Below are 111616 nucleotides of genomic sequence, written 5' to 3'. Positions count from 1 at the left end.
CGGGCCAGTTGCAGGCCACGGCGGTCTTTGCACTGGGCGACTTTGCGGCGGTGTCGGCCGCAGGTTCACTGCTGCCTGCCGGCTGGGCCAATGCCACGGTGGACGGCAGCGTGAAGCTCTTCGCCCCCGCACGCGGCACCCACCTGCGGGCGCGCGGCCGCGTGGTGGATGCCGGCCGCGTGCTCAGCATCTGCGCAGCCGACCTGTATGCGGTGGCCGAGGATGGTCATGAAACGCATTGCGCGACCTGGCTGGGCACGGCGCGCAATCTGGAGCCCAGGCCCGTGCGGGCCTGAGAACGTTCCCCCGCCTCCCCACCCCGTATGTCAGCGCCTGCATCGTGGCGGTTGCGGGGTTGCCGAAGGACAGATCACCTCGCCAAGGGCCACCACTGCTACAGGCTCTGCTTCAAGCCAATCTTCTCTTCGGATAGGGAATCTCGCCTGTTGCGGATAAGCAGGACCAACAGCGCACAGGACAGGAGAGAAGAAAATGAGAAAACATAATTGATCATGGAATAACTGGAGCCATGAAATCCCAATGACATCGGGGCAAAAAACACCAATGCGTAAACAACCCAAAAATGATTCTTGACGACCAATAAAGGCCTAGCCCGCCAGAAATTGCTGCCGCATAGAAAAACCCCACATCCGTAATTCCTTTGCACACCAAGGAAAGGAACCCCTCCCCGACAATTTGATAACCATTGGCCTTCGATATTTCATAGAACAGCATGAATACAATCAATGCAACAGCCGGAATAATGGCACAATAAATCATCAATGAAGAAGAATCTTTGATGAACTGAAATTGCACTGCCCATCTTCCACGATTTTTTGATATCTCCATCGCCAGAAGAGCACAGACTCCTATGGCAGGCAGTTCTGCCAACAGCAATATGGCAGAAGCTTGGGATTGAATTGCAGAATACATTGCACCCAGCCCTGCAACAGACATTGACAATATATAAAGCAGATATTTTCCAAAGAAAGAATTGGCATAACCAGGAATCAAAACGGCAAATATTCTTCTGCCTGGCAATCCACGAAAATTGAATGAAAAACCGAATTGACAGTATTTCCGCATCAAAGCATATGCGGCAATGGAAAAAATGATGTCACTGAACAGATAGGCAAGAGCGACCGAGTCATCACTCATCCACTCGTTCCTCCCAAGCAGCACCATCACAACAATCACACAGGCTGCATGGAAAAAAACCTGCCACATTCTGAATTTTGCAACGATGGCAGTATGTGATCTTGACTCAAGAACGCAGCTACATACATTGATGATTCCGAAGAATGGAATACACAGAATTATCAATCTTGCCTGCGATACGGCCCCATCCAACAGTTCCTCTGGCAAACCGGATATCAGGGTTTTCGAGATAACAGGAAGCCAATACACCAGAATAAAACAAACCCCGGTGTACAAGAGGACCAACCAGAATAGCAAACTGATGAGTGAATCCGATTGCTCCTTATCTTTGCTGGCAGCCATTTCCGAAAAGAAGATGGCGCCAATACTCGCCGGCAATACAAATAAAAGTGAAGCAAAGGAAAGGGCGATGCTGAATTGGGCAACAAGAGTAGGGCTATGGAAACTAATGGCAAAAATGGTGACCATGGAGGCAAGCGGTGGTGCGGAGCGCCCAACTGCGAGGTCAAATACCCGCTTTGCATCACCAGGCCTCATACCTATCCCTCCTCCGCAGAATCAAAACCCATGATATATGACCCGAATTCTTTGAAATGAAGATCCTGGGTTACATTGAAGCTGCCATTCATTATTCATTGCCCGCCATCCCTGTCACTGCGGAATATGGACAAACATATCGGCGCAATCCTTGAGATACACTGGATGCAACAATAGAAAATCTCTTGAGCCGATATAAAAATCAATCATTCAATGCGAAAATGCATGACGCAATCGGACTGGTCTGAAAAGCGTGATGCGGGCATGCTCTGCCCCAGCATCTGAATGAGATCTCGCAGTCTGCCGACCCTGTCTTTACATCGGCGACCTGTATGCACGCCACTGCGCTGTAGCGGTTGCAGCATTGCAGTCCTGCCGAAGGACAGGACTGCCCCATTGCCTGACGCGGGCCCAAAACAGACCCGGCCAGTCAACTCACCCCCGCAGCTTCGCCCGCCGCGCCTTCACCGCCGCAGCCAGCTGCTGCAGCACAGGCACGGTCTGCTCCAGGCTGATGCAGGCATCGGTCACGGACACGCCATGCGCCAGCGGCTGGCCGTCCACGATGTCCTGCCGCCCTTCCTGCAGGTGGCTTTCGATCATCAGCCCCGTGATGCGGGCATCGCCACCGGCGATCTGCTGGGCCACGTCGGCCGCCACGTCGATCTGGCGGCGGTGCTGCTTGCTGCTGTTGGCGTGGGAGACATCGATCATGACCTGCGGGCGCAGGCCCGCACCTTCCAGCAGGGCGCAGGCGGCCTGCACATGCTCGGCGCCGTAGTTGGGCTGCTTGCCGCCGCGCAGGATGACGTGGCAGTCGCCATTGCCGCGGGTCTCGAAGATGGCGGACTGGCCCATCTTGGTCATGCCCATGAAGGCGTGGGGCGCGCTGGCCGCCTGGATGGCGTCGCTGGCCACCTTGACGCCGCCGTCCGTGCCGTTCTTGAAGCCCACAGGGCAGGACAGGCCACTGGCCAGCTGGCGGTGGCTCTGGCTTTCCGTGGTGCGCGCGCCGATGGCGCCCCAGCTGACCAGGTCGCTGATGAATTGCGGCGACAGAAGGTCCAGGAATTCCGTGCCCACGGGCAGGCCCAGGGCCAGCACATCCAGCAGCAGGGCGCGGGCCATTTCCAGGCCTTCGTTGATGGCGAAGCTGCCGTCCAGGTGCGGGTCGTTGATGTATCCCTTCCAGCCCACGGTGGTGCGGGGCTTCTCGAAGTAGACGCGCATGACCACGAGCAGCTCGCCGGCCAGGGCGTCGGCCTGGGCCTTGAGCTGGCGCGCATAGTCCATGGCCTGGTCGTGGTCGTGGATGGAGCAGGGTCCGACGACGACGATGAGCCGGTCGTCCCGGCCCTGCAGCACGCCGGAGATGGCGGAGCGGCTGGTTTCCACCAGTTGCTGCGCGGCTTCGGGCGCGGGCAGCCATTCCTGCAGCAGGGCCGGGGTGATCAGGGGGCGCACGGCCTTGATGCGCAGGTCGTCGATGCGGGTGGTGTCGTGCGTGCTCAGGGGCACGGCACTGCGTTGTACGTGGGTGGGGGTGGTCATGGCGCTATTGTCGCGCCTTGAGGTTTCCCGACCGGGGCGGGGCAAGTGGCTTGCCCGCCCCTTGGCATCGACTTACTGAGCTGCCGCTGCAGGTGCCGGTGCCGCTGCTGGCGCAGGCGCAGGTGCGGACTCTGGCGCAGCCGGCACAGCGGCCGGTGCCGCGCCATACTGCCAGCCGGCGGGCAGCAGGCCATCGATCCAGTGCAGGCGCCAGGCCATCAGTGCCAGCAAGGCCACCACGGCCAGCGCCACCAGGGTGTTGCGCAGGCCATTGCCTTCCGCATAGGGATCGCCCACCGTGCGCCGCGCGCCCACCGGCACCTTGGCGGTCTGCGACAGGCTGCGGCCCAGCGGCAGGTTGATGCGCATGCGGCCGTTGATGGCCCAGCCGCTGGCGTCCAGGATGGGACCCAGGCTGCGCTGGCGCAGCTTGAGCCAGGCAATCATCATGCTGGGCCCGGAGATGGCGGCAATGAGGCCGACCAGGGCCACGGGAATCCAGGGCCCCAGGTCGATGAACTTGCCGAAGATGCCCACCAGCACGGCGCTGATGGAGCCCAGGGCCACGCCCAGGGCGGCCACGGTGCCCACATCGGTCTTGCGCGGGGCGGCGGCCGCCGTGGCCGTGGCGGCGCTGGCCGCTGCGGTGCCGGGCGCCGTGACCAGCTGGCCGGCCTGAGTGCCCAGGCTGGCGGTCACGCCTTCTTCCTTGGCCGAGGCGCGCTTGGCCACCTGTTCCTCCACCATGCGCAGGAATTTCTTGTAGGGCAGGAAGAAGGCCTGGCCGATGCTGGTGGGGTTCTCGATGAGCTTGACGATGGTGGCGTCCCAGTCGTTGCCTGCGCGGTCATAGAACACGCCGTTGCGGCCCACGAAGAGAAAGTCCACATCGCCGGCCGTGAAGGCCGCGACGATGGCTTTCTTCTTGCCCTCGCGCCGGAGCTCGCAGTAGGCCAGGCAGGTCTTGGCGCGGCCGGCCAGCGCGGCATGGGCAGCCGTGTCGCTCACTTCCACGGTCAGGTCGCAGCTGCGCGCATCCAGGTAGAGCGTGCCGGCCTGGAAGGCCGCGCCCTCGCGCCGGTAGAAGCTGCTGAACGAGACGAAGTTGTTGAGCAGCGCCAGCAGGTCGCGCTGCAGGCGGATGAGCTTTTCCAGCGCCACGGCCTGCAGGCTGTGTTCCTTCTCGGACTCGTCCTGGGCGATGAGGTCCAGCAGCGCGGCTTCCTGCCCGCCGTCCAGCAGTGCCTGCACCTCCTGTTGCGACAGGGCATCGAGCGGCGTGGCGGGCCGGGCCGCCAGCCATTGGCGGCAGGGCTGCAGCGCGGCCTTGACCTGTTCCCACTGCGCGGCGGTGATCTCCTGCAGGTCTTCGCCCAGCACGGGCTGCACGGCCTGCTCGCGCAGGGCCTGCAGCGCACCGGCCCAGGCGGGGTTGACGCCCTGGGCCAGCGGCAGCGCGCGGTCGGCCGCCACGGCGGCCAGCGGCAGCGCGGCAATGGCCTGGGCGCCGCTGTCCAGCACTTCGCGTCCCAGGGCCGCATAGCCTTCGATGGAGGGGTTGAGCGGGTCCTGCGCGCGCGTGTCGAAGGCGGCCAGCCGCGTGCGTGCGAAGAAGTCGTCCACCTTGGCCTGCACCGCGTCCACGGCGCGGGCCGCGGCCAGGGCCTGGTCGCGCTCGGCAATGCCGCAGCCCAGGGCCTCGGCGCCTGCATGCCAGTCGCGCAGGGAACGCAGGTCGGCATAGAAGGACTCGGCCTGCTTGCGTGCGATGCCGGCCACGCCATCGGCGCCCGCCGCCGTGCCGTAGGCCTTGCCGATGCGCTCGACCAGCGCGGCCAGCGCCTTGTCGTCCCCGGCGGTGGCGGGGCTGACGATGCCGTCGCCATTGAAGCGCATGGCCGCCAGGGAGGCCAGGCGCTCGCGCACCTGGGCCAGGCTCAGCGCGGAGCCGCCGGCCTGACCGGACAGGGCCAGCATGCGCTCGGCCTCGGCATGCAGCAGGGCGCCCTGCTCGCTGTTGCGCTCCAGGCTGGACAGTTGCAGGACGTCGCCGCCATCGGCCAGCACCTGGGGGTCACGCACGCGCGCCACGGCCCATTGGCAGGCGGCGATCAGTTCGGGCGGGCGGATGCGGCCGTCCTTGTCTTCGTCGATCAGGTCCAGCGTGTCGCTGTCGAACTCGATGCCGCGCGTGGGGCAGGCCAGGGCCACCCACAGCTTCTGGTCCAGCTCGCCGATGTGCGCAATGTCCTGCCCGGTGCGGATGACCACCTGGTCCACTCCACCGGCGCGAAAAAACTCCCAAGCATGTTGCTGCTGCATGAAATACCCAACGGCCGCTCTGGCCAACGTTCGAAAAACGGAAAAAGGGCCGCAGTTTAAAAGTCATTCGGCCTGTCCAATTGAAGACATTTGTCAACGACGGGCGTCAGTGCAGGCTGTCAGGGCTATTGCTTTGTGCAAAAATAAAAGCACTGAATAGATACTTTATTGCCTTCATGCCCTCCAACTCCACCGCGTCGGCCCCTCAACAAGGCCGGGACAAGCTGCACCTGCAGCTGGCGCGGCTGTTCCGCAGCAAGGTGTCCACGGGCGCCTGGCCCGTAGGCAGCGCCATTCCCACGGTGCAGGAGCTGCAGGCGCTGCATGGCGTGTCGCGCACCACGGTGCGCATGGCGCTGGGCGCCCTGGTGGCAGAGGGCCTGCTGCTCACGCGCAAGCGCGGCGGCACGCGGGTGATTGCGGCGCCCTACAAGCCGCCGTCCTTTCTGTTGCCCACCAGCTGGAAGGAGCTGGTGGCCTTTGGCGCCCACATCGGCCAGATCACCCTGCACACCGGGCGGGACTGCCTGCCGCCGATTCCCGAAGGCTTCCCCGACGTGGGCCGCATGGCCCCCGCCTACGTGCACCTGCTGCGCGTGTACGACCATGACGCGGCGCGGTTTTGCCTGTCGCAGCTGTACCTGGAGCAGGAACTGTTCCCCGAGATCGAGGCCCAGCTGCAGCGCAGCTCCCTGGCCGTGGCCCTGAGCAGCGACCCCTCGCGCATTGCCGTGGCGCGCCAGCACCTGAGCGTGGCGCCGGCCGACGAACTGGCCGCCGAGCACCTGGGCGTGGCCCTGGGCACGCCGCTGATGCAGGCGCTGCGCTGGGCCTGCAATGCCGACGGGCTGCTGATCTACTGGGCGCGGGTCCGCTTTCTCAGCGAGTACGTGCATATGGAAATGGATCTTCTGAAATGAACCCCACCCCCTCCGCCCCGGCCAGCCGCCCGCATGCGGGCCGCGTGGCCTGGATCACCGGCTCGACCAGCGGCATCGGCCTGGCCGTGGCGCGCCATCTGGCCAGCGAGGGCGCGGCCATCGCGCTGCATGGCCAGGCCGCCGCTTCTGCCGAGACCGATGCGCTGGTGCGCGAGATCGCCCAAACGCATGGCGTGCCGGTGCGCCACTACGGGCTGGACCTGCGCGACGGCAGCGCCATCGCCCCGCTGGCGCAGCGCATTGCGGCCGAGATGGGCGCCATCGACATCCTGGTCAACAACGCAGGCATGCAGCATGTGAGCCCGCTGCTCGAATTCCCGGCCGGCAAGTGGGACGAGCTGCTGGCCGTCAACCTGTCGGCCCCCTTCCACGCCATCCAGGCATGCGCGCCGCAGATGCTGGAGCGCGGCTGGGGCCGCATCATCAATATCGCCTCGGTCAGCGGGCTGGTGGGCGTGGCGCGCAAGCCGGCCTATGTGTCCAGCAAGCACGGGCTGATCGGGCTGACCAAGTCGGTGGCGCTGGAGTTCGCGACCACGCCCGTGACCTGCAACGCCATCTGCCCGGGCTGGGTGCTGACGCCGCTGGTGCAACGGCAGATCGATGCGCTGGCCGCGCGCGAGGGGCTGGATGCCGACGCGGCGGCCCGCCAGCTGCTGGGCGCCAAGCAGCCCTCCCAGGCCTTCGTGACCGTGGAGCAGGTGGCGGCGCTGGCCGGTTTCCTGGCCAGCGAGCAGGCCGCCCAGGTGCGCGGCGCACACTGGAACATGGACGGCGGCTTTGCCGCCGCCTGACCCCGCCACGCCTCGCCCTGCCCCGCCAAACCCCTTTTCATACCAACGACAGACAAACCCAACCAGGAGAGACAGATGTCCTTGAACGAAACCCATGACGCAGGCCTGCGCAGCTGGGTGGCCTCGGCCAACACCGGCGCCAGCGACTTCCCCATCCAGAACCTGCCCTACGCGGTGTTCCGCCGCGCAGGCAGCCAGGAGGCCTGGCGCGGCGGCGTGGCCATCGGCGACCAGGTGCTGGACCTGGCGCGCGCAAGCGCCCTCAAGGCGCTGGGCGATGCCGTGCAGCCGCAGCTGGAGGCCGCTTCGCAGCAGCGCCTGAACGGCTTCATGGCCATGGGGCCGGCCGCCTGGTCGGCCCTGCGCCTGGCGCTGTCGCGCGCGCTGCGCGCAGGTGCTGCCGCGCAGGACGCCCTCAAGGATTGCCTGCTACCCCAGGCCGAGGTGGAGTACGCCGTGCCGGCCCAGGTCGGCGACTACACGGACTTCTATACCTCGGTGCACCACGCCACCAACGTCGGCAAGCTGTTCCGCCCGGACAACCCGCTGATGGAGAACTACAAGTGGGTGCCGATTGGCTACCACGGCCGCGCCTCCAGCCTGCGCGTGTCGGGCGTGGACTTCCGCCGCCCCATGGGCCAGCTGAAGGCGCCCGACGCCGCCGCGCCCGCACTCAAGCCCTGCGCACGCCTGGACTACGAGCTGGAGATGGGCATCTACACCGGCGCCGGCAACGCCTGGGGCGAGGCGATTTCCATGGACGAGGCCGAACACCACATCTTCGGCCTGTGCCTGCTCAACGACTGGTCGGCGCGCGACATCCAGGCCTGGGAATACCAGCCGCTGGGCCCCTTCCTGTCGAAGAACTTCGCCACCACGGTCTCGCCCTGGATCGTGACGCTGGAGGCGCTGGAGCCCTATCGCACGGCGTTCACGCGGCCCGCCGCAGATCCCCAGCCCCTGCCCTACCTCAGCTCGCCCGCCAATTCCGAGCGCGGCGCGTTCGACGTGCAGCTGAGCGTGGCGCTGGAGACCGGCCGCATGCGCGCCGAAGGCCAGGCCGCCCAGCAGATCACCCACACCAGCTACCGCCACGCCTACTGGACCATGGCCCAGTTGGTGGCCCACCACAGCGTCAACGGCTGCGACCTGCAGCCCGGTGACCTGCTGGGCACGGGCACGCTGTCCGGCCCCACCTCCAGCGAGGCCGGCGCTCTGCTGGAGCTGACCGAAGGCGGCAAGAAGCCCGTGGCGCTGGCCAATGGCGAGAGCCGCACCTTCCTGCAGGATGGCGATGCCGTGATCCTGCGCGGCTGGTGCGAGAAGCCGGGCGCCGCGCGCATCGGCTTCGGCGAGTGCCGCGCCACGGTGCTGCCCGCGCGCCAGGGCTGACAGCAGCCTCCAATCGATCGGGCGCGATGGATTCGCCCGATCGATAGCCACGAATGTCGTGATTCCGACAGCCACGAGTGCATGACACAATTGCTGACATGCCCGCCCCATCGGAAGAAGCCCTCTCAGCACCTCCCGCCACCATCGACTTCGGAAGGCAGGCGGCCCCTGCACGGCAGGAGCCCGCCTTTGCCGAGCCCGGCACCGCCAAGAGCCCCAGCAAGCTGCCGCCCTCGATCGCCAGCGCCTTCGCCGCCGCAGCCTATGCGCTGCAGCACGGCGATGACAGCCCGGCCGCCGACGAAAGGGCGGCCCCCGGCGCAAGTTCCGGCACGAATTCCGGCACGACCAGCTTCACCGGTGGCCAGGGCGCAGGCCTGATGCCCGGCCTGTACGCCAGCCTGATTGGCGAGCCCTCGCGCGACTACTACCTGCGCCTGTTCGAGCGCTTCGACGCGCTGGGCAAGCCCCTGCCCACCTGGAACCTGGCCGCAGGCCTGTTCACCCTGCCCTGGTGCGGGCTGCGCGGGCTGTGGCAAGAGGGCGGCCTCTACGCGCTGGCCGCCGGCGGCACGGGCCTGGTCTGGGGCCTGCTGCTGCGCCCCGCGCTGGGCCTGCCCCCGGCCATTGCCCACGGCATCGATGCCACGCTGGTGCTGATGGCGATTGCCATTCCCGGCCTGGGCGCCAATGCCCTGTACTGGCACCATGTGCGCCGCCACACGCTGCAAGCCATTGGCGAGGCCCCCAACATGGCCGCAGCGCACGAACGCCTGGCCCGCCGGGCGGCCACGCCCCTGCGCAAGCGCCTGGCCGTGGCGGCCGGTGCGGTGCTTGCCGCCGCTGCCGGTGCAGGCATCTGGGCGCTGTCGGGCACGCCACATTTCATGGCGGCACAGACCGAGGTGATTCCGTCCGAAGCCGTACCGGCCGCTGCACCAGTTTCGCCAGCTGCACCAGCCGTGGCGCCAACGCCCGCCGCAGCCGTAGCTGCCGTTGAAACGCCAAGGACGGAACCGGCGCCCACACCCGCCCCCACTCCCGCACCCACGCCCCGGCCGCAAGAGCCAGTCGCCCAGGCCGAGGCGCGCCCTGATCCGCAAGCGCCCTTGCCCGCTGCCGGCAGCACCGTATCCGGCACGGTCGAACCCATGCCCGTCGTGGCAGCGGCCGGCGCTGCGGGAGCCGTCGCGGCCACTGCAGCTGCAGCCATTCCCGTCAAGGCCGCGTTGGTGCCAGCCAAAGCACCTGCGCCAGCGCCAGCGTCCGTGCACGCAGCCACGGCAGCGCCCGCCAAGCCCTCCAAGGTGGCGGCTGAAACCAAACCAGCCAAACCAGCCAAGCCCGCCAAGCCCGCCGAACCCGTCGCAAAGGCCCCGGCACCTGCCAAGCCTGCCTCGGCGGCTCTGGAGCCGGGCAACTACTACATCAACATCGGCGTGTTCTCTGAAGCCGCCAATGCCGGGCGCGTGGTGGAGCGGCTGGAGAAAGCCAAGCTGCCCACGCTCAGCCAGACCCTGCACAGCAACAAGGGCGATATCGTGCGCGTGCGCTCGGGCCCCTTCGCCAAGCAGCGCAGCGCCGATCAGGCGGCGGCCAGGATACGCGCCATGGGCCTGGAGGCCACGGTCTTCCACCACGCCCCCGCGGAAGGCCGCAGCGCGCGGCGGTGATGCCCTGGCAGCACCTTGGCAATGCCTTCGTGATGCCTTTGCTGCCGCCTGTTACTTCCGCATGCCAATGGCACCGCCCGAGCCCGGCTAAGGTATGCGGCGTTGTCCGAGGCGATGCGCCAGCGCCCGCCCTGATACTGCGCAGCACACACCCCCTGAATTGAGGAGACAGACCATGCCGACGATCACCACCCCAGCCCTGCACCGCCGCCTTGCCGCCCTGGCCCTGCTGGGCGCCACCACTCTGGTTGCGGGTTGCGCCGGCATGGGCAATCCTTTTGGCGGCAGCAGCGGCGGCGCGGCGCAACCGGCCCCGCGCCCCGTGCAGGTCTGCAATGCGGCATCGGCCCAGTCCTTCGTGGGCAAGAGCAATACCTCGGCCACGCTGGAGGCCGCCCGCAAGCAGTCGGGCGCCTACATGGCCCGCGTGCTGCGCGAAGGCCAGCCAACGACGATGGAGTTCAACCAGGAACGCCTGAACCTGGTGGTCGATGGAACCGGCCGCATCGTGGCCGTGCGCTGCGGCTGACCGCCGACCGATTGCGCTGTGGCGCTGGATGAAGAAAGGACGCCAAGGCGTCCTTTTTCAATGGCCGTTGGCCCGCTCACTCGGCCAGGAACAGCTCCTGCAGGTCGCTGAGGAAGTCAAAACCCCGCTCCGTGGGCACCACCCGGCCCAGGTCGCGCGTGATCAGGCCCTTGGCCTGTGCCGCATCCAGCCCCTTGGCGATGGACGACAGCGGCAGGCCCGTACGCTCCATGAAGTCCTGCAGCGCAAAGCCTTCGCGCAGGCGCAGCGCGTTGAGCATGTACTCGAAGGGCAGGTCGGCGCGGCGCACCTCGCCGTCCTGCGCCAGTGGCGCGCCGGCCAGAGCCTGGTCCATGTAGCGCGCGGGATCGCGAAAGCGCACCTGGCGCACGATGCGGTGGGCAAAGCTGAGCTTGCTGTGCGCGCCCGCGCCAATGCCCAGGTAGTCGCCGAACTGCCAGTAGTTGCGGTTGTGCCAGCACTGGTGGCCCTCGCGCGCATAGGCCGATATCTCGTAGCGCTGCATGCCTGCGGCGGCGGTGCGCGCGGTGATGCGGTCCAGCATGTCGTAGGCCAGGTCGTCCTCGGGAATGGCCGGCGGGAACTTGGCGAAATACGTATTGGGTTCGATGGTCAGGTGATAGACCGACAGGTGCGGCGGCGCGAAGGACATGGCCACGTCCAGGTCCCGCGCCAGGTCCAGTTCGGTCTGGCCGGGCAGCGCGTACATCAGGTCGATGTTGAAGGTCTCGAAGCTGTCGGCCGCCTCGCGCACGGCCGCACGCGCCTGGGCGCCGTCGTGCACGCGGCCCACGGCCTGCAGCAGGCGGTCGTCGAAACTCTGCACGCCAATGGACAGCCGCGTGACGCCGGCCGCACGGAAGGCGCGGAAGCGGTCGGTCTCGAAGGTGCCGGGGTTGGCCTCCATGGTGATCTCGCAATCGGCCTCCATGCGCAGGCGCGCGCGGATGGCAGCCAGCAGCCGGTCGATGGCCTCGGGCGAGAACAGGCTGGGCGTGCCGCCGCCGATGAAGATGCTGTGCACCGTGCGGCCCCAGATCAGCGGCAGCGCGCTCTCCAGGTCGGCGACCAGGGCGTCGATGTAGCGGTCTTCGGGCAGCTCGGGGCCGTCGCGGCCGTGCTCGTGCGAGTTGAAGTCGCAGTACGGGCACTTGCGTATGCACCAGGGCAGGTGCACGTACAGCGACAGCGGCGGCAGGCTGCCCAGCTGCAGCGTGCCGGGGCGCATGTAGTGCTGGATGTCGCGCTGCACGGCGGCCTGGGCGCCGGAGGCCGCATCCTGGGGCTGGATGGGAATCATCGCACCCAGCGCTCGCGCACGAGTTCGATCATCTGCAGCGTGGCGCGGCCGCGGTGGCTGTGCGCGTGCTTCACGGCCGGGTCCATCTCGGCGAAGGTCTGGCCCAGCTCGGGGATGTACATCACGGGGTCGAAGCCGAAGCCCTGCGTGCCACGGCGCTCGGTGGTGATCTCGCCGAGCACACGGCCCATGGCGATCAGCGGTTCGGGATCCTTTGCGCTGCGCACGCCCACCAGGGTGCTGACCATGGCGGCGCGGCGGTCGGCCACGCCCTGCATCTGCTCCAGCAGCGCGCGCACGTTGTTGTCATCGCTTTTCTCGTAGCCGAACTGCGTGCAGTAGTAGGCCGTATCCACGCCCGGCAGCCCGCCGAAGTGCGAGACGCACATGCCGGCGTCGTCGGCAATGGCGGGCAGGCCCGTGCGCTCGGCCGCGAAGCGGGCCTTGGCCAGCGCGTTCTCCACAAAGGTGCAATGCGGCTCGGGCGCCTCGCCCTCGAACAGGTCGCCCTGGCGGATCAGCTCCACCCCCAGCGGGGCGAACATGGCTTGCAGCTCGGCGAGCTTGCCGCGGTTGTTGGAGGCCAACACAATCTTCATCGTAGAAATCCATTCGGGCGCCCGTGCGCCCTTTGTCGTCAATAGGTTCGGTAGTCCATGCGCGCCAACGGCACCGCTGCCGCGGGCCGGCAGCGGCGGTCAGCGCTTGAACTGGCGCTCGGCCGAGCGGCGTATCGCTTCGTTGATCTCGGCGATGGAGCGCTCGATGGCCGCGTCGTCGAGCTCATCTTCCAGGTCTTCGATTGCCCCGCCCTGGATCGTGGATTCAAACGCGTCGTTCTCGATGTCCTGGGTGGAGATGCCCATGGTGGACTCGAAGGCGTCTGGCGTCTCCCACTCCATGGCAATGGCCGTGACGTTGTCGCTGGCATCGCCCGCATTGCGCAGCGCCGTATCGACCAGCTGGGGAATGGCCTGGGACACGGTGCGGCCGTGCAGGGTGCGCAGCAGGTGCCCTTCGTCCACGCTGCCCCACAGGCCGTCGGAGCACAGCAGCAGCTTGTCGCCCTGCTCCAGCCGGCGCGGCTCGGTCACGTCGTAGATGGGCTTGGACGGAGAGCCCAGGCAGGTGAACAGCACGTTGCGGCTCGATGTCTTGAGCTGGGCCGCGATCTCGCCCATCTCCAGATAGGAGTGATCGCGCGTGCGCACCAGCAGCTCGCCGCCGCGCACCAGGTACAGGCGCGAGTCGCCGCAATGGATCCAGGTGATCTTGCCCTTCTGGATGACGGCGGCGACCAGCGTGGTGCGCGGCGTGTCGATCATTCCCTTGGCGCTGGCATAGCGCAGGATCTGCCGGTGCGCGTGCAGCAGCGCATCGACCAGAAAGCCCTGCGGATCTTCGAGCAGCGGCTTGGCCTGGCGCTGGAAATGCACGGACATCACCTGCAGCGCCAGCTGCGCGGCGACCTCGCCTTCGGGATGGCCGCCCATGCCGTCGGCCAGCACGAAGAGCACGGCTTCCCGCGTGTAGCAGTAACCCATGCGGTCTTCATTGAGCGCACGGCCGCCGCGGCGGCTCAGCTGGAATACCGAAAACCTCATGGCTTGCGCTCCTGGCCCACGGCTGGCAGGCCCGCTGCGCCGCTGATCTTTTGCATGTTCTTCTTGGCGTCGGTCACCAGCGTGTCCAGTTGCAGGCGCATGCGCTCGGAGACGCTGAGCTTGGTGTAGCGGCGCTCGCCTTCGCGGCTCAATTCCTTTTGCAGCGCAAACACCGACTGCGGACGCGATCCCGGGTCCACGGCCATGCACCACTCGACCACCTCGATGAGGTTGTCCGAATACACGCCGCGCAGCTTGGTCAGCGCCAGCGTGAGCCGGTCCTTGTCCTGGCGCTGCGGCGCCTCGTTGGGCGGAAATCCCTGCATGCAGGCATAGATGCAGGCGCCGATGGCGTAGATGTCGGTCCAGGGACCCAGCGATGCGTCGCGGCGGTACATCTCGGGCGCGGCAAAGCCCGGCGTGTACATGGGGCGGATGAAGTTGCCTTCCTTGGACAGCACCTCGCGCGCCGCGCCGAAGTCGATCATCACGGCACGGTCGTCATTGGTGATGAAGATGTTGGCCGGCTTGATGTCCAGGTGCAGCATCTTGTGCTGGTGCACGATGCGCAGGCCGCGCAGCACCTCGTCGAACAGCGAGCGAATGGTCGATTCGCGGAACACCTTCTCGGCCTTGAGCTCGCGCGCGGTGACGACGAAGTCCTGCAGGGTGGCACCCTCCAGGTAGTTCATCACCATGTAGACGGTTTCGTTCTCGCGAAAGAAATTGAGCACGCTGACCACGGAAGCGTGCGAGATCTGCGCCAGTGAACGCCCTTCCTCGAAGAAGCTCTTGAGGCCCAGGCGGTACAGCGAAAGTTTTTCGGGCGCCACGGCGGGCTGCAGCTCTCCGGGGGCACGGGTGGCCAGCGAGGCGGGCAGGTATTCCTTGATCGCCACCTGCTTGCCCTCTGCATCCAAGGCCAGGTAAACGACGCCGAAACCGCCGGAAGCAAGCCTGCGCACCACCCGATAGCCGCCGATCGTGCTGCCTGGCGGCAATGGCGCCGGCTTGATCTTGGAAGACATTTTTCTCCGGTGAGTCTCAGGGATGGGGCGAAACCCGGATAATCGGGCAATTGCAAGCATCCATCAAAAGTCCAATGCCAGTTTACAGCATGACCGGATACGCCAGTGCCCAGCACGGCGCGTCCGAAGAAGATGGTGGAGCGTCGGGCCGCAACAGCCGGCTCGGTCTGGAGATCCGCTCGGTCAACAGCCGCTTCCTGGATCTTTCGTTCCGCCTGCCCGACGAACTGCGCGCGCATGAGCCAGCCTTGCGGGCCCTTTTGACCGCCCGCCTCAAGCGCGGCAAGGTCGAGGTGCGCGCCGCCATCGACAACGACGACGGCAACTCCCTGCCCGACCCCTCCACCGCCATGCTGCAGCGCCTGGCCATGCTCCAGGACACTGTCCAGTCCTGGCTGCCCGACGCCCGCAGCCTGTCCGTCTCCGACGCCCTGCGCCTGGCCAGCGGCAGCGGCAACTCGGCCGTTGACTGGAGCAGCGTGCTGCCCACGCTGGCAGAGCAGGCCCTGACCGAACTGCTGGAGGCCCGCGCCCGCGAAGGCAAGCGCCTTGCCACCATGCTGCTGGACCGCATCGCGCAGCTGCGCAAGCTCGCGGCAGATGCCACGCCCCTGGTGCCCCAGCTCGTAGAGCAGCAGCGCCTGCGCTTCATGGAGCGCTGGAATGAAGCGATGGCCCTGGCCGAAGGCGCCGTGGCGCCCGAAGCCGCCCAGGACCGCGCCCTGACCGAGGCCACCGCCTTTGCCATCCGCATCGACGTGGCCGAGGAAGTCACCCGCCTGGACTCGCACCTGGACGAGATCCAGAGCCTGCTCAAGAAGGGCGGCGAGATCGGCAAGCGCCTGGACTTCCTGATCCAGGAACTGCACCGCGAAGCCAATACGCTGGGCTCCAAGTCCGCCACGCTGGAGCTGACCCGCATCAGCGTGGACATGAAGGTGCTGATCGAGCAGATGCGCGAGCAGGTGCAGAACATCGAATAAGCCCAACACAGATGCCCATGCGTGAACACACTGCGCAAAATTCCATGGATTACCCCGGAAACCTCTTTGTCGTCTCGGCCCCCAGCGGGGCCGGCAAGTCCAGCCTGGTGCGCGCGCTGCGCGAGTTCGATGCGCGCGTCTCCCCTTCCGTCTCCCACACCACGCGCGCGCCGCGTGGCCAGGAAAAGCACGGCCGCGAGTACTACTTCGTCTCCGACCAGGAGTTCGACGCCATGGTGTCGAACAACGCCTTCGTCGAATGGGCAAACGTGCACAGCCGCCGCTACGGCACGGCCAAGAAGGCGCTGGAAGAGCGCATCCAGGTCGGCACCGACGTGCTGCTGGAGATCGACTACCAGGGCGCACTGCAGGTCAAGCAAGCGTTTCCGAACGCCGTGCTGATCTTCATCCTGCCGCCCAGCTGGGACGAACTGCGTGCCCGCCTGGAAAACCGGGGCGAGGACGCGCCCGAGGTGATCGAGCTGCGCCTGAAGAACGCGGCCGAGGAGATGGCCCAGGTGGCGAAATTCGACTTCGTTATAATCAACGAATTGTTCGAGAGCGCACTGTTTGATCTCAAGACGATCATCCACGCCCAGCGCCTCAAGTATGCGGCTCAGCGCAGCCGCCGCGCAGAGACCTTCGAGTCTCTCAATATTTCTGAACCCAACTGACGTTTCCCGGAGATCCTGATGGCACGCATCACTGTTGAAGACTGCCTGGAGCAGATCCCTAACCGCTTCCAGCTCGTGTTGGCCGCCACTTACCGCGCACGCATGCTGAGCCAGGGTCACACGCCCAAGATCGAAACCAAGAACAAGCCCGGCGTCACCGCGCTGCGCGAGATCGCCGAAGGCAAGGTCGGCATCGAGATGCTGAAGAAGGTTCCGGGCTGATTTGCTGCAAAGCAACACAATGGCCCCACAAAGAGCACCGCACAGCGGTGCTTTTTTTACATGAAGCCTGCACAAACCAGCATGCACGCTACATTTAAGTCATGAAAGCGGCCTTGACTTCGTTCACAGCCCCCTCTGATCCCGTACCGCCACCCCGGCCCGAGCGCATGTCTGCAGAGCAGGCAACCGCCGTGTCGGCCAATGCCTTTGCCGGACTGATGGAGCACCTGGGATACCTGGATGCCACCAGCATCGAGCAGGTGCGCGAAGCCTATGCCTTCGCCGACCAGGCCCACAGCGACCAGTGGCGCAGCAGCGGCGAACCCTATATCACCCATCCCATCGCGGTCACGGCGCTGTGCGCGAGCTGGAAGCTCGACGCCCCGGCCCTGATGGCCGCGCTGCTGCACGATGCGATGGAAGACTGCGGCGTCACCAAGGCCGATCTCGCCCAGCGCTTCGGCCAGGACGTGGCCGAGCTGGTCGACGGCCTCACGAAGCTGGACAAGCTGCAGTTCAACACGCGCGAAGAGAACCAGGCGGAATCCTTCCGCAAGATGCTGCTGGCCATGGCGCGCGATGTGCGCGTGATCCTGATCAAGCTGGCCGACCGCACCCACAACATGCGCACCATGGGCGACATGCCGCGCAGCAAGTGGGGCCGCATCTCGTCGGAAACGCTGGAGATCTACGCACCCATCGCCCACCGCCTGGGGCTGAACCAGACCTACCGCGAGCTGCAGGACCTGGCCTTCCGCCACCTGCATCCCTGGCGCTACGCCACGCTGGAAAAAGCCATCGCCCGCTCGCGCAAGCGACGCCGCGACCTGGTCCAGCGCGTGCAGGACGAGGTCAATGCCGAGTTCGCCGGCGCGGGGCTGCAGGCCCGCCTTGCCGGCCGCGAAAGCACGCTGTATTCGCTCTATCTGCGCATGGAGAAGAACCAGCTGAGCTTTGCCAAGGTGACGGACATCTACGGCTTTCGCATCATCTTGCCGCGCGTGATCGATTGCTACACGGCGCTGGGCGTGCTGCACCAGATGTACAAGCCCATGCCGGGCCGCTTCAAGGACTACATCGCCATTGCCAAGAACAATGGCTACCAGTCGCTGCACACCACGCTGGTGGGCCCCTCGGGCGTGAACATCGAGTTCCAGATCCGCACCGAGGAAATGCACATCGTCGCCGAGGCCGGCGTGGCCGCCCATTGGCTCTACAAGGCCCAGCCCGGCCACGATTCCGAGCAGCTGGGCACGCAGTGGCTCCAATCGCTGCTGGACATCCAGAACGAGACGCGCGATGCCGCCGAGTTCTGGGACCACGTCAAGGTGGACCTGTTCCCCGACGCCGTCTACGTGTTCACGCCCAAGAGCGAGATCATGGCCATGCCGCGCGGTGCCACCGTGGTGGACTTCGCCTATGCGATCCACAGCAAGGTCGGCAACCACATGACCGCCGCGCGCATCAACAACGAGGAAGTGCCGCTGCGCACCGAACTCAAGAGCGGCGACGTGGTGCAGATCGTCACCTCCGAAGACGCCACGCCCAACCCGGCCTGGCTGGGCTTCGTCAAGACCGGTCGCGCGCGCTCCAAGATCCGCCATTACCTGAAGTCGGCCGCGCAAAGCGAATCGGCACGCCTGGGCGAGAACCTGCTGGCCCAGGCCATGCGCGCCGAAGGCATGGACGCCGTGCCGCCGGCCGATGAAGCCAACCAGGCGCTGTGGGACGAAGTGCTGCGCATGGCAGGCAGCCGCAGCCGCGCCGACCTGATGGTGGACATCGGCATGGGCCGGCGCATTGCGTCGCTGGTGGCCTCGCGCCTGACGGCGCTGATGGCGCGCCACGGCCACCGGCCCGACGCCCTGCTGCTCACGCGCGAACGCTTCAATGCCAGCAACCGGCCCTTCCAGGGCGCCGTGCTGCTGGACGGCTCCAACCAGGGCTCCATCCACTACGCGCAGTGCTGCCGGCCCGTGCCGGGCGACGCCATCGTGGGCTATCTGGGCAGCGGCGAAGGCCTGATCGTGCACCACGCGCAATGCAAGATCGCACAGCGCCTGCAGGAAAAGGACAGCGACCGCTTCATCGTCGTGGAATGGGCAGATGACATCGATGCCGCGCGCCTTTTCGAGGCCCGCATCGTCGTCACCGTCAACAACGGCAAGGGCGTGCTCGCCCGCGTGGCAGCCGAGCTGGCCGGCGCCGAAGTGGACATCCTGCGCGTGGACATGGCCGACGAGGCCGCCATGAGCACCACGGACCTGTGCTTCGTGATCTCGGTGCACGACAACCAGCAGGTGGAGTCCGCGCTGCGCAACCTGCGCCGCGTGCACTCTGTGGTGCGCGCATCGCGCGTCATCCCCTGAACACTGCCCCGCTCCTGCGGGGCTTTTTCATTGCTCCAGGTCCTGGGCCAGCTGCTGCAGCAACGGGCCGCAGTCCTGCTCGATCTTGAGGGCCAGCAAATCCTCGGAGCGCATGCGGCCCTGGTTGATGGCGGCCACCGGCTTGCCCTGGGCCACGGCCTCATGCACGAAGCGCAGGCCTGAATACACCATCAGCGAAGAACCGGCGACCAGCAGCCCGCCGGCCTGCTGCAGCATGGCGCGCACGGCCTGCACCCGCTGGCTGGGCACGCCTTCCCCATAGAACACCACATCGGGCTTGAGCACGCCGCCGCAGTGCGGGCAGGCCGGCACGTCGAAGCGGCTGAAGTCGCGCCCCTCCAGATCGGCATCGCCATCGGGCGCGGCCTGGGCGCTCAGGCCGGCCCAGCCGGGGTTGCGCTGCAGCAGCATGGCCTGCAGCGCGGCGCGCTCCATGCCGGCGCCACAACCCATGCAGCGCACGGCGGCAATGCGGCCGTGCAGGTCGATGACACCCTCGCTGCCTGCTGCCGTATGCAGGCCGTCCACATTCTGGGTGACCAGGCCTTCGATCCATCCGCGCTGCTGCAACTGCGCCAGTGCCGCGTGGGCCTGGCCGGGCCTGGCCTGCGCCATCACGGGCCAGCCCAGCAGGCTGCGCGCCCAATAGCGCTGGCGCGTGGCATGGCTGCCCATGAAGGCCTGCAGCGTCACCGGCTGGGGGCGCTTCCACTGGCCTTCCAGATCCCGGTAGTCCGGAATGCCGGAGCCCGTGCTGCAGCCCGCGCCCGTCAGCACCAGCCAGCGCCGGCCGGGCGGCAGCAAGGCGCGCAGGGCCAGCGCGGCATCGTGCAGAACCGGGGATGGTGATGGCGGCGGAGCGATGGCGGTCATGGCTGCACAGCATAGCGGCCCCGCACGCCCAATGCAGAAACACCGTGTTGCACTCCGAGCCGGGGTGCAGCGGAGACAATGGCCGGATGCCTCACGCACACGCCACCGCCCACGCCTTTCCCATCGCCCGCCATCCCGCCGCGCTCAACCGTGCCGCCCTGGCCACCGCCCTGGCCGCCGTGCTGCTGGCCGGTTGCGCGTCCCGGCCGGCGCCTGCGCCGGTCACGGTGCTGCCCTCCATGCCGGCCCCCACGGCGCCTGTCGCGCCCGTGCAGCCCGAACCGGCCACCGCGCCGGATGCCGCCCAGCAGGCCGAGGCCACCAGCTTCGAAGCGTGGAAGCGGGATTTCGCGCGCAAGGCGCTGGACGCCGGCATCTCGGAGAAAACCGTGCGCAGCGCACTGGAGCCTGCCCGGCTGCAGCGGCGCGCGGTGCAGCTGGACCGCTCGCAGCCAGAGTTCACACGCACGCCCTGGCAGTACCTGGACAGCGCCGTCTCGGCCCAGCGCATTGCCCAGGGCCGTGCCAAGCTGCGCGAAGCGGCTGCACCGCTGCAGGCGGCCAGCCAGCGCCATGGCGTGCCGGCCGAGGTGATCGCCGCCATCTGGGGCATGGAAAGCAATTACGGCAGCAACTTCGGCAACTTCCCCACCGTCGATGCGCTGGCCACCCTGGCCTTCGACGGCCGGCGCGCGGCCTGGGCTCAGAAGGAGTTGCTGGCCGCCCTGCGCATCATCGACAACGGCGACATCGATGCGGCCCACATGATCGGCTCCTGGGCCGGCGCCATGGGCCATACGCAGTTCCTGCCCTCGGTCTTCCTGGCCTATGCGGTGGATGCCGATGGCGATGGCCGCCGCGACATCTGGGGCAGCCTGCCCGATGTGACGGCCTCCACGGCGAACTACCTGGCCCATTCGGGCTGGAAGACGGGCGAGCCCTGGGCCGTCGAAGTGCGCCTGCCGGCAGGCTTTGACCATGCACGCGCCGAGACCAGCGTGCGCCAGGACAGCGCGCAATGGGCGGCCGAGGGCGTGCAGGCCGTGGACGGCTCCGCCCTGCCCGCCATGGCCGATGCCAGCGTGATCGCACCGGCCGGCGCGCGCGGCCCGGCCTTCATGGTGGGCGCCAACTTCCGCACCATCCTGCGCTACAACAACTCCGTGAATTACGCGCTGGGCGTGGGCCTGCTGTCGCAGCAGCTGGCCGGTGGCCCGGGCGTGCAGGCGGCCTGGCCGCGCGATCTGGCACCGCTGTCGCGCGAGCAGTTGCGCGCCTTGCAGGCCGCGCTCAACGAACGGGGATTTTCGGCCGGCACGGCCGATGGCGTGATGGGCCCGGCCACGCGCGCGGGCCTGCGCCAGTTCCAGCAAAGCCAGGGCCTGGTGGCCGACGGCTATCCCACGCTGGAGCTGCTGCAGAAACTGCAGCCCTGAACGCTCACCCGGCGGCGCTGCCCGGCTCCGGGTAGGTGACGTCCAGCACTTCCAGCGTGCGCACACCTGCGGGGGTGGGCAGGGCCACCTCGTCGCCCACACGGGCCTTGAGCAGGGCGCGCGAGACGGGTGCGATCCAGCTGACCTGCTGGCGTGCGCTGTCGGCCTCGTCGATGCCCATGATGGTGATGGTGCGCTCCTCGCCCTCGTCATCGACATAGGTGACGGTGGCGCCGAAGTAGATCTGCTCGCTGCCGGCATGCACGGAGGGATCGACCACCTCGGCGATCTCCAGCCGCTTGGTCAGAAAGCGGATGCGCCGGTCGATCTCGCGCAGGCGCTTCTTGCCGTAGAGATAGTCGCCGTTCTCGGAGCGGTCGCCATTGCTGGCCGCCCAGTGCACGATCTCCACGATGCGCGGGCGCTCGTTGTCGATCAGGTCCAGCAGCTCCGTCTTCAGCCGCTCGAAGCCCTGGGGCGTGATGTAGTTCTTGCCGCCCGGCGGCAAGGGCGGCAGGCCGACTTCATCATCGTCGTCGCCGTCGGATTCCTTGGTGAAAGCCTTGCTCATAGGGAGCCGATCTTCACACAGATCACCGCAGCAGGCGAAGACGCCGCACAAACCTCGACACCAACTGAGCACAAACGAAAAAGCCTCAGAACTTTGCAGTTCTGAGGCTTGTCGTTTTGGTGCGGCTGGCAGGAATCGAACCCACGACCCCTTGGTTCGTAGCCAAGTACTCTATCCAGCTGAGCTACAGCCGCCAAGCTTCGAATTATAGCGTGCTTTTTGAACGCCTACGGAAAACCATGAAAATATCGAAAAATAACCGTTGACCAGCGCCTGAACCATGGCCACGGCCTCCGTGCGTGGCGCCTGAAACGAAAAAGCCTCAGAACTTTGCAGTTCTGAGGCTTGTCGTTTTGGTGCGGCTGGCAGGAATCGAACCCACGACCCCTTGGTTCGTAGCCAAGTACTCTATCCAGCTGAGCTACAGCCGCCAAGACAACGATTGTATATCAATTTCCGGCCTCTCCGCAAAAATTGCAACCATCGCAAACTCCCGGCCCCGTGGCGCACCGCGCTGGCCTATATTGGCCGGTCGCGGATGCAGGCCCTGCCCTGCACCTGCGCGGGAGACAAACACAGCGAGCGGCCCGCCGCAGCGGCGGGAACGACAAGACATGACAGACAAGCGCGCGGCCACGCAGCCGCAACCGCCCGAGGGCGCCATGTGGGGGCAGCTGTTTCGCCGCAGCGCCCGCCCCTCCCTGAGCCTGCAGGGCCAGATCCGCGAGATGCTGGTCGATGCCATCCTCTCGGGCATCCTCGCACCCGGCGAATCCATTCCCTCCAGCCGCGAGCTGGCGCGCCACCTGGGCGTGGCACGCATCACCGTCGTGCTGGCCTACCAACAACTGGCCGAGGAAGCCTTTTTGCTGAGCCGCCAGCGCAAGGGCCACTTCATCCATCCCGACGTACTCAAGGGGCGCACGCCAGGCGGCGCTGCGGCCAGCAGCACCCCTGGCGAAGGCCGCCGCACCGACTGGTCGCGGCGCCTGTGGCTGCTGCCCAGCCAGCAGCGCAGCATCGTCAAGGAAGAGGACTGGCAGCGCTACCCCTATCCCTTCCTGTACGGCCAGTTCGACAAGGAGCTGTTTCCCACGGCCGCCTGGCGCGAATGCTGCCTCAAGGCGCTGGGGGTGCTGGACATACGCCAGTGGGCGCCCGACCAGATCGCGCGCGACGACGAGATGCTGATCCAGCAGGTGCAGACCAAGATCCTGCCCAGGCGCGGCGTCTGGGCCTCGGCCGACGAGCTGATCATTACCGTGGGTGCGCAGCACGCCCTCTACATGGTGGCCGACCTGCTGATGCGCGAGGGCACGGCCGTGGGCATCGAGGAGCCCGGCTATCCCGATGCGCGCAACATCTTCAGCAGCCGCACCTCCCAGGTCATCCCGCTGCCGGTGGACGGCCAGGGCCTGCCGGTCACGCCGCTGCTGCGCCAGCTGGACTACCTCTACGTGACGCCCAGCCACCAGTGCCCCACGGGCGTGACCATGCCGCTGGCCCGGCGCGAGGCGCTGCTGGAGATGGCCGAGGCGCACGACATCATCCTCATCGAGGACGACTACGAGAGCGAGAGCAGCTTCGACGGCCAGCCCATTCCGGCGCTCAAGAGCCTGGACCGCAGCAACCGCGTGATCTACGTGGGCAGCCTGTCCAAGAGCCTGGCGCCGGGCCTGCGCGTGGGCTACATCGTGGCGGCGCCCGAGCTGATCCGCGAGCTGCGCGCACTGCGCCGGCTCATGATCCGCCACCCTGCCACCTTCGTGCAGCGCACGCTGGCCATGTTCATCTCCCTGGGCCACTACGAGGCCCAGCAGCGGCGCCTGGCCCAGGCGCAGAAGGAGCGGCACGCAGCCCTCACGGCCGCCATGGCCGAGCATGCGCCCGGCTGCCGCATCACGCCCGTGCGCGGCGGCGGCTCGTGCTGGGTGCAACTGCCCGACCACATTCCTGTCGATGCCCTGGCGCAGCGTGCCGCCGCGCACGGCGTGCTCATCGAGCCCGGCGATGTGTTCTTCGCCCGCCCGGGCACGCCCGGCAGCTACATGCGCATGGGCTACCAATCCATACCCGCCAACGACATCGGCCAGGGCGTGAAGGCCCTGGCCGATGCGATCCGTGAGGAGCAGCCCGAGAAGTAACGCCAGGAATGGCCGGGACCGGCCCTGCCGGCCCCGTCGCCCCTGGGTCAATACTTCTGCGGCTCGGGCCGCGAAGCCTCGGACAGCGATGTCACCACGGGCGCCACGCCGCGCTGCAGGAACTGCCGCACGGCGTAGGCCAGCAGCAAAATGCACAGGCTGGCCACGCCCAGCGCCAGCGGCGTGCGCTGCTCGGGGATGAAGGCCATGGCGATGACGATGGACAGCATGCCGAAGATGGCGAACCAGGTCAGGTACGGATAGCACCACATGCGCACCTTGAGCTGGTGGGGCGCCTCGCGCTCCAGCCGGGCGCGCAGGCGCAGCTGCGAGATGGCGATCAGGATGTAGACGAAGATCGCCACCGTACCGTAGGAATTGACCAGGAAGGCAAACACCTTGTCGGGCGACACATAGGACATCACCACGGCGCCGTAGCCGAACAGCGTGGCCACCAGGATGGCCCGCGTGGGCACGCCGTTGCGGCTGACCTTGGCCAGCGCCTTGGGCGCATCGCCGCGCCGCGTCAGCGCGAACAGCATGCGCGAGGATGCATACAGCCCCGAGTTCAGCGCCGACAGCACGGCCGTCAGCACGATGGCATTCATGATCTGCGCGGCGGCCGGCACGCCCATGGTGTTGAGCGCGCTGACATACGGCGTGGCAATGCCGCCCGCATTCCAGGGCACCAGGCAGGCCACCAGGAAGATGGAGCCCACATAGAACACCAGCACGCGCGTGATCACCGAGTTGGTCGCCTTGGCCACGGCCTTCTGCGGCTCGGCCGTCTCGGCGGCGGCAATGGTCACGATCTCGGCGCCGAAGTAAAAGCCCGTGGCCGCCACCGCCCCGGTCAGCACGGGCACGATGCCGTTGGGCATGAAGCCGCCGTTGCCGGTGAGGTTGCCGAAGTGCATGCCCTGCGAGGCGGGCGTCAGGCCCAGCACGTAGACGCCGGCCACGAACAGGAAGACCACGATGGCCGCCACTTTGATGGAGGCGAACCAGAACTCGAACTCGCCAAAGGACTTGACCGACACCAGGTTGGTCAGCGTCAGCATCACCAGCAGCACCAGGCTGATGCTCCAGTTGGGCACATCGGGCAGCCAGTAGCGCACCAGGTCGGCGCCGGCCACGGCCTCCAGCGCCACGACGATGACCCAGAAGTACCAGTACATCCAGCCCGTCAGAAAGCCTGCCAGCCGGCCCACGCCGGGACGGTCGCGCCAGGCCTCGCGCGCAAACTCGTAGAACGAGCCTCCCCCGGGCATGGAGCAGGCCAGCTCGCCCAGCATGCGCATGACCAGCACCACGAGCAGGCCCGTGATGAGGAAGGAAAGAATCGCGGCCGGCCCGGCCGACTTGATGACGACGCCGCTGCCCACGAACAGCCCGGCGCCGATGACGCCACCGAGGGCGATCATGGTCATGTGGCGTTCCTTGAGCCCGTGCGAAAGCCCCGGTGAAGAGGCGTGCTGATTTCCGATCATGTCTTGTCTCCTGTTTTATTCAGGCGCCACGGCTGATGCTCTGTTGTGGTGGCTGCGCAGGTGCGCGCCTTGCCGTGGCGTATCCGGTGTTCCCGGTGGCACGGGGCCGCATGGCCCCGCGCCGTCAGGCGGCCGCCACCGGCGGGCGGTCCTTGCGGAAGGCGTTCTTCACGGCGATCTTTCCGTCCTTGAAGGTGAAGACATCCACCATGCGCGCTTCCACGCGCAGGCCGTCGGCCTTGGTGCCCTTGAAGGTGCTCTCGGACACGCCACGGTCGCCCTGCACGAAGTGGTCTCCATCGAGCCAGGCCGCATCGGGAAAGGCCTGCCAGGCCATCTGGAAGCCCTCGCGCACGGCCTGGCGGCCGATGAAGCTGCGGCCCATGAGATCGGGCCCGGCCACGGCGTGGAACTCGCATTCATCGGCCATGAAGCCCATCAGGGCCTCGATGTCGTGGCGGTTCCAGGCCTCGGCAAAGCGGGCCAGGAACTGTGCGTCGGGAGGGTTGGTGTCTGCGCTCATGCTGTCTCCTTGTCTGTGGTGGGTCCCACGGCGCCGGGCCCGGGCAGGGCCGCCGCGCCGCGTCATCGAAATGTCGATGGGCCATGGTAGGTAGCAGGCACACGGACCCGTTAGAACCAGATGCCATCAATCGTTAGGTCCAGGCGCGCGCACCGGCCGCCACTGGCTCTATCGAAAGCTGGGCTGTGGCGCTAACTGGCTCCATGGCCTGCTGGCTATGCTGATTCCATCGTCGGTGCACCGCCTTGCAGAGCTCGCCGGCACTGGCCCCATTCCACCGAATCCATAGCAAAAAGCGGCAGATCCCAAGCCGCCGCACCAGGAGACATCCGCCATGAAAGCCGAGGACATCCGCCCCAGCCACCTGCGTCCCTACGACCCTCAGTACGACCCGCTGGTGGCCGCCAACCCGGGCCACGGCACGGGCTATGCGCCCACCTACTGGGTCGGCACGGCGGGACGACCGCCAGACGATGACGGCCCGGTCACCGGCGACATGGACGTGGACGTGGCCATCGTCGGCTCGGGCTTCACGGGCCTGGCCACGGCCCTGTTTCTGGCGCGCGAACACGGCATACGCGCCGTGGTGCTGGACGCCAACCAGACCGCCTGGGGTTGCACCAGCCGCAACGGCGGCCAGGGGCAGAACGCCAGCGGGCGCCTGTACCGCTCGCAATGGATCGCACGCTGGGGCAAGGACGTGGCGCTCAAGCTCGACGCCGAGATCCGCGAGGGCTTCCAGACCTTCAAGGACCTGGTGGCCGAATTCCCCGAGTGCGAGCCCCAGCCCGGCGGCCACCTCTACATCGCCCACCGCGAAAAAAAACTCGACTTCCTGCGCAACGAGACCCAGATCATGCGCGAGGTCTTCGGCTACGACGCCCGCATGCTCAGCCCCGAGGAGCTGCGCCGCGCCTATGTGAACGACGCCGACAGCCACGGCGCCATGCACGAGCCCGACGGCATCGGCGTGCACCCGCTCAAGCTGGCCTTCGGCTACCTGCGCAAGGCGCGGGAGCTGGGCGTCAAGGTGCACCCGGCCAGCCCGGTGCTGGGCGTCGAGACGCGCAACGGCGTGCACCACCTGCGCACGCCCGGCGGCACCGTGCGGGCGCGCGCCGTGGGCTTTGCCACGGGCGGCTACACCAGCAACGCCCTGCATGGCAGCCTGCGCTCCAAGATCATGCCCATCCTCTCGAACTCGCTGGTCACGCGGCCGCTGACCGAGCAGGAGCTGAAGGCCACGGGCTTCAAGACCACCCAGGTCATCACCGACACGCGCACGCTGCGCTTTTACTACCGCCGCCTGCCCGACAACCGCGTGCAGATCGGCAGCCGCAGCGCCGTCACGGGTGCCGATGCGCCCAACCCCATCCACATGGCCAAGCTGGTGGACGGCCTGCACCGCAAGTTCCCGGCGCTCAAGGGCATCACCATCGACTACTCCTGGTGGGGCTGGGTCGATGTGAGCCACGACATGATGCCGCGCGTCTTCCAGCCCGACCCGGGCCAGAGCATCTTCTACGCCGTGGGCTATGGCGGCAACGGCGTCTCCTTCTCGGCCCACGCGGGCCGTCGCATGGCCGAGCGCATCGCGGGCCGCCAGAGCAAGACCTTCGAGCTGCCCATCTACAACTCGGAGCTGGAGTATCCGAACGTCTTCAACATGGTGCGCTCGCCCGCGTTTGCGCCGTTTCGCCGGCTGGGGCAGCGGTTCCTGTACCACTGGTACTACATGCGCGACGAAAAGCTCTGAACCCCAACCGATTGCTGCTTGGGCCGGCCTGCTGCAGGGGGCCGGCCCTTTTTTTTCAGCAGCGCCGGGGGCAGCCACCTGCTACCGGTTCCGCATCCAGTCGGCCGTGTTCATGAAGCTGGCCTTGAGGCGCACGCGCAACTCCTCGGGCACGCCGGTCTCGCCCATGGCCTGGTCCATGCAGGCCACCCACTGGTCGCGTTCCAGGATGCCGATGGAAAACGGCATGTGGCGCATGCGCAGGCGCGGGTGGCCGAAGCGATCCTGGTAATGGTCAGGGCCGCCCAGCCAGCCGCACAGGAACCAGAACAGCTTCTGGCGCGCGTCGGCCAGCGTGCTGCCATGGGCGGCACGCAGTTCGGCATAGCCGGGCTCCAGGTCCATCAGATCGTAGAAACGGTCCACCAGGGCCTGCACCCTGGGCTCGCCGCCGATCCATTCATAGGGGGTCTGGGGCGCGTTGTTCTGGGATTCCTCTGACATGGCGAAAAGCGGCTGGCGGCTGAGTGAAACCCGCGATTGTCAGGCATGTGCCATGTCCGTGCTTGCGTGCGTGCCGGCCCGCAAGAAGGCATACACGCCCAGCGCCGTCAGCACGGTGATGCCGGCCAGCACATCGAGCAAGGTGGAAAAGGCCTGGCCATACGCGGCCAGCACGGCCGATGCAGGCAGGCCGGGCAGCAGCGACAGCGCGCCGGCGAGATCGCCCGTCACCAGCAACTGTGCGGCCGGGCCGGTGGCCGCCAGCGCCTGCGGCGCCAGTGGTGCAGCCAGTGCCGACAGCCGCCATGACAGCAGCGCCGCCAGGCCCGCGCCCACCAACGCCAGCGCAATGCCCTCGCCCGCCACGCGCACCGTGCTGAAGATGCCCGTGGCCATGCCCGCGCGCTCGCTGGGCACCACGCTCACGGCCAGGCCATCCATCAAACCCCAGGGCAGCCCGATGCCCAGGCCGACCAACACCAGCGGCGCCGCCATCTGCGCAAAGGCCGTGCCCGGCGCGCACCCGCCCAGCCACAGCAGGCCCGCAGCGCACACCAGCAACCCCGCCAGGCACAGCAGCGCGGCCGAAACCCAGCGCGTGAGCCAGCCCGCCAGCAACGGCACGAACAGCATGGGCAGGGACAGCACAAACATCAGCTGCCCCGCCTGCAGCGGCGCCATGTCCTCCACGCCGATGAAGCGCACCGGCAGCAGCACCAGCAGCACCACGAAGGCATAGGCCGGCGCACCCGCCAGCAACTGCACGCCCACGAAACGCGGATAGCGAAACAGCGACAGGTCCAGCATGGGCTGCCCCGTGCGCTGCTGCACGCGCCGCTCCACGGCCACAAAGGCCGCCAGCGCCAGCGCGGCACCGGCCAGCGGCAGCAGCGCCGCCCCGCTGGACCAGCCCGCCTCCGGCCCCTGCAGCACGCCCCAGGTCAGCAGCGCCAGGGCTGCGGTGAACAGCAGCGCACCGGCCCGGTCCAGCCGCTGCGCCTGCGGATTGCGCGACTGCGGCATGCAGCGCAGCCCCAGCACCAGCGCGGCCAGCGCCACGGCGGCCACGCAAAGCACCACGCCGCGCCAGCCCGCCACGCCCAGCAACCAGCCCGACAGCAACGGCCCGAAGGCCAGGCCCACGCCAAACGACGTGCCCACGCCACTGAAGGCGCGCATGCGCCCCGCTCCATCGAACACCTGGGCCAGCGCCGCCGTGCCGCCCGCCAGCGCGGCCGCCGCGCCCAGGCCCTGCAGCGCACGCAGCAGGTTGAACACGACAATGGCCCCCTGCCCGCCCAGGCAGGCCTGGGCCAGCGCACTGGCCAGCACCACGCCCAGCCCGGTCAGGAAAACGCGCCGCCGCCCGTGCAGATCGGCCAGCGCGCCGGCCGCCATCAGCGTGGCGCCAAAGCTCAGCATGAAGGCATTCGTCACCCAGTTGAGCGCCAGCGGCCCGCCGCCCAGCGCCTCGCGCAGCGCAGACAGGGCCACGGCCGGCCCGGTAAAGCTCAGCGGCATCGCCAGCGCCGCAAGGCACACCGACAACAGCACCCAGACCGGGGATGCATGCGGTCGCGCTGTGCCGTGGAGCGCATCCGGTGCGCGGGAAGAAGTCAGGCAGGAGGACATGGTTGGCAAGGCTTTCGCAATTTCCCGGCCGCACATGGCCAGGCATGCATGAACGATAAAAGCGCTGCAATGCCGTGAAAATAGGCGCCAGACTCCCCACACTCCCAACCCCAGGTTGGCAATCGACATGGACAGCTTCAGCGGACTCGAATCCTTTGTGCGTGCAGCCGACCTGCTGAGCTTTGCCGAGGCCGGGCGCGCCCTGGGCATCTCGGCCTCGGCCGTAGGCAAGAACGTGGCGCGGCTGGAACAGCAACTGGGCCTGCGCCTGTTCCAGCGCACCACGCGCCAGGTGCGGCTCACACAGGAAGGCGCGCTGTTCCATGAGCGCTGCCGCCGCATCCTGGATGAACTGCACTATGCGCGCGCCACCATGCAGGCCGCCGCCGAGGCGCCGCGCGGACGGCTGCGCGTGAGCCTGCCCACCATCGGCTACCGCTTCCTGCTGCCTGTGCTGCCCGAGTTCCAGGCCCTGTACCCGGAGGTTGACCTGGACCTGGACTTCAACGACCACCTGGTGGACGTGGTCGAGGCCGGCCTGGACGTGGTCATCCGCAGTGGCGAACTGGCCGACTCGCGCCTGGTCGCGCGCCGGCTGGGGCCGTTCCGCTTCATCCTGGCCGGCTCGCCCGCCTACCTGGCGGCACGAGGCATACCGCAATCCCCCGCCGAACTGGCACAGCACAGCTGCCTGCGCTACCGCTTCCTGAGCAGCGGCAAGCTGGAGGAATGGGTGCTGCCCGGCATGCCGCCCCACCTGCCCGCCGCCCTGGTCTGCAACAACATGGAAGCCATGCTGGGCGCGGCCGTGGCGGGCATGGGGCTGGCCTATATGCCGGACTTCCTGGCGCGGGATGCACTGGGGCGTGGCGAACTGCAGCGGGTGCTGGCGGAGGACCTTACGCACACGGGGCAGTTTTCGGCGCTGTGGGCGTCGAGTCGGCAGTTGTCGCCTAAGGTGAGGGCGTTTGTGGATTTTGTGGGGGAGAGGCTGTTCAAGGAGTCTTGAACGGGGCCGTCCCCTGCTGTTGCTCGTTCTTGTCCCTGCTGTTGCTCGTTTCTGCCCCTGCCGGGTGGTTGTTTTTCGAGGCCGGGTCTCGGCCCGGCGGCCGACTGCCCTTTCTTGATTCGCCAAGAAAGGTCAGATCAAAGAAGGCGACCCGAATGTCCGCGACCCTCCGCTTCGCTGCGGGCAACCTGCGTCGTGGCGGTTGCGGGGTTCGCCGTGAAACTCTCTTCGCGCTGCGCGCTACGTTCAAACATCACGGCGAGTCAGATCACGAAGCAGTCCTGTCCTTCGGCAGGACTGCAACCCCGCAACCACCACGCCGCAGGCGCTGACATACGGGAAGTTGGTGCGGGCCTTCGCTTCGCTCGGCCCCTGGTTTGAAGCCGAACGCAGTGATGGCGCCGGCTGTTGGCTGTTGGCTGTTGGCTGTTGGCTGTTGGCTATCCCTCAGCCTCCCCCCTTCTGCCCACGCCTGCGTTGGGCGGGATGCGGGGTGGCAGCCCTGCCGAAGGACAGGGCTGCTTCGTCATCTGACTTGCCGCAGTTGTTTGAGCGAAGCGCGCCAGCGCGCAGCGAGTTCTGCGGCGCACCCCGCATCCCGACCAACGCAGGTCGCCCCGGAGCGCAGCGCAGGGGTCGTGGGCAGCGGGGCGCACTTCTTTGCCTCCTTTCTTGCTGCGCGGCAAGAAAGGAGGTCGGCCGCCGGGCCGAGACCCGGCCTCGAAAAACAACCACCCGGCAGGGTCAAAAAAGGGTGACCCGGGCAAAAAACCAAAGACCTACTCAGCCACCTGCCTCAACGTATCCATCACAGGCCTCCTCAACACCTCCCGCAACGCCCACCACCCCGCCATCCAGGCCAGCAAGGCCCCGGCAACGGCCCCCGCCAGCGGAGCCCACCAGGGCACGGTCCAGTTGAACTCGAACACCCAGCGCGCCAGGGCCCAGCCCACGGCACCGGCCGCGCAGCTGGCCAGGAAACCCGCCAGCAGGCCCACGCCCGCCAGCTCGGCGCGCTGCACCTGCGCCAGCAGCCGGGCCTGGGCACCGACGGCGCGCATGATGGCGTACTCGCGCGCGCGCTCCTCGCGCGTGGCGGTGACGGCGGCGAAGAGCACGACCAGGCCGGCTGCCAGGGTGAAGCCGAAGAGGAATTCCACCGCGCGTATCACCTGGTCCAGCACGCGCTGCACCTGGGCCAGCGTGGTGCTCAGGTCCACGTTGGTGATGTTGGGAAACTCGCGCACCAGGGCGTTGTCGAAGCCCGCCACGTCCGGCGCGCGGTAGGCGGCCAGGTAACTGACGGCCACGTCGTCCAGGTGGTCCACGGGATAGATCACGAAGAAGTTGGCCCGCATCGATCCCCAGTCCACCTTGCGCAGGCTGGTGATGCGCGCCTCGCTGGGCACGCCGCCCACGTCGAAGCCCAGCGTGTCGCCGAGCTTGAGGCCCAGGGTCTCGGCAATGCCGTCCTCCACGCTGATCTCGCCCTTGGCGCCAGGCGTCCAGGTGCCCGCCGTGATCAGGTTGTGTGCGGGCGCCTGCGCCGTGGTGGAGAGATTGAACTCCCGGTCCACCAGGCGCTTGGCACGGTCTTCGCTGAAGTCGTCGGGGCTGACCGGCTTGCCGTTGACGGTGACCAGACGCCCCCGGATCATGGGGAACCAGTCATAGGAGGTGACGCCAGCCTTGTCCAGCGCCGCGCGGAAACCTTCGGCCTGCTCGGGCTGCACGTTGATGACGAAGCGGTTGGGCGCATTGGCCGGCGTAGCCTGGCGCCAACTGCCGATGAGGTCGGTGCGCAGCAGCACCAGCAGCATGAGCGCCAGCAGCCCCACGGCCAGGCTGCTGATCTGCACCACGGCATAGGCGGGGCGCGCGGCGATCTGGCGCGTGGCCAGCACCAGCCAGCGCGGTGCCGTGCTTTCGTGCACCAGGCGGCGCAGCACCTGCACGGCCAGCCAGCCCAGGGCCGCGAACAGCAGCACGGCCACGGCAAAGCCGCCCACGGCGATCAGGCCCAGCTTGATGTCGCGGCTGGCCGCCAGCAGCAACGCCGCAAAGCCTGCCACGCCCACAGCCAGCACCACCACCGAGGCAGGCTTGAGCGCGCCCAGGTCGCGGCGCATGACGCGCAGCGGCGGCACGCGCGCCAGCTGCAGCACGGGCGGCAGGCCAAAGGCCAGCAGCAGGGTCAGCCCCATGCCCACGCCAAAGGCGGCAGGCCACAGGCCCGGTGCGGGCAAGGCGGTTTCCACCAGCCCGGCCAGCAGCAGCACGAAGACATGGTGGATGGCCCAGCCCAGCAGCACGCCCGCGGCGCTGGAGGCCAGGCCGACCAGCACGAACTCCACCGTGTAGGCGCCCGCGATGCGCCGCTGGCTCTGGCCCAGCACGCGCAGCATGGCCGAGGCGTCGAGGTGGCTGTTGGCAAAGCCGCGCGCAGCCAGGGCCACGGCCACGGCCGACAGCAGCGCCGCCAGCAGGGCGACCAGGCTCAGGAATTTCTCGGCGCGGTCCAGCGTCTGGCGCATCTCGGGGCGGCCGCTGTCCAGCGACTCCACGCGCACGCCATGCACGCCGGGCGCCTTGGCCTGCTGCTCGGCCCAGACGCGGTAGCGCTGCACGGCCGGCTCGGAGCCATCTCCCGCGCCGGCCACGGCCAGGCGGTAGGTGATGCGGCTGGCCGGCTGCACCAGGCCTGTGGCGGCAAGGTCGGCGGAGGCGATCATCACGCGCGGCGCAAAGTTCATGAAGCCCGCACCCCGGTCAGGCTCGATGGAGATGATGCGCGCCACGCGCAGTTGGGCGTCGCCCAGCAGCAGCATGTCCCCCACGCCTATGCCCAGCGACTCCAGCAGCGGCGCATCGACCCAGGCCTCGCCCCGCGCCGGTATCTCGCGCGTGGCTCGGTCGGCCGCGCCGGGGGCATCGGCCACGCGCAGGCTGCCGCGCAGCGGATAGCCTTCGGGCACGCTCTTGAGCGCCACCAGGCGGCTCATGCCGCCTTGCGCGTCGCTGGCGCGCGCCATGGTCGGGAAACTGGATGTCTCCAGGGCCTGCAGCCCTTCGGCGCGTGCGCGCTCGGCAAAGGCCGGCGCCATGGGGTTGTCGCCGACCACGACCACGTCGCCGCCCAGCAACTGGCGCGCATCGCGCTGCAGCCCCGCCTGCAGCCGGTCGGCAAAAAAGCCCACCGAACTGAGCGCGGCCACGGCCAGCATCACGGCGACGATCAACAGGCGCAACTCGCCCGCGCGCAGGTCGCGCCACAGGGTGCGCCAACCCAGGGTCCATGCAGAAGATCCATTCATGCCGCGCAGATTAGCGCAGGCGAAGATGGGCACCCGGGCGCCACGGCTATTGGCACGGCCGTTCAGAACGATTGGCACGGCCGTTCAGAACGATTGGCGCGGCCGTTCAGAACATCAGCCGCAGGCCCAGGTCCAGCCCGAGCGCGCCGGCCGGCTGCATGCCGCCCGTGGTCAGGTAGCCAGGCTGGGGCAGGATGGCCGGGTTGCTGACCACCAGCGGCGTCACGCCCATCACGCCCGGGTTGTTGCGCCCGTTGCCCACGCTGATGCGTGACACCGTGGCGTACAGCGCCGTGCGTTTGGACAGCGGGTGCACATAGCCCAGGGCGAGCTTGTTCACCGAGGAATCGCCGTCGGCCAGGCCCTGGCCATTCCTGAACTGCACACGTGCATAGGAGGCGCGCAGCGCCCCCTGGCCCACGGGGATGTTCACGCCGGCCAGCACGCCCAGGTAGCGGTCGTTGATCGCGGCCAGCGTGCCGGCGTCGCGCCGCTCGTTGCGCACGCCGGACCATTCGCCAAAAAGCTTGACGGGGCCGAAGTCATAGGAGCCGCCCAGGTTCAGCGAGCGGATCTTTTCCGCGCCGGCGCCCGAGGTGCCCAGGGTGTTCTCGCCATAGCCCAGCGCCACATCGGCCGCCCCCATGGCCCAGCCGATACGGGCACCCGCGTAGCGCCCCCGCTTCGAGCTGTTCTCGGGAAAGGCGTACATGGCTTGCCCGTAGACGCCGCCCAGGCCTGGCGGCAGGAAATAGCCGATGGAATTGCCTGCGCGCAGATAGGTGTCCGTGCCCGCCGACAGCCCGCCGCCCAGCAGGCCGCCCGTGGCCAGCGCGCGGGCGATAGCCAGGTTGCTGTTGACCACGGCGATCAGGTTGGTGCCCACGCCGTTGACGGTGAAGGGGTCGAAGGCCCAGTCGTTCAGAAACGAAGGCGTGTGGTCGCGCCCCATGCGCAGCTCGCCCAGGCGCCCGGACAGGCTGATGGTGGCGCGCCGCCCGAAGTTGAGCGCGCCGCCGCCCGTGTCATTGGCCACCGGCGCCTCCAGCCACAGGCCGGCCATGAGGCCGCCGCCCAGGTCCTCGCTGGCGCGCAGCCCGATGCGGCTGGCCAGATTGCCCGAAGGCGACAGCGCCCAGGTGCTTTGCCGCGCCGAGCGCGCGGGGCCCGTGTCCCAGGATTCGCTGCGCACGCTGTAGCGGCTGATGCCGGCGTCCATCACGCCGAACAGCGTGACCGAGGTGGGCGCCTGGACGGCGGCCGCGCCTGTCAGACACAGCAGGCCCAGCGCGTGCAGGCCGCAGGGATGGGGGTGAAGTCGGGGCATGGAGGTCTCCTGTTCATCGTGGGGCTGGCGCGGTCCTGCGCCACGAATCGACTCTAGGAAAGCCATCGCGCTGCTTCTTGGCAGTTCATGCCAACGGCTTTGCAATTCACGACATGCGCGGGTTGCCCTGCTCAGGGTTGCCATGGATTTGTCCCAACAAGGCAAATGCCTGTCCCCCAATGGCAAGTCCCGGGAAAGCGGGCTTTCGATACTGGATGCCATAACACGGAACAAGGAGACACGGACATGAGACTGCCCCACGCCATCACCACGCTGCTCGCGGGCTGCGCCATCGCCATCGCCGGCACGGCCTGGAGCCGCCAGCCGCTCAGGCTTATCGTGCCCGCACCGCCGGGCGGCACCATGGACATCGTGGCGCGCGTCGTGGGCCAGCAGCTCGCGTCTGAAACAGGCCAGGCCGTGGTGATAGACAACCGCCCGGGCGCGGGCGGCCTGCTGGGCATGCAGACCCTGCTGCAGGCGCCCGCCGATGGACAGACGCTGCTGGTGGGCGCAAGCAACCTGCTGGCCGAGATCCCCCATGTGATCAAGATGCCGTTCGATCCGCTCAAGGACCTGGTGCCCCTGGCCTCGCTGGCCCGCTCGGGCGTGGTGCTGGTGGCCGGGGCCAGCCAGCCCGCCCAGGACATGCAGGAGCTGCTCGCGCAGCTCAAGGCACGCAAAGGCCAGACCAGCTTTGCCAGCTACAGCCCCGGCACCGTGTCGCACTACGCCGGCCTGATCCTCAGCGACAAGGCGGGCCTGGACCTGCAGCACGTGGGCTACGCGGGCTCGCCGCCGGCCGTGCAGGCCCTGCTGGGCGGCCAGGTGGACGTCATGTTCGACGGCATGCTGACCTCGGTGCCCCTGATCAGGGCCGGCAAGCTGCGTGCCTACGCGTTCTCCGGCCCCCGGCGTTCGCGCCACCTGCTCCAGGTGCCGACCACCGCCGAACTCGGCTACCCCGAGCTGCAGTTTCGCGGCTGGGTGGGCCTGATCGCGCCGGCCCGCCTGCCGCCCGAAACCATGGAACGCCTGCGCGCCGCCATCGGGAAAGCGGCCAGCGCGCCGGCCGTGCAGCAAAAGCTCTCCGACGTGGGGCTGGAGCCCGAGGTGCTCACCGACACCGCCGCACTGCAGCGCGAGACACGCCAGATGTCCGAGCGCAACGCCGGCATCGTGAAGAAATACCAGATCACCGCGAACTGACTTCCAGGGAAATACCGACCATGCAGATCCGACAGATCACCCCCGCCATCGGCGCCGAAATCTCCGGCATCCATCTCGGCGATGCCGCACGCGACGCCGCACTGTTCGCGGACATCCGCGCCGCGCTGCTGACCCATCGCGTGCTGTTCTTCCGGGACCAGGACATCACGCGCGCCGAACATGTGGCCTTTGCCAGCCGCTTCGGCCCATTGGAGGACCATCCCGTGGCAGGCAGCGATCCCGAGCACCCTGGCCTGGTGCGCATCTACCGCAGCGACGATCCGCACAGCTACGAAAACACCTGGCACTGCGATGGCCTGTGGCGCCCCAACCCGGCCATGGGCGCGGTGCTGCGCTGCATAGAGTGCCCGCCGATCGGCGGCGACACCATCTGGGTCAACATGGTCAAGGCCTACGAGGAGCTGCCCGAGAGCATCAAGCGCAGCATCGACGGCCTGCGCGCCAAGGCCGGCATAGAGCACACCTTCGGCGCCGTGATGGCGCCCGAGGCGCGCGCGCGGCTGGCCAGCGAGCACCCGCCCGTGGAGCATCCCGTGGTGCGCACCCACCCCGAGACCGGCGAGAAGCTGCTGTTCGTGGGCGCGGGCTTCAGCACCCACTTCGTCAACTACAGCACGCCCGAGAACGTGCGCCACGGCATAGACAAGGCGCCCGGCGCCGCGCTGCTGATGAACTACCTGATCAGCCGCGCCACGATTCCCGAATACCAGGTGCGCTGGTCCTGGAAGCCCGGCGACGTGGCCGTCTGGGACAACCGCAGCACCCAGCACTACGCGCTCAACGACTACTACCCGGCGCCCCGCCGCATGGAGCGCGCGGGCATCGTCGGCGACATCCCGCGCTGAGGCCCTGCACAGACTCTTTCCACACCCACCCCCACCCCCACCCACCGGAGCGTCCCATGAATTTTCTCGACGGCCACCTGTTCCCCGAAAACCAGCAGCCCCTGATCATCACGGCGGCACCCTATGCGCCGGGCTGGCTGCCCGGCGATTTCCCCGAAGACATTCCCGTGACCATGGACGAGCAGATCCAGAAGGCCGTGGACTGCTACAACGCCGGCGCCACCGTGCTGCACCTGCATGTGCGCGAGCTCGACGGCAAAGGCAGCAAGCGCCTGTCCAAGTTCAACGAGCTGATCGCCGGCGTGCGTGCGCGCGTGCCCGAGATGATCATCCAGGTGGGCGGATCGATCAGCTTTGCGCCGGAGACCGAAGGCGCGGCCGCCAAGTGGCTGTCCGATGACACGCGCCACATGCTGGCCGAGCTGGAACCCGTGCCCGACCAGGTCACGGTGACCGTCAATACCTCGCAGATGAACGTGACGGAGCAGGCCGAGGACGCGGACTTCAGGGGCACCTCGCGCGAGAAGCCCGCCATCTTCGACGCCTACAAGGAGATGACCGTGCCCGCCCAGCCCGGCTGGGCCGAGGAGCACATCCGGCGCCTGTCCGCCGCCGGCATCCAGAGCGCCTTCCAGTGCTACAACATCAACAGCTTCGAGTCCGTGGAGCGGCTCATGCGCCGCGGCATCTACAAGGGCCCGCTGGTGATGAACTGGGTGGCGATCGGCGGCGGCATGGACGCGCCCAGCATCTACAGCCTGGCCAATTTCGTGCGCGCCGTGCCCGACGGCGCCGTGCTCACCGTGGAAAGCAATGTCCGCAACGTGCTGCCCGTGAACATGATGGGCATCGCCATGGGCCTGCACGTGCGCTGCGGCACCGAGGACTGCCTGTGGAACCAGTCGCGCAGCGCCAAGGCCAGCACGGTCTCCCAGATCGAGCAGCTGGTGCGCATCGCGCGCGAGTTCGGCCGCCCCATCGCCACGGCGCAACAGGCGCGCGCCATCAGCAAGATTGGCGTGTTCTACGACACCCCCGAAGAGACATTGGCGGCCAACGGCTTCGCGCCCAACCGCAACGGCGGCAACCAGGGATTTCTGCGCAAGACCGCCTGACGCACTAGGCCTCGCCAATCCGTCCCTGCCCCCGCCTGCGCCAGTCCGAGACGCTGGCGCCGAAAGCGGCCCGGAACCAGTGGCAAAAGCCGCTGGGCGCGGCAAACCCCAGCAGGCCCGCCACCTCGCCCAGGGGCTGGCCACCGTCTTGCAGATGGCGCAGCACCAGTTCCCTGCGGAGGGTGTCGAGCAGTGCCGAGAAAGTCTGCCCCTCCGCAAGCAGGCGGCGGTGCAGCGTGCGGCGGTCCATTCCCAGGTGGCGTGCCACCTGCTGGGCCGTGCAGCGGCCGCCCGGCAGCAATGCAATGATCAGCTCCCTGCAGGCCGCCTGCATGCCTTCGCCCCGGCTGCGCAGCGCCTGCTCCAGATGGCTTCGCGCAAAGCGCGCAACGCCCGAGCCCTGCGCCTGGCCGCATTCGCGCAGCAGTTGCAGATCCGCCAGGCGGCAGACCATGCCGTTGAAAGGCTGGTCAAACAAAGGGGTCACGCCGAAGAAGGCACGGTGGGCCGATGCATCGGCCGGTGCGCGGTGTACGAAGCTGACCTGCTGCGGGCGCCACTGGGCACCGATCAGCTCGCGCAGCACGCGAAACATCACGCCCACCGCCAGCTCCATGGACTGGCGCATGGCCATGCCCGCGATGGGCACCAGGTCCTGGCGCACCAGCACCCCGGAGCCCGCGTCCTCGATGCGTACGAACATGCCCGCACTCAGCAGCTTGAGGTAGCGGCACAGCGTGTCCAGCGCCTGGCGCGGCGTGGGCTCTTGCTGCAGCACAAGGCTGATGGGGCCCAGGTGGGACAGGCTGCGCCGCGCCGCCAGGCGCAGCGCGAAATCCTGCGTGCCCGTGGTGCGCGCGGCCACCTCCAGCAGCTCGCGCACGGCATGGATGGGAATCAGCGTCTCCGGGTCGTCGAGCAGGCGCGCCGACAGTCCCGCCGAGCGCACAAGGACGGCGGGATCATGGCCCAGGCTTTTCACCAGGTCGGCATAGCCATGCAGGCTGGCACTGCGGATCAGGCCGCAGGTGACGGGCCTGCGGCCTGCGGCCACGGTGCCGATGGCAGGGAGCGCAGGGGTCTGCATGGCAGGTCCATTTCAGGGAATCAGCACCGTCGCGCCCGTGGTGCGGCGCGACTCCAGCGCCCGGTGCGCCTGGGCCGCATCGGCCAGCGCAAAGCTTTGCTGGGGCTCGCTGGCGATGCGCCCGGCCAGCACATGGTCGAACAGCTCTCGCGCCATCTCCAGCATGTGGGCGCGCGGCTGGATGTAGTGCACCATCGCGGGCCGCGTCATCCAGATCGATCCCTTGGAGGCCAGCAACTGGGAGTCCACCACCACCGAGCCCGACGAGGTGCCGTTGCTGATCAGCCGGCCGCGCGGCTGCAGGCAGTCCAGCGAATCCATGAGCGTGTCCTTGCCCACCGAGTCATAGACCACGGGCACGCCCTTGCCGCCCGTGATCTCCATCACGCGAGCGACGGTGTTCTCGCGCGAGGTCACGATGACGTGGGCGCAGCCGTTGGCGCGCGCGGCGGCGGCCTTCTCGTCGGTGCTCACCGTGCCGATCATGGTCACGCCCAGGGCACGCGCCCACTGGCAGGCGATCAGCCCCACGCCGCCGGCCGCCGCGTGGTAGAGGATGGTTTCGCCCCCCTGCAGCGGATGGACCTGGCGGAACAGGTACTGCGCCGTCATGCCCTTCATCATCAGCGTGGCCGCCGTGCGGTCGCTGATGCCGTCGGGCAGCGGGATCAGCACCTCGGCCGGCATCACGCGCACATCGCTGTAGGCGCCCTGCGGGCCCATCAGGTAGCCCACGCGGTCGCCGGGCCGCACTTCGGTCACGCCCTCCCCCACGGCCTCGACCACGCCCACGGCGTCCGAGCCCAGGCCGTTGGGCAGGGCCAGCGGATAGCGGCCCGTGCGGAAATAGATGTCGATGAAGTTGACGGCGATGAAGCTGTGGCGCACGCGCGCCTGGCCGGGTCCCGGCGCGCCGGCCTCGGCATGCTCCAGCCTGAGCACCTCGGGGCCGCCGGTGGTATGAAAGCGTATGGCCTTTGCCATGGAGTCTCCTTGTGTAGCGCCTGGGTGGGGCGCCCTGCATCAGTTGAGCCGGATGTCGAAGTTCCGGACGATCTCGGCATTGCGGTCGAACTCGGCGCGCAGGTCGGTGGACATCTGCTCCAGCGAGCGATCGCCTTCGACGGGCTCGAAGCCCGTGCCCGCATAGCGTTCGCGCACGGCCTTGCGGGCGTTGACCCGGGCCAGCGTGCCGTGGATCTTCTCCAGCAGAGGGCGCGGCGTCTGCGCCGAGGCGAACACGCCGCTCCAGTTGCTGAAATCCACCTCGGGGTAGCCCAGCTCGGCCAGCGTGGGCACCTGCGGGTAGTCAGGCAGCCGGCTCTTGTAGGCCACGGCCAGCAGCCTGACCTTGCCGCCCGCGATCAGCGGCTTGGAGGTGACCGATCCGTCGAACATCAGCGGGATCTGGTTGCCCATGACCTGGGCCAGCGCGGGCGCCGAGCCCGGGAAGGCCACATGCTCCATGTCCAGGTGGGCCCTTCTGTTGAGGATGGCGCCCGCGTACTGCGAGGCCGTGCCCTGGCTGTACGAGGCGAACGACAGCGTGCCCGGGTGGGCCTTCACGTAGGCGATGGCCTCGGCCCCGTCGCGCGCGGGAAACTGCGGCGAGGCGATGAACAGCATCACCGAGCGCGCCATCTGCGCCACGGGCCGCACGTCCTTCATGGGGTCGAAGCCGACCTTGAGCACATGGGGCACCTCGGTGAGGATGTTGGTCACCGTCACCAGCAGCGTGCTGCCGTCGGCCGGCTGGGACAGCATGTGCTTGACGGCGATGGCGCCACCGGCGCCGGGCCGGTTCTCGACGATGACGGGCTGGCGTATCTCCTGCGCCAATTGGTCGCTGATGATGCGCGCGAACACATCGATGGTGCCGCCGGGCGGCGCCGGCACGATGAGCCGGACCGGCTTGTCGCCGAAGGCGTGGGCGCCACCGGCCAGCAGCGAGGCGGCCAGGGCGATGGCCGTCCAGGGGGGCATGCGTTGCATCATGGGCTCCCGGTTCAGGCGGCCTTGCGCAGAAATCCCTGCTGGGCGCCGTTGCGGTTGGGTGCGAAGCCATTGGCCGCCAGCGTCTCGTCCACGGTGCCGTAGAACTGGCCGATCCGGCAGATCTCCCGCGCCTGCTGCGCCGTGGCGATGGGGCGGCCGAACTCGCCTGCGATGCGCACCAGCTGCTCGATCTGCGCCACCGTGCCCATCTTGGCCGTGCGGCGCTGGTTCCAGAGGTTGTCCTCGGTACCGCAGCGCACATGCAGGCCCATGGCAATGCCCATCATGTTCACGGGCAGCACGTTGAGCACCGAGCTTTCCACCGTGAGCACGGCGCCGTCGGGCACGGCACGCACGAAGTTGGCCAGGCTGTAGATGCTGGGCGCGTCCATGCCGCCGCCAATCGCCACCCAGTTCATCACCAGCGGGCCCTTGTAGATGCCGCGGCGCATGAGCCGCTCCACGGACTCGAAGCTGTTGATGTTGTAGCACTGGAAGGCGCTCTGGATGCCGGCGGCGGACAGGCGCCGGATGTGCTCCTCGGCCCAGCCGGGCTGGGCGGGCACGGTCATCTCCCTGTAGGCATTGAAGACGGCCGGGTCTTCCATGGAGGTGCCGCGTATGTCGCGCGCATCGAACTGCTCCAGGAAATTCATCTGCGAGGTATTGATGGTCACCGTGACCTGGTCGGGCACGGGCTGCAGCTCGGCCAGCATGTGGCGCGTGTCGTCGGACAGCCACTTGGCGGCCGCGCCGTCCGTCTCGGGAGCAAAGCTGATCGATCCGCCCACCTGGATGATCATCTCGGGCACGCGCGCACGCACGCCGGCGATCAGCGTGTTGAATTGGGACAGGCGCTTGCTGCCTTTGCCGTCCAGCTCGCGCACATGCAGGTGCAGCACGGTGGCGCCGGCGTTGTAGCAGTCCACGGCCTTCTGGATCTGCTCGTCCATGGTCACGGCGATCTCGCCGGGAAAGTCCGAGGGCAGCCACGAGGGCGCATAGGGCGCGGCCGTGATGATCAGAGGCTGCTGGTTTTCGGGGAACAGGTGGCCGTCGAGAAAATTCATGGCATGTCTCCTTGTGTCGTGATCGTGGTTCAGAAGGTCGGCGTGCCGACGATGCCCGCGCGCTCCATCTTCCGGTGGCTGGGCGGGTAGTCCATGGCCGCGTAGTGCTGGGTGGCGCGGTTGTCCCAGATCGCCACGCTGCCCGCCCGCCAGCGCCAGCGCACCTGGTACTCGGGTATGGCCGCCTGGCCGATCAGGTACTGCAGCAGGCCGGAGGCGCCCTGCGTGAAGTCCTGGCCCACGCGCACATTGGCGGGCGTGTGGAAATTGGTGAAATGCGTGGTGAAGCCGTTCACGAACAGCACCTTCTCGCCGGTCTCGGGATGGGTGCGCACCACGGGATGCTCGGCATCGGGGTACTGGGCCTTGAGCGCCAGCCGCCTTTCGATGGGCATGGCCGCACCGAACGTGCATTCGATGCTGTGGCGCGCGCGCAGCGGCGCGATCAGCGCCTTGACGGCGTCCGGCAGGCGTTCGTAGGCCAGCGCCATGTTGGCCCACAGGGTGTCGCCGCCCACGGGCGGGCATTCCACGCAGTGCAGCACGCAGCCCATGGGCGGCGCCTCGCGCCAGGTGGCATCGCAGTGCCAGGAATTCTCGTAGCGGTCGTTGGGCTGCTCGGGCGTCCTGTAGATGCGCACCAGGCCCGGATGCTCGGGATCGCTGCCGGCCACCGGATGGTCCTCCAGCTCGCCGAAGCGCCGCGCAAAGGCCACGTGCTCGGCGCGCGCCAGGCCCTGGTCGCGCAGGAACAGCACCTTGTGGCGCAGCAGCGCCGCCCGGATCTCCGAGAAAAGCGCGTCGTCGCGCACCGCGTCGGCCAGCCGCACGCCGAGCAATTCGGCGCCGATGGCGCATGTCATGGGCTCTATGCGCATGCCTGTCTCCTGTCATTGTTGTGAAGGCCCGTGGCGGCACGGTCCGCCCGGCGTGGGGCCGGTCTCTGCAATGTAGGAAAACCCGGTTCCGCGGACTATGCAAGCCATGCCATCCTCTTTGCATTTCGTGCCATCAGGCCACGGACTGACAGGAGGGCAAGCATGGTCACCATGGTGCGCGCGGCGGCCTTGACCCATTTTTCGGACGTCATGCGCGAACTGGGCTGCGACCCCGACAAGGCACTGCGCCAGGCCGGCCTGCGGCCCGCGCTGCTGCGCGAGCAGGACCAGCTGATCGACGTGGCCATCGTCGCGCGCCTGCTGGAAGACGCGGCCCAGTCCACGGGCTGCGAGTCCCTGGGCCTGCGCATGGCCCGGCACCGCCAGCTGTCGAGCTTCGGCGCCGTGAGCCTGCTGCTGCAGCACCAGCCCACGCTGCGCCATGCGCTGGACACGCTGGTCGCGCACATGCACCTGGTCAACGAATCGCTGCTGATCCACCTGGAGGATGCAGGGGACATCGTCATCCTGCGCGAGGACTTCGTCCTGCACGGCGCCATGCGCCAGTCCGTGGAACTGGCCATGGGCGTGCTGTGGCGCATGTGCGAGGCATTGCTGCGCGAGCGCTGGCGGCCGCAGGGCGTCAGCTTCAGCCACGCGCCACCGGCCGACCTGTCCGAGCACCGCCGCATGTTCCGCTGCCGCATCACGTTCGGCGCCGAGTTCAACGGCATCGCCTGCCGCGCCACCGACCTGGACGAGCCCAACCCGCTGGCCGACCCCGCGCTGGCGCGCTATGCGCTGCGGCTGGTGGAGGCCATGCCGGCCCACCGTGCCGCCTCCGTGGGCCATCAGGCGCGCCGGGTCATCTACCTGCTGCTGCCCTCGGGCAACGCCACCTGCGCGGGCGTGGCGCAGGGCATGGGGCGCAGCCTGCGCACGCTGCAGCGCGAACTGGACCGAGAGGGCCTGAGCTTCAGCGAGCTGCTGACCGAAGTGCGCCACGAACTGGCCCTGCGCTACCTGGACCATCCCCACTACAGCGTGGGCCAGGTCGCCGCCATGCTCGGCTATGCCAGCCACAGCGCCTTCACGCGCTGGTTCGCTGCGCAATTCGGCTGCGCGCCCGAGGCCTGGCGCAGCCGCGCGCAGGGACTGCCTCGCGCCTGACGCACCCAGCGTTCCTGGCGGACCTGGCGGACCTGGCGCACTTGATCGCACTTGACGCACCACCACGGCGCACCCCGCCCCTGCACGGTGCGGCGGGCGCATTGCGGTGCACGCTGTCTGCGCACCAGACAGCGTGCACCACGGGCAGGCACCGCGCCGCGGTGCTGGCACGGCACTTGCATTGGCAGCCCTGACCCGCCGGCCCTGGCCTGCGGCCCGCAAAACACTGGATGCGCAACGCAGGACGCCAGATGAACATCGTTGTGATCGGCCACGGCATGGTGGGCCACAAATTTCTCGAGCAGCTGCATGCCCTGGGCGTGGCAGACGCGAACGTCACCGTGCTGTGCGAGGAGCCACGCGCCGCCTACGACCGTGTTCACCTGTCGGAATTCTTCTCCGGCAAAAGCGCCGAGGACCTGAGCCTGGTGGCGCCCGGCTTCTTCGAGACCAGCGGCTTCACGCTGCGCCTGGCGGCCAGGGCGGCAGCCGTGGAGCGGCGCGAGCGCACCGTGACCACGGCCGATGGCGAAATCATCCCCTACGACCGGCTGGTGCTGGCCACAGGCTCGGCGCCCTTCGTGCCGCCCGTGCCGGGGCGCGACCGGCCGCACTGCTTTGTCTACCGCACCATCGAGGACCTGGAGGCCATGCAGGCATCGGCCGCGCGCTCCAGAACCGGCGTGGTGGTGGGCGGCGGCCTGCTGGGCCTGGAATGCGCCAAGGCCCTGCGCGACCTGGGCCTGGAGACCCATGTGGTCGAGTTCGCCCCGCGCCTGATGGCCGTGCAGGTGGACGACGGCGGCGGCCGCGTACTGCGCAGCAAGATCGAGGACCTGGGCGTGCAGGTGCACACGGGCCGCAATACGCTGGAGATCACCGACGGCGCCACGGCACGCCACCGCATGGTGTTTGCCGACGGCACGCACCTGGAGACGGACATGATCGTCTTCTCCGCCGGCATACGCCCGCGCGACGAGATCGCCCGCCAATGCGCCCTGGCCATAGGCCCGCGCGGCGGCGTGGCCGTGGACGACCATTGCCGCACCAGCGACCGCAGCGTCTACGCCATTGGCGAATGCGCCTCCTGGCGCGAGCAGACCTTCGGCCTGGTGGCACCCGGCTACGACATGGCGCGCGTGGCGGCACGCCACATTGCGGGCGAGGCCGAGGCCGCCTTCGGTGGGGCCGATCTCAGCACCAAGCTCAAGCTCATGGGCGTGGATGTGGCCAGCATCGGCGACGCACAGGGCAAGACGCCGCGCAGCCGCAACTACCAGTTCATCGACGAGCGCAAGCAGGTCTACAAGAAGATCGTGGTCAGCGAGGACGGCCGCCAGTTGCTGGGCGCCGTGCTGGTGGGCAATGCCGATGAGTACGGCACGCTGCTGCAGATGACGCTCAATGGCATTGCCCTGCCCGAGGAGCCCGAGTTCCTCATCCTGCCCTCCAGCGACGGCAAGGCCAGGCCCGGCCTGGGCGTGGACGCACTGCCCGACACGGCGCAGATCTGCTCGTGCAACAACGTCACCAAGGCGCAGATCTGCGCGGCCGTGGGCGAAGGCGCCTGCACCATGGCCGAGCTCAAGGCCTGCACCCAGGCCGGCGCCACCTGCGGCGGCTGCGTGCCCCTGGCCACCCAGGTCATGAAGGCCGAGATGGCCCGGCGCGGCATGGCCGTCAACAACCATGTCTGCGAGCATTTCCCGCACTCGCGCCAGGAGCTGTACCACCTGGTGCGCGTGGGCGGCATCAAGACCTTCGACGAGCTGCTGCACCGCCACGGCAAGGGCCTGGGCTGCGATGTCTGCAAGCCGCTGGCGGCCAGCATCCTGGCCTCGTGCTGGAACGAGTTCGTGCTGCAGCCGCAGCTGGCCAGCCTGCAGGACAGCAACGACTACTACCTGGGCAACATCCAGAAGGACGGCAGCTACTCCGTGGTGCCGCGCATGCCCGGCGGCGAAGTCACGCCCGACGGCCTGATCGCCGTCGGCCAGGTGGCCAAGAAATACGGCCTGTACACCAAGCTCACGGGCGGCGCCCGCGTGGACCTGTTCGGCGCGCGCGTGGAGCAGCTGCCGCTGATCTGGGAGGAGCTGATCGCGGCCGGCTTCGAGTCCGGCCATGCCTACGGCAAGTCGCTACGCACCGTCAAAAGCTGCGTGGGCTCCACCTGGTGCCGCTACGGCGTGGACGACAGCGTGGGCCTGGCCGTGCAGTTGGAAAACCGCTACAAGGGCCTGCGCGCGCCGCACAAGATCAAGTTCGGCGTCTCGGGCTGCACGCGCGAATGCGCCGAGGCCCAGGGCAAGGACGTGGGCGTGATCGCCACCGACAAGGGCTGGAACCTCTACGTCTGCGGCAACGGCGGCATGAAGCCGCGCCACGCCGAGCTGATCGCCTCCGACCTGTCCAAGGACAGGCTGCTGCAGCTCATCGACCGCTTCCTGATGTTCTACGTGCGCACGGCCGACCGCCTGCAGCGCACCAGCACCTGGCGCGAAAACCTGGAAGGCGGCCTGGACTACCTCAAGGACGTGGTGGTCAACGACAGCCTGGGCCTGGGCGCCGAACTGGAGGCCCAGATGCAGCATGTGGTGGACACCTACCAGTGCGAGTGGAAGACCGCCGTCACCACGCCCGAAGTGCGCCAGCGCTTTCGCAGCTTCATCAACAGCGACCAGCCCGACGAGCACATCGTCTTCGTGCAGGAGCGCGGCCAGATCCGCCCGGCGCGCGCCGAGGAGCGCAGCGAGGCCACGGCCTGACACCCCCTAGAGACCCGCGACAAGGACCCGCCATGGCACATGCCTCCCAAGAACACTGGCTGCCCGTTTGCGCCACCCAGGACATCGTCCCCGACACGGGCGTCTGCGCCCTCGTCCAGGGCCGCCATGTGGCGGTCTTTCGCATCGGCGACGACCGCTTCTACGCCATAGACAACGTGGACCCGCGCTGCGGCGCCAGCGTGCTCGCGCGCGGCCTGGTCGGCAGCCTGGGCGAGCGCGTCGTCGTCGCCTCGCCCATCTACAAGCACCACTTCGACCTGGCCACCGGCGAATGCCTGGAAGCGCCCGAACACTCCGTACGCGCGCATGCGGTGCGCAGCGAGAACGGGCAGTTGATGGTGGCGCTGCATTGAGATTCGTGCGGAGCACAGCCGCGCAGGAAGGTCCTGCGTGCCTAGCTTCCCACACCATCCCTGCGCCGTTGCCACGCTGCAAGACCTGCCACGCCGCCCATCAGCGCCAGCAGCGCAGGCCACCCCAGCAGCGGCACCGCCACCGGGCCGGGCTGCGGGGGAATGTAGGGTTGCATGCTCCAACTGCCTTGGGCAGGCGAAAAAGTGAATCCTGTACCACCAGCAAGCACCTGCCTGCACACATTGCCATTCAACAAGACGCATGTGGTGTCCGAATGGTCACCAGCGATGTCCCCCGAGCCTGAGGCGATATTGAAAACGTCCACCGGCTGGCCTGGGACATGGGGCGCAGCAGGTGAAACCATCGCCAGGTTCCAGGCAGTGATATTGCCGCTGCCATCGGTAGAAACCTTGAAGCGCGGCGGATCACCGATCGAAATACCAGCTAGGATCTGTGCATTGGCCTGCGTATAGGTATTCACGCCGTCGCTGAACGACCAACTGCTGATCGGGTAGGACGTTCCCGGGCCGATGACGATGTCCGTCTGGCTGGCCGGCAGGGACGCAGGCAGGACCATTGAGCCGCTGATGCCCATGGCGGTGGTGTAAGGCGCATGGGCATCGTTGTAGTTGACGCCGACATAGGTGTACTGGGTATCCGCCAATGCGAGGCCAAGGCCCGAGAAGGAAAGGCATACGCTGGCAACTAAAGGCCTTATTCTCATCAATCTTTCCTTCAGTGGCTGAATGAAGATAAAAACAGAATCAATGAAGCAACTATTCCAATCCATTGTCTCGGGAAGACACGTCAAAAATATATCCTGGAAATTTCAGGTATCTCAATTGATTTAATCAATAGAAAACCACGGCCAATTAATGACTGGCGAGCGTTTATGTCTGGAGCGTGTCGTCCACTTTTGCGTGCCCGAGACGTTCGGGCGTGCCGAGCCGGGAAAGCGGCCGCCCATGTTTGATGCCTCGCCTGCGCCGTGATCTAAGCATCCGCACTGGAATGCGAGGTGGCGCTGCATTGGGTTCGGCAGCTGCCCATGGCGCGGACCCCTGACAACCGGCACGACGGTACCCGGGACTGCGGGCTCAGGCGTGAAAGGACAGCAACGCCAGGCACACGATGACCACGATGGCCGCCGTGATGACCATCACCCTGAAGCCGCCGTCGCTGCTGCGCAGCAACCGCAACTCCAGCAGGGCCGCACCCACCCGGGCCATCCAGAAACAAAGCAGTTCCACCATGGGCGCAGCATAGGCGGCCCGGAAGATCAGGTGCGGGGCGTGGAAAATGCCGGCGAGCGCCTGGGCATCGCAGGCCATCCAGATGTCGTGAAGCCCGTTACCCACAGGGAGATTTATGGAACAGATTCGGGAACAGTCAGCTGACCGCAGGCCAGCCACCAAGAGGAAAAGAATCCTCATGGTCTGCACAGGGAACATCTGCCGCAGCCCCACGGCCCACGGCGTGCTCGAGAAAATGGTGGCCGACGCGGGCCTGGCGGGCCGCATCGAAGTGGACTCCGCAGGCACGCACGGCTACCACGTGGGCGAGGCACCCGACCGCCGCTCCCAGGCCCATGCCGCGCGGCGCGGCTATGACCTCTCGCAGCAACGCGCGCGGCAACTGCGGGCCGAGGACTTCACGGCATTCGATCAGGTGCTGGTGATGGATGGCGCCAACGAATCCGCCGCGCGCAGGATCTGCCCCGAGTCCGAATGGCACCGCGTACAGCGGCTGACGGACTTCTGCACCGAGCACTCCGCACGCGAAGTGCCCGACCCCTATTACGGCGGCGACCGGGGTTTCGAGGACGTGCTGGACCTGGTGGAGGACGGCTGCAGGGGGCTGCTGGCCACGCTGGGCATGGCGCCGCAAAAGCGCTGACAAGCCACTGCACTGCGACGATATGCGGGCTCTCATCCTGGTTTTCGGCATCGTGGGCACGGTTCTGTTCGGATCGGCCTTCGTGCTCTCGTTTTCCTCGCCATTGCTGGTCGAGAACCTGGGCAAGGAGATCATCCGCATCGAGATCGAGCACAGGCTGGGCACCCAGCTGGACACGCTGACAGGCTCGCGCATGGCGGACCTGGCCCAGAAAGCGCTTGGCAGGACAGATAGCGAGATCGCCGCAGTGCGGCGCGAGATCGAGGCAGGCATTCCCGACAAGGTGGCCTCGGTCATGACCGACATGCGCCGTGCTGACTGCGAATGCCGCAAGCGCAATGCCGTCTACATGCAGCAGCGCCAAGCCACCCAGCTGGCATCGCTGATCCAGATGCGCGCCCGGCTGGTGGAATTCATCGAGTCGGCCTACCACCAGACCACGGCCAGCCTGCTGCGGGAGTTCAGGATCTTCACTGCGTCCAATGCGCTGGTGTTTCTGGCCCTGACCGGCGTGACGGCGCGACGCAGGCGGGCGGGGCTGCAGCTGGCACTGCCCGCCATCGTGCTGGTGACCGCCTCAGCGGTGACTGCCATGCTGTATCTGTTCGCACAGGACTGGCTGCACACCATTGTGTTTGGCAGCTACATCGGCCTGGCCTACATGGCCTATCTGGCCTTTGCCATCGCGCTGCTGTGCGACATCGCATTCAACCGGGCACGCGTGTGCACACGGGCCATCAACGGCCTTGCGTCGTCTTTTGGCTCGGCATTCGAGGTCTTGCCTTGTTGAGCCCAAGGCCCACCTTGGCCCGGTAACTGCCCCGATCACAGCAGCGGTACGGCCTCCATAGCCCTACCCACCCGCCACCACAATCCGCACCTTGGCCGCGTCGGCACCGAAGGTGTGCGCATGCTGCGGCAATGGATGCGGGGAGATACCGGTGAATCGCCAAGCCTGGATCTGGGTCATGAGCTGGTGGTGCGACAAAGCAATTGACTGGCTGATGCCTGCATATCCATTCGCATATTGAGATAGAGTTCGGCGGCTTGGCCATTCCCGCCCAAGCCCTTCTTCTCCACTGCACCTGTGCAATGGAGATTTTTCATTTCAATCCATCTTCAAAGAACATGAACACCATTGCATTGGGAGGACGCCTGCGGCCGCAAGGCGCAATCCGGACTCGCCGGATCATGGCTGCCTTGCTCGCTGCGAGCGCTGTACTGTGTGTGCCGAACGGAGCATCGGCGGCCGAGAACGATGCACTATCTGCCTCTCTGGCTGCATTCGGTGATGCCGCTGCGGCAAGACGCCTGGAGGACCAGATCGCGGATCTTGTGAAAAAGCGCAATCAGGCGGGCATGACCAAGCTGGTGGGGCAGATCGCGCAGAACGACGGGGCTTTCATGGAAAAGATGGACAGCCTGACGCAGGCCAAAAGCCGCGTTCCAGATCCTGAAATGACCAGGATTGCCATGGCCCTGGGCCCTTGCCACCATGCCGGTTTTCTTCTCCGAAAAATGGCCTTCGCCCTTGCCGATGGTCAGGCAAAGCCCATCATTCGCAATGGGGTGATCATGATTGACGGCACGCACATGGACGATATGTATGCAGAGCAAATGTCGCGCTGTGAAAGGCTGGCAAAGCAGCCCATGCGGAAAATCAAGATAGGCTCCATGTGCTCCGTCAATGGCTCGGGCTGCGACGAGGATCCGGATATGGATTGAAGAGGCCGAGCGCTGAAAAGCGAAAGCAAGAAAAGAAAAGGCCGGGTCTGCCGCCCGGCCTCGGGCTATCAATGGCATGGCGTCGACTTTTGGTTCGACTCTCGAAATTGGGGCTTTCTTAGCCTGCTGGCATTTGCCGCACGCGGAGCGAGCGTCTCGCAACGCCCATTTTTGCTGTTCACAACCGTGAACAGCCCAAACTGCCAAATTGGTTTCGGCAGAGCCTTGTCTGCGGCATTAACGCGATGCCGCCATATGGCTTCACCACCTAGCTCCGCGCACCCGAACTAGGAACACTCCTATTTTTCCTTCAAAAACAAGGAAAAATAGGAGCTGTCTTATTTTCAACGAGACGCATAGAGAATAGCATGAATTCCTCGCGTATGAAAATCCAATCATCTTTAGTTTCTAGGCAATCTACGACATCTATTGCCGCCGCATTCATATATCAACCGAAAATTGAAATGAAATTCCATGCGCAATATAAAATACTATTTCCTTCTTGCATTTCTCATCTATGCAAACAATGTATTTTCAAAAGGATACATTGACAACTATTCGGTCGCAATGGTTACTGGCTGGGCGTGTGATGTCAGATTTCCGAATGACATAGTGGCCGTACACGTTTGGCGCGATGACAACCAATTTCTTGGTGGGAGCAGCGCAAATATAATCAGGGAACCCGCTGTAGGATCGGCTTGCCTTGGCAGCCACAGTGCGCATGGTTTCTCCATACCCATAAATCTTACTGAAGACTTGAAAGACGGACAGGAACACAGAGTTCTAGTTTACTCCATAGGACGTAATGGTTTCGTCGAGCAATTGAACAACTCACCTGTAAAAATCAAGTTCCCTGGCGACGGAATTAAAGAGCGCCCATATTATGTCGGAGACATAGTTGCGAGAAATCTAGATTGGCCAGTTATCGAAGGTGCCGGGCACATCGGAATATGGGATGGAACTTCCGTAATTGAAGTTCTCAACGAGCCGCAGGTTGTTCAGAAAAACAACTACGAGAATTTTTTCAAACGCAGCAAAGTTTGGCCAATAAGCAGAACCAAATGGCCTGACCATAACGTACTCTCTTGCTTCTCTTCTGCATGCACAGAGGATTTTGACAGACCAAGAGCTAACAAGCAATCTTACCCAGCCTTGTATGCGATGGTTGCGAGAGCAAATCAAATATATGTCATAGGTGCAACATATGTTGTGACACCTTACGTTACTCCAGCCGAGCCTACGGTGAATATTCCACCCAGCAGGGACTGGAATAAATACGTAACCTGGCCTCCGACGAAAGGAAGATATCGGTGTGATACTTTTATAACGGATATTATGGGCGCAACGGTTCGAAGTCCTGGATCACATGCTCACTCACACATTCAGGGCCAATGGCTACCTTTACGAATTATTGATGCAAATATAGCCTCATGGTATCAAAAATATATTGATGCGGCAGGAGCCAATGTCAAAGCACCTGCTGCCTTGTATAACAAACTCAAGCAATGGCAATGGCAATGAAGCGAATAATATCTTACTCCATCATTGTCGCCGCATTATATGCAGCCTATCTATTTATAAACGAATCTTTAAAACCGCAGAACCACATCACACCCAATGTAAAGACCGAAATTCTTAATCAACAATCAAAAAGCACAGCAAACGAAGACACACAAAATGCGAATCAAGTCATAGTGGAACAGCAACAATCAAGTGCATCCCAGACTTCCGCATTCATTCAGGATGAAATTGATAGATTTCGCACATCTCTTGCAGATCCGTTATCCCACGATGAGAAATTGCAAGCAACTAACCGGCTTCACAACATCATTCGATCGACCCAACGCAGAGAGGTCAGAGAATCCCTCCGCCAAGAACTGCTTAGCGTCATTGACAGCAACAGATCCAAAGACATAGTCAAATCCGCAATTTTCGACTATACGAGATCACTCAATAGTCTGGATAACGCCTCCGAAGCCATCAGAGTTCTCGACTTGGGACTGAAAAATGGGATCCTGACCACCGCAGAATATGCTGGAGAATCTATACACATGGGTTTTCTTTTTGACGACAAAGCGATGATCAAAAACGGTTTAAACACAGGGGACGAATATTCAAATATTGTGCTATACAATTACATATCCGGCATAACAGAAAGCAACAGAAAAAAGATCATAGATCACGAACTATTGGTTTACATAAACAGCCATCCCATCAAATTTTCCGGCGCTCCTTTCAGTTTCAGCCTGACAGAAGCCATTCAATACAATGAATGGGCCATGGCCAAAGCAAACGTTGAGTCAATCCTCAATGGGGCAGATCCCGTGGATATTCTTTCTGCCCCCTTCAAAAATCCACTCATAGATCCCAGAGAGCTGCTGGCGCTATCCATTTCTCCGGATATTGGATTAAAAATCATGAAGAAAGTGATAGCAAGCAAAGATCACCAAATAGGCCTTGAGAATCTTGATAAGTTCATGACCAGCTATTCTTATATACCCGCCATAAAATCTGCATCGGAAAATATGGAGCGCCATAAGACAGGCTTGGAGAAGTGATCTCTCCATCAGAGCTTCCCCAAAGAGAGACTCCACAATCCAATTTTCGGATTTATCCGAGGGATTACCATATTTTCCGCCTCTACTCCTCCGCCACCACCACCCTCCCCTTGCCCGCGCGCTTGGCCGCATACATGGCCTCGTCGGCGCGCTGCAGCAGCTGGGTGGTGTTTTCCCGGGCGGTATTGAGGGCGATGCCGATGCTGGCGCCGACCTGGACGGTGGCACCGTTTTCCAGGCGGATGGGCTGGCAGATGGAGGCCAGGCAGCGCTGCATGGCCTGAAGGGCGTCGTTGGCCGAGGCCAGTTCGCCCAGCAGCAGCACGAATTCGTCTCCACCCATGCGGGCCACGCAGTCGGTTTCGCGGGCCTGGGTGGTGAGGCGGCGGGCGACGATGCGCAGCACTTCGTCGCCGGCATCGTGGCCTTCGGTATCGTTGATCTGCTTGAAGCCGTCCAGGTCCATGAAGCAGACGGCCAGTTGCCCCGGTCCGCAGGCCTGGGCCAGTTCGCGCTGCAGCCGGGCCTGCAGTGCGCGGCGGTTGGCCAGGCCGGTCAGCACGTCGTGCAGCGCCTGGTGCTGTGCGGCTTGCTCGTCACGCTTGAGCGCGTCTATGTCCACGAAGACCCAGATCGATTCGCCGTGGGCCAGGCCTGCGCCGCTGACATCGACCCAGAGCAGGCTGCCATCGCTGGTCTTCAGCTGCATCTGGGCATGGCATTTGCCGCTGGAGCGCAGTGCACCATAGGCCAGCTCGCCGGAGCGTTCATAGGTTTCCTCATCCGGGTAGAGGATGCGCGCCGAGGTGCCCTGCAGCTCGCCGGTCGGGCGCTTGAGCATGCGCTGCAGGGCCTGGTTGGTCCACAGCAGCCGGCGCTCGCGCAGGCGGGCGATGCCGATGAGGTCGTTGTCCATGAACAGTTCCTGCTGGCGCAGCAGCTCGGCAAGCCGGATGCGCGCCACGCGCTCGCGCTGCTGCAGCAGGTAGAGGCTGACCGAGCCCAGCGCGATCAGTGCCATGCTGAGACCCGTGAGTGCCCAGGCGCGCCAGGCCGATGCACGCCATGCGGCCAGGTAGCTTTGTGTGCCCAGGCCCGTGAAGACGGTCAGGGGATAGCCGGCCAGCCGCTGGTAGGCCGTGATGCGCTCCACGTCGTCCATCACCGTGGGCGTGATGTACCAGCCGCTGTCCCGGTTGCCGGCCAGGGCATGGTGGTACTCGCTGGAGACCGCAGAGCCGCCAATGCCGGCCACGGACCACGGATCGGCCGCCGAGTAGCGGGCCACCAGCAGGTCCTTGTCCGAGCGCAGCGCAATGGCGCTGTCGGGCCCGAAGGCCTGGCGACGGAACAGCGACTGGAAATGCGTGGCCGAGACCACGGCATAGACGATGCCCTTGAAATCCCCGTCCCCGGACTGCAGCCGGCGTGCCATCACGATGGCCCATTTGTTGAAGGAATGGCTGACCAGCGGATCGGAGATCACCATGCGGTCGGAGTGGCGCGCGCGCTCGAAGTAGCTGCGGTCGGCCACGGAAAACGGGGGCTCTTCCTCGTTGGCCGTCAGCAGCACCTGGCCCTTGGCGTCGGTCACGCGCAGCGCGGTGACAAAGGGCAGCAGGGCACGCTGCTCCTGCAGGATTTCATAGAGGGCGAGGGCCGCCACATCGTCGCCGTCCAGACCCCGGCTGCGGTAGCGGCCTGCCACGGTGGCCAGTGCGTTGTCCACCAGCCGCATCTCGGCCGTCAGCTCCAGGCTCAGGCTGCGGGCCTGGTTCCGGGTGACGGCCACGCCCAGGTCCAGGTCGGCCTGGTGGTTGGCGCGCAGGCTCAACCAGGTGGCCAGGCCCAGCAGGCCGGCCACCAGCAGGTTGCCGAGCACCAGGCGCAGGAGCACCTTGTCGGAAAGAAGCCTCTTCATGGCGCTAGGTGTCCCTTTCCGTCTGGCTGGATGAGCGTCCGGGTGGATGGAGCCGCACATTTTTAGCACAAGGACGGGACGATCCAGACAAGGTTTTGACCGATGGCAACGGCGCTCGCGCCGCTGGCGTACCTTCACCTCCGCAAGAATGGTCGCTGCCTGGGCCAGGGCGGAGGCTGCTGCGCAAAGGCCTGTTGCGCCGGCCACCTGAGAAAGTGCAGAGCCGTCATGCAGCCTGCAGGATCTGGCGCAGATCGGCCGCGCAGTCCTGCGCGTCCTGCTCATGGCGGAACGCCACGCGCAGCCGGCCCTCGGGATCGAAGACATAGGTGATGGCCGAGTGGTCCATGGTGTAGGACGCCCCCGTGGGCACCTTCTTGTAGAAGACCTTGAATTCCCTGGCGACCTCGGCCGTCTGCGTCTCGTCGCCGCACAGCGCGACAAAGCCGGGATCGAAGGCGCCCACATAGGCCTTGAGCACCTCGGGCGTATCGCGCTCGGGGTCGATAGTGATGAAGGCCACGGCCAGGCGGGCACCATCGGCGCCCAGCAGCTGGCGTATTTCCAGGGCGCGCGTCAGCGCCGTGGGGCAGACATCGGGGCATTGGGTGAAGCCGAAAAAGACCATCAGGGCCTGGCCCTTGAAGTCGGCCAGCGTGCGCTCGCGGCCATCGGCATCGCGCAGGCGGAAGTCCCGGCCGTACTGGGCGCCGGTCAGGTCTATGCCCTTGAACGGTACGGCGGCGGGCTTGCAGCCGGCCAGCAGCGCCAGTGCGGCCAGGCCGCCGCCAAGGCAGGCACGGCGAGACAGGGCGACGGAAGCAACGGATGGGAGGGTCGAAGAAAAATCGGCGGCGCGCTGCGGCGCCGCATGGCAATCGGAACGGAACATGGCATCCCTGCGTGGAATCTTGGCGAAGCCGCACCGCCAAGGCTGCGCCCGGCCGGTGCGGCAATGTTCTGAGACAGGCCAGCGGCCAGACAGCGCGGGACAGCGCTGCAAGCAGCCAAGGGCTCAGGCGATCAACAGCAACAAGGGAGGCCCGCGCGGCGGCAGCGGCGCGCCGACCAGGGAGGCAATGCGGGCAGAGACGATGGGCTGCAGCGCGCGGCCCATCGGCTGCAGTTGCGCCCAGGAGGGAGGGACATGCGCCGGCGGCGGCGTCACCGCCAGGCATAGAGGGCAGTCCAGCGAATGCTGGGCAGACACCGCCTGTCCTTCTTCACCGTTGACCACGACCAGCCTGACGCTGCCGCCAGCCGTGCAGACCAGCTCCATGGCCTGGGGGTGCACCAGGGGCGATGCAATGGCCAGGCCCAGCGTCAGCGCGAACCACGCCATGACCAGGCGGGCCAGTGGGACGGAGTTGCGCAGGGCTTGCATGGCTGGGGATTATGGGGGCAGGCCGTCACAGGGCCACGCCGACCTCGTCGCAGGCGGCCCAAAACCGGGCCGGGTCGCGCACCTGAAAGCGCTGTCCGCCGCGACGCGCCTGCACGATGCGGTCCAGCCGGAAGGTGCGCACGCCCTCGCGCTCGCAGTCCCAGGCCAGCAGGTACCAGAACGGCCAGGCCAGCAGCAGACATTGCGGCTCCACCACGCGCTCGCTGCGGCGCTGGCGTCCGTCCAGGTAGGTCAAGGCCAGCATCCATTGCTGTGCAAAAGCCTGGTAGACGCTGGCGCGCGCCTCCACGCCCTGCGCACGCTCGCGCAGCGAAGCCTGGACTTCGACCGACACCGGCGAGGCCACGCGGATGCGCTGGCGCAGTTGCGCGATATCTGCGCGATCGGCCGGCGCAAAGCAGCGCGCGAACTGGCGGCGCAGTTCGCCATGACGCCCCGCCAGCGACAGGCCCAGGGCTTCCGACAGCGCCAGGGACATCAGCAGCTCCAGTGCGTCGTCACCCCGCAGGGTCACGCGGCCGGAGGGCCAGCGATGGACCACGCGGACACCGCCGCCCCTGCCCGAGGAGCTGTCCAGCTCCCAGCCCTGCTGCCTGAGCAACGACAGGTCGCGCGCCAGCGTGCGCTGGCTGACGCCCAGTTCCTCGGACAGCGCCGCCACGCCGTGCACGGCGCCATCGGACAGGCGCTGGGAAAGGGCGTCAAGCCGGGACAGACGGGCGGGCAGCGTGCGCGGTTTCATGGCCGGCATCATGGCGCAATTGACAGCCATTGAATGGCAGCGATGCAGGGACCATGGGCGGCATGTTCAATCCACGGAGAAATGCCATGCAAGTCATCGAATGGGCAGCGTTCAGCCTGCTGCCCGGTGTGACGGAAAACACCCTGCTGCAAGCCGCCAGCGCCATGCAGCACCAGTTCCTGGATGTGCAGGGCGGATGCCTGTCACGCCATCTGGTCCAGCTGGGCCAGGGGCGCTATGCGGATGTCGTCACCTGGCAATCACAGGAGGCTGCCCGTGCCGCCCTAGCGCAGGCCGGCCGGTCGGCTGCCTGCGCGGCCTACTTCGGGCTGATGCGCGTGGAGCATCCTCCCTTGCTGGGCGCCAGCGTGTTCAGCCACGGCGGGGAACATGGACTGCCGCAGGGCATGGAGTTCTCGTTGTTCCGGCTGCGCCCCGGCGCCGATTCCCATGCCTTGGCCGCCGCCGCGCACCGCATGGCCGATGGCCTGTACCGGAATGAGCCCGGCTTCACGGCCCATGGCGTGATGCGCAGCGCCCACGACCCCGGCCTGTATGCCGACGTGGTGCTGGCCGATAGCGCCGGCCGCGCCCACCAGCTGTGCAGCAAGTGGGGCCAGGGACCGTTCGATCCGGCCTGCCAGGACTATCTGGAACTGATCGCGCCGGGGTCGGCACAGCTGCAGTTCTGGGACAGGGTGGCCTGAGCGCTGCCATCGCCGCGCCTTGGCCGGATGCCGGATATGCGTGGTATCCGTATCCGCCAGCCTGCACCGGCCATCCCATAATCGCCTTTTCCCCAAGCAGTGACCGCCATGTCGAAACTCCATGTTGTGCAGCAGGGCCAAGGCCCGGCCCTCGTTCTGAGCCACGCGCTCGGTTGTGACCTCCAGATGTGGGACGGCGTGGCCCAGGCCCTGCAAGACCGCTTCACCGTGGTGCGCTACGACCACCGGGGCCATGGCCGCTCGCCCGCCATCGGCGAGGCCTTCGACATGAACGACCTGGCAGACGACGCCGCTGGCGTGATCGAGGCGCTGGGCCAGGGGCCGGTGCACTTCGTGGGCCTGTCCATGGGCGGCATGACGGCCCAGGCCCTGGCAGCGCGTCATCCGGCGCTGGTGCGCAGCATCACCGTCGCCAATTCGGCCAGCTACTACGACGAGGCCGCGCGCGCAGGCTGGCAGGCGCGCATTGCCACGGTGCGCGCCCAGGGCGTGGCCGCGATTGCCGATGGCGCCATGCAGCGCTGGTTCACGCCCGAATTCCGCGCCGGGCAGGCCGCCCGAGTGGCAGCCTTGCGCGCCGGGCTGGAGGCCACGGCGGCCGCGCCCTATGCGGCGGCCTGTGCGGCCGTGGGCGGCATCGATCTGCGCGAGAGCAACCGGCGCATCGCCTGCCCCGCGCTGGTCATTGCAGGCAGCCGCGACGAGGCCACGCCCCCTTCCCTGTCCGAAGACATGCAGGCGCAGATTCCGGGCGCGCAGCTGGTGTCGCTGCCCGCCGCGCATTTGAGTGCCGTGGAAATGCCCGCGGAGTTTGCGCAGTTGGTGAGCGACTTTGTCGCGCAGATCCGCTAGATCTGCCGCCCTGCCCGGACGGAATGGTCGCTGAGCGAAGCCGCTAGCAGGCCGGCATCACGGCCGGCAGATCAACTCCGCCACGTCCATCAGCAAGGCCTCATCGATCTGCTCGCGCAGGTCCACGGCCAGCCTGCGCCGGTAGAACACGCCCAGGTCCAGGCCCACGCCCAGCGCGCGGATCTGCACATCGCCCGCGCGCTCGTGCCGGGCGATGACCTGGCGCAGGTGCTGGTCCAGATAGTGCTCGTCGTTGGCCTGGTGCGTGGCCGTGTCCATGGGGCAGCCGTCCGAGATGACGAGCAGGATGCGGCGCTGCGCGGGCCGCGCCAGCAGCCGCTCGCAGGCCCATTCCACGGCCTCGCCGTCCACGCCCTCGCGAAACAGGTCGGGCCTGCGCAGCGCGGCAACGCCGTGGCGGGCGTGGCGCCAGGGTCTGGCGGCATCCTTGAAGACGATGTGCAGCCGCTCGTTGAGCCGGCCCGGGATGTGGGGCTGGCCCGCGCGCTGCCAGTCGCGGCGGGCGCGGCCGCCGTTCCAGGCCTGGGTGGAAAAGCCCAGCACGTCCACCGGCACGCCGGCCATGGACAGCGCGCGGCCCAGCAGGTCCACCAGCAGGGACAGCGGGCGCGCATGCGCCTTCATCGAGCCCGAGCAGTCCAGCAAGATGGCCACGGCCGCATCGCTGACGGGGCGCGGCAACTCGTTCCTGAAGATGGCGCGCTGCTGCGGATCGCTGACCAGTTGCGCCAGCCGGCTTGCATCCAGGTGCCCATCCTCCAGGCCGAACTGCCAGCCGTCGTGGCGCGGCACGGCCAGGCGCTGCTGCAGGTGGCGGGCCAGCCGGCCCGCATGCAAGCCGCTGCGCGCCAGTTCCTCATCCATCTGCTCGCGGAACTCGGCCAGTTGCGCGGCGCGGATCAGCTCGGTGGCCTGCGCCTCGCGGTCATAGGCGCGCGTGAACACGCGGTAGCTGTGGGCCGAGCCGGCCCAGGCGCGGCTGTCGCCGCTGAGCGCCACGGGCGGCGCATCCAGGCTTTGCGATTCAAAGTGCAGCGGCAGCGCGAAACTGCCCCGCCGGCGCGGCCCGCCAGCGCCGCGCGGCGCCTCTTCCTGGGCTGACCGCACGGCCTGGCCCACCCAGCGGCTGATGGCCAGGGCCGGCGCAATGAAGGCCTGCTGGTCCTGCCGGTGGCGGCGCAGCAGGGCCCACTGCGCGCCCAGTTGCGCCGACAGGCCGGCGCGCGTGGCCTCGGCCAGGTCGGCCAGGGCATCGGGCGGCTCATGGCAGCTCAGGCGGCTCCAGGCGGTCAGCGCCACGGTGAACAGCAGGATGCCCAGGCTGCTTTCGGTCAGGCCCGAATCGGCAAAGGCCTGGCTCCAGTGCACAAAGCGCGCATGCAGGTTGGCGCGCGCGCCGGGCCATTCCTCGGGCGCCAGGCTTTCCACGCGCAACTGCTCCAGCAGTTCGAACACCAGCCGCTCCACCGGGTCGCCGGGCAGGTGGCGTGCGTGCAGCGCGGCATCGCTCAGGCGCAGGCGCAGGCTGGCGCCGTCGAGCAGGCCGCGCTGGTCGGCCAATCGGGCCGGCACATCGACCTGGTGGGCCGCTGCCAGCACCACGGGCGCCGTGCCCCGGTACAGCGTCTGCCCGCTCCATTGCAGCGAGGCATCGCCCGCCATGGCGCGCAGCAGCGCGCCGCCCCAGGCCTCCATGCGCGCCAGCGAGGGGGATGCCTCAGCAGGCATGGGCGGGCTCGTCGCGCAGCGCCAGTTCCTGGCCGAAGCAGCGCTGGAAGTACTCGGCCACGATGGCCCGCTCGGCCGGTTCGCACTTGTTGAGGAAGGACAGCTCGAAGGCCAGCCGCAGGTCATGGAAGATCTGCGCGTTCTCGGCCCAGGTGATGACGGTGCGCGGCGACATCAGCAGCGACAGGTCGCCCACCGCAAAGCCCTTGCGCGTGAGCGCGGCCAGCGCCACCATGGCGGCCACCTGCTCGCGCCCCTGCGGCGTGGCCAACTGCGGCACGCGCGCCAGCACGATGGCGGCTTCCTCGGCCGGTGCCAGGTAGTCCAGGCTGGTGACCAGGTTCCAGCGGTCGAGCTGGGCGTGGTTGAGCATCTGCGTGCCGTGGTACAGGCCGCTGAGGTTGCCCTGGCCCAGGGTGTTCATGGTGGCGAAGAGGCGGAACTGCGCATGCGGCTGGAGCACGCGCTTTTGGTCCAGCAGGGTGAAGCTGCCCTCGCGTTCGAGCACGCGCTGGATGACGAACATCACGTCGGGCCGGCCCGCGTCGTATTCATCGAAGACCAGGGCCACGGGCCGCTGCAGCGCCCAGGGCAGGATGCCTTCCTGGAACTGCGTGACCTGGCGGCCCTCCTGCAGCACGATGGCGTCCTTGCCCACCAGGTCCAGCCGGCTGATGTGGCCGTCGAGGTTGACGCGCACGCAGGGCCAGTTCAGCCGCGCCGCCACCTGCTCGATATGGGTGGACTTGCCCGTGCCGTGCAGCCCCTGGATGACCACGCGCCGGTTGTGCGCAAAGCCCGCCAGGATGGCCAGCGTGGCCTGCGGGTTGAAGCGGTAGGCCGGGTCCACGGCCGGCACATGCTCGCTGCGTTCGGCAAAGGCCGGCACCTGCATGTCGGTGTCCAGGCCGAAGGTCTCGCGCACGCCAAGCGTGCGCGTGGGATGCATCAGGGTCAGCTCAGTCATCGTCAGGGGCTCCCGGGGGGACTTCGTCGTTGATGCGCGCAATCGCCTCGGCCGCCGCGCGCAGTTGGGGAAGAAAGGACAGCGCACGTTCGCGCGGGAAACGCATGATGGGCGCCTGCACGGCCAGCCCCATGTTGGAGGGGCCGCCCTGGATGGAGGGCACGAGCACGCCCAGGCACAGCAGGCCGGGCAGGAATTCCTCGTTGTCGAAGGCATGGCCCTGGGCGCGCACCTGGTCCAGCTCGGCGTCCAGCGCGTCGAAGGCCGTCAACGTATTGGCCGTGAAGCCTTCCAGCGGCACGGCCGACAGCAGCCGCCTGCGCTGCGCGGGCGCCATCTGGCTCAGGAACAGCTTGCCCGTGGCCGAGCAATGGGCCGGCACGCGCGAGCCCGGGTGCAGATAAAAGCGCAGCGGCGCGGGCGTTTCCACCCGGTCCAGGTAGAGCACTTCGCTGCCCGAGAAGGCGGTGATGTTGCAGCTCTCGCCGATGTCGCGCACCAGTTGCGCCAGCACCGCGTGGCGCGCGCCATGCGTGGTGTTGTTGAGCAGCACGCTTTCGGCCAGCCGCATCAGGCGCCGCCCCGTGCCGTAGTGCCGGCCATTGCCCTCGCGCTGCAGGATGCCCGCGCCTTCGAGCTGCTGGAGCATGCGGTGCATGGTGGGCTTGGGCAGGCCTGTCTCCTCGACCATGGTCTGCAGCGTGAAGGGCTCGTTCTTCTGCGCAATGGCCTCCAGCAGCGCGAACAGCCGCAGGTTGGGGGTATCGCCATCGATACGGGCAGGGACAGGGTCTCGGGTGTTCATGGTGTTGGCCATCATATGTTTTTCAATTTTTCGAGTCAATTTGTTCCGAAAAAAGAAATTTGTTTGACATCCAGGTGAAATCACACCTAGACTTGCGCCGTAATTTCTTTTTTCGGAACTTAAAGTTCCATTTTCAAGGAGACAACATGACTGCAGCCAACAATCGTACGGTGGTCGAAGGCGTCCAGAAGATGACCCCTTCCGAAGCCTTTGTGGAGACCTGCGTGGCCAACGGCGTCACGGAGATGTTCGGCATCATGGGCTCGGCCTTCATGGATGCCATGGACATCTTCGCGCCCGCCGGCATCCGCCTGATCCCCGTGGTGCACGAGCAGGGCGCGGCCCACATGGCCGACGGCTATGCGCGCGTCTCGGGCCGCCACGGCGTGGTGATCGGCCAGAACGGCCCCGGCATCAGCAACTGCGTGACCGCCATTGCTGCCGCCTACTGGGCCCACAGCCCCGTGGTCATGATCACGCCCGAGACCGGCACCATGGGCATGGGCCTGGGGGGCTTCCAGGAAGCCAACCAGCTGCCCATGTTCCAGGAGTTCACCAAGTACCAGGGCCATGTCTGCAACCCCAAGCGCATGGCCGAGTTCACGGCCCGCTGCTTTGACCGCGCCATCTCCGAGATGGGCCCTACCCAGCTGAACATTCCGCGCGACTACTTCTATGGCGAAGTGCAGTGCGAAATCCCCAAGCCCATGCGTGTGGAACGCGGCTCGGGCGGCGAAAACAGCCTGCAGGCCGCCACGGAACTGCTGGCCACGGCCAAGTTCCCCGTGATCCTGGCCGGCGGCGGCGTGGTCATGGGCGATGCGGTCGAGGAGTGCAGGCAGCTGGCCGAGCGCCTGGGCGCCCCCGTGGTCACGGGCTATCTGCGCAATGACGCCTTCCCCGCCAAGCACCCGCTGTGGGCCGGCCCGCTGGGCTACCAGGGCTCCAAGGCCGCGATGAAGCTCATCGCCCAGGCCGACGTGGTGATCGCGCTGGGCTCGCGCATGGGCCCCTTCGGCACCCTGCCCCAGCACGGCATGGACTACTGGCCCAAGAACGCCAAGATCATCCAGGTCGAGGCCGACCACACCAACCTGGGCCTGGTCAAGAAGATCTCGGTGGGCATCCACGGCGACGCCAAGGCCGTGGCACGCGAGCTGGGCCGCCGCCTGCAGGGCCAGACCCTGGCCTGCGACGCCACCAAGGCCGCGCGCGCCGACACCATCGCCACCGAGAAGGCGGCCTGGGAAAAGGAGCTGGACGAGTGGACGCATGAGCGCGACCCCTACAGCCTGGACATGATCGAAGAGGCCAAGGGCGAGCGCACGCCCACGGGCGGCAAGTACCTGCACCCGCGCCAGGTGCTGCGCGAGCTGGAAAAGGCCATGCCGCCGCGCGTGATGGTCTCCACCGACATCGGCAACATCAACTCCGTGGCCAACAGCTACCTGCGCTTCGACGAGCCGCGCAGCTTCTTCGCGCCCATGAGCTTCGGCAACTGCGGCTATGCCCTGCCCACCATCATCGGTGCCAAGTGCGCGGCGCCCGACCGCCCGGCCATCGCCTACGCCGGCGACGGCGCCTGGGGCATGAGCATGGTGGAGATCATGACCGCCGTGCGCCATGACATTCCCGTCACGGCCGTGGTCTTCCACAACCGCCAGTGGGGCGCCGAGAAGAAGAACCAGGTGGACTTCTACAACCGCCGCTTCGTGGCCGGCGAGCTGGAAAGCGAGAGCTTCGCAGCCATTGCCAGCGCCATGGGCGCCGAGAGCATCGTGGTCGACCACATCGAGGACGTGGGCCCGGCGCTGAAGAAGGCCATCGACCTGCAGATGAACCACGGCAAGACCTGCGTGATCGAGGTGATGTGCACGCGCGAACTGGGTGACCCGTTCCGCCGCGATGCGCTCTCCAAGCCCGTGCGCTTCCTCGAAAAGTACAAGGACTTTGTCTAACCCCCTGAGGCGCTGACGCGCCTTCCCCCTCTCTACCCGCTGCGCGGGGGAGGGGGACGACACCCTCGGTGCGGGGCGGCCCTTCCTCGGTGTCCCTGGGATGGGCCGCGCCGGTTTCATGCGCCTGGGTGAAGCGCAAGGCCCTCGAAAGCCGATTCCCAGATTCCCTGCGTTGCTCGCGCCGGGCCCTGTACTTTCCCGCAGGAGCTTTCATGGTCCCCCCACTTTCACTTGCCGTGGCCGCCGATGATGCGCCCGCCACGCCCCGTCCCCATCTCCAGCACTTGCTCGACCAGGCCAAGGCGCAAGGCCCTATTCCTGTGGCCGTGGCCTATCCCTGCGATGCAGGCTCGCTGCAGGCCGCCATGCAGGCCGCGCAGGCGGGCCTGATCACGCCGCTGCTGGTCGGCCCCGAGGCACGCATCCGGGCGGCGGCCCAGGCAGCCGGGCTGGACCTGGCGGGCGCGTCCATCCATTCCACCGCCGATGATCCACGCGCGGCGGCTGCCCAGGCGGCGGCGCTGTGCGGCAGCGGCCAGGCCCGCGCGCTGATGAAGGGCAGCCTGCACAGCGACGAGTTGCTGGGCGCCGCCGTGGCGCGCGAGGCCGGCCTGCGCGGCAGCCGCCGCGCCAGCCATGTGTTCGTGATGGACCTGCCGGGCTTCGAGCGCCCGCTGCTGATGACCGATTGCGTGGTCAACATCTTCCCCACGCTGATGGACAAGCGCGATATTGCGCAGAACGCCATCGACCTGGCCCGTGCCATCGGCATTGCCCGGCCGCGCGTGGCCGTGCTCTCGGCGGTGGAGACGGTCAACCCCGCCATTCCCGGCACCATCGACGCGGCCGCGCTGTGCAAGATGGCCGACCGGGGGCAGATCAGCGGCGCCATCCTCGACGGGCCGCTGGCCTACGACAACGCCATCTCGCTGCGCTCGGCGCATCACAAGGGCATCGTCTCCGATGTGGCCGGCCAGCCCGACGTGCTGCTGGTGCCCAGCCTGGAGGCCGGCAACATGATCTACAAGCAGCTGGTCTACATGGCCGACGCCGAATGCGCGGGCCTGGTGCTGGGCATGCGCGTGCCCATCGTGCTGACCAGCCGTTCGGACTCCGTGGCCAGCCGCATTGCGTCCTGCGCGCTGGCCGTGCTGGCCAGCGCGGCGGGCGGCAAGGAGCAGTCATGAGCCAGGTCCAAGCACAGGTGGCTGCGCAGGCGCCCGTGCCGCGCATGCTGCAGTGGCTCAGGCTCCTGCCCGGCACGGGCCTGTCGGGCGTGATCGCGCTGGCGGCGACCTTCGTCTCCACGCTGCATGGCGGGCCGCAGCTGCTGTTCGCGCTGTTCTTCGGCGTGGCCTTCCACTTCCTGAGCCAGGACGCGCGCGCCAAGCCGGGCATCGAGTTCTGCGCGCGCGGCGTGCTGCGCCTGGGCGTGGGCCTGCTGGGCGCGCGCATCACGGCCACGCAGATCGCGGGCCTGGGCTGGACCACGGCGCTGATCGTCATCGCGGCCGTGGTCACCACGCTGCTGTGCGGCACGCTGCTGGGCCGGCGCCTGGGCCTGACGCGGCCGCAGGGCGTGCTGTCGGGCGGCGCGGTGGCCATCTGCGGCGCCTCGGCGGCGCTGGCCATCTCGTCGGTGCTGCCGCGCGACAAGGACAGCGACCGCTTCACGCTCACCGTGGTGGTCACGGTCACCGTGCTGTCCACGGCCGCCATGGTGCTGTACCCGCTGGTGGCGCGCGCCCTGCATTTGCCGCCCGAGCTGGCGGGCCTGTTCATCGGCGGCACCATCCACGACGTGGCCCAGGTGGTGGGCGCGGGCTACACCATCGACCAGGCCACGGGCGACTACGCCACCATCGTCAAGCTGTTCCGCGTGTCCATGCTGGCCGTGGTGGTGGTCATGGTCTCGGCCCTGTTCAAGCGCCAGCGCGAGGCAGCGGCCGAGCAGCACCACGGCAAGAAGCCGGGCCTGGTGCCCTGGTTCCTGTGGGTGTTCGTCGCGCTGGTGGCCATCAACTCGCTGGGCTGGGTACCGCCGGGCCTGCAGCACCAGTTGAGCGACCTGTCGCGCAACTGCCTGGTGCTGGCCATTGCGGCCCTGGGCCTGAAGACCTCGTTCCAGCAACTGGCCCAGGCTGGCTGGCGGCCTTTTGCACTGCTGGTGGTGGAGACGCTGTGGATGGCAGCCTTCGTGCTGATCGCCATCGAGATCGAGATGCGCTGACGCCTGCACAGGCATTGCCGCAAGAGGCCCGCACTGCGCGGGCCTTTGTCATGGCGCCACACATCGCTTGATGGGCATGCACCAAGATGATACATTTACACACAAATTTTTGATCCACATCAACGCCCTACCGCGCCGTGAACGTTTTTCGCAAGCAAGCCGGCAGATTCCGCAGGCTGACCGCCACCCAAGTCCTCACCCTGCTGCGCAATCAGCAACCCCGGCAAGCCGCCCTGCTGCGGCTGCTGCCCTGCCTGTCGATGCTGGCCGTGTGCGCGGCGCTGCTCGATTCCCTGCTGCCCATTCCGCTGTGGGCCATCGCCAGCCTGACCGTGGTCATGGCCGCCTACATCGCCCACAACTGCCAGTCCTTTGTCGCCACCCAGCGCAGAAAGTCCACGCTGCGCCATCTCGCGCGCTCCTGCCTGCTGCACGCCGGCTGAAGCACAAGTGCCCCTGGGTGCCGGGCGTCAGGCACCGCCTCTGGCATAGGCCGTCAGCGCCTGGGCCACGGCCTTGAAGACCACGGCGCAGCGCTCGCTCTTGCGCAGGTCCTCGTGCATGGCCACCCAGGTATCGAGCTTCCATGAAAACGCCTGGGGCAGCACCCGCACCAGGCCCGGCTCCCGGGCCGCCAATGCCGACTGGCACACGCCAATGCCAAAGCCCGCGCGGATGGCGCCCAGCTGGGCCAGGTCGCTGTCCGAGCGCAGCGCCATGCCTTCGCGCGTGAGCATGGGAAACTGCTGCTGCATCTTTCGGATCAGGGCGCTTTCATGGTCGAAGCCGATGAGCGAATGCCCGGCCAGGTCCTCCAGCGATTCCGGCACGCCGCGTGCGGACAGATAGCTTTCATGGGCATGCAGCCCCAGCTCGATGGCGCCGATATGGCGTGCCACCAGCGCCTCCTGCTGCGGCCGGAACATGCGCACGGCCACGTCGGCCTCGCGGCGCAACAGGTCGTCCACCGCGTTGGACAGCACCAGCTCGATGCCCAGTTCAGGGTGTGCCGCGCGCAATTGCGCAAGCACAGGCGGCAGCACCTCCACGCCCACCACCTCGCTGGCCGTCAGCCGTACCGTGCCGCGCACGCCCGAGCCATGGCTGGCCGCCACGCGGCGCAGCGCGGCCGCCGTCGCGGCCATGCTGGCTGCATAGGGCTGAAGCTCGTAGGCCGCCTCCGTGGGCGCGAAGCCATCGGATGAGCGGGTGAACAGTTGCAGGCCCAGCGCCGACTCCAGCCCGTCGATGTGGCGGCCCACGGTCGGCTGCGCCACACCCATGGCCCGGCCCGCCGCTGACAGCGACCCGGACTCCAGCACCTGCAAAAAACTGCGATACCACTCCCAGTGGGGTTCCGACATCACTCATCCATTCATTTATGCATGGACACCAGAGAATTCTAGGCAATTTTCTTTTTGCAGCGGGTTGCTGACACTGAGGCTGTCACCACAGGACCCAGCCCATGCCATCCATTGCACTCTTCGGCGCCGCAGGCGCCATCGGCCAGAGCCTGGCCGCCGCGCTCAGACAACAGGGCCGCGCCTACCGCGTGGTCGGCCGCAACGCAGCCAGCCTGCGCCAGACCTTCGGCGCCGACCCGCTGGCCGAGATCGTCCCCTGGAACCCGGACAGCACCGGCTCCGTCGAGGCTGCCGCCCACGGCGTGGACACGCTGATCTACCTGGTGGGCGTGAACTACTGGCAGTTTCAATTGCATCCCGAACTGATGCGCAAGACGCTGGAAGGCGCCATTGCCGCGGGCGTGCGCCGCATCGTGCTGATCGGCACCGTCTATCCCTACGGAAAGGCCCGCACCCTGCCCGTGGCAGAAGACCATCCGCGCGAGCCCCATACCTTCAAGGGCCGCATGCGCAAAGCCCAGGAGGACCTGCTGCTGCAAGCCCATGCAAAGGGCCACATCGAGGCCACCGTGCTGCGCCTGCCCGACTTCTACGGTCCCGGAGTACACAACAGCCTGCTGCACGGAGCCTTCGAGGCAGCGGCCCGTGGCGGCCGGGCCGACATGGTCGGCCCGCTGGACCGGCCGCATGAGTTTGTCTATGTGCCCGATGCGGGCCCCGTCGTGGCGCGCCTGATCGGCACGCCGCAGGCTTTCGGCAAGGTCTGGCACCTCGCCGGCGCGGGGGCGATCACGCAGCGCGACGTCGTCTCGGAGATCGAACGCCTGACCGGCAGGCCGTTGAAGCTGCGCGTTGCAGGAAAGACCGCGCTGCGCCTGGCCGGCCTGTTCAACCCCTTCATGCGCGAGCTGGCCGAGATGCACTACCTGCTGACCGATCCGCTGATCATGGAGGACTCCGCCCTGCACGCCCTGCTGGGCCCCATTGCCAAGACGCCCTATGCGCAGGGCATACGCGCAACGCTCAACGCCGCCATGGCAAGTGCCGACTCACACTTGGCCGCGGCCTGAGCCTGGCCTGCAGCCCGAAAACAAAAAAGCCCTGACAGCACAACTGTCAGGGCCTTTGTCTATCTGGCAGGGGAGGAAGGACTCGAACCCTCGCATGCCGGAATCAAAATCCGGTGCCTTTACCAACTTGGCGACTCCCCTAGAAGACCTAAATTCTAATACGTTTTTTTGGCCCGAAATCCAAAATTCCAAAAATTTCGACACCGCCAAAGTTGTCTTCATGGCGCGGCCAGGGCTCCCTCAAGACAGCGGAGTATCGCCTCCCGCCCCATCGCCGTGAAACAGCCAATGAAGACAAACACGGACTCCGAGACCCTGGCCCCATGCAGGCTGGCAATGCGCAAGCGCCCACCCACCACGTGGACTTCCTGGACGCTGTCCTGCCCGCCCAGCCGCACGATGCCCTTGGCCCGCAACAGGGGGACAGGCAGCGTACGCAGCGCCTGCCGCAACCGCTGCCGGTCAAAGCAGCGGCGCGTTGCGTAGGAAAAGCTGCCCACATCGGCCATGCCGGCCATGCCGGCCATGTTCCCGGCCTGGCTTTTCCAGGAGCCGCCCGCTTGCAGCAGGCCTTGCGGGCGGCGTGGCGAGGCAGCCGCATCAATGAACACGGCCAGCGGTATCTCGCCATGGCGGGCCGCCAGCACCACGGCACCGGGCGCCATGCCGGCCACGCGCGCGGCCACCTTTTCGGTGGCACATGCGCCGGCCAGATCGGCCTTGGTCAGCACCAGCGCCGTCGCGCCCGAGATCTGGCGGCGGACCATGTCGCCGACCAGCGGGTCGCACAGTTGCTCATCGACGGCCTGGACATCCACCACCACCAGGATGGCGTTGAGCTGCAGCGCGGGGTCGAGCATGCCGACCTGGGCGATGCGCACGGGGTCGGAGACGCCGCTGGCCTCGATGACCAGCAGGTCCGGGCGGTCGGGCCGCGCGCCCACGGCGGCCAGGGCCTCGGCCAGCCGCCCGCCGATGGAGCAGCAGATGCAGCCGTTTTCCAGCTGCAGCACGTCGCTGCTGCGTGTGCGGATCAGGGCGGCGTCGATGTTGATCTCGCCGAAGTCGTTGACCAGCACGGCCACGCGCAGGCCATCGGCACGCTCCAGCAGCCGGTTGAGCAAAGTGGTCTTGCCCGCGCCCAGATAACCGCCCACGACGACCATGGGAACGGGCGCCCGCTGCGCCGCGGCGGCCGGCGTGCTCATGGCGCTGACCCGGGCGCGGGGAAGATGCGGCCGCCCAGCACGGTGCCCCAGACCTTCACGTCCTTGAGGGCGGCGGGCGCCACCGCGCGGGGATCGTCTTCCAGCACGGCGAAGTCCGCCAGCTTGCCGGGCTCGATGCTGCCCACGCGCTGCTCCAGCTTGAGGGTACGGGCCGCGCCCATGGTGATGGCATGCAGGGCATCGTCCACCGACAGGCGCTCGGCCTCGCCCAGCACGCGGCCTGAAGCGGTTTCGCGCTGCACCGCGCACCAGGCGGTGAACAGGGGGTGGATAGGGGTGATGGGCGCATCGGAATGCATGGCGAAATCCATGCCCAGGCGCCGCGCCGTGCCCGCTGCATTCATGCGCGAGGCCCACTGCATGCCCACGGTCTGCTCGGCGTGGGCATCACCCCAGTAATAGAGATGGTTGGAGAAGAAGTTGACACACATTCCCAGGCGCGCGGCGCGCTGCAGCTGGGCGATGCTGGCCAGCTGGCAGTGCTGCAGGGTGTGGCGATGGTCGGCGCGCGGGTGCCTGGCCAGCAGGTCCTCGATCACATCCAGCACCACCTCGGTGGCCTCGTCTCCGTTGGTGTGGATGTGCAGTTGCAGACCGGCCAGGTGGAAGGGCTCGAACAGCGCGGGCAGCTGCGACGGGGGAATCAGCCACAGGCCGTTGGGCTGCCCGCCCGCATAGCCGGGAGCGCGCAGGCGCGCGGTGAAGCCCTGGATGGAGCCGTCCACGATGAACTTGACGGGGCCGAACTGCAGCTTGTCGCTGGCCGACGATGCGGCAGCGGCGTGCACGCGCGCGGCACCGCCTTCCGGGTTGCGCTGCGGCGCGAAGGCCGGGACGATGCGCAGTGGATAGGCCGCGTCGCCCGTGACTTCGCGCAGCGCGGCCAGGCCCTGGGGCGAGAGATCGCTGACCAGGTCGGTGGCCGTGGTCACGCCCGCGAGCTGGGCCACGCGGCCGAACTTCCAGATGGCCTCGCGCTGCTCGGCAGCGGCCAGCGACAGCGCGCTGCCGATCACCTTCTGCACGGGGTACATGGCGGCGAATTCCTGCAGCTCGCCCGTGGGCTGGCCCTCGGCGTCCTTGTGGATGCCGTCGATGTCGGTGTCCTCGTCAATGCCGGCCAGCGCCAGCATGGCCGAGTTCACATTCATCAGGTGCACGCTGGCATGCAGGATGACGATGGGCCGCGTGGCGGAGACACGGTCCAGCTCGCGCACCGACAGCCGGCTGCTGCCGAAGAGGATGGGATCGAAGCCCCAGGCCAGCAGCGTGGCCTGCGCATCGGGCAGGGCACGCTCGGCCTCGGCCAGGCGCGCCAGCACGGCGTCCAGCGTGCGCAGGCCGGGCCACAGGCGGCCCTCGGGATCGCGCCGATCGAAGTAGCCCAGGTACACGGCCTCCCACATGGCGCCTTCCATCAGGTGGCTGTGCGCCTCGATCAGGCCGGGCATGAGGACCTTGTCGCACAGTCGGTCGATGCGCTCGGCCTCGGGCCAGTCAGCCATGTCGGCCTCCTGGCCAACGGCCAAGATGCGGCCGCCCTGCACGGCCACATGGGTGGCCTGCTGCTGGGCCGGGTTCATGGTGAGGATGGTGCGCGCCACAAAGACCTGCGTGCGCGCGTTCTCGTCGTGGTTCATGGTGGTGGTCTTTTTCAGGCGGCCTTGACGCGCGCGGCACCGGGCAGATAGTGGACGATGGCCGTGACCAGCAGGTTCAGCGCCAGGCTGATGAAGCCCAGGTTGATGCCGCCGAAATCCGGCTGCTGGATGTACAGCGCAATGGCCAGCGCCTGGCCGCAGGCAATGCCCAGGGCAACAGCCAGGGGCCGGATGCGCCAGCCGAAGAGGATGGCCATCATTCCCGGGAAGAACTGCGTCACGCCGTAGTAGGTGGTGTTGATCAGCGTCAGCATCAGGTTGGGCGTGAGCAGCGTCATCACGATGGACAGCACCAGGTAGATGACGATCACCACCTTGGCGCCCTGCTTTTGCTTGGCCTCGGGCAGGCCGGGCAGCAGGTTGCGGGCCACGATGGGGCCGATGGCCAGGCAGATGCCCGCCAGCACCAGCAGGCCCGACAGCGCGGCGCCTGCGGCCACCAGGCCCAGCAGCCAGTCGGGCAGCAGTCGCACGGCAGCCGCGAAGAAGGCCTCGTTGGGCGATGCCAGCTGCAGGTTCTGGCTGATGGCGTAGTACGAGGCCAGCACCAGGAAGGGGTACATCAGCATGTACAGCGGCATGGCGATCTGCGTGCGGCGGATGGTGTGCGAACTCTTGGCCGTGAAGAAGTTCTGAACCGCGAACGGCATCATGTAGAAGCCCAGCGCCTGGAACAGCATGGTGCTCATGGAAAAGCGCAGCTGCGTATCGGTCATGTGGTTGCTGACCTTGGCGCTGGCGGCGGTGAACACATCGCCCACGCCCGCATGCCAGCCCACGGCCACGCCCGTGGCGATGATGGCCACCACCATCAGGATGTCCTTGAGGATGGCGATATAGGCCGAGGCGCGCACCCCCGAGATGGCGATGTAGGTGAAGGCCAGGCCCGCAGAGATCAGCAGCAGGTGCAGCGGCTGGAAATTCCATCCCAGGCCCTTGAGCGCGGCCACCAGCCCCGTGAACTGCAGCTGGCCCCAGGGCAGCAGGAACAGGATGGCCGAGCCGGCCACGATCAGCTCCAGCGCACGGCTGCCGAAGTGGCCCTTGAACAGGTCCGGCAGCGTGATGGCGTTGTGCCGCAGCCCCGCCTTCCAGATCATGGGGCCGAGGAAGTAGCCCAGCGGATATGCCAGCAGGATGTAGCCCAGGAACCAGACGCCATAGGTCGGCCCCTTGGCGTAGATGCCGCCCGGAAAGCCGACCATGGTGCCGATGCTGTAGATCTCGCCGGCGGCCAGGAAGAACACCAGGTAGGCGCCGAACTGGCGGGAGGCGACGAAGAAGTCATGCACGCTTTGCGCCCCCTTGCCCGTGCGCGAGCGGATGGCCAGGTACAGGGACAGCGCGATGAAGCCCAGAAAGACTGCGGTGGTCATGGCGGTGCTCCCTTCAGGCGGACTGCGCGTCGTCGGCTTCGTGGCGGTCGAACATCAGCCAGCACACGAGCATGCACAGCGACGTCAGCACGAACCACATGAAGATCCACAGGTAGATGAAGGGCACGCCGAACACGAAGCGATCGACGGACGCGACCCAGGGAAGCAGGCCGATCACCGCGATGTACGGGATGCCTATGCCGATGAACAGCTTGAGCATGGTTTGTCTCCTTTTGCTCCGATGAAAGAGTTGGCGGTTGTGGCCGCTCTATAGAACATTTCAATGTCCCTGGATGCGATCTTAGGAAGCGCCTACCTATAATTCAAATGAAAAATTTGCCAACAAATCATGAGGACTCCGCATGGATACACAGAAGCTGCGGCACCTGCTGGCCATCGTCGAGCACGGCACCTTTTCCGACGCAGCGCGCGCCGTGCATCTCACCCAGCCGGCGCTCAGCCGCAGCATCCGCGCGCTGGAAGATGAACTCAGGGCGCAGCTGTTCGACCGGGGCGCGCGGCGCGCCCGGCTGACGGTGTTTGGCGAACTCGTGGCCGAGCGTGCACGCCGCATGCGGCTGGAGGAAACCCAGTTGCGGCGTGACCTGGAGCTGCTGCGCGGCGGCCAGGAAGGCGCGCTCGCCATTGGCGTGGCGCCCGCGCCGGCGGCGCTGCTGCTCAAGCCCTTTCTGATCCACATGGCGCAGGCGCATCCGCGCGTGAAGGTGCGCGCCGAAATGGGTGCCACCAGCGCATTGCTGCAGCTGCTGCGCAACGAATCCATCGATGCCATCGTCGGCGACGCCTATGTGCTGCGCGCCGCCGATGACGTGGAGATGGAACTGCTGGGCGAGCTGCCCGCCGGCCTGGTCTGCCGCGCGGGCCACCCCGTGCTGCAAAACCCCGGCATGGACGAGATCCGCCGCTACCCGCTGGCCACCACCACGTTGAGCACGGCCATGGCGCGGCAGCTGGCCGAGCTGTGGGGCGAAGGCGCCGAGCCCGACAAGCTGTTCACCCTGCACTGCAACGACCTGGACCTGCTGCGCGGCGTGACCCTGGCCACGGACACCTTGCTGTTCGGCGTGCTGTCCATCACCCGCAAGGAGCGCGCCAGCGGCGCCATGGCCGAAGTGCCCCTGCCCGCCGATCCCCGCCGATGCGGCCGCTACGGCATGGCGCGCATGGCCGCGCGCACCCTGTCACCGGCGCTGGACACGGCCTACGCCTTCACGCGCACGCACTGGCGCGAGCTGTCGGAGCACGATCAGGAGCCCGGTTGATCGATGCTCAGCCGGCCGCCGGGGCCTGTGCCTGTGCATGCGCCAGGCCCAGCGGCAAGGTCTGCGCGCGCAGCCAGTCCAGCACCAGGGCGAAGCTGGCCTCGTCCAGCACCGGCCGGGGCGACATGAGCACGTAGTGCGAGCCATCGGCCACGAAGCCGCGCGGCGCGCACAGCGTGCCGCTGGCCAGGTCATCGGCCACCAGTGCCAGCGGGCCGATGGCGACGCCGGCCCCGGCCACGGCGGCCTGCAGGCTCAGGTAGAAATGCTCGAAGCGCACCTCGCGACCGGCCCGCAGCGGCACGCCGGTCAGTTCGCTCCAATGCCGCCATGCGTCCGGCCGCGACTGCGTATGCAGCAGCACCCCGCCCAGCGGCCCTGAGCGTGCCAGCGCCTTGGCAAGCGCGGGCCTGCAGACGGGCCCCACGCGCTCTTGCAGAAAGGGCTCGGCCACCACATCGGCACCCATGTCGAAATCCGCGCGGCGTATGGCCAGATCAATGCCCTCGCGCGCAAAGGGCACGGAGCCGCCGGCCGATACCAGGCGCAGCTCGCGCTGCGTGCCGATCGCTTCCTGCAAACCACCCAGACGCGGAATCAGCCAGCGCATCAAAAACGTGGGCTCGCACGACAGCACCAGCGGCCGGTCCGGCCCTGCCGCCTGCCGCGCGCGGCCCAGCGCGCCGCGCAGGCGCTCCAGCGCAAGGGCCACCTCCTCGGCCAGCACGCGGGCCGTGGGCGTGGCAATGATGCTGCGGTTGCTGCGCTGGAACAGCGCAAAGCCCAGCGCCTCCTCCATGTCGCGCACGGCACGGCTCACGGCGCCATCGGTCAGGTGCAGCTCGCGCGCGGCCTTGGAGACACTGCCATGGCGCACCGTGGCCTCGAAGGCGCGCAAGGCAGACAGCGGCGGCATGTGGACGGGTGCGGGCATGGCAATGGCGGCTCTAGACAGGTGGAACATCGGACTTTCAGTTGAACATTGCTCAATTGAATGATGAGTCTATATCGATTTATTACTGGAGCATCTTCATGCAAAGTAAACCCATCGATTGAGGTTTCAGCAAGAACCATGAAGCACTCCAGCCCCAACTCCGCCAACCCCTCGGCCAGCACTCCGGCCAGCGCGCCCCTGGCCATCACCATGGGCGATCCATTGGGCATCGGGCCCGAGATCATCGTCAAGCTGGCAATGGACCCTGCGCGGCCCTGCACGCCGTTTCTCGTCATCGGCGACATCGCCCGGCTGCAGCGGGCGGCCGATGGGTTGGGCGTCCATCCGCAGATCCGGGCCATCGAGACACCGGCCCAGGTCCCTGTCCTGGTACCGCCCGCCACGCTCTTCGTGCTGCAGACCGGCGAGGACCTGCCGCCGGACCTGCCCTGGGGCTGCGTCGATGCACGCGCCGGCGCGGCCTGCCATGCCTATATCCAGCGCGGCATCGACCTGGCCCTGACTGGCGACGTCTCGGGCCTGGTGACCGCCCCCATCCACAAGGAAGCGCTGCGCGCGGCAGGCTGCCCGCATCCGGGCCATACCGAGATGCTGGCCGAGCGTTCCGGCACACGCGACTTCGCCATGATGCTCGCCAATGATGAGCTGCGGGTGCTGCTGGTCTCCATCCATGTGCCGCTGCAGCAGGCCATCGCCTCCGTGACCATGGACAACGAGCTGCGCGCCATTCGCCTCGCGCACCAGGCCTGCCGCGCGTTCGGCATCCCCCGGCCCCGGGTGGCCGTGGCAGGGCTCAATCCGCATGCCGGTGAAAACGGTCTGTTCGGGGACGAGGACCGCTCGGTGATCATCCCCGCCATTGCCGCCGCGCGCGCCGAAGGCATCGACGCCAGCGGCCCCTGGCCCGGCGACACGGTCTTCATGCGGGCGCGCCGGGGCGAGTTCGACGTGGTGGTCGCCCAGTTCCATGACCAGGGGCTGATTCCCGTGAAATACCTGGGTGTGGAGCAAGGCGTGAACATCACCGTGGGCCTGCCCTTTGTGCGCACCTCGGTGGACCATGGCACGGCCTTCGACATCGCGGGCACGGGCCGCGCCGACCACGCCAGCCTGGCCTGCGCGCTGCGCCAGGCGGCAGCCATGGTGCAGGCCACCCGTACCGGTGCCAGTGCACGAACGCAACGCCCGGACTTCATCTTCATGCTCACGCAGCAGGACAGGACCATTGCCGATGCGCGCGAGCGGCTGCGCGAGGTGCTGGCCCAGGGCGTTCGCCATGTGGGCTTCAAGGACATCGGCCTGCCCCTGCCCGAGCTGCATGCCCTGGCCCGGGACATCCGTGCGGGCGGCGCCAGGGTCTATCTGGAGGTTGTCAGCCTCGACGAGGCCAGCGAAGTGGCCTCCGCCCGCGCGGCGGTCGACATCGGGGTGGACGTGCTCATGGGTGGCACACGGCCCGAGGCGGTGCTGCCCGTGCTGCGCGGCAGCGGCATTGCGTACTACCCGTTTCCCGGCAAGGTGAGCGGGCATCCGAGCGTGCTTTCAGGCCCGGTACAGGACATCGTGGCCAGCGCCCGCCGCATGGCGGGGCTGGACGGCGTGCATGGCCTGGACCTGCTGGCCTACCGCTTCCACGGCGACGTGCCGGCCTTGATCAAGGCCGTCTGCGATGCGGTGGACAAACCCGTGGTCGTGGCCGGCTCCATTGATCGCAGTGAACGCATCGCGGCCGTGCTGGCCGGCGGCGCAGCGGGCTTCACGATAGGCACTGCCGCCTTCGAGGAGACTTTTCCGGCCGCGCGGCCCGGGCTGGCGGCGCAATTGCAGGCCATACAGGCGCTGGTGGACTGACGCCGGCCATGTCGGCTATGCCGGCCCGCGCCACGCACGCCGGGGTCACGGTCCAGCAGCAGCTGCAGCGATTTCGCCCACCGGTGCCCGGGCGTTCTCATAGCCCCAGGTACAGGGCCAGCAGCGAAACGGCGGCCGGCACGGCCTGCACCCAGAGGATCTTGCGGCTGGCCGTGGCTGCGCCATACAGGCCTGCCACCAGCACGCACAGGAGAAAAAAGTACTTGAACGCCAGGCCGTCGGCGCCCTGCGCCAACCCCCAGATCAGCCCGGCGGCGAGAAAGCCGTTGTAAAGCCCCTGGTTGGCGGCCAGCGTCCTGGTCTGCTGCGCAAATTCCGGCGTCAGCCCAAAGGCCTTCCTGCCAGCCGGCCGGTCCCAGAGAAACATCTCCAGCACGAGGATGTAGACATGAATTGCGGCGACGATGCCTATGAGAACGTTGGCCATCTGGGTGGATAGGAAAGTGGACAGGCCCCTGTATACGGGATGCATCCGCCGCCGTCCATGCCCGCCGCGCCACACATGGCCTGCAACGGCCTGCCCGTGTCACCCGGAAGACTTGCTGCCGGGTGGCACGGGCTTTTCCACTGGCTTTTGCGCACTCTCTGCCGGCGCCACGGCACCTGCGGCCGCACCGCCCAGCGCACCGGCCACGCTGCCTACCGTGCCGCCCACCACCACGCCCACCGGGCCTGCAATGACCGCACCGGCGGCAGCGCCGGCAGCGGCTCCGGCCAGTACGCCGCCGCCGATGAACACCGAGCGTGACTCGCGCTGCGCATCCTCCGGCGACAGCTGGTACTGGGCAGCTGCCTCGGGGTCCTGGGAAGGTACGCCGTGGCCCGGTCGCGCCTGTTCGGCCAGGTCTTCGTCCTCCACCGCATCTGCAGACACCGGCGGGATGGATGGCTTGTTGCTTGCATTCATGGGAATCTCCTTCGGGGATGGACCGTGGACGCGGGACTGCATCCGCAGCATCTCTCTTGCAGTTTTCGTTGTACGCCTGTGCCCGCCAGGCCGACGCCGGCCCAGACTGCGCTGCCGCGTCAGCAAAGGGCCGCAGCTGCGCAGACCATGACTACAAGGACTCGTAGGACCTGGCCTCCGGTGCCCAAGGACCCTCCTACGCCGGTCGCGGCGCACCGACTACCCGGAGCACTTCATTGCGGTCCTAAGCTGGAACCCAGAAGCACACAGGCTTCGACTTCGCCAGGCGATGCACGGGCTTTGAAGGGGCCGCCTCCCGCGCCTTTTCCCATGCCGCATCGCCCAGCCGCCAGATGCACTGCGTCGGCGTGCCAGCACCAACCCACTCAATGGAGAGCCTCATGGTCACACCCAACACCGTATCGAGCGTCATTTCTTCCGAAACCGTCAGCGGCACCAATGTCTACAACCCCGCAGGCGACAAGCTGGGCAGCATAGACACGCTGATGATCGACAAGCTGTCCGGCAAGGTGCGCTACGCCGTCATGGAATTCGGCGGCTTCCTGGGCATCGGCACGGACCGCTATCCGCTGCCCTGGGAATCCCTCAAGTACGAGCCCGACATGAACGGCTACGTGGTGTCGCTCACGCGCGAGCAGCTGGACAACGCGCCCCGCTATGAGCGCGACACGGCACCGGCCTACACCGATGAATATGGACGCCGCGTGAACGACTACTACGGCGTGCCCTACCTGTAAATCCCGACCCTTGCGGTCTTTGACACAGCCCCGTTCGCGGGGCGTTTTCTTTGGTGTGGATAGCTGGCCAAGGAAGAACGCCCTGCGCGACTTCACTCCCTCATTCCAGGAGAACTCCCATGAATACCACCCCACCGGCCATCGACTACAAGGCCTGCATGGATGCCTGCCAGGCCTGCATCATTGCCTGCAATACCTGTGCCGCCGCCTGCCTGAAGGAAACAGACGTCCAGATGATGGCCGCCTGCATTGCCCAGGATCTTGAATGCGCGCAGGTCTGCGAACTGGCCGTGGCCTCAATGGCGCGCCAAAGTCCGCATGTCTCAGACATCTGCCGCCTGTGCGCCCGGATCTGCCAGGCCTGCGCCGACGAATGCGGCAAGCATTCCCACGACCATTGCCAGACCTGCGCGGCAGCCTGCCAGCAATGCGCCATGTCGTGCAATCTCATGGGCATGCAGTCGCACTGACGCCGCTGGCCTTTGTCACGACAGCCGGCCAGGCGCCCATCCTGCAAACCGGCAGGAAAAAAAGCCACCGGCGCTGTCGTCATCCGCCCTATATCGGCAGCCTTCGGCGCTGCCTACACTTTGATGCATATCCACGCACAAAGGAGATGGGCATGGCACTGAACATCAGCATAGAACAGCGGTTCCTTACCCTCCTGGGCCAGTTGAAGCACATGCCTCCCTGCTCATCCCGCCAGGAAGCGCACGACATGCTCCTGCTGCTGTGGATGCGCATCTGCGAAGGCGCAGGCGCGCGCAGGCAATTGCTCAACAGCATGCGCCAGCGCACGCTGTGCGTAGAGCACGGCTGGAAAAACCTCGACAAAAGCCCCTGCTACTGGGATTCGGAGACCACGCCGGGCATCCGAATCTATCTGCATGCCAATGGCACCATCGTCATTCAAAGACAGGGCGGAGCGCAGGATTCCGAAATCCTGCACTTCAGCAGCCACCGGGAGTTTGTCGAGGCGTAGACAAAGGCCTCGCGCTCTATCCCGAACAATGGCGAAATATTGAAAAACCTAGGTGCAAACACCGACGATGTCCCACATGCGACATCGACCCTGTCTCCATAAAATGCGTCATTGTGTAGCACACTATCCATGAGGAACATATGACAGCAGATTACAAAACCCTGCTCAAGCAAAAGAGCGAGCTTGAGGCACGGATTGCCGAAACGCTGAAGGCGGAGAAAGGCGGAGTCATCGCCAAGGTCCGAGAACTCGTCCATGAGTTCGGATTGACCCACGACGACATCTTCAGCGCCCGCAAATCCAAGTCCGCCAACATTGGCGTGCCGAAATACCGGGACCCCGCCACCGGAGCCACCTGGACGGGACGGGGCAAGCCGCCGCGCTGGATCGAAGGCAAGGACCGCAAGGCCCTCGAGATCTGAGCATGGCCCGCCAACGCGGGCATTTTTTATGGCGGCCCCAATCGCCCGGACTCTCGCCAGGCAATGCCGGAAACAGAAAAACCCAGTGCTATTCACATAGCACTGGGTTTCATGTTTCTGGCGGAGAGGGAGGGATTCGAACCCTCGGTACGTTCGCACGTACGCCTGATTTCGAGTCAGGTACAATCGACCACTCTGCCACCTCTCCGCAGCGTCGAAGCTGAAATTATAGCCTAAAAATTCAGGCCTTCAGCAAAGTCTGTCCACCCATATACGGGCGCAGCGCCTCGGGGATGGTCACCGAGCCGTCGGCGTTCTGGTAGTTCTCCAGCACCGCCACCAGCGTGCGGCCCACGGCCAGGCCGGAACCGTTGAGCGTGTGCACCAGCTCGTTCTTGCCCTGGGCATTCTTGAAGCGCGCCTGCAGGCGGCGCGCCTGGAAGGCCTCGCAGTTGGAGACCGAGCTGATCTCGCGGTAAGTGTTCTGCGCAGGCAGCCAGACTTCCAGGTCATAGGTCTTGGCCGAGCCAAAGCCCATGTCGCCCGTGCACAGGCTCATCACGCGGTAGGGCAGGCCCAGCTTCTGCAGCACGGCCTCGGCGTGGCCGGTCATCTCTTCCAGCGCCTCGTAGCTCTTTTCCGGATGCACGATCTGCACCATCTCGACCTTGTCGAACTGGTGCTGGCGGATCATGCCGCGCGTGTCGCGGCCGTAGCTGCCGGCCTCGGAACGGAAGCAGGGGCTGTGGGCCGTGAGCTTGATGGGCAGCTGGTCCTCGGCCACGACCACGTCGCGCACGAAGTTGGTCAGCGGCACCTCGGCCGTGGGAATCAGGTAGAGCGCCGCGTTGTCGGGCACGGGCTCGCCGTCCTGGCCGCCCTTCTTGGCGGCGAACAGGTCGCCCTCGAACTTGGGCAACTGGCCCGTTCCCTTGAGCGAGTCGGCATTGACGGCGTAGGGCACATAGCACTCGGTGTAGCCATGCGAGTCGGTCTGCAGGTCGATCATGAACTGCGCCAGGGCGCGGTGCAGGCGGGCGATGGGGCCCTTCATCACGGTGAAGCGCGAGCCCGACAGCTTGACGCCCATGTCGAAATCCAGGCCCAGCGGCTGGCCCACGTCCACATGGTCCTTGACCTCGAAATCAAAGGTCTTGGGCGTGCCCCAGCGGCGCGCCTCCACATTGCCGCTTTCGTCCGCACCGACGGGCACGCTTTCGTGCGGAAGGTTGGGCACGGCCAGCAGCATGGCGTGCAGCTCGCCCTGGATCTGCTCCAGGCGCGTGGCCGACTGGTCCAGCTCGGTCTTGAGGCTGCCGACTTCGGCCTTGGCGGCCTCGGCAGCGTCCTTCTCGCCCTTGCCCATCAGCATGCCGATCTGCTTGGACAGCTGGTTGCGCTTGGACTGCAGCTCCTCGGTCCGTGTCTGCAGGGACTTGCGCTCTGCTTCCAGGGACTGGAAGGCCTCCACGTTCAGGAAGGCCTGGGGCTTTTTGCGGGTCTCCAGCCGTGCGACGGCCGAGTCAAGGTCTTTGCGAAGAAGAAGGATATCGAGCATAGCCGGCAATTTTAGGCGGTATCGCCATGGCAGCGCCCGCCCCTGGGCGTTGGGGGTCTTGCCGCTACAGAAATCCCGCGCCGGCGCCGATACTTCCAATATGCCGCCCACAGCGGTTTGCGCACCCGGGAGCACCCATGTTTTTTGTCTTCGGTCCCAACGGACAGATGTTTCGCGGTCCCGCCGAGCGGCTGGGCCAGGTGGCGCCCGTGCGCCGCGTACAACGCCCGCAGGCCCTGCGCACGCGCTCGGCCGATGTGATGGCGGGCGACGCCGCCGCCTCGTTCCCCGCCATCCTGGCCGACCTCGCGGGCCAGCCTGCCGGCGCGCCGGAGCCCGCTCCACGCAGCCGTGGCGCGGTCGATGCCTACCTTTCCACGGAAAAAGGCCCCAGCCAGCCACGCCAGCCCCTGCAGACCGTGGCCGACGTGATGAGCCACGAGGCCGTGACGGTGTCGCCCGAGGCCGGTGTCAACGACGCCTGGCGCGTGCTGGCCGAGCACGGCGTGGCCCAGGCCCCCGTGCTGGATGCCGGTGGCCGCGTGGTCGGGCTGCTGCTGCGTGCCGACATGGCGCCGCTGGACCTGCTGCCCGAGCCCGGTGCGATCAAGGACGCCATTGCCCTGGCGCGCCGGCCCGTGAACGAGGTCATGATCTCCCCCATACCCACGGTGGCCACCACCACCGACCTGCGCCGCGTGGCCGGCGTGCTGCTGGAGACCGGCCTGCCGGGCCTGCCCGTGACCGATGAGCAGGGCCTGCTGGCCGGCTTCATCAGCCGCACCGACATCCTGCGCGCCGTGGCCTCCGATCCGCCGCTGGATCTGTGGAGCTGAGGCTTTCGGCCCCACCATGCAAAACGGGCGCCAGGCGCCCGTTTGCTTTTTGGCCAATGCCCGCTGCGCCTGCGGCTCAGCCGCCCGTCTCGGGCTGCTTGCCCACGGAGATCTCCAGCCCCGTGGCCGCGTCGATCTTCAGGCCCTTGGGCAGCGGGAACTTCACGGTTTCTTCGATGCCATCCATCTTGCGCACCGACAGCGCGCCCAGCTGGCGCAGGCGCTGGATGACCTCGTCCACCAGCACCTCGGGCGCCGAGGCGCCGGCCGTCAGGCCCACGCGCCCGGCATTGGCAAACCATTCCTCGCACAGCTCGCCCGCGTTGTCCACCATGTAGGCGGGCGTTCCCAGGCGCGCGGCCAGCTCGCGCAGGCGGTTGCTGTTGGAACTGGTGGGGCTGCCCACGACGATGAGCACATCCACCTGCGGCGCCAGCACCTTGACGGCGTCCTGGCGGTTTTGCGTGGCGTAGCAGATGTCCTGCTGCTTGGGCTCGCGCACCTGCGGAAAGCGCGCGCGGATGGCTGCCGTGATGCCTGCGGCATCGTCCACCGACAGCGTGGTCTGCGTGACCACGGCCAGCTTCTCGGTCTGGCGGGGGGTGACACGGGCCACATCGGCCTCGTCCTCGACCAGGTGGATGCCCTCGGACAGCTGGCCCATGGTGCCCTCGACCTCGGGATGCCCCTTGTGGCCGATCATCAGGAACTCGTAGCCTTCCTTGGCCAGCTTGGCCACTTCCACATGCACCTTGGTCACCAGTGGGCAGGTGGCGTCGAAGATGGAGAAACCGCGCCGCCGCGCCTCTTCCTGCACCGCCCGGCTCACGCCGTGGGCGCTGAACACCAGGGTGGAGCCGGGCGGCACGTCGTCCAGTTCCTCGATGAAGATCGCTCCCTTGGCCTTGAGATCGTTGACCACGAAGGTGTTGTGCACGATCTCGTGGCGCACGTAGATGGGCGCGCCGAACTTGGCCAGCGCACGCTCCACGATCTCGATGGCGCGGTCCACGCCGGCACAGAAGCCCCGGGGCTCGGCCAGCAGGATTTCCTGGGGCGAGGTCGTATCCGGCACCTCAGAGCACCCCGATGATCTGCACTTCGAAGGTCACCGGCTGGCCGGCCAGCGGGTGGTTGAAGTCGAACAGCACGGCGCCGTCCTCGCGCACCTGCACCACGGCGCCCGCGTAGCTGCCCAGGCCGTCGGGCGTGGGGAACTGCACCACGTCGCCGGGCGCGTACTGCTCGTGCGGGTCGCCCAGCTCGTTCATCAGCTTGCGCGCCACCCACTGCATCATGTCGCCGTTGCGCTCGCCGAAGGCTTCGCCGGCCGGCATCTCGAACGTGGTGCGCGTGCCTTCGGCCAGGCCCAGCAGGCGCTGCTCGACGGCGGGCGACAGCTCGCCCGCGCCCAGGGACAGCGTGGCGGGCTTGTCGTTGAAGGTGTTGATCACATCGCCTGCAGGCCCGGACAGGCGGTAGTGCAGCGTGAGGAACGAGCCGGCCTGGACCGTGGGGTGGGCCGGGGAAGAAGCGCTAGAGGTCATGGAAGTCCCGATAAACTGGCCCGTATTGTAGAAAAACATCCATGCCCCCACGCCCCGTGCAACGGTGCCCCTGCGGCGCCCCTCACCTGGCTGAACCATGGCTCTCAAAGACCTGCCCGCCCAGGCCCAGCCGCGCGAAAGGCTCGCGGCACACGGCCCCTCGGCGCTTTCCGACATCGAACTGCTGGCCATCGTGCTGCGCACCGGCATGGCCGGCAAGGGTGTGCTGCAGCTGGCCCAGGAACTGCTGCAGCTGCCCGGCCGGCCCGGCCTGTCCGGGCTGCTGCAGGCCGGGCACGCCGACCTGAAGGCCATCAAGGGGCTGGGGCCTTCCAAGTGCGCACAACTCCTGGCCGTGCTCGAACTGGCGCGCCGCGCCACGGCCGAGCAACTGCGCGAGCGCCCTGCCCTGGCCTCGCCCGACGCCGTGGCGCGCTACCTGCAGCTGCACCTGGCGGCACGCCAGCACGAGGTGTTCGCCGTGCTGTTCCTGGACAGCCAGCACCGGCTGATCGCGCTGGAGGAGATGTTCCGCGGCACGCTCACGCGCACCAGCGTCTATCCCCGGGAAGTGGTGCTGCGCGCCCTGCACCACCACGCGGGTGCCGTCATCCTGGCCCACAACCACCCCAGCGGCCATGTCCAGGCCAGCGCTGCGGACAGGGCCGTCACGCAGAGCCTGCAGGCTGCCCTGGGCCTGATGGACATCCAGGTGCTGGACCATGTGATCGTCGCGCCGGGCGCCGCGCTGTCCATGGCGGGCCAGGGGATGCTGTAGGACCCCGGCTGGGCCCGCCATGGCCGCCGGGGTGCTGAAATTGCGGTACAACCGGCGTCACCATGACTTTGAAAGCCACCAGCCTGCAGGACCTCGCGCCAGTGCGTCGCGCACTGGCCGAAGCCGCCGCCCAAGAGGCCCTGCTCCAGCAGCAGCGCGCCGAGGCGGCGCGCCGCCTCCTGGCCGAGCAAAAGCTGTTCGAAAACACCGTGGGCCCGGTGCATGCGCTCAAGTCCGCGCACGCCCGCCACCTCCATGCCCCCGAGCCCCCCGAGCCGCTGCCCCTGCAGCTGGAGCTGGACGAGCAGCGCGTGCTGCAGGAGGCCATGAGCGACGAGTTCGACGTCAGCACCCTGCTGGACACCGACGACCAGCTCAGCTTCCGGCGTCCCGGCATCGGCCTGGACGTGACGCACAAGCTGCGCGCCGGGCAGTGGAGCATCCAGCGCCAGCTGGACCTGCACGGCCTGCGCGTGGACGAGGCGCGCGAGGCGCTGGGCCAGTTCATCCGCCTGTCCCACCGCACCGGCATACGCTGCGTGCGCGTGGTGCACGGCAAGGGCCTGGGCTCGCCGGGCAAGACCCCCGTGCTCAAGGGCCGCGTGCTGCGCTGGCTGGTGCAGAAAAAGGAAGTGCTGGCCTTTGTGCAGGCCCGCCCGGCCGAAGGTGGCGCGGGCGCCCTGGTCGTCCTGCTGCAGCCGGGCAAGCGCCAGCTGTACTGAGGGAGTGGATGGCGTGAGCGGTGATGGGGCTCAGGCCGCCGCCACCGCCGCCGCCTTGCGCGCCCGCCCTATGACCAGCGCCATCACCGCCGCCACCAGGCAGGCCAGGCCGGCCGCATACAGCGCGGGCGTATAGGTCAGCAGCAACGTGCGCGTCAGGCCCGCGCCCCAGGCTGCGGCGGCCGCGCCCAGCTGGTGGGCCGCGAAGATCCAGCCGAACACCAGCCCCACCTTCTGCGGCCCGAAATGCTGGGCCGTGAGCTTGACCGTGGGCGGCACCGTGGCGATCCAGTCCAGCCCGTAGAACATGGCGAACAGGCCCAGGCCATAGAAGGTGAACTCCGAATGCGGCAGCCAGAACAGCGACAGGCCGCGCAGCCCGTAGTACCAGAACAGCAGCTTGCGGTTGTCGTAGCGGTCCGACAGCCAGCCCGACAGCACGGTGCCCACGAAGTCGAAGGCCCCCATCATGGCCAGCACCGACGCGGCGGGCACCGCGCCCATGCCGTTGTCGCCGCACAGCGAGATGAAGTGCGTCTGCACCAGGCCGTTGGTGGACAGGCCGCAGATGAAGAAGGTGCCCGCCAGCAGCCAGAAGGTGCGGTTGCGCGCGGCCTCGGCCAGCACCTTGAAGGGCGTGCCGAAGTTCATGGCCATGGCCGGCGGCGGCGGGGCCGAGGCATCGCCGCCAAAGGGCGCCAGGCCCAGGTCCGAAGGCCGGTCCCGCACGAACAGCAAAGCCAGCACGGCAATCAAGGCACTGGCCACGAACACCGGCACCGTGGCCGAGCGCCAGCCCCAGTGCTCGATCATCCAGGCGGCCAGCGGCAGGAAGGCCAGCTGCCCCGTGGCCGCACTGGCCGTGAGCACGCCGATGACCAGGCCCCGCCGCGCCGCAAACCAGCGGTTGGCCACCACGGCGCCCAGCACCAGCGCCGTCAGGCCCGTGCCCATGCCCAGCAGAAGGCTCCACAGCAAAAACAGATGCCACAGCTGCGTGGCCTGCGTCACCATCGCCATGGCGCCTCCCACCAGGGCCAGGCCCATGCACATCACGGCACGCAGGCCGAAGCGCTCCATCATCACGGCCGCAAACGGCCCCAGCAGGCCGAACAGCGCAAAGCGCAGCGCCAGGCTGCTCGATATCTGCTCCGTACTCCAGCCGAACTCGCGCGACAGCGGCTGCAGCATGGCGCCCGGCAGGCCCAGCGCGGCCGACATGGTCAGCATGGTGAGGAAAGTGATGGCCGCGACCAGCCAGCCGTAGTGGATGCCGCGCCGCTGCAGCCAGCGCGCCGTGGAGTTGGAGAGCATGGGAGTCTCTTCGGGGGTTGGGAATTCGGTAGGGCCTACGCCTGCGGGCCGTCTGCAGCGTGGCCATCGCCATCGAGCAGCACCAGGCATTCGTCGATCAGCGCATGCAGGGCCGCCACGCGCTCCAGGCCCAGACGGGCGTTGAGCTCGTTCTGTGCGGTCTTCCAGCTTTGCTTGGCCTCTTCGCGCTTGGCCCGGCCCGCGTCGGTGATGTGCACCAGGCGGCTGCGCTGGTCCTCGCCCTGGCCCATGCGCACCCAGCCGGCGTCGATCAGCGGCTTGAGGTTGCGCGTCAGCGTCGAGGCGTCCATGCGCATGCGCCGCGCCAGGTCCGAGGGCCGCACCGGACTGGCGGCCAGCACATGGCTGAGCAGCGAGTACTGGGTGATGCGCAGCCCCGTCTCGTTCAGATGGGCGTCGTACACCTGGCCCACGCTGCGCATGAGCTGGCGCACGCGGTGGTTGGTGCAGCCCTGGGGCACGGCGAGGATGTCTGGATTCACTGGCATGGCGCAGATTATTGCATATACAACTGTTGTAGATACAATAATATCCACACCGCCATCCCAGACAGCCTGGCGCCCGCACTTTTCCCAATGAAAGAGAGACATTCCATGGACACCCGCACCCACTCCCCGGAGCAGGCCGCCCGCAACACAACCTCCAGCGTCACCTCCGGCGCCATCTCCCCTGCCCTGCAAGCCTGGCTGGACGAGGAACAGGCGGTCACCCTCCGGCTGGACGCCGGCCCCGGCGCAGGCGTATCGCGCCCCGACCAGGTCGCAGGCCGCAGCGGGCTGGAGCTGATGCAGGCCATGCTGCGCGGCGAACTGCCCTACCCGCCCATTGCACGCACGCTGGACTTCATGCTGATTTCCGTGGGCGAAGGCAGCGCCGTCTTCCAGGGCCGCCCCGGCGCCAACCATCTCAACCCCATGGGCACGGTGCACGGCGGCTGGTTCGCCACCCTGCTGGACTCGGCGCTGGGCTGCGCCGTCCACACCTGCATGCCGCCGGGCCGGGGCTACACCACGGCCGAGCTGGGGGTGAACCTGGTCAAGGCCCTGACCCCGCGCGTGCCGCGCGTGCGCGCCGAAGGCCGCGTTCTGCACTGCGGCCGCCAGCTGGCCACGGCCGAGGCGCGCCTGGTCGGCCCCGATGGCACGCTCTACGCCCACGCCACCACCACCTGCCTGGTGTTCGAGATGCCGCCTGCGCGCTGAAGCCCGTTCGGCACAAGCAAAAAAGCCCCGTGCCAGATGCACGGGGCTTTTTTGTTGCTTGCCTGCCGGAACTTACTTCGACAGATCCAGGCGGTACTTGGACGTGCCCTTGCCCGAGCCGTCATCGGCCGCCACCAGCGAGATGTTGGCCAGGCCCGCAGCCTGCGCCACCGGCAGCGCGTTGACGCCGGAGCTGAACACCACGTTGGCCGAGGTGGCCACCTTGGTGAAGCGCCAGCTCTTGGCCGCGCCATTGGCAGCGCGCGTGATGCTGCCGTTCTTGCGCACGTAGCCGATCACCACGTCGCGGTTGGCGTCCGGCGAGGCCCAGATGGCGCTGGAGCCGTCGAGCTTGGCGATGAAGCTCTTGCCGCTGGTGGCGCGGTAGTTGTTCGTGGCGATCACGAACTCCTGCGCCGGGTCGATGGCCTTGCCCAGGTACTGCAGGTTCCTGATGCGGCTGCCCACGGGCTGGGTCACGTCGATCTCGTACTGCACATCGGCCGTGGTGAACATGTCGAAGTTGTAGCCCGGGAAGGTGCTGATCAGTTGCTGCTCACCCGTCTTGGCCGGATCGATCTGGTTGAAGCGCTTGGCAGCGGCCTCCAGCCAGTCCTTGATGTCGGCGCCATTCACCTTCACCGCATACACGGTGTTGGGGTAGAGGTACAGGTCGGCCGCGTTGTAGATGGCCAGCGGGCCCACGGCCACGTCGGTGTAGTCGGCGCCGCCCTGGAAGCCCGACTTGAACGGCGCGCTCACCGACAGCACGGGCAGCTGCGCGTACTGCGGCAGGCTGGCCTTCACATAGTCGGCCACATAGTCGCGCTGCGCCTGGTTGACGATCTGGATGGCGCCCGGGTCGCCCACATCGGCGAACAGCGTGCTCATGCGGAAGTCCGTGCTGCCGATGGGCGTCTTCACGTACTGGATGGCGGCCTGGTGCTGGCTCTCGATCAGCGGCGCCACCGTCGGGTCCACGGCCACGTAGGTGGCCTTGCCTGCGGCGTCCTTGCCGGTCTGGATATTGCGCAGCTCGCTCTTGCCCGCGCTCTTGTCCACGCTCCACTGCTTGCCGTCCCACTTCAGCGCCAGCTGGATCACGCCCAGCGCCTTGCCCCAGGAACTGGCCATCACCGACTGCACGCCGTTGATGGTGCCCGCCTTGTTGTCCACGCCCGCCTGCGTGAACGCCGGCGTGGCCGCCGTATCGGGGAACACGCCGTGCTGGTGGCCCATGACCATGGCGTCGATGCCGGCCACCTTGCTCAGGTGCAGGCCGGGGTTCTCCATCGTCGGCGAGTAGGCCGCGCCATCCAGGCCGCCGTGCAGCATGGCCACCACCACGTCGGCGCCCTTGGCGCGCATCTCGGGCAGGTACTTCTGGGCGGACTCCACGGCACCTTCGGTGTAGAGCTTGCCCTCCAGATAGCGCTTGTCCCAGTTCATGATGCCCGGCGTGGTGAAGCCGATCACGCCGATCTTGATGGGCAGCTCCACCGCCTTGCCATCCTTGTCCTTGGCCGCGATCTTGCGCTCCAGAATCACGTAGGGCTGCACCAGCGGCTGCTTGGTCTTGCTGCTGTAGACATTCGACAGCGCCACCGGAAAGCCATTGCCCGCGCACTTGACCGACTTGTCCACGCCGTCCACGTCCAGGCCGCCGCCCAGCACCTGGTTCAGGAAGGGCAGGCCGTAGTTGAACTCATGGTTGCCCAGCGTGCCCGCATCGAAGCCCAGCGCGCCCATGGCCTTGTACATGGACAGCTGCTGCGTGCAGGGGATCTTGGCCACCTCGGCTTCGTAATCGGCCAGGGCCGTGCCCTGGATGGTGTCGCCGTTGTCCACCAGCAGCGTATTGGCAAACTCCTTGCGCGCCGCGCGCACCAGCGTGGCCGTGCGCTCGAAGCCGTAGGAGGCATCCTCGGCCAGCTTGAAATAGTCATAGCTGCGCACATTGAAGTGCAGATCCGTGGTCTCCAGCACGGCCAGCGTGGCCGTCGCGGGCTGGCTGGCCACCGGGGGCGTCGTGCTGTCATTGCTGTCGCTGCCACCGCAGGCGGCCACCAGCGCGGCGCTGGCCAGGACGCTCAGCGCCAGGCGGCGGGACAGGAGCAGGGATTGCAATGTGGGGAGGTTGCTCAGCGGCATGTGGTTTTTGTGGGGGGTGGTGAAGGGGGGGAGTTTGTTGGTGGGGGTTTACAGGGGTGTGACAGCTGGTCTGTTCTGGTCTGGTCTTGGTCAGGTGCTGTTTTTTGTCCCTGCCGGGGGGTTTCTTTTCGAGGCCGGGTTTCGGCCCGGCGGCCGACCTACTTTCCTTTGTTTCGCCAAAGGAAAGTAGGCAAAGCAAAGGCGACCCGGATGTCCGCGACCCCTTCGCTTCGCTGCGGGGCAACCTGCGTCGGGCCACCTGCGGGGTTCGCTGCGGAACTCGCTGCGTTCACTGCGTGAACTCCGCTCAGACAACCGCAGCGAGTCAGATCACGAAGCAGTCCTGTCCTTCGGCAGGACTGCAACCCCGCAGGCGGCCCGACGCAGGCGCTGACATACGGGGAGCTTGCTCGGGCCTTCGCTGCGCTCGGCCTGGTTTCTTGATACGCAGCCGTTAAACTTGCGGCAGGCCGAAAGGCTTGGTGTGTCGTAACACCAATACAGAGGTGCGGCCCCCACCTTGAAGGGGGCTTTGTCATGTCCAGATTCCTGGGGCAGATGCGTCGTCGCGCGTCCGTCTCCAACGGTTTTGGACGGGATGGGCTTACCCGCAAGGATGGCCGCACGTCTGTATACGTGTTACGAACATCCCGTCCACCCGTTGCCCGTCGTACGGTGGCGTGTGGTTCTCTTGATTCATACAGGAACCAAGACATGCACCCTCTCACCGCCGCTCAGGCGGCCCCTCCCCAACCACCTTTTCTTCCCACCTGGCGGCAGGCCATGCATGCCTCGCTGGGCCTGGTGCAGAGCACGCTGCAGCAGTTGATCGAACTAATGGTCGACGATCCCGACAGGGACGACAGCGAAGTCGATGTGGACTGCGCCGTGGAGCTGGCGCTGGAGCACATCAAGCGCATGAGTGTCCAGCAGCATGCGGACCGCTATGCCTTCGAGGTCGAGTGGATCAAGGCAACGGCGGCGCTGCGGCTGGCGCAGGGCGCTTTCGGGCGGCCGGAATCACGCTTTGGCCTGCGGCTCAAGGATGCCATCCAGCAGCTGGAGATGCTGCCGGAGCTGGTGGAGTTCGTGGACCAGGACGACGGCGAGTGAACTGTGCGGCGTGCCCGTATCTCTGTGAGAAACTGGCCCGCCGAACACCCCCTTGCCTTCACCCATGGAACTGCGCCAGCTGCGCTACTTTGTCGATATCGCCAAGACCGAGCACCTGACGACATCGGCCAGGAACCTCTATGTCACGCAGTCCACGCTCTCGCATGGGCTGCGGCAGTTGGAGGAGGAGTTGGGCATGGCGCTGTTCGAGCGCATTGGCCGGGGGCTGAAGCTGTCGCAGGCCGGCGTGGTGTTCCGCAACTATGCGGAGCGTGCGCTGCATGAGGTGGAGGCCGGGCGCATGGCGCTGGCCGACCTCAGCGAGCTGCAGACCGGCACGCTGACCATCGGCGTGATTCCCACCTTCCTCAACACCCTGGTCGCCCCGGCCGTGGCGGCTTTCATGCGCGCCTATCCCAAGGTCAACGTGGTGGTGATCGAGCTGCTGGCCCCGCCCGTGGAGCAGGGATTGCTGGACGGCAGCCTGGACCTGGGCGTGAGCTTTCACCCGCCCCAGCGCGCCGAGCTGGACGCGCTGCCGCTGTTCGACGAACGCATGATGCTGCTGGTCAACCCATCGCATCCGCTGGCCGGGCGCCGCACGCTGTCCGTCAAGTCGCTGGCCGGCGTGCCCCTGGCCCTGCTGCCGCGCACGTTCTACACGCGCAGCCTGATCGAGGACGGGCTGCGCACCGCAGGCGTCACGCCCTTGCTGCGCGCGGAAATGGGATCGGTGGAATCGCTGATCGCGCTGTGCCGCTGGGGCGACATGGCCACCATCGTCCCCGAACGCGCCGCCCAGCAGGCCACGGACATGGTGGCCATCCACCTGGTCGCCCCCCAGCTCATCCGCACCGCCGGCCTGCTGTGGCGTCGCGGTGCGAGCTACAGCGCAGCGGCACGCGAGTTCGCGGCGCAGCTGGCACCCGCCACAAGAACAAACATGCCCCGCTAAAAAAACACCAGGCCGAGCGAAGCAAAGGCCCGAGCCAACTCCCCGTATGTCAGCGCCTGCGTCGGGCCGCCTTTTCTTGGCCTACGTTCTTTTGGCGAAGCAAAAGAAGGTAGGTCGGCTGCCGGGCCGAGACCCGGCCTCGAAAAAACACCACCCGGCAGGGTCAAAAACAAGACCCACTCAAGGAAGCACAGGCCGCGACCTCTCAGGCACCCGCACACTCAACGCAGCCGGCACATAAGCCGCATCAAAACTACACCCCACCCCAAACTTGGCCTCATTAGCAGAACAGGCCGCAGCAATCCCAGCCGCAGTCGGCTTCACCCCCGCCTCCACCCACTGCATCAACGCAGTCATCAAGGTGGGATAGGTCGCATCGCTGATATAGCTGTGCGTCCCCTGCCGCGTAAAGGTCTGCACCAGCCGGTCTCCACTGCCGCCCTGCTGCATCACCGCACGAAACCGCGCATCCAGCTCCACGAAGGCCGTGGGGTCGCTGATCCACTTGGCCGAGAGGACCGGCACGCCAATCTTGCCCACGGGGTCGGTGTCATCGGCGAACTTGCGGTAGGCCGCAGGGTCGGCGCGGTAGCGCAGCACGCCGGCATTGAGCGCGGCATCGTCGGCCGAGCCCGCATAGACCGCACCCTCGTTGCCGAAGGGGCTGGCGCCGCCCGTGCGCTTGGCCGAGATGTCCTGGAAGTGCATGGTGCCCCAGTTCATGTGCGACTGGATGGCGCTTTCGGGGATCTTGATGACCTTGGTGATGGTGTCGATCTTCGCCTGCTGCGCGGCCGTGCGCTGGGCGGCGGGCTTGTCCAGCGCCAGGCATTCGTTCACGCGCAGGGCCACGTCGGCCTGGCGCATCTTGGCGTCAGCGGGCAGGCCCAGGTTGAGCGCGTACTGCGGCTCATTGGGGCGCGGGTGGTTGCCGCACAGGTACTGGTAGACCACGCGCAGATCGGTGCGGAAGTCATAGGCATGGGTGCCGCCGCCCAGCACGCCGCTGGTCAGCAGCACGCCGTCGTAGGGGCGCTCGCCCACGGTCTGCTCGTTGAACATTTCCGCGCCCTTGGCGGCCACGCCCGCACCCCAGGACTGGCCGTGCAGGATGGTGCGCTGCGGCTTGGCCACATGCTGGCGGAAGATGCCGCGCAGGCGCTCGGTGTCCTCGGCGGCGGCGCGCACTTCCACGCCGCCCTGGCGGTAGGTGGAGCCAGCCCAGGCATAGCCTGCGCGCACCATGATGGACCAGCGCACCAGGTCTTCGGCCGCACGGTCGGCGGTGGGCGCGGCCAGGTCCGGGCCGCCGTGGGCGTGCAGCACCAGGGTGCCGTTCCACTGCGCGGGCTTGGCGATCAGGTAGTAGGCGCCCTTGGAGTCCTGCCCGGCCCAGCAGCTGATGCCCGCAGGAATCTCGGCGGGGCAGGCCGTGCTCTTGGGAGCGGTCTCGATGGAGGTGACCGGCCCGTGCAGCACGGCCGAGCCGCCGCCGCAGCCGGCCAGGGCGAGCGCGGCCAGCAGCGAGGCGCTGGCGGGACGCATTGGGAAATACGCGGATGCTTGCATGTCTTGTCTCCTGTCTTGGCTTCTTGTTGGAAGTCACCTGCCGCGCCGCGGCAAGCGGTCGCATCGGTGACTGGATGGGATTCTGTAGAGGCTTGTCCAATATTTCAAAGATTTTTAGGATATCGGCTGGATACTTTTCACATATATGGAACTGCGCCATCTCCGTTACTTCCTGGCCGTGGCCGATACCGGCCACATCACGCGCGCGGCCGAGCTGCTGGGCATGCAGCAGCCGCCGCTGTCGCAGCAGATCCGCGCGCTGGAGGAGGAGCTGGGCATTGCACTGTTCCGGCGCCACCCCAAGGGCGTGGACCTGACCGACGCGGGCCTGGAGCTGCAGGGCGAGGCCACGCGGCTGCTGGCCGACTTCACCGCCATGCGCGACCGCATGCAGGCCTTTGCGCGCGGCGAGCGCGGGCGCATCCATGTGGGCTTCACCAGCTCGGCGGCGGCCCATGCCTTCACGCCCGAGGTGCTGCGCCTGTGCCGTGGCCGCCATCCCGACATTGCGCTGGATGTGAGCGAGAACAATGCCGCCGAGATCACCGAGGCCGTGCAGGCCGGGCGCATGCACTGCGGCTTTCTGCGCGTGCCGGTGGCCCGGCCCGAAGGCCTGGTTTTCGAGACGCTGCTGCAGGAGCCCGCGCTGCTGGCCATTCCCGTGGACCACCGGCTGGCGCGCGATGCATCGCGGCCCGTGGCGCTCAGGCAGCTCGATGGCGAGCGCCTGATCCTTGTGCGGCGCACGGGCGCGCCGGGGCTGTATGCGAACCTGCTGGCGCTGTGCGCCCGGCACAAGGTACAGGTGGAGGTGGCCGCCGAGGTGGAACGCATGATGACCAATGTGAACCTGGTGGCGGCGGGCGTGGGCCTGTCCATCGTGCCGGCCTCGGTGCGCGGCGCCCATCCCGAGGCCGTGGTCTACCGCGCCTTCGAGCCCGCCGTGCGGCTGAGCGCCCCGCTCACCCTGGTGCACCGCGAGGCCGGCACGGAAACCGGCGGCGCAGGACCCGCGGCCACCTTCATCGCCCTGGCGCGCGAGCTGGCGCAGCGCCACCAGGCGCCGGGCGGCTGAGGCATGCGGGCACCGCAAGGCACCGATACCGGCCGGCGCGCCCTGCTGGCGGCGGCTGCCTGCGCGCTGGCCTGGCCCGCCCAGGCATTGCCGGCCCGGCCCGCCTGGCCGGGCGCCAGCGTGCGGATCGTGGTGGCCTACCCCGCAGGCGGTGTCAGCGACATGGTGGCCCGCGCCCTGGCCGAGCAACTGGCGCAGCAATGGGGCACGGCCGTGATCGTGGACAACCGCCCCGGCGCCAGCGGCACCGTGGCGCTGGAGCTGCTGGCGCGCAGCGCGCCCGACGGCCGCACCCTGGTCTTTGCCGCCGCCACCGCCGTGGGCCTGGCCGCAGCCTCCGTGACACCCGTGGCCGGCGTGATGCGCACGCCCATGCTGCTGGTGGGCACGCCGGCGCTGAAGGCCGCAGATTTCGAGGGCATGCTGGCCGAGGCGCGCGGCATGCCCGGCGGCATACGCTGGGCCACCACGGGCGAGGGCACGACGGGCCACGCCGTGCTGCAGCGCATAGAGCAGGCCACGCGCATTCCCATCGTGCATGTGCCCTACAAGGGCGGGGGCCAGCAGCTCAACGATGCGCTGGCCGGGCATTTCGAGCTGCTGTCCACCAATGTGGCGCCGCTGCAGCTGCAGGCGCTGCGCGCGGGCCGCCTCAAGGCCCTGGCCGTGGGCGCGCCGCAGCGGCTGGCAGCCCTGCCCGATGTGCCCACGCTGGCGCAGCTGGGCCATGCGCAGGCCAACCTGGATTCGCTGTTCGGCCTGTTCGCGCCGCCGCAGATGGCGCCAGCGCTGGCCCAGCGCATCAATGCCGCGGTGGCCCAGGCGCTGCGCGCGCCGGCCATCCGCAGCCGGCTGGAGGCGGCCAGCAACCAGCCGTTCGAAGGATCTGCCACGGAGTTCGCGCAGCAGGTGATGCGCGAGGCCGGGCGCTGACCGCCCTGCATCGCTCCCCCCGCACCACGCCCTGCACCACGCCCTGCACCACGCCGGACGGGCTCAGCGCGCGTACTTCTTGGCCCCGGCCACGCAGACCACGGCGGCCATGGTGACCAGCACCATGCCCCAGCTCACCTGCTCGTGCAGCAGCAGGGCCGCCAGGCCCAGGCCCATGAAGGGCTGCAGCAGCTGGATCTGGCCCACGGCCGCAATGCCGCCCTGGGCCAGGCCCCGGTACCAGAAGACAAAGCCGATGAGCATGCTGAACAGCGAGACATAGGCCAGGCCCAGCCATGCGGGCCGGCCCACATCGGCCAGCGATGCCGGCATGCTGAGCAGGGCGGCCGGCAGCATGACGGGCAGGGCCAGCACCAGCGACCAGCTGATGACCTGCCAGCCGCCCAGCGTGCGCGACAGGCGCGCGCCCTCGGCATAGCCCAGGCCGCAGACGATGATGGCGGCCAGCATGAGCAGATCGCCGCGCAGCGAGCCCCCGGCCCCGCCCACGGCCGCATAGCCGGCCACGAAGGCCGCGCCCGCCAGCGAGAACAGCCAGAACGCCGGGCGCGGGCGTTCGCCGCCGCGCAGCACGGCGAACACGGCCGTGGACAGGGGCAGCAGGCCCACGAAGACGATGGAATGCGCCGAGGTGACGTACTGCAGCGCCAGCGCGGTCAGCAGCGGAAACCCCACCACACCGCCCAGCGCACTCAGCGCCAGTGAAGGCATGTCGGCACGCGCGGGCCGGGGCTGGCGCAGCGCCAGCAGCATGGCCAGGGCCAGCAATGCCGCGATGCTGGCGCGCGCACAGGTCAGGAAGGTGGGGTCCAGGTCGGCGACCGCCACGCGGGTGGCCGGCAGCGATCCCGCAAAGATCGCCACGCCGATGAATCCGTTGATCCACCCGCTGCTTGTCTTGTCCATCAAAAAGCTCCTTGGTTTGCAGCAGGCAGTGGGCCATTGCACGGCCGGATCTTCCATAGACAGTCCAATACAATTCAAAAGAACTGTTATGCACACAAATCCACTACAGAAGAGAGAGCAGCCATGCGCAGCGGCACACGCATCCAGGCGGTGATGGAAGAGATCCAGTCGCGCATCGCCGCGCGCACCTGCCTGCCCGGCACGCGCCTGCCCTCGGTGCGCGCGCAGGCGCAGGCCATGCAGGTGTCGGTGTCCACGGTGGTGGAGGCCTATGAGCGGCTCGCGGCCGAGGGGGTGATCGCCTCGCGCCCGGGCTCGGGCTTTTATGTGGCGGGGCCGGTGGCGCCGCTGGCGCTGGGCGGTATCGGGCCGCGCGTGGACAGGGAGGTCGACCCCCTGTGGCTGGCCCGCCAGTCGCTGCAGGCAGATGCCCACGCGCTCAAGCCGGGCTGCGGCTGGCTGCCGCCTTCATGGCTGTACGAGGAAGGCGTGCGCCGCGCGCTGCGCTCCCTGGCGCGCTCGGGCACGCTGGAGCTGACGGAGTACGCAACGCCGCTGGGCCACCCGGCACTGCGCCGCCTGCTGGCGCGGCGCATGGCCGCCATGGGGCTGGAGACCTCGCCCGAGCAGATCCTGCTGACGGAGTCGGGCACGCACTCCATCGACCTGGTCTGCCGTTTCCTGCTGGAGCCCGGCGATACGGTGCTGATCGACGACCCCTGCTATTTCAATTTCCATGCGCTGCTCAAGGCGCACCGCGTGCAGGCCGTGAGCGTGCCCTACACGCCGCAGGGGCCCGACGTGGCCCGGTTCGCCGACGCGCTGCAGGCGCATTCGCCACGCCTGTACATCACCAATTCGGCCATCCACAACCCGACGGGCGCCACGCTGTCGCCACTGGTGGCGCACCGCATCCTCAAGCTGGCCGACAGCTCGGACCTGGTGATCGTGGAGGACGACATCTTCTGCGACCTGGAGACCCATGCGGCGCCCCGGCTGGCGGCCTTCGACGGCCTGTCGCGCGTGATCCAGATCGGCAGCTTCTCCAAGACGGTGTCGGCCTCGCTGCGCTGCGGCTTCATCGCGGCGCGGCCCGACTGGACGCAGGACCTGGCGGACCTGAAGATCGCCACCAACTTCGGCGGCGGGCGCATGGCCGCCGACATCGTGCTGCGCACGCTGACCGACAGCGGCTACCGCAGGCACATGGAGTCCGTGCGGCTGCGGCTGGCGCAGGAGATGGAACGCACGGCCGCGCGGCTGCAGGCCCTGGGCATGAAGCCCTGGCTGGTGCCGCAGGCCGGCATGTTCCTGTGGTGCCAGTTGCCCGGGGGCATGGATGCCACGGCGCTTGCGCGCACCTGCCTGGAAGATGGCGTGGTGCTGGCGCCCGGCAATGCCTTCAGCCAGTCGCAGAGCGCAGGCGATTTCCTGCGCTTCAATGTGGCGCAGTGCTCGGATGCGCGGATCTTCGAGGTGCTGGCGCGGGCGCTGAAGGGCTAGGCCGGTTCAGCCTGCAGCAGGCCGCGCACCCGTGCCTGCACGTGTTCCAGGGACGGCGGCAGGTCGAACAGCACGCGGTAGACGATGGGCGCGGCCAGCGCGTCGATCAGGGTGTCCGCAGCGGGCATCGCCTCGCCACGCCGCGCTGCGCGCTCGCCGATCTGCGCCAGTTGCCCGCGCAGGATTTCCACGCAGGCGCAGGGCGTGTGCTCGTTGCCCGCTGCGGCGGCCATGTCGCGCAGCATGGTGCGGCCCAGCGGCGAGGCCGATTCCTCCAGGAACTGCTCGGCCCAGGCCAGCAGGTCGCCCTCCAGCGTGCCCGTGTCCAGCGGCGGCGCCGTGGGCCGGATGATTTCCACGGCCACATCGGCCAGCAGCTGCTGTAGGTCGCCCCAGCGCCGGTAGAGGGTGGACGGCGTCACGCCCGCCTGGGCGGCGATGAGCGGAAAGCTCAGTTCCTCGCGCGGCATGGTTTCCAGCAGGCCCTTGACGGTCTGGTAGACCGTGGCCTGGATGCGCGCGCTGCGTCCGCCGGGACGGGCGGGACCGCCTGTTTTAGAAAGGGATGGGACTTGCGTGCTCATGGTTATTAAAGCTAAAAATTTGCGTTAGCAGCGCACAAGCGCAGAATTCGCTAACGCAAAAACTTTGCATTAATTGTGCAGCGGGGCTCTTAACCATGTCGGTACTGCAACCATCCAACTCCACTCCCGCTGCCCGGCCCGGCCGCAGCCTGGCCGTCCTGGCCTTCGGCCTGGGCAGCTTCTTCGCGGCCTCCAGCGCGCCCACGCCGCTGTACCGGCTCTACCAGCAGGACTGGGGCTTTTCCTCGGGCATGCTGACCCTGGTCTTCGCGGTCTATGCGCTGAGCCTGCTGCTGGCCCTGCTCACCACGGGCGCGCTGTCGGACCACCTGGGCCGCAAGCCCGTGATCCTGGCGGCGCTGGTGCTGGAGATCGTCTCGCTGGCGGTGTTCGCCCGCGCGGGCGACGTGCAGGCCCTGGTGCTGGCACGCGTGCTGCAGGGCTTTGCCACCGGCATGGCCAGTGCGGCCATGGGCGCGGCGCTGCTGGACCTGCACCGCGAGCGCGGCACGCTGGTGAGCACCATGGCGCCCATGGTCGGCATGGCGGCGGGCATTGTCGTGGCGGGCGAGTTCGCGCAGCTGTGGCGCCAGCAGCTGGGCCTGGTGTTCTGGCTCATGGCGCTGATCTTCGTGGCCGTGGCCGCCGCCATGGCCGTGCTGCCCGAGACGGGCGCGCGCCGCCCCGGCGCACTGGCCGCCATGCGCCCGCGCGTGCGTGTTCCGGGCCAGGCCCGGGCCGACTTCATGCGCGTGCTGCCCATGAGCATCACGGTGTGGGCGCTGGGGGGCTTTTACCTGTCGCTGGGCCCGTCGATGATCCGCTCGGTCACGGGCTCGGAGGTCGCTGCCAGCTTTGCCGTGTGCATCAACACGCTGAGCGCCGCCGCCGCCATCTGGACGCTGCGCAGCCGCGCGCCGCGCGCCATGCTGCAGTTCGGCGGCAGCGGCCTGCTGGCCGGGGTGGCCCTGCTGCTGGTCGGCGCCCATCTGCAAAGCCTGCCCCTGGTGCTGGGGGCATCAGTGGTGGCGGGCGCGGGCTTCGGCGTGGGCTTCCAGGGCGCGCTGCGCAGCGTGATCCCGCTGGCCGAGCCGCACGAGCGCGGCGCCCTGATCTCGGCCATCTACATCGCCAGCTACCTGGCGTTCAGCATGCCGGCCATCGCGGCGGGCATGGCCGCCGCGCGCTTCGGCTTGTTGCCGGTCACCTATGCCTACGGCCTGATGCTGATGCTGTTCGCGGGCCTGGCGCTGGCGGGAACGCGCCAGCCCAGGCCGGTGGTGGTGTCCTGATGCGTTGGCTGGAAAAATAAAACCATAGCAATCCAGCCTTACTCCACCTGATGATCAACGGGAAATAAGGGAGAAAATCTCAGCGGCAGCGCAAAAAAAGTCCAGCGGAACTTGCAGGATGGGCAGGGCTTGTTCGGCATACGGGGAGTCACGCCACTTTTCCCAGCCACCATGCCACGCCCGAACTCCCGACAGCCCCAGCACGGCTGCCCCGCCGCCCCGGGGTGGCGTGCGTCCAGGGGCAGCGCCGTGCTGCTGGCAATCGCGCTGCTGCTGGCCGCTGCGGCGCCGGCACCCTCCCGGGCGGCGTCGTCAGCCCAGGCGGCGCAGCGCAGCTTTTCCGTTGCCGCCGGACCTCTCGCGCATGTGATCGCCCAGTACGCCAACCAGGCCGGTGTGGCGCTGTCGTTCGATGCGGCCCAACTGGGTCGGCGGCAGTCGCCGGGCCTGCAGGGCCGCTATGCCGTGGACGATGGTTTTGCGAGGCTGCTGGAGGGCACGGCGCTGCAGGCCGTGCGCGAGTCCAGCGGCGTCTATACGCTGCGGCCGCTGCCAGCGGCGGCCTCGGGCATCGGCGGGCAGACGCTGGGCACGGTCACGGTCCGGGCCACGGCGCCGGCCAGTGCTACGACCGAGGCATCGGACAGCTACGCGGCCAGCCTGGTCACGGGCTACAAGGGGCTTCAGTCGGTGCGCGACATCCCGCAGCCCGTGACCGTGCTCACGCGCCAGTGGCTGGACGAGCAGGCCCTGCCCGACCTGCATGCCGTGCTGCAGCACACGCCGGGCGTGACGGTGGAGTACATCGACAGCGAGCGCATCGCCTATTACTCGCGCGGCTACCAGATCGATTCGCTGCAGGTGGACGGGCTCAATGTGAACCAGGTGGCCTCGGCCTCCACCTTCATCCAGCCCGATACGGCCATGCTGGACCGCGTGGAGGTGCTGCGCGGCGCCACGGGCCTGCTGCGTGGCGCGGGCTCGCCCTCGGCCATGGTGAACATGGTGCGCAAGCGGCCCACGGCGCAATGGCAGGGCTCGGCCGCGCTGACGCTGGGTTCCTGGGACCGCCAGCGCATGGAGGCCGACCTGTCCGGCCCTCTGAACGCAGCCGGCACGCTGCGCGGCCGGCTGGTGGCGCTGGCGGACGACAAGGCATCGTTCCAGACCGCGCGCAAGGAAAAGCGCCTGGGCCTGTACAGCGCGCTGGAGGCGGACCTGGGGCCGCGCACCACGCTCACGGCCGGCCTGCAGCACACGGACCTGCAGGCCACGGGCTCCTGGGGCGGCCTGCCTGCCGCCGCCGACGGCAGCCAGCTCGGCCTGCCGCGCAGCACCTACCTGGGCACGCCCTGGAATACCTGGGACCGCCACAACCAGCAGGCCTTTGCCGAGCTGGAGCACCGGCTGGACAGCGGCTGGCAACTGAAGGCCCAGGCGGCGCACACGCGCTTTCGGTCGGACGGGTTCAAGCAGACCTCGTTTTCCAGGGCCAGCGACAGCAATCCCTACCTGTTCGACGTGAGCACCTCCATCTATGGCGGCGACGGCAGCACGCAGAACGCGCTGAGCCTGCTGGCCAGCGGCCCCTTCGAGGCCCTGGGCCGCAGGCACGAGCTGTCGCTGGGCGCCGACCTGCAGCGCATCCGCAGCACGGGCGCCACGGGCTACTGGGGCGTGAGCCCGCTGCGCAATGTGGACATCCGCGGCTGGAATCCGTACACCAGCTACCCCGAGCCCTTCTACAGCGAGGGCAACGGCAACGCCTATTCATCGCCCGTGTCCCACATCCACCAGTACGGCGGATTCGCGCGGGCCCGGCTGTCGCTGACCGACTCGCTCACCGCGATTGCCGGCGCGCGCCTGAGCTGGTGGAGCTATCTCGAACCCGGCAATGCCCAAAGCGGCTACAGCGTGCGCCGCGAGCTGACGCCCTATGCGGGCCTGGTGCATGCGCTGTCGGACACGCTCGACGCCTATGCCAGCTACAGCGAGATCTTCAGCCCCCAGGACAAGAAGGCCGCCGACGGCAGCATCCTGGCGCCCGCCCGGGGCGAGGACCTGGAGGCCGGGCTCAAGGGCAGTTTCATGGACGGCCGGCTGCAGGCCAGCGTGTCGTTGTTCCGCATCCAGCGCGTGGGCAGCGCCATGCAGGACACGGCATCGGCCATGCCCTGCCTGCCGTGGTACCCGACCAGCCACTGCTTCATGGCCGGCGGCAAGAGCCGCAGCCAGGGCTGGGAGCTGGAGCTGTCCGGCGAGCCCGCGCCGGGCTGGCAGGTGCTGGCCGGCTACACCTACACCTACGCCAGGTACCTGCGCGACGCCTCCGAGGCCAACGTGGGCCAGCCGCTGCGGCCCGTGGACCCGCGCCATGCGCTGCGCCTGTTTGCCAGCCACCGCTTCAAGGGGCCCTTGCAGGGATGGACCGCAGGCGCCGGCGTGCGGCTGCAAAGCGATGCCTACGCCAGCGTGGGCGATGTCACCACCCGCCAGGGTGGCTATGCGCTTTTTGACGCGCTGCTGGCCTACCGCCTGGACGACACCTACTCGCTGCAGCTGAACGTGAGCAACCTGCTGGACAAGCGCTACTACGCCAAGTTCTCGCCCAACAGCACCTACTTCAACAACTACTACGGCGATCCGCGCAACGTCACGGTGTCGCTGCGCGCGCGCTTCTAGGGCCACGGCCGGCCTGCCCTCCTTTCCCTGTTTTTCTTCCCCGGTTTTTCTTCACGGTTTTTCCAACCTTTGCACATGACTGCCATGACGCACCCCAGCACTCCTGCGGACTTCCGCTTCGCTCCCCACCCCCTCACGCGCCTGATCCGCCAATGCCTGGGCGCCGGCCTGGCCCTGGCCGCCGTGGGCGTGGCGGCCCAGACGGCCGAGGGCCCGGCCCTCAAGGAGGTGACGGTGAGCGACCAGGCCGAGGCCATCGGCGGACTGCAAAAGACCTATGCCGGCGGCCAGATCGCGCGCGGCGGCGACCTGGGCATCCTGGGCAAGACCGACCAGATGAACGTGCCCTTCAGCACGACCAACTACACCTCGGAGCTGATCGAGAACCAGCAGGCGCTGACCATCGCCGACGTGGTGATGAACGACGCCTCGGTGCGCACGCTGCAGGCGCGCGGCGGCTATGGCGATGACTTCCAGGTGCGGGGCTTTTCCCTGTCCATGCGCGATGTGTCGGTGAACGGCCTGTACGGCCTGTCGCCCTCCACGCGACTGCCGCTGGAGGTGATCGAGCGCGTGGAAGTGCTCAAGGGCCCCGGCTCGCTGACCAATGGCGTGGGTCCCAGCGGCAGCATCGGCGGCAGCATCAACGTGGTGACCAAGCGCGCGGGCGACGTGCCGCTGAACCGCCTGACCGCCACCTACATGGGCAAGGCCCAGTTCGGCACCCACCTGGACGTGGGCCGCCGCTTTGGCGAAGACAACCAGTGGGGCGTGCGCGTGAATGGCGTGTGGCGCAACGGCGAAGGCAATATCGACGGCGGCCGCCAGCGTCTGGGCCTGGCCTCGGTGGGGCTGGACTACGAAGGCCAGGGCCTGCGCTGGTCGCTGGACGCGCTGACCACCAGCGGCAAGACCACGGAATTCCGCCCGCAAAGCGCCTTCCTGGCCGGCATCACCCAGGTGCCCGCCGTGCCCGACAGCCGCATCAACTTCAACCCGGGCACGGAGCTGCTGGACAAGGCCAAGACCGTGATCTCGCGCGTGGAATACGACATCAACGCCAACACCTCCGTCTACGGCGGCGTGGGCTACAGCGATGTGTCCAGCGACCAGAGCTTCCCCACGGCCGTGCAGCGCATCGACTCGCTGGGCAACTTCACGGTGCGCAACGGCTTCTACGACGAGTTCAACAAGACCACCTCGGCCGACGTGGGCCTGCGCACGCGCTTCAGGACCGGCGCCATCGGCCACACCGTGGTGGCCGCGGCCAACTACATGGACCGCGAGAGCGGCTACTTCTACCAGCTGACCACCAAAGCCGTCCCCTCCAACATCTACAACCCGTCGCCCCTGCCTGCCATCGACTTCGTGCGCGGCGCGCCCACCAAGAACGCCGAGCTGACGCAGCACAGCCTGGCGCTGGCCGACACCATGGCGCTGTTCAGCGACCGCGTGCTGGTGACCGTGGGCCTGCGCGACCAGACCATCGACCAGAAGAACGCCAGCGGCACCACGCTGTACAAGGCCAGCGCCGTGACGCCGCTGGCCGGCGTGGTGTTCAAGCCGCAGAACCATGTCGCGGTCTACGCCAACTACACGGCAGGCCTGTCGGCAGGCGGCACGGCCGGGCCCAACACGGCCAATGCCGGCCAGGTGTTCGCGCCGCAGAAGTCCAAGCAGTACGAAGTGGGCGTGAAGGTGGACTGGGGCCGCATGACCACGCAGGCCGCGCTCTACCAGATCCAGCGCCCGGGCTCCATGACGGACCCGGTGACCAATGTCTACAGCTTCGGCGGCGAGACGCGCAACCGCGGCCTGGAGCTGACCGCCTACGGCGAGATCCACAAGGGCCTGCGCCTGCTGGCCAGCGCGGCCTTCAACAACGCCAGGCTCTCGCGCACGGCAGGCGGCGTGAACCAGGGCAACGATGCCAACGGCGTGCCCGAGCGCACCTTCAACCTGGGCCTGGACTGGGATACGCCCTGGGTGGAGGGCCTGAGCCTGAACGGCCGCGTGATCCACACCTCGTCCATGTACTACGACGCGGCCAACATCCTGCGCATGCCCGGCTGGACACGCCTGGACCTGGGCGCACGCCTGCGCACCCACGTGGCCGGCAAGCCGGTGGTGCTGCGCGCCAGCCTGGAGAACGTCAGCAACAAGAGCTACTGGGTGACTGCCGCCGGCTACACCACCACGGGCGCGCCGCGCACGCTGATGCTGTCGGCACAAGTGGACTTCTAAGCCCCCGGCAACCGGCAACCGCCCCGCCCCCGGCATGGCGCCGGGGGCGCGGTGATGGCGGGGGCCGCAGGCCCCCTTCTGTCAGAGAAAAGAACACCCCATGCAAAGCCACACGATCAAGACCTGGGCCTGGTTGCACAAATGGAGCAGCCTGGTCTGCACCGTCTTCATGCTGCTGCTGTGCCTGACCGGCCTTCCGCTGATCTTCCACCACGAAATCGGCCACCTGCTGGGCACCGAGGTGGAGGCCCCGCCCATGCCCCAGGGCACGCCCCATGCCAGCCTGGACAAGGTGCTGGAGGTGGCCCGTGTCCAGCACCCGGACCGCGTGGTGCAGTTCGTCTCCAAGTCCGACGACACCGACGACCTCTGGTTCGTCACCATGACGCCCACGCCGGCGCCCACGGACGATTTCCGCTCCGTGGTCATCGATGCGCGCACGGCCGAACTGCTGGCCCAGCCGCGCTTCGACCAGGGCTTCATGTGGGTCATGTTCAAGCTGCACGTGGACCTGTTCGCGGGGCTGCCGGGCAAGCTGTTCCTGGGCTTCATGGGGCTGCTGCTGCTGATCGCCATCGTCAGCGGCGTGGTGCTGTACGCGCCCTTCATGCGCAAGCTCGATTTCGGCACCGTGCGCCGCACGCGCCAGCCGCGCCTGAAGTGGCTGGACCTGCACAACCTGCTGGGCATCGTCACGCTGGTGTGGCTGTTCGTGGTGGGCGCCACCGGCATGATCAATACCTGGGCCGACCTGCTGATCAAGTACTGGCAGCATGACCAGCTCAGCAGCGTGCTGGCGCCCTACCAGGGCCAGGACACGGTGCCGGTGGCGGAGCGCGCCTCGCTGCAGCAATCGCTGCAGGCCGCCCAGCAGCAGGTGCCGGGCACCAGGCTGTACTTCATCGCCTTCCCCGGCACCACGTTCTCCAGCCCGCACCACCACACCTTCTTCCTGCGCGGCAACGAGCCCCTGACCTCGCGCCTGTTCCTGCCCGTGCTGGTGGACGCCAGGACCGCCCAGGTCACGGCCGCGCCCGCCCTGCCCTGGTATCTGACGGCGCTGCTGGTGTCCCAGCCGCTGCACTTCGGCGACTACGGCGGGCGGGCCATGCAGATCCTCTGGGCGTTGCTGGACATCGCCAGCATCATCGTGCTGGGCACCGGCCTGTACCTGTGGGTCAACAAGGGCAAGAGCCTGCCGGCCGCGCAGCCCGCGCCGCGCGGCAAGGAGGTCTCGGCATGAGCGGCGCGCGACACCGGGGCTTTCTCGCACTCTGGGGCTGGCCCATCGCGCTGGGCGTGCTGACGGCCATCGGCCTGGTCTCGGCCCTGTTCAGCGACGGCGGCCTTGGCGACATGCTGGCCGGCGTCTGCCTGGCCGTTCCCACGGCGGCAGGGATCTGGCATGGATGGCTGCGGCGCAGGCCGCCGGGCTGAAGCCGGGGCAGGCCGGCACGGCGCTCAGTCGCGCCGGTCGCGCTGGCCTGCGCTTTCCAGCAGCTGCTGCAAGGCTGCGCCCAGTGGCCGCCAGACATCGGCGACACCGGCCCAGTCGCCGGCCAGGCAGGCCTGCTCCAGGCTCCTGGTCAGTCCGCTGGCCCGCTCCTGTCCCAGCAGGCGCAACACGCTCTGCAGGCTGTGCGCCTGCCTGCGCAGGGCCATGGCGTTCTGCTCCGCGATAAGGACCTCCATCCGGGCGATATCGTCGGGCAAGTGTGCAAGGCAGATGTCACGGTAGCTGTGGAACAGGCCTGCGTCGCCACCAAAGAAATTGGCAATGGCGAGCGCGTCCGACGGCGCATCCGGTTGCGCATCCGGTTGCACATCCGATCGCACATCCGGCTGCGCATCGGCGCCCTCGCCCGTCCCGGCCTCCTGCCTGGGAGGGGGAGGCGGCGCATGCTGCTGGAGCACCGACTCCACGCAGTCCACCAGTTGCGCCACCGACACCGGCTTGAGCAGCACGCGCCACACCTTCAACTGCTCCAGCTGCAGCGCAACATCGGCCCGCACGCCGGCACTGAAGACCACGGCGCAGCAGCCCGCCTGCGGCGAGCGGCGCAGCCACTCGATCAGCTCCACGCCGGAGGCGCCGGGCAGCATCAGATCGGTGATCAGCAGGGCAAAGGGCTGGGTTTGCAGCAGTTGCTGGGCCTGCTCCGCACTCGTGCAGGACACCAGCGTGAGGGGCAGGCCCTCCAGCGCCAGCGCAACGAACCGCGCAATCGAGGCATCGTCCTCGACCAGCAGGACCGCAGGAAGGGGCGCGTTCACGCCGCCGGCCCGCCCAGCAGCCCGCCCAGCGCTTCGGGCAGCTCCTGCACCAGCTGGGGCTTGTGGATCACGCGCACGCCGCCCAATGCGAAGGCATAGGCCTCGCGCTCTGACGCCTCCAGCGAGGTGACCACCAGCAGCTTGCAGCGCGCGAACTGCTCATGGGTGCGCAAGGTGGTGATCAGGGCGGCGCCATCGATGTCGGGCAGCAGGATGTCCACCAGCAGCACATCGGGCTGGATCTGGCCGTACAGCGCCATGCCCGTGATCCCGTCGTTCGCCACATGCAGCTGGACCTCGGGAAAGTGACGCTGCACCAGCATGCGCACCAGATTCTGGAAGTGCACGGAGTCCTCGATCAGCAGCACGCGCTGCCCGGTGCCCGATCCCGCCTGGGCAGAGGCCGGCGCCTGTGCCACCGCTGGTGCGCCGGGCACCCCGGGCGCTGCGCGCTCGCCCTGCCTGCTGCGCCAGCGCTCCACGGAAGCGCGCGTAATGCGGCGATGGCCTCCGGGCGTCTTCCAGGCCTCCAGCTCGCCGCGATCGACCATGAGCTGGACCGATCGCACGGCCATGCCCAGCAGCTTTGCCACCTCGGCAGTCGTGTAGTGCGGAATTTGGCCTGATGGGGTGCTGTTCTCGGACATGGCAGCAATTTTGCATCAAATACGATTGAAAAATTCAATATAAATTTGATGAATTTGATATTTATGATTTAACCTCACGCAGCCCCCTTCAACTGCGTTGTGAAAGGTCCGCCATGAAGAAGATACTGATCGTCGAAGACCAGGCCGACATCCGCAAACTGCTGCGCATGACGCTGGAGTCCGGCGCCTACGAGGTCATGGAGGTGCCCACCGCCGACGAAGCCTGGGCCGTGGCCCAGCGCAACAAGCCCGATATCGTGCTGCTGGACATGATGATGCCCGGCACGCTGGACGGCCTGGAGGTGTGCTGTCGCATCAAGACCTCCTACGATCTGCGACATACCCTGGTGGTGCTGCTCACCGCCCGGGACAGCGCAGAGGACCGCGAGGCGGGCTTCAATGCGGGCGCCGACGAATACCTGGTCAAGCCCTTCAGCCCGACCCGGCTGCTGCAGATCCTGGCCAGCCTTGAAAGGAGCGACTGATGATGATGCGCGCACGGGAGACCGGCCGCGTGGACCTGTCCATGGCAGACGGCCCGTCCAGCCGCAGGCTGGCGGGCGGCTGGCACTGGACGCAGGCGTTCGCGCCGGCCCGGCCCGTTCCTGTGCCGCACGACGGGTTGACCGCCATCGTCGCGCCCCGGAATTTCTGATGGAGCATCTTCATCATGTCTGATCGAGCTACCGCGCATCATTTCCTGGGTGCCGGACGCAGCGCCCACATCAAGGCACTGGTGCTGACCTTTGCCCTGTGCGTGCTTGCCGGGCTGGTGCTCTTCGTCTGGAGCCAGCTGCACGCCGAGGCCGACCAGAGCAAGTCCCAGGCCGCACTGCTGGCGCGCGTGCTGGAGGACCAGACGGCCAAGACCTTCGAGAACACCGAAATGGCCCTGTCCAGCCTGGCGCACCACCCCGCCATCCTGGCCGCCGGCAGCACGCGCAGCACGCGCGAGGCCGCCATGGCCCAGCTGATCGCCCAGCTGCCCTACCTGCGCAGCATGGCCCTGCTCGACGACAAGGGACTCATCCTGGCCAGCACCCAGGCGGGCGAGGCCGGCCAGCAGATCGACATGCAGGAGCTGCTGCACGACAAGAGCGCTGTCGTCGTGCCCGGCAAGCCCCTGCTGGGCCGGCTGGTGCCCGGCCGTGGCCTGTCGGCCCTGGCGCCCCGCGCGCACCCGTCGCCGCGCGGCGTATCGTTTCTGCCGCAGCTGCTGGGCTTTCACCAGGACAACGGCATGCCCGCCGTGCTGGTGGCCCTGATCAACCCCGACGCCGTGGCCAACTTCTACCAGGCCACGCTGGAGATCCTCAGCTACGAGGCCGTGCTGCTGACCTACGACGGCCGGCCGCTGGCCAGCACCAATGCGGGCACGGGCGTGCAGGCGACCGCCGTGCTGCAGACACCGCTGTTCCGGCAGTGGCTGCCGCACAGCGAATTCGGCTCCTACATCGGCGCGGGCATGCTCGGCTCCCATGAGATCGTGTCGTTTCGCACCGTGCGCAACTGGCCCCTGCTGCTGGTGGTGGAGGAGCCCTACGCAGCCCTGGTGGCGCGCTGGAGGGATGACGCCTTCGCCTTCTTCGTGGCCGGCGTGGCCCTGCTGGCCCTGGTGCTGGGCCTGAGCTGGTCGGTGCTCAAGACGCGCAGGGAGCAGAAGACGGCACAGCAGGCCATGGAGCAGGCCCAGGCGCGCCTGGCGCGCAGCGAGCACGAGATGGCCGTGCTCATGCGCAGCGTGCAGGAGCTGATCTTTCGCACCGACAGCGAGGGTCTGCTGACCTTCGTGAACGCGCGCTGGGAACAACTGACCGGCCAGCCCAGCTCCGAGGCCGTAGGGCAGCCGCTGGAGAACATCGTGGACGGCCCGTACCGCGCGCAGATCCAGGCCCTGCTCGATCCCCTGGCCCGGCTGGCGCCGCGCAACTGCCAGGCCATGTTCCAGCTGCCGGGCCACCGGGAAATACTCTGCGACATCGCCGTGGTCCCCCTGCTGCGCGACGGCCGGCTCGTGGGCTTCGCGGGCAGCGCCGTGGACGTGACGGCCCGCTGGAAGGCGCA

General features: G+C 67.4%; 103 protein-coding genes and 4 tRNA genes (1 of these 107 cut by a window edge). 55 read left to right on the top strand and 52 right to left on the bottom strand.

Features of this window, described 5'->3' with window-relative positions:
* Nucleotides 1-296: the 3' portion of a PaaI family thioesterase gene (locus PO605_RS00535; protein WP_047471208.1), read on the top strand. 160 nt of this gene lie to the left of the window's left edge; only the last 296 of its 456 coding nucleotides appear in the window; the start codon falls outside the window, past its left edge; the stop codon is at nucleotides 294-296.
* Nucleotides 297-510: 214 nt separating this feature from the next.
* Here the strand turns inward: PO605_RS00535 and PO605_RS00530 are convergent, their stop codons facing one another.
* The 3 genes from PO605_RS00530 to PO605_RS00520 all read right to left on the bottom strand — a co-directional run bounded on the left by PO605_RS00530 (nucleotide 511) and on the right by PO605_RS00520 (nucleotide 5568).
* A complete protein-coding gene (locus PO605_RS00530) occupies nucleotides 511-1695 on the bottom strand; it encodes an MATE family efflux transporter (RefSeq protein WP_272205764.1) in 1185 nt (394 codons plus the stop codon).
* Nucleotides 1696-2130: 435 nt separating this feature from the next.
* On the bottom strand, nucleotides 2131-3246 hold the full coding sequence (locus PO605_RS00525; RefSeq protein WP_047471212.1) for a 3-deoxy-7-phosphoheptulonate synthase: 1116 nt from the start codon (nucleotides 3244-3246) through the stop codon (nucleotides 2131-2133).
* A gap of 72 nt (nucleotides 3247-3318) precedes the next feature.
* Nucleotides 3319-5568 carry a hypothetical protein gene (locus tag PO605_RS00520; protein WP_272205763.1) on the bottom strand — a complete coding sequence of 750 codons (2250 nt, stop codon included), beginning with the start codon at nucleotides 5566-5568 and terminating at the stop codon, nucleotides 3319-3321.
* Between the two features lie 176 nt (nucleotides 5569-5744).
* Here PO605_RS00520 and PO605_RS00515 point away from each other — a divergent pair, with 176 nt between their 5' ends.
* The 5 genes from PO605_RS00515 (at nucleotide 5745) to PO605_RS00495 (ending at nucleotide 10897) form a co-directional block, all read left to right on the top strand.
* Entirely contained in the window at nucleotides 5745-6488 is a 744-nt protein-coding gene (locus PO605_RS00515; RefSeq protein WP_016450321.1) for a GntR family transcriptional regulator, read from the top strand.
* Nucleotides 6485-7303 carry a 3-hydroxybutyrate dehydrogenase gene (locus PO605_RS00510; RefSeq protein ID WP_272205762.1) on the top strand — a complete coding sequence of 273 codons (819 nt, stop codon included), beginning with the start codon at nucleotides 6485-6487 and terminating at the stop codon, nucleotides 7301-7303. The genes PO605_RS00515 and PO605_RS00510 overlap by 4 nt, the downstream gene beginning before the upstream one ends.
* Before the next feature lie 75 nt (nucleotides 7304-7378).
* Nucleotides 7379-8695 (top strand): fumarylacetoacetase, encoded by a 1317-nt coding sequence (gene fahA, locus PO605_RS00505; RefSeq protein ID WP_047468462.1) that lies wholly within the window; start codon nucleotides 7379-7381, stop codon nucleotides 8693-8695.
* 98 nt (nucleotides 8696-8793) lie between these two features.
* Nucleotides 8794-10368 carry an SPOR domain-containing protein gene (locus tag PO605_RS00500; protein ID WP_272205761.1) on the top strand — a complete coding sequence of 525 codons (1575 nt, stop codon included), beginning with the start codon at nucleotides 8794-8796 and terminating at the stop codon, nucleotides 10366-10368.
* Nucleotides 10369-10543: 175 nt separating this feature from the next.
* Complete coding sequence (locus PO605_RS00495) at nucleotides 10544-10897, top strand: I78 family peptidase inhibitor (RefSeq protein ID WP_016454730.1); 354 nt, start codon at nucleotides 10544-10546, stop codon at nucleotides 10895-10897.
* Nucleotides 10898-10973: 76 nt separating this feature from the next.
* Here the strand turns inward: PO605_RS00495 and hemW are convergent, their stop codons facing one another.
* From hemW to PO605_RS00475, 4 genes are all read right to left on the bottom strand, one after another.
* A complete protein-coding gene (hemW, locus tag PO605_RS00490; protein ID WP_047473775.1) occupies nucleotides 10974-12218 on the bottom strand; it encodes a radical SAM family heme chaperone HemW in 1245 nt (414 codons plus the stop codon).
* Complete coding sequence (gene rdgB / locus PO605_RS00485) at nucleotides 12215-12817, bottom strand: RdgB/HAM1 family non-canonical purine NTP pyrophosphatase (RefSeq protein ID WP_016450315.1); 603 nt, start codon at nucleotides 12815-12817, stop codon at nucleotides 12215-12217. The genes hemW and rdgB overlap by 4 nt, the downstream gene beginning before the upstream one ends.
* A gap of 99 nt (nucleotides 12818-12916) precedes the next feature.
* A complete protein-coding gene (locus tag PO605_RS00480; protein ID WP_016450314.1) occupies nucleotides 12917-13822 on the bottom strand; it encodes a PP2C family protein-serine/threonine phosphatase in 906 nt (301 codons plus the stop codon).
* Nucleotides 13819-14850, bottom strand: a complete 1032-nt coding sequence (locus PO605_RS00475; protein WP_016450313.1) for a serine/threonine protein kinase — start codon at nucleotides 14848-14850, stop codon at nucleotides 13819-13821. Before PO605_RS00475 ends, PO605_RS00480 begins: the two co-directional genes overlap by 4 nt.
* Before the next feature lie 89 nt (nucleotides 14851-14939).
* Here PO605_RS00475 and PO605_RS00470 point away from each other — a divergent pair, with 89 nt between their 5' ends.
* The 4 genes from PO605_RS00470 to PO605_RS00455 all read left to right on the top strand — a co-directional run bounded on the left by PO605_RS00470 (nucleotide 14940) and on the right by PO605_RS00455 (nucleotide 19098).
* On the top strand, nucleotides 14940-15833 hold the full coding sequence (locus tag PO605_RS00470) for a YicC/YloC family endoribonuclease (protein ID WP_047473777.1): 894 nt from the start codon (nucleotides 14940-14942) through the stop codon (nucleotides 15831-15833).
* Between the two features lie 44 nt (nucleotides 15834-15877).
* Nucleotides 15878-16507: a guanylate kinase gene (gene gmk / locus PO605_RS00465; RefSeq protein ID WP_016450311.1), complete on the top strand. Its 630-nt coding sequence runs from the start codon at nucleotides 15878-15880 to the stop codon at nucleotides 16505-16507.
* 18 nt (nucleotides 16508-16525) lie between these two features.
* On the top strand, nucleotides 16526-16729 hold the full coding sequence (gene rpoZ, locus PO605_RS00460) for a DNA-directed RNA polymerase subunit omega (RefSeq protein WP_016450310.1): 204 nt from the start codon (nucleotides 16526-16528) through the stop codon (nucleotides 16727-16729).
* A gap of 101 nt (nucleotides 16730-16830) precedes the next feature.
* On the top strand, nucleotides 16831-19098 hold the full coding sequence (locus PO605_RS00455; protein ID WP_016450309.1) for a RelA/SpoT family protein: 2268 nt from the start codon (nucleotides 16831-16833) through the stop codon (nucleotides 19096-19098).
* 27 nt (nucleotides 19099-19125) lie between these two features.
* On the opposite strand, the gene PO605_RS00450 is transcribed toward PO605_RS00455, so the two are convergent.
* Nucleotides 19126-19992 carry an NAD-dependent protein deacetylase gene (locus tag PO605_RS00450; protein WP_047473778.1) on the bottom strand — a complete coding sequence of 289 codons (867 nt, stop codon included), beginning with the start codon at nucleotides 19990-19992 and terminating at the stop codon, nucleotides 19126-19128.
* 86 nt (nucleotides 19993-20078) lie between these two features.
* Between PO605_RS00450 and PO605_RS00445 the strand changes: the two genes are divergently transcribed.
* Complete coding sequence (locus PO605_RS00445; protein ID WP_272205760.1) at nucleotides 20079-21428, top strand: lytic murein transglycosylase; 1350 nt, start codon at nucleotides 20079-20081, stop codon at nucleotides 21426-21428.
* A gap of 4 nt (nucleotides 21429-21432) precedes the next feature.
* Here PO605_RS00445 and greB read toward each other — a convergent pair whose 3' ends face one another.
* The 3 genes from greB to PO605_RS00430 form a co-directional block, all read right to left on the bottom strand.
* Entirely contained in the window at nucleotides 21433-21999 is a 567-nt protein-coding gene (gene greB, locus PO605_RS00440) for a transcription elongation factor GreB (protein WP_046242094.1), read from the bottom strand.
* 117 nt (nucleotides 22000-22116) lie between these two features.
* A tRNA-Arg gene (locus PO605_RS00435) sits at nucleotides 22117-22193 on the bottom strand.
* A 160-nt stretch (nucleotides 22194-22353) separates the two neighbouring features.
* Nucleotides 22354-22430: transfer RNA gene (locus PO605_RS00430), tRNA-Arg, on the bottom strand.
* A 183-nt stretch (nucleotides 22431-22613) separates the two neighbouring features.
* Here PO605_RS00430 and pdxR point away from each other — a divergent pair.
* The gene (pdxR, locus tag PO605_RS00425; protein WP_047473354.1) at nucleotides 22614-24143 is read left to right on the top strand and encodes a MocR-like pyridoxine biosynthesis transcription factor PdxR; all 1530 of its coding nucleotides are present in this window, start codon (nucleotides 22614-22616) and stop codon (nucleotides 24141-24143) included.
* Nucleotides 24144-24190: 47 nt separating this feature from the next.
* On the opposite strand, the gene PO605_RS00420 is transcribed toward pdxR, so the two are convergent.
* A complete protein-coding gene (locus tag PO605_RS00420) occupies nucleotides 24191-25633 on the bottom strand; it encodes an amino acid permease (protein ID WP_047473352.1) in 1443 nt (480 codons plus the stop codon).
* A gap of 124 nt (nucleotides 25634-25757) precedes the next feature.
* Nucleotides 25758-26156: a nuclear transport factor 2 family protein gene (locus PO605_RS00415; RefSeq protein ID WP_016454801.1), complete on the bottom strand. Its 399-nt coding sequence runs from the start codon at nucleotides 26154-26156 to the stop codon at nucleotides 25758-25760.
* Nucleotides 26157-26490: 334 nt separating this feature from the next.
* Here PO605_RS00415 and PO605_RS00410 point away from each other — a divergent pair, with 334 nt between their 5' ends.
* The gene (locus PO605_RS00410; protein ID WP_047473349.1) at nucleotides 26491-27912 is read left to right on the top strand and encodes an NAD(P)/FAD-dependent oxidoreductase; all 1422 of its coding nucleotides are present in this window, start codon (nucleotides 26491-26493) and stop codon (nucleotides 27910-27912) included.
* An 81-nt stretch (nucleotides 27913-27993) separates the two neighbouring features.
* Here PO605_RS00410 and PO605_RS00405 read toward each other — a convergent pair whose 3' ends face one another.
* Together PO605_RS00405 and PO605_RS00400 are read right to left on the bottom strand one after the other, a co-directional pair.
* Nucleotides 27994-28395 (bottom strand): group II truncated hemoglobin, encoded by a 402-nt coding sequence (locus tag PO605_RS00405; protein WP_047325961.1) that lies wholly within the window; start codon nucleotides 28393-28395, stop codon nucleotides 27994-27996.
* A gap of 39 nt (nucleotides 28396-28434) precedes the next feature.
* Nucleotides 28435-29949, bottom strand: a complete 1515-nt coding sequence (locus PO605_RS00400; protein WP_272206003.1) for an MFS transporter — start codon at nucleotides 29947-29949, stop codon at nucleotides 28435-28437.
* 205 nt (nucleotides 29950-30154) lie between these two features.
* On the opposite strand from PO605_RS00400, the gene PO605_RS00395 reads away from it, so the two are divergent.
* A complete protein-coding gene (locus PO605_RS00395; protein WP_272205759.1) occupies nucleotides 30155-31036 on the top strand; it encodes a LysR family transcriptional regulator in 882 nt (293 codons plus the stop codon).
* A gap of 779 nt (nucleotides 31037-31815) precedes the next feature.
* Here PO605_RS00395 and PO605_RS00390 read toward each other — a convergent pair.
* A complete protein-coding gene (locus tag PO605_RS00390) occupies nucleotides 31816-34350 on the bottom strand; it encodes an ABC transporter permease (RefSeq protein WP_272206001.1) in 2535 nt (844 codons plus the stop codon).
* Nucleotides 34351-34456: 106 nt separating this feature from the next.
* Complete coding sequence (locus PO605_RS00385) at nucleotides 34457-35677, bottom strand: porin (protein ID WP_047473893.1); 1221 nt, start codon at nucleotides 35675-35677, stop codon at nucleotides 34457-34459.
* A gap of 246 nt (nucleotides 35678-35923) precedes the next feature.
* On the opposite strand from PO605_RS00385, the gene PO605_RS00380 reads away from it, so the two are divergent.
* The 3 genes from PO605_RS00380 to PO605_RS00370 are packed head-to-tail and all read left to right on the top strand — an operon-like array spanning nucleotide 35924 to nucleotide 38867.
* Complete coding sequence (locus PO605_RS00380; protein ID WP_047473892.1) at nucleotides 35924-36886, top strand: tripartite tricarboxylate transporter substrate binding protein; 963 nt, start codon at nucleotides 35924-35926, stop codon at nucleotides 36884-36886.
* 20 nt (nucleotides 36887-36906) lie between these two features.
* Nucleotides 36907-37752 (top strand): TauD/TfdA dioxygenase family protein, encoded by an 846-nt coding sequence (locus PO605_RS00375; protein ID WP_016450763.1) that lies wholly within the window; start codon nucleotides 36907-36909, stop codon nucleotides 37750-37752.
* A 56-nt stretch (nucleotides 37753-37808) separates the two neighbouring features.
* Complete coding sequence (locus tag PO605_RS00370) at nucleotides 37809-38867, top strand: 3-keto-5-aminohexanoate cleavage protein (protein WP_272205758.1); 1059 nt, start codon at nucleotides 37809-37811, stop codon at nucleotides 38865-38867.
* 4 nt (nucleotides 38868-38871) lie between these two features.
* On the opposite strand, the gene PO605_RS00365 is transcribed toward PO605_RS00370, so the two are convergent.
* From PO605_RS00365 to PO605_RS00345, 5 genes are read right to left on the bottom strand one after another with little or no spacing between them, the layout of a single operon-like run.
* Entirely contained in the window at nucleotides 38872-39954 is a 1083-nt protein-coding gene (locus PO605_RS00365; protein ID WP_047473374.1) for an AraC family transcriptional regulator, read from the bottom strand.
* Nucleotides 39955-39966: 12 nt separating this feature from the next.
* Nucleotides 39967-40938 (bottom strand): quinone oxidoreductase family protein, encoded by a 972-nt coding sequence (locus tag PO605_RS00360; protein ID WP_013803808.1) that lies wholly within the window; start codon nucleotides 40936-40938, stop codon nucleotides 39967-39969.
* Between the two features lie 39 nt (nucleotides 40939-40977).
* On the bottom strand, nucleotides 40978-41946 hold the full coding sequence (locus PO605_RS00355) for a Bug family tripartite tricarboxylate transporter substrate binding protein (protein ID WP_047473375.1): 969 nt from the start codon (nucleotides 41944-41946) through the stop codon (nucleotides 40978-40980).
* 14 nt (nucleotides 41947-41960) lie between these two features.
* Nucleotides 41961-43019, bottom strand: a complete 1059-nt coding sequence (locus PO605_RS00350; protein ID WP_272205757.1) for a 3-keto-5-aminohexanoate cleavage protein — start codon at nucleotides 43017-43019, stop codon at nucleotides 41961-41963.
* A 29-nt stretch (nucleotides 43020-43048) separates the two neighbouring features.
* Nucleotides 43049-43897 (bottom strand): TauD/TfdA dioxygenase family protein, encoded by an 849-nt coding sequence (locus PO605_RS00345; RefSeq protein WP_016454322.1) that lies wholly within the window; start codon nucleotides 43895-43897, stop codon nucleotides 43049-43051.
* 162 nt (nucleotides 43898-44059) lie between these two features.
* On the opposite strand from PO605_RS00345, the gene PO605_RS00340 reads away from it, so the two are divergent.
* The 3 genes from PO605_RS00340 (at nucleotide 44060) to nirD (ending at nucleotide 48209) form a co-directional block, all read left to right on the top strand.
* On the top strand, nucleotides 44060-45067 hold the full coding sequence (locus tag PO605_RS00340) for an AraC family transcriptional regulator (protein ID WP_047468011.1): 1008 nt from the start codon (nucleotides 44060-44062) through the stop codon (nucleotides 45065-45067).
* Nucleotides 45068-45318: 251 nt separating this feature from the next.
* A complete protein-coding gene (gene nirB, locus PO605_RS00335; protein ID WP_047468025.1) occupies nucleotides 45319-47835 on the top strand; it encodes a nitrite reductase large subunit NirB in 2517 nt (838 codons plus the stop codon).
* A 32-nt stretch (nucleotides 47836-47867) separates the two neighbouring features.
* On the top strand, nucleotides 47868-48209 hold the full coding sequence (nirD, locus tag PO605_RS00330) for a nitrite reductase small subunit NirD (protein ID WP_047468008.1): 342 nt from the start codon (nucleotides 47868-47870) through the stop codon (nucleotides 48207-48209).
* Between the two features lie 41 nt (nucleotides 48210-48250).
* On the opposite strand, the gene PO605_RS00325 is transcribed toward nirD, so the two are convergent.
* Nucleotides 48251-49021, bottom strand: coding sequence for a hypothetical protein (locus PO605_RS00325; protein ID WP_231574323.1), 771 nt, complete (start codon nucleotides 49019-49021; stop codon nucleotides 48251-48253).
* A gap of 286 nt (nucleotides 49022-49307) precedes the next feature.
* Complete coding sequence (locus PO605_RS00320; RefSeq protein WP_272205756.1) at nucleotides 49308-49568, bottom strand: hypothetical protein; 261 nt, start codon at nucleotides 49566-49568, stop codon at nucleotides 49308-49310.
* A 10-nt stretch (nucleotides 49569-49578) separates the two neighbouring features.
* Here PO605_RS00320 and PO605_RS00315 point away from each other — a divergent pair, with 10 nt between their 5' ends.
* The 5 genes from PO605_RS00315 (at nucleotide 49579) to PO605_RS00295 (ending at nucleotide 54389) form a co-directional block, all read left to right on the top strand.
* Nucleotides 49579-50106 (top strand): low molecular weight protein-tyrosine-phosphatase, encoded by a 528-nt coding sequence (locus PO605_RS00315; protein ID WP_442855446.1) that lies wholly within the window; start codon nucleotides 49579-49581, stop codon nucleotides 50104-50106.
* 22 nt (nucleotides 50107-50128) lie between these two features.
* Nucleotides 50129-50896 carry a hypothetical protein gene (locus tag PO605_RS00310; RefSeq protein WP_047468000.1) on the top strand — a complete coding sequence of 256 codons (768 nt, stop codon included), beginning with the start codon at nucleotides 50129-50131 and terminating at the stop codon, nucleotides 50894-50896.
* Nucleotides 50897-51153: 257 nt separating this feature from the next.
* Entirely contained in the window at nucleotides 51154-51831 is a 678-nt protein-coding gene (locus tag PO605_RS00305; RefSeq protein ID WP_272205755.1) for a hypothetical protein, read from the top strand.
* A 474-nt stretch (nucleotides 51832-52305) separates the two neighbouring features.
* Complete coding sequence (locus PO605_RS00300; RefSeq protein ID WP_082001447.1) at nucleotides 52306-53352, top strand: hypothetical protein; 1047 nt, start codon at nucleotides 52306-52308, stop codon at nucleotides 53350-53352.
* On the top strand, nucleotides 53343-54389 hold the full coding sequence (locus PO605_RS00295) for a hypothetical protein (RefSeq protein WP_197065086.1): 1047 nt from the start codon (nucleotides 53343-53345) through the stop codon (nucleotides 54387-54389). Before PO605_RS00300 ends, PO605_RS00295 begins: the two co-directional genes overlap by 10 nt.
* An 82-nt stretch (nucleotides 54390-54471) precedes the next feature.
* On the opposite strand, the gene PO605_RS00290 is transcribed toward PO605_RS00295, so the two are convergent.
* The 4 genes from PO605_RS00290 to PO605_RS00275 form a co-directional block, all read right to left on the bottom strand.
* A complete protein-coding gene (locus PO605_RS00290) occupies nucleotides 54472-56310 on the bottom strand; it encodes a sensor domain-containing diguanylate cyclase (protein WP_047467998.1) in 1839 nt (612 codons plus the stop codon).
* 226 nt (nucleotides 56311-56536) lie between these two features.
* Nucleotides 56537-57202, bottom strand: a complete 666-nt coding sequence (locus tag PO605_RS00285; protein ID WP_047467997.1) for an SCO family protein — start codon at nucleotides 57200-57202, stop codon at nucleotides 56537-56539.
* Between the two features lie 123 nt (nucleotides 57203-57325).
* Complete coding sequence (locus tag PO605_RS00280; RefSeq protein WP_016450071.1) at nucleotides 57326-57694, bottom strand: DUF2946 family protein; 369 nt, start codon at nucleotides 57692-57694, stop codon at nucleotides 57326-57328.
* Nucleotides 57695-57719: 25 nt separating this feature from the next.
* Nucleotides 57720-58457 (bottom strand): helix-turn-helix transcriptional regulator, encoded by a 738-nt coding sequence (locus PO605_RS00275; RefSeq protein ID WP_223275176.1) that lies wholly within the window; start codon nucleotides 58455-58457, stop codon nucleotides 57720-57722.
* Between the two features lie 86 nt (nucleotides 58458-58543).
* Between PO605_RS00275 and PO605_RS00270 the strand changes: the two genes are divergently transcribed.
* Both PO605_RS00270 and pcaD read left to right on the top strand, forming a co-directional pair.
* On the top strand, nucleotides 58544-59164 hold the full coding sequence (locus PO605_RS00270) for a hypothetical protein (protein WP_026063043.1): 621 nt from the start codon (nucleotides 58544-58546) through the stop codon (nucleotides 59162-59164).
* 108 nt (nucleotides 59165-59272) lie between these two features.
* Nucleotides 59273-60037: a 3-oxoadipate enol-lactonase gene (pcaD, locus tag PO605_RS00265; protein ID WP_016454307.1), complete on the top strand. Its 765-nt coding sequence runs from the start codon at nucleotides 59273-59275 to the stop codon at nucleotides 60035-60037.
* 57 nt (nucleotides 60038-60094) lie between these two features.
* Here the strand turns inward: pcaD and PO605_RS00260 are convergent, their stop codons facing one another.
* Genes PO605_RS00260 through PO605_RS00250 form a run of 3 tightly spaced genes read right to left on the bottom strand, consistent with a single transcriptional unit; the run spans nucleotide 60095 to nucleotide 63573 of the window.
* Nucleotides 60095-61786, bottom strand: a complete 1692-nt coding sequence (locus PO605_RS00260; protein WP_272205754.1) for a cobaltochelatase CobT-related protein — start codon at nucleotides 61784-61786, stop codon at nucleotides 60095-60097.
* Complete coding sequence (locus tag PO605_RS00255) at nucleotides 61776-62753, bottom strand: AAA family ATPase (RefSeq protein ID WP_013803829.1); 978 nt, start codon at nucleotides 62751-62753, stop codon at nucleotides 61776-61778. The genes PO605_RS00260 and PO605_RS00255 overlap by 11 nt, the downstream gene beginning before the upstream one ends.
* Nucleotides 62746-63573, bottom strand: coding sequence for an IclR family transcriptional regulator (locus PO605_RS00250; RefSeq protein ID WP_016450076.1), 828 nt, complete (start codon nucleotides 63571-63573; stop codon nucleotides 62746-62748). Before PO605_RS00250 ends, PO605_RS00255 begins: the two co-directional genes overlap by 8 nt.
* Before the next feature lie 131 nt (nucleotides 63574-63704).
* Between PO605_RS00250 and xsc the strand changes: the two genes are divergently transcribed.
* The 4 genes from xsc (at nucleotide 63705) to PO605_RS00230 (ending at nucleotide 68189) form a co-directional block, all read left to right on the top strand.
* Entirely contained in the window at nucleotides 63705-65516 is a 1812-nt protein-coding gene (xsc, locus tag PO605_RS00245; RefSeq protein WP_272205753.1) for a sulfoacetaldehyde acetyltransferase, read from the top strand.
* 212 nt (nucleotides 65517-65728) lie between these two features.
* Nucleotides 65729-66703: a bifunctional enoyl-CoA hydratase/phosphate acetyltransferase gene (locus PO605_RS00240; RefSeq protein ID WP_016450078.1), complete on the top strand. Its 975-nt coding sequence runs from the start codon at nucleotides 65729-65731 to the stop codon at nucleotides 66701-66703.
* Nucleotides 66700-67746, top strand: a complete 1047-nt coding sequence (locus PO605_RS00235) for a YeiH family protein (protein WP_016450079.1) — start codon at nucleotides 66700-66702, stop codon at nucleotides 67744-67746. The genes PO605_RS00240 and PO605_RS00235 overlap by 4 nt, the downstream gene beginning before the upstream one ends.
* 137 nt (nucleotides 67747-67883) lie before the next feature.
* Nucleotides 67884-68189: a hypothetical protein gene (locus PO605_RS00230; RefSeq protein ID WP_047468904.1), complete on the top strand. Its 306-nt coding sequence runs from the start codon at nucleotides 67884-67886 to the stop codon at nucleotides 68187-68189.
* 27 nt (nucleotides 68190-68216) lie between these two features.
* Here the strand turns inward: PO605_RS00230 and PO605_RS00225 are convergent, their stop codons facing one another.
* Complete coding sequence (locus PO605_RS00225; protein ID WP_016450081.1) at nucleotides 68217-69110, bottom strand: LysR family transcriptional regulator; 894 nt, start codon at nucleotides 69108-69110, stop codon at nucleotides 68217-68219.
* 101 nt (nucleotides 69111-69211) lie between these two features.
* On the opposite strand from PO605_RS00225, the gene PO605_RS00220 reads away from it, so the two are divergent.
* Nucleotides 69212-70180: an NAD-dependent epimerase/dehydratase family protein gene (locus tag PO605_RS00220; RefSeq protein WP_047472070.1), complete on the top strand. Its 969-nt coding sequence runs from the start codon at nucleotides 69212-69214 to the stop codon at nucleotides 70178-70180.
* A 64-nt stretch (nucleotides 70181-70244) separates the two neighbouring features.
* Here the strand turns inward: PO605_RS00220 and PO605_RS00215 are convergent.
* From PO605_RS00215 to PO605_RS00195, 5 genes are all read right to left on the bottom strand, one after another.
* Nucleotides 70245-70321: transfer RNA gene (locus PO605_RS00215), tRNA-Gln, on the bottom strand.
* Between the two features lie 77 nt (nucleotides 70322-70398).
* Complete coding sequence (locus PO605_RS00210; protein ID WP_272205752.1) at nucleotides 70399-71388, bottom strand: CobW family GTP-binding protein; 990 nt, start codon at nucleotides 71386-71388, stop codon at nucleotides 70399-70401.
* The gene (locus tag PO605_RS00205) at nucleotides 71385-73049 is read right to left on the bottom strand and encodes an amidohydrolase (RefSeq protein ID WP_047472984.1); all 1665 of its coding nucleotides are present in this window, start codon (nucleotides 73047-73049) and stop codon (nucleotides 71385-71387) included. The genes PO605_RS00210 and PO605_RS00205 overlap by 4 nt, the downstream gene beginning before the upstream one ends.
* 14 nt (nucleotides 73050-73063) lie before the next feature.
* Nucleotides 73064-74446, bottom strand: coding sequence for a sodium:solute symporter family protein (locus PO605_RS00200; RefSeq protein WP_047472983.1), 1383 nt, complete (start codon nucleotides 74444-74446; stop codon nucleotides 73064-73066).
* Between the two features lie 13 nt (nucleotides 74447-74459).
* Nucleotides 74460-74666, bottom strand: a complete 207-nt coding sequence (locus tag PO605_RS00195) for a DUF3311 domain-containing protein (protein WP_016450086.1) — start codon at nucleotides 74664-74666, stop codon at nucleotides 74460-74462.
* A 142-nt stretch (nucleotides 74667-74808) separates the two neighbouring features.
* Here PO605_RS00195 and PO605_RS00190 point away from each other — a divergent pair, with 142 nt between their 5' ends.
* On the top strand, nucleotides 74809-75729 hold the full coding sequence (locus PO605_RS00190) for a LysR family transcriptional regulator (protein WP_047219220.1): 921 nt from the start codon (nucleotides 74809-74811) through the stop codon (nucleotides 75727-75729).
* A 7-nt stretch (nucleotides 75730-75736) separates the two neighbouring features.
* Here PO605_RS00190 and PO605_RS00185 read toward each other — a convergent pair whose 3' ends face one another.
* Nucleotides 75737-76663 carry a LysR family transcriptional regulator gene (locus PO605_RS00185; protein ID WP_272205751.1) on the bottom strand — a complete coding sequence of 309 codons (927 nt, stop codon included), beginning with the start codon at nucleotides 76661-76663 and terminating at the stop codon, nucleotides 75737-75739.
* Nucleotides 76664-76801: 138 nt separating this feature from the next.
* Between PO605_RS00185 and pdxA the strand changes: the two genes are divergently transcribed.
* Nucleotides 76802-78535 (top strand): 4-hydroxythreonine-4-phosphate dehydrogenase PdxA, encoded by a 1734-nt coding sequence (gene pdxA / locus PO605_RS00180; protein ID WP_047473827.1) that lies wholly within the window; start codon nucleotides 76802-76804, stop codon nucleotides 78533-78535.
* Nucleotides 78536-78632: 97 nt separating this feature from the next.
* On the opposite strand, the gene PO605_RS00175 is transcribed toward pdxA, so the two are convergent.
* Both PO605_RS00175 and PO605_RS00170 read right to left on the bottom strand, forming a co-directional pair.
* On the bottom strand, nucleotides 78633-78983 hold the full coding sequence (locus tag PO605_RS00175) for a DUF1304 domain-containing protein (protein WP_017407778.1): 351 nt from the start codon (nucleotides 78981-78983) through the stop codon (nucleotides 78633-78635).
* A 99-nt stretch (nucleotides 78984-79082) separates the two neighbouring features.
* On the bottom strand, nucleotides 79083-79463 hold the full coding sequence (locus PO605_RS00170) for a hypothetical protein (protein ID WP_047473828.1): 381 nt from the start codon (nucleotides 79461-79463) through the stop codon (nucleotides 79083-79085).
* Between the two features lie 401 nt (nucleotides 79464-79864).
* On the opposite strand from PO605_RS00170, the gene PO605_RS00165 reads away from it, so the two are divergent.
* From PO605_RS00165 to PO605_RS00150, 4 genes are all read left to right on the top strand, one after another.
* Nucleotides 79865-80221, top strand: a complete 357-nt coding sequence (locus PO605_RS00165; RefSeq protein ID WP_016450092.1) for a PRC-barrel domain-containing protein — start codon at nucleotides 79865-79867, stop codon at nucleotides 80219-80221.
* Nucleotides 80222-80340: 119 nt separating this feature from the next.
* Complete coding sequence (locus PO605_RS00160; RefSeq protein ID WP_016450093.1) at nucleotides 80341-80691, top strand: four-helix bundle copper-binding protein; 351 nt, start codon at nucleotides 80341-80343, stop codon at nucleotides 80689-80691.
* 152 nt (nucleotides 80692-80843) lie between these two features.
* A complete protein-coding gene (locus PO605_RS00155) occupies nucleotides 80844-81203 on the top strand; it encodes a hypothetical protein (RefSeq protein ID WP_047473830.1) in 360 nt (119 codons plus the stop codon).
* Between the two features lie 140 nt (nucleotides 81204-81343).
* Nucleotides 81344-81625 carry an H-NS histone family protein gene (locus PO605_RS00150; protein ID WP_016450095.1) on the top strand — a complete coding sequence of 94 codons (282 nt, stop codon included), beginning with the start codon at nucleotides 81344-81346 and terminating at the stop codon, nucleotides 81623-81625.
* Between the two features lie 118 nt (nucleotides 81626-81743).
* Here the strand turns inward: PO605_RS00150 and PO605_RS00145 are convergent.
* Together PO605_RS00145 and serS are read right to left on the bottom strand one after the other, a co-directional pair.
* A tRNA-Ser gene (locus PO605_RS00145) sits at nucleotides 81744-81833 on the bottom strand.
* A gap of 33 nt (nucleotides 81834-81866) precedes the next feature.
* Nucleotides 81867-83183 (bottom strand): serine--tRNA ligase, encoded by a 1317-nt coding sequence (gene serS, locus PO605_RS00140; RefSeq protein ID WP_016450096.1) that lies wholly within the window; start codon nucleotides 83181-83183, stop codon nucleotides 81867-81869.
* A 137-nt stretch (nucleotides 83184-83320) separates the two neighbouring features.
* On the opposite strand from serS, the gene PO605_RS00135 reads away from it, so the two are divergent.
* Entirely contained in the window at nucleotides 83321-84019 is a 699-nt protein-coding gene (locus PO605_RS00135) for a CBS domain-containing protein (RefSeq protein WP_016450097.1), read from the top strand.
* Between the two features lie 76 nt (nucleotides 84020-84095).
* On the opposite strand, the gene ispH is transcribed toward PO605_RS00135, so the two are convergent.
* Nucleotides 84096-85094, bottom strand: a complete 999-nt coding sequence (gene ispH / locus PO605_RS00130) for a 4-hydroxy-3-methylbut-2-enyl diphosphate reductase (RefSeq protein WP_047474022.1) — start codon at nucleotides 85092-85094, stop codon at nucleotides 84096-84098.
* Nucleotide 85095: 1 nt separating this feature from the next.
* The gene (locus PO605_RS00125) at nucleotides 85096-85566 is read right to left on the bottom strand and encodes an FKBP-type peptidyl-prolyl cis-trans isomerase (protein WP_016450099.1); all 471 of its coding nucleotides are present in this window, start codon (nucleotides 85564-85566) and stop codon (nucleotides 85096-85098) included.
* 97 nt (nucleotides 85567-85663) lie between these two features.
* On the opposite strand from PO605_RS00125, the gene radC reads away from it, so the two are divergent.
* Together radC and PO605_RS00115 are read left to right on the top strand one after the other, a co-directional pair.
* Nucleotides 85664-86344: a RadC family protein gene (gene radC, locus PO605_RS00120; protein WP_272205749.1), complete on the top strand. Its 681-nt coding sequence runs from the start codon at nucleotides 85664-85666 to the stop codon at nucleotides 86342-86344.
* 62 nt (nucleotides 86345-86406) lie between these two features.
* Complete coding sequence (locus tag PO605_RS00115) at nucleotides 86407-87066, top strand: Smr/MutS family protein (RefSeq protein WP_013803859.1); 660 nt, start codon at nucleotides 86407-86409, stop codon at nucleotides 87064-87066.
* A gap of 30 nt (nucleotides 87067-87096) precedes the next feature.
* On the opposite strand, the gene PO605_RS00110 is transcribed toward PO605_RS00115, so the two are convergent.
* Entirely contained in the window at nucleotides 87097-88380 is a 1284-nt protein-coding gene (locus tag PO605_RS00110; RefSeq protein ID WP_017406746.1) for an MFS transporter, read from the bottom strand.
* A gap of 35 nt (nucleotides 88381-88415) precedes the next feature.
* A complete protein-coding gene (locus tag PO605_RS00105) occupies nucleotides 88416-88889 on the bottom strand; it encodes a MarR family winged helix-turn-helix transcriptional regulator (protein WP_047473718.1) in 474 nt (157 codons plus the stop codon).
* A 105-nt stretch (nucleotides 88890-88994) separates the two neighbouring features.
* Here PO605_RS00105 and PO605_RS00100 point away from each other — a divergent pair, with 105 nt between their 5' ends.
* Nucleotides 88995-89603, top strand: coding sequence for a PaaI family thioesterase (locus PO605_RS00100; protein WP_046987361.1), 609 nt, complete (start codon nucleotides 88995-88997; stop codon nucleotides 89601-89603).
* 72 nt (nucleotides 89604-89675) lie between these two features.
* Here PO605_RS00100 and PO605_RS00095 read toward each other — a convergent pair whose 3' ends face one another.
* On the bottom strand, nucleotides 89676-91754 hold the full coding sequence (locus PO605_RS00095) for a bifunctional 2',3'-cyclic-nucleotide 2'-phosphodiesterase/3'-nucleotidase (RefSeq protein ID WP_047473719.1): 2079 nt from the start codon (nucleotides 91752-91754) through the stop codon (nucleotides 89676-89678).
* 714 nt (nucleotides 91755-92468) lie between these two features.
* Between PO605_RS00095 and PO605_RS00090 the strand changes: the two genes are divergently transcribed.
* Together PO605_RS00090 and PO605_RS00085 are read left to right on the top strand one after the other, a co-directional pair.
* Entirely contained in the window at nucleotides 92469-92867 is a 399-nt protein-coding gene (locus PO605_RS00090) for a hypothetical protein (protein ID WP_047473128.1), read from the top strand.
* A 64-nt stretch (nucleotides 92868-92931) separates the two neighbouring features.
* Nucleotides 92932-93822, top strand: a complete 891-nt coding sequence (locus tag PO605_RS00085; RefSeq protein WP_016450106.1) for a LysR substrate-binding domain-containing protein — start codon at nucleotides 92932-92934, stop codon at nucleotides 93820-93822.
* A 180-nt stretch (nucleotides 93823-94002) separates the two neighbouring features.
* Here PO605_RS00085 and PO605_RS00080 read toward each other — a convergent pair whose 3' ends face one another.
* On the bottom strand, nucleotides 94003-95391 hold the full coding sequence (locus PO605_RS00080; protein ID WP_272205746.1) for a hypothetical protein: 1389 nt from the start codon (nucleotides 95389-95391) through the stop codon (nucleotides 94003-94005).
* Nucleotides 95392-95536: 145 nt separating this feature from the next.
* On the opposite strand from PO605_RS00080, the gene PO605_RS00075 reads away from it, so the two are divergent.
* Together PO605_RS00075 and PO605_RS00070 are read left to right on the top strand one after the other, a co-directional pair.
* Nucleotides 95537-96466, top strand: a complete 930-nt coding sequence (locus tag PO605_RS00075) for a LysR family transcriptional regulator (RefSeq protein ID WP_012203818.1) — start codon at nucleotides 95537-95539, stop codon at nucleotides 96464-96466.
* Nucleotides 96467-96469: 3 nt separating this feature from the next.
* Nucleotides 96470-97399 carry a tripartite tricarboxylate transporter substrate binding protein gene (locus tag PO605_RS00070; protein ID WP_272205745.1) on the top strand — a complete coding sequence of 310 codons (930 nt, stop codon included), beginning with the start codon at nucleotides 96470-96472 and terminating at the stop codon, nucleotides 97397-97399.
* A 63-nt stretch (nucleotides 97400-97462) separates the two neighbouring features.
* Here PO605_RS00070 and PO605_RS00065 read toward each other — a convergent pair whose 3' ends face one another.
* On the bottom strand, nucleotides 97463-98326 hold the full coding sequence (locus PO605_RS00065) for a DMT family transporter (protein ID WP_012203816.1): 864 nt from the start codon (nucleotides 98324-98326) through the stop codon (nucleotides 97463-97465).
* A gap of 123 nt (nucleotides 98327-98449) precedes the next feature.
* On the opposite strand from PO605_RS00065, the gene PO605_RS00060 reads away from it, so the two are divergent.
* Nucleotides 98450-99829: an aminotransferase-like domain-containing protein gene (locus tag PO605_RS00060; protein ID WP_034368759.1), complete on the top strand. Its 1380-nt coding sequence runs from the start codon at nucleotides 98450-98452 to the stop codon at nucleotides 99827-99829.
* Here PO605_RS00060 and PO605_RS00055 read toward each other — a convergent pair.
* Complete coding sequence (locus PO605_RS00055; RefSeq protein ID WP_047472662.1) at nucleotides 99826-100413, bottom strand: TetR/AcrR family transcriptional regulator; 588 nt, start codon at nucleotides 100411-100413, stop codon at nucleotides 99826-99828. The genes PO605_RS00060 and PO605_RS00055 overlap by 4 nt on opposite strands.
* Before the next feature lie 95 nt (nucleotides 100414-100508).
* Here PO605_RS00055 and PO605_RS00050 point away from each other — a divergent pair, with 95 nt between their 5' ends.
* From PO605_RS00050 to PO605_RS00030, 5 genes are all read left to right on the top strand, one after another.
* Nucleotides 100509-101705, top strand: coding sequence for an MFS transporter (locus PO605_RS00050; RefSeq protein ID WP_272205744.1), 1197 nt, complete (start codon nucleotides 100509-100511; stop codon nucleotides 101703-101705).
* A 171-nt stretch (nucleotides 101706-101876) separates the two neighbouring features.
* Nucleotides 101877-104387, top strand: a complete 2511-nt coding sequence (locus tag PO605_RS00045; protein ID WP_442874687.1) for a TonB-dependent siderophore receptor — start codon at nucleotides 101877-101879, stop codon at nucleotides 104385-104387.
* A 75-nt stretch (nucleotides 104388-104462) separates the two neighbouring features.
* Complete coding sequence (locus tag PO605_RS00040; protein WP_047472843.1) at nucleotides 104463-106631, top strand: TonB-dependent receptor; 2169 nt, start codon at nucleotides 104463-104465, stop codon at nucleotides 106629-106631.
* A 100-nt stretch (nucleotides 106632-106731) separates the two neighbouring features.
* A complete protein-coding gene (locus PO605_RS00035; RefSeq protein WP_047472842.1) occupies nucleotides 106732-107874 on the top strand; it encodes a PepSY-associated TM helix domain-containing protein in 1143 nt (380 codons plus the stop codon).
* The gene (locus tag PO605_RS00030; protein WP_016450117.1) at nucleotides 107871-108068 is read left to right on the top strand and encodes a hypothetical protein; all 198 of its coding nucleotides are present in this window, start codon (nucleotides 107871-107873) and stop codon (nucleotides 108066-108068) included. The genes PO605_RS00035 and PO605_RS00030 overlap by 4 nt, the downstream gene beginning before the upstream one ends.
* 24 nt (nucleotides 108069-108092) lie before the next feature.
* Here PO605_RS00030 and PO605_RS00025 read toward each other — a convergent pair whose 3' ends face one another.
* Together PO605_RS00025 and PO605_RS00020 are read right to left on the bottom strand one after the other, a co-directional pair.
* Nucleotides 108093-108905 (bottom strand): Hpt domain-containing response regulator, encoded by an 813-nt coding sequence (locus tag PO605_RS00025; protein WP_272205743.1) that lies wholly within the window; start codon nucleotides 108903-108905, stop codon nucleotides 108093-108095.
* Entirely contained in the window at nucleotides 108902-109552 is a 651-nt protein-coding gene (locus PO605_RS00020; protein WP_047468581.1) for a response regulator, read from the bottom strand. Before PO605_RS00020 ends, PO605_RS00025 begins: the two co-directional genes overlap by 4 nt.
* Before the next feature lie 113 nt (nucleotides 109553-109665).
* Between PO605_RS00020 and PO605_RS00015 the strand changes: the two genes are divergently transcribed.
* From PO605_RS00015 to PO605_RS00005, 3 genes are all read left to right on the top strand, one after another.
* Nucleotides 109666-110037, top strand: coding sequence for a response regulator transcription factor (locus PO605_RS00015; protein ID WP_017407052.1), 372 nt, complete (start codon nucleotides 109666-109668; stop codon nucleotides 110035-110037).
* The gene (locus PO605_RS00010; RefSeq protein ID WP_016454269.1) at nucleotides 110037-110207 is read left to right on the top strand and encodes a hypothetical protein; all 171 of its coding nucleotides are present in this window, start codon (nucleotides 110037-110039) and stop codon (nucleotides 110205-110207) included. The genes PO605_RS00015 and PO605_RS00010 overlap by 1 nt, the downstream gene beginning before the upstream one ends.
* A gap of 15 nt (nucleotides 110208-110222) precedes the next feature.
* The coding region (locus PO605_RS00005; protein WP_272205742.1) for a PAS domain-containing protein at nucleotides 110223-111616 on the top strand (1394 nt) is incomplete at its 3' end.

It is taken from the genome of Delftia sp. DT-2 (assembly GCF_028401915.1).
GTDB lineage: Bacteria > Pseudomonadota > Gammaproteobacteria > Burkholderiales > Burkholderiaceae_C > Comamonas > Comamonas tsuruhatensis.
The sequence above is the reverse complement of the archived record's forward strand: the minus strand, read 5'-3'. Positions and strand labels throughout refer to the sequence as shown.

Bases quoted from the DNA above. Each gene is read 5' to 3' on its own strand.
- PO605_RS00530 (WP_272205764.1), bottom strand. From the start codon at position 1,695: ATGAGGCCTGGTGATGCAAAGCGGGTATTTGACCTCGCAGTTGGGCGC.
- PO605_RS00525 (WP_047471212.1), bottom strand. From the start codon at position 3,246: ATGACCACCCCCACCCACGTACAACGCAGTGCCGTGCCCCTGAGCACG.
- PO605_RS00520 (WP_272205763.1), bottom strand. From the start codon at position 5,568: ATGCAGCAGCAACATGCTTGGGAGTTTTTTCGCGCCGGTGGAGTGGAC.
- PO605_RS00515 (WP_016450321.1), top strand. From the start codon at position 5,745: ATGCCCTCCAACTCCACCGCGTCGGCCCCTCAACAAGGCCGGGACAAG.
- PO605_RS00510 (WP_272205762.1), top strand. From the start codon at position 6,485: ATGAACCCCACCCCCTCCGCCCCGGCCAGCCGCCCGCATGCGGGCCGC.
- fahA (WP_047468462.1), top strand. From the start codon at position 7,379: ATGTCCTTGAACGAAACCCATGACGCAGGCCTGCGCAGCTGGGTGGCC.
- PO605_RS00500 (WP_272205761.1), top strand. From the start codon at position 8,794: ATGCCCGCCCCATCGGAAGAAGCCCTCTCAGCACCTCCCGCCACCATC.
- PO605_RS00495 (WP_016454730.1), top strand. From the start codon at position 10,544: ATGCCGACGATCACCACCCCAGCCCTGCACCGCCGCCTTGCCGCCCTG.
- hemW (WP_047473775.1), bottom strand. From the start codon at position 12,218: ATGATTCCCATCCAGCCCCAGGATGCGGCCTCCGGCGCCCAGGCCGCC.
- rdgB (WP_016450315.1), bottom strand. From the start codon at position 12,817: ATGAAGATTGTGTTGGCCTCCAACAACCGCGGCAAGCTCGCCGAGCTG.
- PO605_RS00480 (WP_016450314.1), bottom strand. From the start codon at position 13,822: ATGAGGTTTTCGGTATTCCAGCTGAGCCGCCGCGGCGGCCGTGCGCTC.
- PO605_RS00475 (WP_016450313.1), bottom strand. From the start codon at position 14,850: ATGTCTTCCAAGATCAAGCCGGCGCCATTGCCGCCAGGCAGCACGATC.
- PO605_RS00470 (WP_047473777.1), top strand. From the start codon at position 14,940: ATGACCGGATACGCCAGTGCCCAGCACGGCGCGTCCGAAGAAGATGGT.
- gmk (WP_016450311.1), top strand. From the start codon at position 15,878: ATGGATTACCCCGGAAACCTCTTTGTCGTCTCGGCCCCCAGCGGGGCC.
- rpoZ (WP_016450310.1), top strand. From the start codon at position 16,526: ATGGCACGCATCACTGTTGAAGACTGCCTGGAGCAGATCCCTAACCGC.
- PO605_RS00455 (WP_016450309.1), top strand. From the start codon at position 16,831: ATGAAAGCGGCCTTGACTTCGTTCACAGCCCCCTCTGATCCCGTACCG.
- PO605_RS00450 (WP_047473778.1), bottom strand. From the start codon at position 19,992: ATGACCGCCATCGCTCCGCCGCCATCACCATCCCCGGTTCTGCACGAT.
- PO605_RS00445 (WP_272205760.1), top strand. From the start codon at position 20,079: ATGCCTCACGCACACGCCACCGCCCACGCCTTTCCCATCGCCCGCCAT.
- greB (WP_046242094.1), bottom strand. From the start codon at position 21,999: ATGAGCAAGGCTTTCACCAAGGAATCCGACGGCGACGACGATGATGAA.
- pdxR (WP_047473354.1), top strand. From the start codon at position 22,614: ATGACAGACAAGCGCGCGGCCACGCAGCCGCAACCGCCCGAGGGCGCC.
- PO605_RS00420 (WP_047473352.1), bottom strand. From the start codon at position 25,633: ATGATCGGAAATCAGCACGCCTCTTCACCGGGGCTTTCGCACGGGCTC.
- PO605_RS00415 (WP_016454801.1), bottom strand. From the start codon at position 26,156: ATGAGCGCAGACACCAACCCTCCCGACGCACAGTTCCTGGCCCGCTTT.
- PO605_RS00410 (WP_047473349.1), top strand. From the start codon at position 26,491: ATGAAAGCCGAGGACATCCGCCCCAGCCACCTGCGTCCCTACGACCCT.
- PO605_RS00405 (WP_047325961.1), bottom strand. From the start codon at position 28,395: ATGTCAGAGGAATCCCAGAACAACGCGCCCCAGACCCCCTATGAATGG.
- PO605_RS00395 (WP_272205759.1), top strand. From the start codon at position 30,155: ATGGACAGCTTCAGCGGACTCGAATCCTTTGTGCGTGCAGCCGACCTG.
- PO605_RS00390 (WP_272206001.1), bottom strand. From the start codon at position 34,350: ATGAATGGATCTTCTGCATGGACCCTGGGTTGGCGCACCCTGTGGCGC.
- PO605_RS00385 (WP_047473893.1), bottom strand. From the start codon at position 35,677: ATGCCCCGACTTCACCCCCATCCCTGCGGCCTGCACGCGCTGGGCCTG.
- PO605_RS00380 (WP_047473892.1), top strand. From the start codon at position 35,924: ATGAGACTGCCCCACGCCATCACCACGCTGCTCGCGGGCTGCGCCATC.
- PO605_RS00375 (WP_016450763.1), top strand. From the start codon at position 36,907: ATGCAGATCCGACAGATCACCCCCGCCATCGGCGCCGAAATCTCCGGC.
- PO605_RS00370 (WP_272205758.1), top strand. From the start codon at position 37,809: ATGAATTTTCTCGACGGCCACCTGTTCCCCGAAAACCAGCAGCCCCTG.
- PO605_RS00365 (WP_047473374.1), bottom strand. From the start codon at position 39,954: ATGCAGACCCCTGCGCTCCCTGCCATCGGCACCGTGGCCGCAGGCCGC.
- PO605_RS00360 (WP_013803808.1), bottom strand. From the start codon at position 40,938: ATGGCAAAGGCCATACGCTTTCATACCACCGGCGGCCCCGAGGTGCTC.
- PO605_RS00355 (WP_047473375.1), bottom strand. From the start codon at position 41,946: ATGCAACGCATGCCCCCCTGGACGGCCATCGCCCTGGCCGCCTCGCTG.
- PO605_RS00350 (WP_272205757.1), bottom strand. From the start codon at position 43,019: ATGAATTTTCTCGACGGCCACCTGTTCCCCGAAAACCAGCAGCCTCTG.
- PO605_RS00345 (WP_016454322.1), bottom strand. From the start codon at position 43,897: ATGCGCATAGAGCCCATGACATGCGCCATCGGCGCCGAATTGCTCGGC.
- PO605_RS00340 (WP_047468011.1), top strand. From the start codon at position 44,060: ATGGTCACCATGGTGCGCGCGGCGGCCTTGACCCATTTTTCGGACGTC.
- nirB (WP_047468025.1), top strand. From the start codon at position 45,319: ATGAACATCGTTGTGATCGGCCACGGCATGGTGGGCCACAAATTTCTC.
- nirD (WP_047468008.1), top strand. From the start codon at position 47,868: ATGGCACATGCCTCCCAAGAACACTGGCTGCCCGTTTGCGCCACCCAG.
- PO605_RS00315 (WP_442855446.1), top strand. From the start codon at position 49,579: ATGGAACAGATTCGGGAACAGTCAGCTGACCGCAGGCCAGCCACCAAG.
- PO605_RS00310 (WP_047468000.1), top strand. From the start codon at position 50,129: ATGCGGGCTCTCATCCTGGTTTTCGGCATCGTGGGCACGGTTCTGTTC.
- PO605_RS00300 (WP_082001447.1), top strand. From the start codon at position 52,306: ATGCGCAATATAAAATACTATTTCCTTCTTGCATTTCTCATCTATGCA.
- PO605_RS00295 (WP_197065086.1), top strand. From the start codon at position 53,343: ATGGCAATGAAGCGAATAATATCTTACTCCATCATTGTCGCCGCATTA.
- PO605_RS00290 (WP_047467998.1), bottom strand. From the start codon at position 56,310: ATGAAGAGGCTTCTTTCCGACAAGGTGCTCCTGCGCCTGGTGCTCGGC.
- PO605_RS00285 (WP_047467997.1), bottom strand. From the start codon at position 57,202: ATGTTCCGTTCCGATTGCCATGCGGCGCCGCAGCGCGCCGCCGATTTT.
- PO605_RS00280 (WP_016450071.1), bottom strand. From the start codon at position 57,694: ATGCAAGCCCTGCGCAACTCCGTCCCACTGGCCCGCCTGGTCATGGCG.
- PO605_RS00275 (WP_223275176.1), bottom strand. From the start codon at position 58,457: ATGAAACCGCGCACGCTGCCCGCCCGTCTGTCCCGGCTTGACGCCCTT.
- PO605_RS00270 (WP_026063043.1), top strand. From the start codon at position 58,544: ATGCAAGTCATCGAATGGGCAGCGTTCAGCCTGCTGCCCGGTGTGACG.
- pcaD (WP_016454307.1), top strand. From the start codon at position 59,273: ATGTCGAAACTCCATGTTGTGCAGCAGGGCCAAGGCCCGGCCCTCGTT.
- PO605_RS00260 (WP_272205754.1), bottom strand. From the start codon at position 61,786: ATGCCTGCTGAGGCATCCCCCTCGCTGGCGCGCATGGAGGCCTGGGGC.
- PO605_RS00255 (WP_013803829.1), bottom strand. From the start codon at position 62,753: ATGACTGAGCTGACCCTGATGCATCCCACGCGCACGCTTGGCGTGCGC.
- PO605_RS00250 (WP_016450076.1), bottom strand. From the start codon at position 63,573: ATGATGGCCAACACCATGAACACCCGAGACCCTGTCCCTGCCCGTATC.
- xsc (WP_272205753.1), top strand. From the start codon at position 63,705: ATGACTGCAGCCAACAATCGTACGGTGGTCGAAGGCGTCCAGAAGATG.
- PO605_RS00240 (WP_016450078.1), top strand. From the start codon at position 65,729: ATGGTCCCCCCACTTTCACTTGCCGTGGCCGCCGATGATGCGCCCGCC.
- PO605_RS00235 (WP_016450079.1), top strand. From the start codon at position 66,700: ATGAGCCAGGTCCAAGCACAGGTGGCTGCGCAGGCGCCCGTGCCGCGC.
- PO605_RS00225 (WP_016450081.1), bottom strand. From the start codon at position 69,110: ATGTCGGAACCCCACTGGGAGTGGTATCGCAGTTTTTTGCAGGTGCTG.
- PO605_RS00220 (WP_047472070.1), top strand. From the start codon at position 69,212: ATGCCATCCATTGCACTCTTCGGCGCCGCAGGCGCCATCGGCCAGAGC.
- PO605_RS00210 (WP_272205752.1), bottom strand. From the start codon at position 71,388: ATGAGCACGCCGGCCGCCGCGGCGCAGCGGGCGCCCGTTCCCATGGTC.
- PO605_RS00205 (WP_047472984.1), bottom strand. From the start codon at position 73,049: ATGAACCACGACGAGAACGCGCGCACGCAGGTCTTTGTGGCGCGCACC.
- PO605_RS00200 (WP_047472983.1), bottom strand. From the start codon at position 74,446: ATGACCACCGCAGTCTTTCTGGGCTTCATCGCGCTGTCCCTGTACCTG.
- PO605_RS00195 (WP_016450086.1), bottom strand. From the start codon at position 74,666: ATGCTCAAGCTGTTCATCGGCATAGGCATCCCGTACATCGCGGTGATC.
- PO605_RS00190 (WP_047219220.1), top strand. From the start codon at position 74,809: ATGGATACACAGAAGCTGCGGCACCTGCTGGCCATCGTCGAGCACGGC.
- PO605_RS00185 (WP_272205751.1), bottom strand. From the start codon at position 76,663: ATGCCCGCACCCGTCCACATGCCGCCGCTGTCTGCCTTGCGCGCCTTC.
- pdxA (WP_047473827.1), top strand. From the start codon at position 76,802: ATGAAGCACTCCAGCCCCAACTCCGCCAACCCCTCGGCCAGCACTCCG.
- PO605_RS00175 (WP_017407778.1), bottom strand. From the start codon at position 78,983: ATGGCCAACGTTCTCATAGGCATCGTCGCCGCAATTCATGTCTACATC.
- PO605_RS00170 (WP_047473828.1), bottom strand. From the start codon at position 79,463: ATGAATGCAAGCAACAAGCCATCCATCCCGCCGGTGTCTGCAGATGCG.
- PO605_RS00165 (WP_016450092.1), top strand. From the start codon at position 79,865: ATGGTCACACCCAACACCGTATCGAGCGTCATTTCTTCCGAAACCGTC.
- PO605_RS00160 (WP_016450093.1), top strand. From the start codon at position 80,341: ATGAATACCACCCCACCGGCCATCGACTACAAGGCCTGCATGGATGCC.
- PO605_RS00155 (WP_047473830.1), top strand. From the start codon at position 80,844: ATGGCACTGAACATCAGCATAGAACAGCGGTTCCTTACCCTCCTGGGC.
- PO605_RS00150 (WP_016450095.1), top strand. From the start codon at position 81,344: ATGACAGCAGATTACAAAACCCTGCTCAAGCAAAAGAGCGAGCTTGAG.
- serS (WP_016450096.1), bottom strand. From the start codon at position 83,183: ATGCTCGATATCCTTCTTCTTCGCAAAGACCTTGACTCGGCCGTCGCA.
- PO605_RS00135 (WP_016450097.1), top strand. From the start codon at position 83,321: ATGTTTTTTGTCTTCGGTCCCAACGGACAGATGTTTCGCGGTCCCGCC.
- PO605_RS00125 (WP_016450099.1), bottom strand. From the start codon at position 85,566: ATGACCTCTAGCGCTTCTTCCCCGGCCCACCCCACGGTCCAGGCCGGC.
- radC (WP_272205749.1), top strand. From the start codon at position 85,664: ATGGCTCTCAAAGACCTGCCCGCCCAGGCCCAGCCGCGCGAAAGGCTC.
- PO605_RS00115 (WP_013803859.1), top strand. From the start codon at position 86,407: ATGACTTTGAAAGCCACCAGCCTGCAGGACCTCGCGCCAGTGCGTCGC.
- PO605_RS00110 (WP_017406746.1), bottom strand. From the start codon at position 88,380: ATGCTCTCCAACTCCACGGCGCGCTGGCTGCAGCGGCGCGGCATCCAC.
- PO605_RS00105 (WP_047473718.1), bottom strand. From the start codon at position 88,889: ATGCCAGTGAATCCAGACATCCTCGCCGTGCCCCAGGGCTGCACCAAC.
- PO605_RS00100 (WP_046987361.1), top strand. From the start codon at position 88,995: ATGGACACCCGCACCCACTCCCCGGAGCAGGCCGCCCGCAACACAACC.
- PO605_RS00095 (WP_047473719.1), bottom strand. From the start codon at position 91,754: ATGCCGCTGAGCAACCTCCCCACATTGCAATCCCTGCTCCTGTCCCGC.
- PO605_RS00090 (WP_047473128.1), top strand. From the start codon at position 92,469: ATGCACCCTCTCACCGCCGCTCAGGCGGCCCCTCCCCAACCACCTTTT.
- PO605_RS00085 (WP_016450106.1), top strand. From the start codon at position 92,932: ATGGAACTGCGCCAGCTGCGCTACTTTGTCGATATCGCCAAGACCGAG.
- PO605_RS00080 (WP_272205746.1), bottom strand. From the start codon at position 95,391: ATGCAAGCATCCGCGTATTTCCCAATGCGTCCCGCCAGCGCCTCGCTG.
- PO605_RS00075 (WP_012203818.1), top strand. From the start codon at position 95,537: ATGGAACTGCGCCATCTCCGTTACTTCCTGGCCGTGGCCGATACCGGC.
- PO605_RS00070 (WP_272205745.1), top strand. From the start codon at position 96,470: ATGCGGGCACCGCAAGGCACCGATACCGGCCGGCGCGCCCTGCTGGCG.
- PO605_RS00065 (WP_012203816.1), bottom strand. From the start codon at position 98,326: ATGGACAAGACAAGCAGCGGGTGGATCAACGGATTCATCGGCGTGGCG.
- PO605_RS00060 (WP_034368759.1), top strand. From the start codon at position 98,450: ATGCGCAGCGGCACACGCATCCAGGCGGTGATGGAAGAGATCCAGTCG.
- PO605_RS00055 (WP_047472662.1), bottom strand. From the start codon at position 100,413: ATGAGCACGCAAGTCCCATCCCTTTCTAAAACAGGCGGTCCCGCCCGT.
- PO605_RS00050 (WP_272205744.1), top strand. From the start codon at position 100,509: ATGTCGGTACTGCAACCATCCAACTCCACTCCCGCTGCCCGGCCCGGC.
- PO605_RS00045 (WP_442874687.1), top strand. From the start codon at position 101,877: ATGCCACGCCCGAACTCCCGACAGCCCCAGCACGGCTGCCCCGCCGCC.
- PO605_RS00040 (WP_047472843.1), top strand. From the start codon at position 104,463: ATGACTGCCATGACGCACCCCAGCACTCCTGCGGACTTCCGCTTCGCT.
- PO605_RS00035 (WP_047472842.1), top strand. From the start codon at position 106,732: ATGCAAAGCCACACGATCAAGACCTGGGCCTGGTTGCACAAATGGAGC.
- PO605_RS00030 (WP_016450117.1), top strand. From the start codon at position 107,871: ATGAGCGGCGCGCGACACCGGGGCTTTCTCGCACTCTGGGGCTGGCCC.
- PO605_RS00020 (WP_047468581.1), bottom strand. From the start codon at position 109,552: ATGTCCGAGAACAGCACCCCATCAGGCCAAATTCCGCACTACACGACT.
- PO605_RS00015 (WP_017407052.1), top strand. From the start codon at position 109,666: ATGAAGAAGATACTGATCGTCGAAGACCAGGCCGACATCCGCAAACTG.
- PO605_RS00010 (WP_016454269.1), top strand. From the start codon at position 110,037: ATGATGATGCGCGCACGGGAGACCGGCCGCGTGGACCTGTCCATGGCA.